This window comes from Cupriavidus lacunae (assembly GCF_003353055.1).
In the GTDB taxonomy this organism is placed as follows: Bacteria; Pseudomonadota; Gammaproteobacteria; order Burkholderiales; family Burkholderiaceae; genus Cupriavidus; species Cupriavidus lacunae.
Map to the genome: position 1 here is coordinate 167702 of NZ_QKWJ01000004.1, position 113816 is coordinate 281517.

The window sequence follows — 113816 nt, forward strand, 5'->3', positions numbered from 1 at the left end:
CCCGGCGCGGGAAAGCCTGGTAGGTCGGCCACTGCGAGTTGCCGCAGCCCAACACGGCCACGCGCAACCCTTGCGCCCGGTAGCCGCTTGCGGTGCCGCTATCGAGCAGTTCTTCGAAGCGCCGCGCGGAGTCCGGCGCGCGCCCGTTGTAGGTGGCGGCGATGATGACGGCCAGGCCGGTCGCCGGCAGCGCATCGGCCACCTCGTCGAGGTCGCGCAGCGTCGCATCAAAGCCCGCTGCCACCGCGCCGGCATGCACCTGCTCAGCCAGCTCGCGCGCGGTGCCCAGGCTGGATCCGCACAACACGGCAAGCGGCCTGCCGCCGCCCAGCACCTCCGGGCCCGCTTGCACTGCTTGCGTGGTCGCCGTAGCCGGCGCCGCGGCGATCCGCTCATGCGGCCGCCGCCGGCGGGCGCGCACGGTGAGCCCGTCCGGCTTGATCGTCAGCGTTTCCTTGATGCGGAACTGGTAGTCGTGCGCGTCGGTGAACTGGAAATTGCGCAGCATCAGCGCGAGCGCCAGCTTGGCTTCGGTCAGCGCAAACTGGCGGCCGATACATGCGCGCTCTCCATTGCCGAAGGGCATGTAGGCATGGCGCGGCAACTGCGCTTCCCGCTCCGGCAGGAAGCGGTCGATGTCGAAGCGCTCCGGGTCGGCCCACACCTTGGGGTCCCGGTGCAGCGCCGTCAGCACGACCGACATGCGCCGGTCCTTGCGGATCAGGTAGCGGCCGCCCAGCAGCGTATCTTCAAACGGCGCCACGGCAAAGGCCGGCGCCGTGGGCCACAGGCGCAGCGTTTCCTTCAGTACGCGGTCCAGCACGGGCAGCCGCGCCAGGTCCGCGTAGACCGGTGCCGCGTCGCCGGGCAACACGGCATCCACCTCGGCGTATGCCTGCGCCATCACCCCCGGGTTGCGCAGCAACTCATACAGCGCGAAGGTGAGCAGCCCGCTGGTGGTTTCGTGGCCGGCAATCAGAAAGGTGATCACCTGGTTGCGGATGTTCTCGTCGTCCAGCCGCTGGTCGGTGTCCGGGTCCCGCGCTTCCAGCATCAGGCCAAGCAGGTCGTTCGTCGTGCGGCCTCTGTGCTCTGCGCTGCCCGCGCGCCGCCGCCGGATCACGTCATCGACCAGGTCGCGCATGAAGCGGGTGTCCTCGTCGAACTTGCGGTGTGCCGCATGCATGAAGCGGTCCTGCAGGGCAAAGCGCGTCAGCCTGGACATCGCCTCTTCCAGCGCGCCGACCATGGCTTCGATAAAGGGGTGCAGGTCCGCGCTGGCGAACGACTCAAAGTCATAGCCGAAGCCGGACAGCGCGATTGTATCGAGCGTCAGCCGCGTCATGTCGTCCGCCACGGCGATATCCGCATCCGGACCCTGCCGGTGCCATTTGTCGACCAGCCGGTTGGCCACGCGCAGCATGACGTCGAAGTAGCCCTTCATCGCGCGCTGGCTGAACGCGGGCATCAGGATGCGGTGCGCCTTGCCCCAGTTGGCCTCGTCGGAGTGCGCGGTGAACAGGCCGTCGCCGGCCATGCCGCGCAGGTACGACAGCGGCGGGCCGATGTACTTGCGGAAACGCGTGGCATCGCACACCTCACTGGCAAGTGCCACCGACGTCACGAACGGTACCCGCCGCCCGGCAAAATTCAGCTCGAAGATCCCGTCATGGTGGCGGCTGCGCGCCAGCAGGTGCTGGCCGACCGCGCCGGGTTTGATCTGCAGCAGGTTGCCCACCAGCGGCCAGCCCGGGTCGATCGGGATCGGCTCATGCGCAGTGCCGGCAGGGGAGGGAGGCGGGGCGTCAGCGGTGTGGTCGGTGCCTGACAACTCAATTGGCGGGGGCATGGGGGGCTGTGTCTCCTGAACGGTTCCCGCACGCGATTTGCCACGTGCGTCCATTTCATTTAACGTAGACATCTGTCTACCGGCGCAAGCGTAGACAACTGTAGACACGGTGTCAACGCAGCGTGTCGGCCAAAAACCGAGTCCCACTACTAAAACCGCAGTCATGGAAGCCATTGCCGACGGCAAACGCCGCCTGATCGACGCCGCGCTGCGGCTGGCCGCGGCCAAGCGCAGCTTCGCCGCGCTCAGCCTGCGCGAGATCGCGCGCGAGGCCGGCCTCAATCCCAACACGTTCTACCGCCATTTCAGCGACATGGAAGACCTGGCCATCACCGCCATGGCCGAGGTAGGCGCCGAGCTGCGGCCGATGTTGCGTGCCATCCGCTGGGCCGCCGCCCGCGACAACCCGGGGGAGGTGGCCAGCCGGGCCTGCGAGGCCCTGTTCCGGTATGCCCAGCATCATCCGGATGCATTTCTCGTCGGCGCGTGCGGCATCACCGGCCCACAGCCCGCGCTGCGCGTTGCCATCCGCGCGGTGCTGGACGACATCGCTGCCGAGATGGCGGAGGACATCGAACGGCTGGGGCTGTGTCCCAAGCTGCCACGCACGGTGGTCGACGAGGTCTGCGCGTGCATCGTTTCCTATCTCTTCCATCAATGCGTCGACTATATCGAGGCCGATGCCGCGGGGCGGCGCAAGCTGATGGCAAGATCGGTGCAGTTCTGCTGCTGGCTGTTGCAGGGGGCGGCGGGGTCGAATGGGCAAGGGACGGCCGGTGCGGGCGGGGAGCGCAAGGCATCGGTGGCTGCGTAGCGCTTTGTGCTGAGACGCCCAGAATGACGAACCGCAGCCGAAGCTGCGGTTCTTCGCTGCTGCGGCGCACTAACCCGCTCACGCCTCGTCGTGCGCCGGCAGCGGCAGGCTCTCCAGCCAGTCCTCCGGACAGAGCTTCTCCGTTGCCTGATCCAGCTCCGCTTTCAGCATCGCCAGCAGGCAATAGGCGCTATGGCATGCCTCCGAACGTTCGCTTTGTATTTCCAGCAGCAACAGGAGGCAGCCCATGCCGGCGCTGATGCGCTCAAGCGAGTCAATGCAGGCTACGGGAATGGCGGTCAACACGGTCTCTTGTTTCGATGTGGCGCGGTCTTGCATTGCGAACTCCTTTGAAAGGTTGGAAGACCCGCCTGATGCAAGCAGTGAAGGGTGGCGGGCCTGACAGCGGGGGCACCAACACCGGTTCGCCAACGGAGTAACCCGGCCAGCCATGAGGCTGCCCCGCCCGGCCCGCCATTGACTGAGTCGACGTGCGCGCGCGAACTTGGCCGCATGAAACGGCCATCCGTAGCGGAAAAACCGGGTTGGTGCGCCCGATCACCGTTGTTTCGGTGATGGGTCTAGTGTTCCCGTCGCCGTCGCGCCTGACGATCAGAGGATTCGCAATTTGCCTTCGGGTTTGGTGTCAGTCGATCTCTCAAGAAGCACGTTGACGGATGAGAGATCACGCATTGAGCGACCTTTTGCGCGATTTTCGACGGTGAAGCCAATTGCGCAACTGCCCGGCTAGGAACGCACTGGTGATCAGCAGCAGGTAGAGGGCTACAAGATTGTGATGCCACGCGTCGAGAGCGGGCTGATCCGCAACCAGTTTTGGATCGGGGGTCGGGAGGATGGCACTCCTCGCCATGACCGCTCGGGTCATCCGGACAAGGCCGGCCGCCGACAGTAGTGGCAGGAAGACGAGCAGCGCGAGCATTGCAGGCATCGCGCGGCGCACTATCGCATATTGGCGCAAGCGGATCCACAGGCCCAGGCAACCGTGTACCCAGCCCGGAGCGAGCAACGCGACTTGCATGCCTTGCGTGCCGCTCGTGATGAGCGATATCACGATCCGCTCATAGTTCGGCTCAAAGCCATAGAGCGAAGCGGCGAGTCGGGTCGCTACCGCATGGCGGATCAGCAGCAAAGGAAGGCTGAGTCCCGCCCAAAGGCGGATCCATTCAGTGGCCGGCAGCGCCCAGTGCTGGCGCCCGTACACCGTGCGCAGGGCTAGTGCAAAATGCAGGGAGGCCGAACCGTATAGCAGGATCGTTCCGGGCACGCTATGCCACAGCCGCAGAGCCAGCGTGAGACCGCGCCCGGCAAGATCCAGCGACCAAATCCCCAGCGCATGATTGACCAGGTGGAGAAAGAGGTAGGTCAGCAGCACCACGCCAGATCCGAGCTGCAAGCGACGCAGAATGGGTTGCAATTTCCTTCACCTTGATGTTCAACACGGAAAGAACCTCTTGGGCGCCATTCTGGTTTGCTACGGAATGACGTGCTGCACCGGCAATTCGCGGCAACGCCGATAACGAACCGCATGGGCTCTGGCATTCCTCGCGGGGCCGATTCTTCCCTTGTAAGACTATCGGTGGCGCTCGGTTATTCCCGAAGCCACCAGACCGCCAGAAATGCCAAGGCAACGCTCGTGGCACGCCGGACGCCACCAGGACGGAGACGCGGTGTTTGCGACTGCGTCTGGGATGCGCTTTGAGCAAGCGTGCGTACTGTAGAGTCCGGCAGCGCGATGGCGCGCGACGTATTGATCGCCAGTAGTGGTGTTTTCGATGACGGAATAGATTGGATGGCCCGGCGGTATTCCTCGTGAAGCGGGCATCGCGCGTGCGCATGGCGGGCACGCCGAATGCAGGAAGGTGGCTGGCGGTGGCACGGTTTTCACGTTGATTTGGCCCGACTTGCCAGAGCCTGGCCTGGCAGGGCAAATCGCAGCGGACGCGCCTGAGGGGGGGCACGCGCTCGCTTCGCGTCCGCGTCCAGCTTTTGGGGAGTACTTTCGGGGAATACGATTTCTATCGGCTCTCCATGCCCCACATCTGCAATGTCAAGGGTGCCAGGTCGATGGCCTTTCAATTTGCATGACTGGCCGTTGGCTTCCTGCCATGGCATACGAGAGTTTGTTCGCCGCGTCGACGACTGTCTGTGCCAGCTCCAGCAAACGCCCTTCGCTTAGCCGGGAGGTCGGTCCCGAAATGCACATGGAGCCCAGCAGCCGCCAGTGCAATCCGAACACCGGTGCCGACACGCTCGAGACTTCGGCCTCGCGCTCGCCGAGCGACAGATGAAATCCACGGCGGCGGATCATTTCATAAAGCTCGCCCGGCTCACCTGAGAACGCCAGGATGACGCGGCCTGGCGAACCGCTGTCCAGCGGCAGTGCCGCTCCGATCCTGACGTGATGCCGGATGGCCTGCGGTCCTTCGACCCGGACGAGGCAGGTTCGCTGTTGTCCCTCCCGGACGTAGAACGAAGCGCTTTCGCCAGTCTTGATCGTCAGCTCCCGCAGGACTGGCTCCACCACTTCCTGAACGTTGAAGGTTGCCTGGTAGCACGCGCCCAGCCACCCTGCTGCGCGGCCGAGCCGCCAACTGCCGTCTTCCTTCTGCACCAGATAGTTGTCCGCCGCCAGCGTGCGCGCCAGCCGCAGCACGGTGGTCTTGTGGATGCCGGTCCGCCGGCTCAGTTCGGCAAGTGAGAGCTGAGGGTCATTCACCCCGAATGCCTCAAGGACGCGCAGGGCGCGGGTGACCGCTATGACGCCCCCCGCGCCATCGTCGCCTTTTGAGGCGCCATTTGGATCACTATTCGCATTCATGGAACGAAACGAGGTGCACGGTATGAAACGGCATTGTATGCCGTGAAACGGTCGACCACAATCCGAATCACAACGAAACCGAGATTCGGAGACAGTAATGAAGGCAATTTCCCGTCGCTGCATATTCGTGCTTGCCGCAGGTCTGGTTCTGGCGTCCGCCACTACCCAAGCCGCGTTGCAGTACCCCACCAAGCCCATCCGAGTCATCGTGCCTTTTCCCGCCGGCGGGGGCACGGACATCATCGCGCGAGAAGTGACCAATACGGTTGCCAAGTCGACCGGCTGGGTCTTTGTGGTGGAGAACAAGCCAGGGTCCGGTGGCAACCTCGGGGTGGACGCGGCAGCCAAGGCGCCGGCCGATGGCTACACCATCGTCATGGGGCAGACCAGCAATCTCGCAATCAATCCCTCGCTGTATGAACAGTTGCCATATGACCCACTCAAGGATCTGACACCCATCAGCCTGGTGGCATCCGCGCCGCTCGTGCTGGTGACCCATGTCAATTCGCCTTACAAGACGCTGAAGGACGTGATCCAGGCGGGCAAGGCAAAGCCCGGCGCCATCAACTTCGCCTCGCCGGGCAACGGAACGGTGGCGCACCTTGGCGGCGAGCTGCTTCAAACGACCGCTAAGGTGAAGTTCACCCATGTCCCTTACAAGGGCGCAGCGCAGGCGGTCAACGACCTGATGGGCGGACAAGTCGATCTCTACATGGCCTCGGTGCCTACGTTGCTCGGGCATATCAAGAACAAGCGGATGCGGCCGCTCGCGGTGACGTCCCCCAAGCGTTTGCAGGACCTGCCTCAGGTGCCGACCGTGGCCGAGTTGGGCTATTCCGGCTTCGATACCGCAACCTGGTTCGGCTTCGTCGCGCCTGCCGCGACACCGAAGGACATCGTGGTGCGCCTGAATACCGAGTTCAACAAGGCGCTCAAGTCTCCGGCGCTCGCCACCAAGCTGAACGAGCAAGGTGCATCGGTGCTGGCTGGCACGCCTGAGGCGTTCAGTGCGCTGATCAAGCAGGACGTCGGACGCTGGGCATCGGTCATCAAGGCCTCCGGCACGAAGCTGGATTGACGCCCTTATCTACCTGTCTATTTCATATTGCTGGAGTCCATCATGACATTGCCCAACATCATCAAGTCGTTTGAGCGCGTGCCCGCCGAGATCGTGGCGCGGGCTGCCAAGTTCCAACCGGCGATCCTCTCCGATGTCGGCGGACGCCGCGGTGCGTTGCATGGCCGGATCAGGGCCTTGCGCCCGACCATGAAAGTCGCCGGGCCCGCCTTCACTGTCGAGGTTCGCCCCGGTGACAATCTGATGATCCATGCAGCACTGGCGCTGGCGCAGCCGGGCGACGTTCTGGTCGTCGACGGCAAAGGGGACCAGACCTCTGCGCTGATGGGAACGATCATGATGCATGCCGCTCGCCAGCGTGGCCTTGCTGGTGTCGTCATCGACGGCGCGGTCCGCGACAGCCTCGAACTGGACGAAATGCAGTTCCCGGTCTTTTCGGTGGGCACGAATCCTAACGGCCCCACCAAGGAAGTTGGCGGGCGCATTGGACACCCCATTTCTGTTGGCGGCGTCACGGTGAACCCTGGCGACTACATCTGCGGCGATGCCGATGGCCTGGTCGTGGTGGAGCGCGAGAAGATCGAAGCCTTGCTCGATGCCGCGGCAAAGAAGGAAGAGGCGGAAGCCCAGCGCATTGCCCAGATCAGGGAAGGCAATACCACCGCGCCCTGGCTGCTGGCATCGCTGGTGACGGCGGGCGTTCTGAAGCAGGGAGAAGCACTGTGACGAACAAGCAAGTCATTATCGTCACGGGTGCCGACCTCGCGCCGGAAGCCCTCGCGCTGCTGGGTGACTATGAGATTGTATTCGCCGGGAAAACGCCCCAGACCGCCGATATTGTGGCACTGGCAAAGGAGCACAACCCGGTCGGCATTATCGTGCGCTACGGCAGCATAACCGCTGAAGTCATGGACGCAGCACCGGCCTTGAAAGTGATTTCGAAACACGGCACTGGAACTGACACCATCGATAAGGCCGCTGCGCAGGCGCGCGGCATCAAGGTGGCCGCCGCGGCCGGGGCCAATGCCGCCGCTGTGGCTGAACATGCCTGGGCGCTGATCCTTGCGTGTGCCAAAGCGGTTCCACATCTCAACGATCGCATGCGCCAAGGTCATTGGGACAAAGCAACTTACAAGGCCGTCGAGCTGAACGGTCGCACGCTCGGTATTGTGGGGCTCGGAGAGATCGGCCGCCGCGCCGCTGTGATTGGTGTGGCGATGGGCATGCATGTCACCGCTTTCGATCCTTATGCGACGACGGTCCCGGAAGGCGTAACGCTTGTCGACCTGCCTCGGTTGTTCAGGGAATCGGACGTGGTGTCGCTGCACTGCCCGTTGACGGAAGAGAACCGTGGCATGTTGAACCGCGAAACACTGGCGACGTTCAAGGACGGCGCGATCCTCGTCAATACGGCGCGAGGCGGACTCATCGACGAGCCTGCACTGGCCGAAGCCCTGCAGAGCGGCAAACTGTATGCCGCTGGCCTGGACAGCTTTGCCTTGGAACCAATGCCCGTCCCGCATCCGTTCCGCGACATTCCCAACCTCATTCTGTCGCCGCACATCGGCGGCGTCAGCAACGCGGCGTACGTGAACATGGGCGTTGGGGCGGCGAAGAACGTCCTGGCGGAGTTGCAAAGCGTGGCTACGCCGGCCTGACCGACGCACGGCTGCATCTGTAACTAGAACAGAAGTGTCGCGGGAGGGCCCGACGGACAGTCAGGTCTCCCCCGCAGCACAAGGAGACAACGATGTTTTATCGAACAATTGGCTGCCTGGTGGCAGGAACGACGCTGCTTGTCAGCCTGTCCGCTGTGGCGGCGTACCCGGACAAACCGGTCCGCATCATCGTGCCGAATCCTTCCGGCGGTGCCGTCGACGTCGTGACGCGCAAGGTCGCGCAGAAGCTCGCCGTGCAGACGGGGCAGAGCTTCGTCGTGGAGAACAAGCCGGGCGCGTCCGGCACGATCGGCACGTCCCAAGTCGTGAACGCACCCGCCGATGGCTACACGCTTCTGGCGAACGACAACTCCTACACCACGCTCCCCTATGTCTTCAAGAAGCTGAACTGGGACCATCAGACAGCTCTGATCCCTATCGCGCCGTTCGCATTTTCGCCGGTGGTGCTTGGCGTCAAGGCCGATTCGCGCTTCAAGGACCTGGCTTCCCTCGTCAGCTATGCCAAGGCGCATCCGGGAGAGGTGACGTTTGGTACCGGCGGCCCCGGTAGTTCGCCGCATTTTGCTGCCGAGGCGTTCCAACAGGCCGCAGGTATCAAGCTGATGCATGTGCCGTACAAGGGGGCTGGTGAGGCCATGGTCGGGCTGCTGTCCGGTAGCGTGGATCTGCTGGTCGTGTCGACCCCGACCGCGCTGGCGCCGGTCAAGGGTAATCAGATGCGTCTGCTGGGCATCAGTGGAAAGACCAGGGTGGATGTGTTCCCGAGCGTCCCTACGTTCGCTGAAGCTGGTGTACCTAACTTCAGCCTGTTCAACTGGTCAGGCCTTGCCGCGCCAAAGGGCACGCCGAACGATGTCACCATGCGCCTGCAAACGGAGATCCAGAAGGCGCTCCAGGCGCCCGACATGAAGACGTTTCTTGCGCAGATGGGGGCGCAACCAGGCAACCTGGGCAGCCCCGCGTTCGCGCAGCTGATTCAGCGCGAAACCGCGCAATGGGCAACGGTCGCGCAGAAGGCGCATATTGAGAAGCAATAACCAGGAGCGGCGATGTTCCTATTTCAGCAACCGGCCGTACGCGATGCACAGGTGCTCACCCGGCTTCCGGAGTCGTTCCGTCGGCACGACCCCGACAACGCGTGGGCGCATGCCAATCGCGGCGGGGCGACGATCGACTCATTCCTGGAGGGGCCGGTCTGGGCCGATGGCCATCTCTGGGTGACGGACATCCCCTACGGTCGCATTTTCCGTGTTTCGATGCAGGGCGACTGGGAGCTTGTTGCCGAGTATGACGGTGAACCGAATGGCATGAAGCGCCTGGCCAGCGGTGATTTCCTGATCACCGACTATCGCAACGGCCTGGTGCGTCTGGATGCAAACTCGGGAACCGTAACCCCGTTTCTTGAGCGTAGGAATTCGGAGCGCTTCCGTGGCGTCAACGATCTGGCCTTCGATTCGCAGGGCAATCTCTACTTCACCGACCAGGGCCAGACCGGCTTGCACGATCCGACGGGCCGCGTCTATCGACTGACGCCCGACGGCAAGCTGGACGTCTTGCTGGACAACGCACCGAGCCCGAACGGTGTTGTCCTGTCGCCTGACGAGAGGGTGCTGTTCGTCGCGATGACCCGCGGGAACAGCGTATGGCGCGTGCCGTTGCAGGCCGACGGTTCGGTCAGCAAGGTCGGGCAGTTCTTTTCCTCTTACGGCCCGAGCGGCCCCGATGGTCTGGCAATGAGATCGGATGGCCATCTGCTGGTGGCGAATCCTGGACTTGGTTATGTCTGGGTGCTCAACCATCGCGCCGAACCTGTGGAGGTGATTCGTAGCCCGGGTGGCACATCGCTGACCAATCTGTGCTTTGGCGGCACCGAAGGCACCACGCTATTCATGACCGAGTCGACCACCGGGGCGATCCTGTGCGCCGACATGTCGGTGGGCGGTGCACCCGTGCACGAAGGACGGCTGACGTGAGCCGAATTTCGGGCGTTCTGGCCATGCCGGACGCATGCGATTGCCATACACACGTGTATGGCAGCCGGTATCCGGTGGCCGCAGGCGCTACGTTGAGGCCAGCCGATGCCTCGGTCAACGACTATCGCAAGATCCAGCGTGCTTTGGGTACATCGCGAGTCGTTGTCGTGACGCCTTCGACCTATGGGAACGACAACGCCTGCACGGTCGATGCCCTGGCACAGTTCGGCAAGAACGCGCGTGGCGTGGCAGTCGTGGACGACAGCGTCACCGAGGCCGAACTCCGGCATCTGCATCAGGCCGGAATCAGGGGAATTCGCTTCAATCTGACATTGCCCGCACCGGTGCAGCTCGAAAATCTGCCAACGCTTGCGGCACGTATTGCCCCACTAGGTTGGCATGTCCAGCTCAACCTGCCGCCTGCATGGTTGCCGGATATTGCGGGAACGCTGGCGGCGCTTCCGGTGCCGATTGTGTTCGACCACTATGGACATCTGTCGCCCGGCAACCCGCAAGCTGAGGCGTCCTTTCGTGTCATCGCGGAGCTGCTATCCGCTGGCAAGGCGTGGGTCAAGCTATCGGGTCCGTATATCGAATCGCGAGAGGGGCCGCCACATTTTGCTGACGTGCAACCGCTGGCTGCCCGCTATCTGGCGCTTGCACCGGAGCGCCTGGTGTGGGGCTCCGATTGGCCGCATCCGACTCAGCGGGCCAGGACTGATGGGTGTGTCGACGATGTGGCGTTGCTGCAAACGTTCCTGGACTGGTGTGAGTCGGCGGATCTGGCCCACCGCGTGCTCGTCAGCAATCCGCAAACGCTCTACGGCTTCGAACATCCCGAACAAGCGTGAAGATCAATGCCGGTACGCACTGCCTGCGACTGGCCAAACCAAAAGAAAAGTATTGGAGACGAAGATGTTCCACAGACCATTCCTGTGCACACGCATGGGCAAGCTGGGCATCGCGATGTGCCTTGCTTCCGCTTCGCTTTACGCAGGTGTTGCGCAAGCCCAAGCGGACTGGCCCAACAAGGTAATCAACTATGTTGTGCCGTATCCCGCCGGTGGCACGACAGACATCCTTGCCCGTCTGATCGCGCAAAAGCTCGGCCAGGCATTGCACACCACCGTTATCGTTGAGAACCGACCCGGTGCCACGGGCGCGATCGGTTCTGCCTTCGTGGCGCGTTCCGCTCCCGATGGCTACACGCTGCTCGGCGCCTCGACCGCCTCGCACGCGATCAACCCCGCGCTGAATCCGAAACTGCCGTATGACGCTGTCAAATCGTTCACGCCGGTGGCCCTGCTGGGCACCATTCCCAGCGTGCTCATCGTCGGCCCGAACAGTCCATACAAGAACGTCAAGGAATTGGTCGGCGCCGCCAAAAGCAAGCCTGGCGTCGTGAGCTACGCGTCGGGTGGCAATGGCACGATCCTGCAGATGTCGGCGGAGTTGTTGCAGCAACAGGAAAGCGTGCGCATGACCCATGTGCCCTACAAGGGCGATGTCCCGGCAATCCAGGATGTCATGGCCGGTCATGTCGATTTCATGTTTGCGCCCACGGCGCCGATTCTGCCGCATGTCCAGGCCGGCAAGCTGCGAGCACTGGCGGTGGCCACAGCAGCGCGCGTACCAAGCCTGCCGAAGGTGCCGACGATGGCCGAAGCGGGCGTGGCGAACTTTGAAGCGGAGCAATGGCAAGGCATCTTCGCGCCCGCCGGCACGCCGCCGGCCATCGTCCAGCGGCTGAACGCGGAGATCAACCGCGCGTTGCAGGACCCGGAAGTCAAGGCGCAGCTCGGCAAGCTCGGGATCAAGATCGTGGGCGGTGCGCCGGAACGGCTGGCCGAAATGCAGAAAGCCGATATCGCGAAGTGGAGCCGCGTCGGCAAGGCGGCCAACATCACACTGGAGTAAGCGATGGTAGACATCTTTGGGCCGCAGCGCTGGACGCGCCGCCGGAAGCGATGGGCAACGGCACTTCCCGACACCCACTGAGGCCCTTCGACGCCGCCGGAACTCAACGGGAGCTCAGCCATGTTGGCCGGCAGCCGACCGGCCAGCTTGCCACGTCGCGTCAGTAGCAAAACTGCCAACAACAGTGGGAGACCGCACATACCGCGGATCCGGTGCCTTTAACACTGGCGGGTGTCAATCTGCGTTCTGCAGTGCAACATGACAGGGTCGGTGACACCAAAGGTTGTGCAGCCAGCCACACACGCGCGGCCGCAAGGAACTGGGGAAGCTGAATGAAAGAAAATTTGCCGGGCCTGGACTGTCTGCGTTTTTCGCTTGCCTGCTATCTTGTTCTTTTTCACACGCTTTTGGGATATCCGGGTGTCGAAACGATTCCGCTGGCTGGCATCTTCAAGTTCGGCGGATATGTGACCAGCACCTTTTTTATTCTATCCGGGTTCATTCTGGCGCATGTCTATGTTGGGGCGAGTACAGACAAGGAACTGAGAGTTCCAGCGTCTGTATTCATCTTTAACCGATTTTTCAATATCTATCCCATACACATTATTACGCTGCTTCTGACAGTCGGATTGATGGCTTTGGGCTCCCATATTTACGACGTTGATCTGAGTTGGGTGGATTCGACGCCGCCACCACGCTACACGATGAGCCCGGTAGAACTTGCCGTCAATTTGATAATGCAAGTCACGTTGCTTCAGGCGTGGAATCCGTTCTACGCCACCTTCAACATCCCGGCATGGTCGTTGTCAACGCTGTTCTTCTTTTACTTATCCTTCCCGCTGCTCGCACCGCGGTTGCTCCGTATGCGCCGAAAGTACGCTGTCCTTCTTGCCATGTGGGCCGCTTGCCTGCTGCCGGCACTAGCCGTGGCGCTGTTTGCATCTGGCGAGCCATGGGCAATCGGGACACTTCACACGAATCCGCTGGTGCGGCTTCCCGAATTCCTGGCGGGGATTGTCGCGTACGGCATTTTCACCGAAGATGATGCACGCATCACCTGCTTTGTGGCTCGCCATCGGTGCGTCGAAATACTAATGCTTGCAGCTATTTTCATCGGCGCGGCTTATCTGTTCGCGAATGGCTCACTATTTTTACGGGTCCTGCTTCATAATGGGATCATGATGCCAACGCAAATTGCATTGATTCTAGTCTGTGCCAGCATGCTGCGAGAAGCGTCGCAACGAACGGTGAACTGGGCCAGGCGCCTTGGTAACGCGTCGTTGTCAATATTCGCCATCCAATGGCCGCTTTTCATCCTGTTTATAAAAATTCAAAAGGCGCTGGAGATACCATACCCGCTTCTGTCCTGCGTTCATAGGGTGCACGAATGTGTTCAGGCAGTGAACGCGGCTCCGCCACGGCTTTATTACTATCCGGCCTATCTGCTCGTGACCCTTCTCGTATCCGTTGTTTTCCAGGAGAGGGTTATCGTCCCGCTGAGAAACATCCTGCGTCGAATGTCTGGCCGTCAGCAGCGTGTCACCGCCCCATCGGCGCCATTAGTTTCCCAGCCGGCTTCAAACGCGCGCGTTAAAGAGGCGGACGTGTCATAGCGCGATGGCGACCATCAGCCGGCTGTGGTCGGCGGACAGGTTTTCGTTGCGCAGGTAGGCCCGACGCGATGGAAGGGCGATGGGCGCAAACTCGACAAGTTGCGCCGGATCACGTTCTCCCTTCTTCAGAGCAGTTGGCAGGCCTCGTCAAACTCCAGGCGGGGGCTGCGCGGGAACAGCTTGGCAGGGTCGCCGTAGCCCAGATTGCACAGGAAGTTCGATTTCACATGGCTGTCCGGGAAATACTCGAGCTGGAAGGCATTCTCCTTCGGGTCCGCCGGAAAGAATTCGTGATCGACCTTGGCATTGTCGAAGCCGGACATCGGCCCGCAGTCGAGCCCCAGCGAACGGGCGGCAATCATGAAATACGCGCCCTGCAGGGAACTGTTCCGCCTCGCGGTGGTGAGCGCGAGCTCCGGCGTGTCGGTGAACCATGAGCGTGCGTCCGCATGCGGGAACAGCTTGGGCAGAAGTTCGTAGAACTTGATGTCGAAGGCGATGATGGCGGTGACCGGCGCGGCCATGGTCTTTTCCACATTGCCCGGCGCCAGCGCGGGCAACAGGCGTTGTTTGGCCTCAGGGGTCCGCAGGAACAAGATGCGCGCGGGAGAGCAGTTGGCGCTGGTCGGCCCCCATTTCATCAGGTCATAGAGCTGCCGCAGGGTCTCGTCGCTCACGGGCTGGTTCAGCCATGCGTTGTGCGTGCGTGCCTCGCGAAAGATCAGATCCATGCCGTCCTCGCTCAAGCGCTTGTTCATGGTTATCTCCTTGCAATGGGATGGGACACGCGGCTGCCTGGCCGGGTCGCCGCGTCTGTCTAGCATAGGCAACGCCGGTCGCCGCCGCGCCGCCGGTTTGCGCATGGGGCAGGGGCTTCGGTGTTCGAAACGTCACTCTGAACGAAACGCGCCGTGGTCCGCTCGACGTGGCGATTGCCGGCCCTGGATTGCCGGCCCTGACACGCAGGGCGATACTCGCGACAAGTTGGCGTCCCTGTGCCACGACAAGAAAAGGGGGAGCAATGGACGAGAAGACAAAAGCGCCAGGCGCCGGCCCCGCGCAAGCCGAGGTGGCGCCGTTCGCCGGGCTACCGGGCCAGGTCGTGCTGGTACTGCAAGGTGGTGGCGCGCTTGGCGCCTACCAGGTAGGGGTCTATCAGGCACTGCATGAGGCGGGCCTCGAGCCGGAGTGGGTGATCGGCACCTCGATCGGGGCGATCAACGGGGCCATCATCGCCGGCAATCCGCCAGAGCAGCGGCTCCCCCGGCTCAAGCAGTTCTGGGACGGCGTTGCCTGTCGCGACGCCGCTCCGGGAAGCGGCAGCTTTCGCCAGTTCGAGGACTGGCTGAGGGTGCTGTCGGTCACAACCCAGGGGATTCCGTCGTTCTTCACCCCAAGCCCCGAGGCCTGGTGGCTGGGCGTACGCGCCACTGTCGGCCTGGCCAGGGCAGCCTTCTACTCCACTTCTCCGTTGCGCGCGACCCTGGCCAGACTGGTCGATTTCGACTACCTGAACGCCAGGCAGACAAGGCTGACGGTCGGCACGGTCAGTGTCCGCAGCGGCCGCATGCGCTACTTCACCAACCGCGACGCGCCGCTGGACGTCGATCATGTGATGGCTTCGGCAGCGTTCCCGCCTGGCTTCCCCTCCGTGCAGGTCGACGGCGAGCCGTACTGGGACGGCGGCATCTATTCGAACACCCCGCTCGAAGCGGTTCTCGATGACCGCCCGCGCCGCAGCTCGCTGATCTTCGCCGTGCAGCTTTGGCCCGCCAGCGGCCCCGAGCCCGATTCCATCTGGCAGGTAATGAGCCGGCTGCGGGACATCCAGTATTCCAGCCGGGCGGAATCCCATCTGGAGCGGCAGCGGCAGATCCACCGCCTGCGGCATGTCATCCGCGAACTGGGGAAGCACATTCCGGAGAGCGAACGCGGACAAGCTGACGTGCAGGAGCTACTCGGCTGGGGGTGTGGGACGACCATGCACGTGGTCGAGCTCGATGCACCGCAGCTCGACGGCAACGACATGCACCGTGATATCGACTTCTCCACTTGCGGGATCGAGCGCCGATGGACGGCAGGGTACCAGGACACGCGATGCGCACTGGAGCGTGCCCCATGGCGCCAGCCGCTGGATCCGATAGAGGGGATTGCCGTGCACCGGAGCAGCGCGGGGATGCCGGATGCGTGCGGTTGATGCGTAGGTATTGGGGAGGTGTCCGCGTTGTTGTCGTGAAGAGTTAAGTTCGAGACATCCAATGTAAAGCGGGAAGTAGTGCGAGGCCAGATGATGCAATCGTTGTGCACCGCCGTGCCGAAGATGGTGCTGCAAACGGGGCTCTAAAGCTTTTTCATCTAGTTCGACATCTCGACATTCCCATTCAAATTGGAGATCCATCACCATGAACTTCCTTGACGGCCACCTGTATCCGGAGAACCAGCAGCCGCTGATCATCACCGCCGCGCCCTATGCGCCGGGCTGGATTCCCTCAGACTTCCCGGAAGATATCCCTGTCACGATGGAGGACCAGATCCAGAAGGCGGTGGATTGCTATGAAGCCGGCGCCACCGTGCTGCATCTGCATGTGCGCGAACCCGATGGCAGGGGCAGCAAGCGCCTGTCCATGTTCAATGAGCTGATCGCCGGGGTGCGCGCCCGCGTGCCGGAAATGGTCATCCAGGTGGGGGGCTCCATCAGCTTCGCGCCGGAAGAAGGCCAGGCCGCCAAATGGCTTAGCGATGACACGCGGCATATGCTGGCCGAGCTCGATCCGAAGCCTGACCAGGTAACGGTGACCGTCAACACCACGCAGATGAATGTGACGGAGCATGCTGGCGTGGATGACTTCAAGGGCGTGTCGCGAGGGTTCCCGCACCTCTACGATACCTACAAGGACATGATCGTGCCCTCGAATCCCAGCTGGGTCGAGGAGCACATCCGGCGCCTGACGGCCGCCGGAATCCAGAGTGAGTTCCAGTGCTACAACATCAACAGCTTTGAAACGATCGAGCGGATGATTCGCCGCGGCGTCTATAAGGGGCCACTGGTGATGAACTGGGTGGCGATCAGCGGCGGCATGGATCAGGCGAACATCTACAACCTGGCCAACTTCCTGCGTGCCGCGCCCGACGGCGCGGTGATCACGGTGGAGAGTTCGGTGCTGAATGTGCTGCCCGTGAATATGATCGGCATCGCTCTGGGCCTGCACGTGCGGTGCGGCATCGAGGATGTACTCTGGAACCAGACCCGCACGGGAAAGATGTCCTCCGTCGAGCAGATCAAGCAACTGGTGCGTATCGCCGGCGAATTTGGCCGCCCCATCGCGACAGCGCAACAGGCACGAGAGATCATGCAGATCGGGGTCTTCTACGACACGGCGGAAGAGACGCTGCAGAAGAATGGCTTCGCGCCCAATCGTAACGGTGGCAACCAGGGATTCCTGCGCAAGCCGACCTGAAGCCTTTGGCGGGGGTGTCGGCCGGCGCGGCGACGAGGGTCCGCGCTGTCAGGCAACCCTGCCAATGACAGGAACCACACCGAAGGCAACGGTAGCCAGCATCATGACCCCGGCTGCCGACAGCGCCCAGAGCAGCGTATAGCGCTGGTGATCGCCAAATTCGACCTCGGCCAGGCCAACCAGCAAATAAGTCGACGCGACCAGCGGGCTGAGCAGGTGAACCTGCTGCCCGATCAGCGACGCGCGTCCGATCTCCGCTGCCCCGATGCCATAGACAGCGGCGGCCTTGGCCAGGATCGGCAGGATGCCGAAGTAGAACGCGTCGTTTGAGACAAAGAATGTGAAGGGGATGCTCAGCACCCCGGTCACCATGGCCATGTAGGGGCCCATCCAGTCCGGCACGGCGCTGATGACGCTGTTTGCGATCGCGTCGACCATCTTGGTGCCAGACAGGATGCCGACGAAGATGCCGGCGGCGAAGATCAGCGAGACGACCGGCACGACGTTGGCGGCATGCGCGCTGATCCGCTCTTTCTGTTCGTGCAGGCTCGGGTAGTTGACCATCAGCGCGATGGCGGATGCGACGATAAACAGCGCTGGCAGCGGGAAGGTGCCGAGAATCAGCAGCACCATCAGCCCGATGGTCAGCAGGAAGTTGAACCACAGCAGCTTCGGCCTGGCGATCTGCGGATCGCCGGCGGCAACCTCCGGCGCGGCATGGCCGTCATGACTGGACCCGGCCGCCATCATGGCGATGGTGCCAAGCCGGTTGCGTTCGCGGCGGCCAAGCAGGAAGGCCACGAACAGGCCCCACATGCCGGTGACGATCATCGGCAGGATCATCGGCACGAACAGCGAGCCCACGTCCACACCCAGTGCGCTGGCAGCACGCGCGGTCGGGCCGCCCCAGGGCAGGATGTTCATCAGCCCGCCCGCCATCATGATCACGCAGGCCAGCACAAGCCGGCTGATGCCCAGCCGCTTGTAGAGCGGAAGCATCGCGGCGCAGGTGATCATGTAGGTGGTCGAGCCGTCGCCGTCGAGCGAGACCAACGCGGCCAGCACAAAGGTGCCCATGATGATCTTGACCGGATCGCCGCCTACCACCTTCAGGATCGCGCGCACCACCGGGTCGAACAGGCCGGCATCGATCATGACGCCGAAATACAGGATGGCGAACATCAGCATCACGCCGGTCGGCGCCAGCTTCTTGACGCCGTCGAGCATCATCGGGCCGAGTTCCGGGCCGAAACCGCCGATCGCGCCGAACGCAATCGGGACGAGAATCAGCGCCACCATGGCGGAGAGTCGCTTGGTCATGATCAGTGCCATGAACACGATCACCATCGAATAGGCGAGCAGGGTCAACATCTTCTTCTGTATCTCCTTGCCGCCCTGTCGCGTGGGGCGCTTGGGGGCGGGTGTGTGTGCGTCCGTATGGCGCACGAGGTTAAGGCCGCGACCGATCCCGCCGGCACGCCAGGGCGTGCCGGATAGGGAATGACCGCGGAGGGGGCAGTCTTGCGCGCTGGCCCATGCGGGCCGCGCGGGCGTGGGTCAGCTGGCGGAAGCGATGCGCTTCACTACCGCGTCCGCAAACTGCAGCGTGGAGGCCGTGCCGTGGAGGTCTCCGGTCTTGACCTGGTCCTGGCTGAGCGTCAGCTCGATAGCCGAGCGCAGCCGCGTGGCCAGGTCCTGGCGGCCCACATGGTCGAGCATCAGGCCGGCGGCCAGCATCAGCGAGATCGGGTTGGCAATGCCCTTGCCGGCGATGTCGGGCGCCGAGCCGTGCACCGCCTCGAAGATCGCGGCCTGGTCGCCGATATTGGCGCCCGGCGCCATGCCGAGTCCGCCAACCAGGCCGGCGATCTGGTCCGACAGGATGTCGCCGAAGAGGTTGGTACAGAGCAGCATGTCGAACCGCCACGGGTTCAGCACAAGCTGCATGGCGCAGGCATCGACAATGATGTCGTCCATCTCCACGCGGCCGGCGTAGTCCGTGGCGACTTCACGTGCCGCTTCCAGGAAGATGCCGGTAAGCGCCTTCAGGATATTGGCCTTGTGCACCACCGTAATCTTCTTGCGGCCGTTCCTGACGGCGTACTCGAAAGCAAAGCGGGCGATGCGCCGGCAGGCGTCGCGCGTGTTGGTGCCGGTGGACACCGCCACCGCATGCGGGTCGTCGCCGACCGGAATGTAGTAGTCGTGCGCCACGTAGAAGCCGCCGACGTTCTCGCGCACCAGCACCAGGTCGATATCCTCGAAGCGGCCCGGCACCAGCGTGCGGGCAGGGCGCACATTGGCGTAGAGGTTGAACGCCTCGCGCAGGCGCACATTGACCGAGCGGAAGCCACCGCCCACCGGCGTGGTCAGCGGTCCCTTCAAAGCCAGGCCGGTGCGGCGGATGCTGTCCAGCGTGTCTTCCGGCAAGGGATCGCCGCTGTACTCGACGCCGGCCATTCCCGCCCGGCGCAGATCCCAGGCAAACGGGGCGCCAAGCGCATCCAGCACCCTGACGGTGGCATCCACCACTTCGGGACCGATCCCGTCGCCGGGGATCAGCGTGGCCGGGATCTGTTCGCGTGCACCGTTTTCCATTTGCTTTCCTGTCGTGAAGTGAGCGTTTCGCTGGCCGGCCACTGCGCCGGGCTTAGCGAGGCCGCGTTGCTCGTCCTTGCGGGGGCGCCGGCGTCGGAATCCGGCATTCGTCGCCGATCCGGCTGGCAAGGGGGCAGATTCTAGGCGGGAAGGCTGTCAACAAACTGTCAATATGCTCGCTAGGGCATTGGGGTTTACGTGGGGGACGGCGACATCTTGCCACTGTGACCGGCTGCAACCGCGGTCAGATAGTTGCCCCGGCTGGCGCTGTCAGGGGGGGCGCGGGCTCAGCCTGGCAGCGGATGCGCGAGAAAGAACCTCAGCATCTCTGCGCTGGCATCCGGCCCCTTCGGATCGGTATAGGTGCCCTGGCGGTTGCCACCCGCCCAGGCATGCCCGGCGCCGTGGATGGTCCAGTATTCGGCATCGACGCCGGCGGGCGTGGTGATGCTGAGCCGCGTGTAGTCATGGCCCGCGGCGACTTTCTTGCGTTCCTTCTCCCGGCGCGCCTGGCCTTTCTCGAACGGCGCGACAAGCCGGCTGCCGTTCAACGGATGCACCGTGTGATCCGCATCGCCGTGGAACACGATCATGGGCCGGCGAGGCGTTGTCGATGGCATCGCATCTGGCTTTGACCGGCCGATCCCTTTGCCGCCCTGCATCGCGCCCAGCGCCGATGGCAGATCGTGTGCGGACCCCGCGGGCAGGCCGGAATGCACGCCGGCCGCCGCGAACAGTTCCGGATAGCCCTGGATCAGCACCGCCGCCATCGCGCCGCCGGCCGACAGGCCGGCCACGTAGACGCGCCTGGCGTCGATACCATGACTGGCAATCACCTCGCGCGCCATGCCGGCAATGATCGACGGTTCTCCCTTGCCGGCCTGCTGGTCGCCCGGCCGGAACCAGTTCCAGCATTTCGACGGATTATTCTCGGCGGCCTGGATCGGGTACAGCACCACGAAACCAAGCTTGTCGGCGAGAGCGTTCATTTGCGTACCGGCCGCAAAATCGTCAGCATCCTGGGTGCATCCATGCAGCATGACGACCAGCGGCATCGGCTCGGCACGTTGGCCTGCGGGCAGGTAGAGCTTGTACGAGCGGGATCCCGCCTGGTTCACGAACGTCCGCTGGCTGAAATGTCCCGCTTTGTGGGGGGACGCGCCCGTGCTATCCGGGCGCAGAGCGCGGGTGCTGCGCGAAGTCGCGGGAATTGTCTCCGGGACGTCGCTGACGACATCAACCGTGCGGGCTGGCGCCTGGGCATGGGTGAGCAGGCGTTCGACCACCTGTGCGGGCATGGGCGCGGCCGGAGCAACCGCCGCGCTCGTGGGCGATTGCTGGCGCAGTGCGCGCTGGATAGCTTCAGTGGCTTCCATCGGGCCCGCCGTCTGCAGCAAATGCATAGCTTCTCGCATCGAAGCGAGGAAGGCGTCATTCATTTTCATGCTTGTTTCCAGGCAAACCTGGCGAACCAGGGCGCGGCGACATTGCCGCGGTACTACCGTATGCGCCCGGCGAGTGCGGCCTTGACTGGCGCCGGGGCGTGAAAGGCACCCAGCACAACGATGGACGCAATGGTCGCCAGCGCCAGTTCCGGACTGACATCCGAGGCAATGCTCGCCAGGCCAAGGACTTGGATGTCGAGCTTCTCGTTGGCCGCGCGCGCCGCCTCCAGGTCCCTCCGGGTGAAGTGCTGGAGTCCGAGAACCAGGGCCCGGCGGGTCACCGTTTCCTGTATGACTTGCGCGTGTGTGGCCAACTGGTTGCGGATGGCGGTCCGGATCAGGTCGGTGCGATTCGAGTAAAAGCCTTCTTCGACCAGCAGGTCGATCTGCCCCAAGTCCACCGGGCCAAGGTTGATGGTGATTTTTTCTGTATCGCCGGTTTTTGGTTTGTTCATAAATCTTGAGTCGGGTCGCGTGGGCTCTGGTCTGTAAAATGCAATCTATGTTGCACTTGCAATGTCATTGCCATCCGCTGAACATCCATACACCATCCATATGGATGGTAAATTTATAGTCGTAGCTTACTGCCCAGGTCAAGGCGAAACCGTTTTCCTCGGAAAATATTGCTGGATTACGCTGCACGATGCGTTCTTCAGGGCATCGCAGGGTCCGGCCTGTCTTCGCTCGCTGGGAGCCATCGACCCGGCGCAAGTCCACCTCAGCAGTGCTGGCTACGCGAAGTTCGTCGCGGAGCAGTACGAGTGCGAGAAGCGTGTAGTACAGCAGCTTGAAATCAGCCTCGAATGATGGGCTTGCGGCTCGGTGCACTGCCATAGTGCAGGCGGCATGCGGGGCCATCCGAGGCTCCGGCTCCCGCCACTTCTTTGATACGCTGATGGTGTACGTGCCGCTGTCAAAACTGCATGCGTCGTAAGCTTGAGTGACCTTTGCACTCCACCGGCTGGCAGCGGCCAAAGGAGTGATCATGCAAGAGCTGACTTTTCGCGCCCTGCTGTACCGCTACTTCTTCTTCAGCTGGCTGTTCCGGGACGCCAGCCGGGGCAACCGCGCAGAACGGGCGCTTGCCTGGCATTTCAACAAGGCGCGCGCGCACTGGCTGTTGACGTATATGCGGCGCTGGCTCTGGTGTGGTGTCCTCTTCTATGGATTGGGCAGCGTGGTGGAGCTGGTGCTGTCCGCGCCTGCGCTGTCCGCGCTCTTCTACGTGCCCGGCGCGCTCTGCGTGCCGGTCAATGTTGTCATCGGGGTGCTCTGGGTCGGTCTGAAGACGCTGCCCGGGCCGCTGTGAGCGGCTTTTCGCCGCATGCGTCACCGGCCACCTGACGTGGGTGGTTTCAGCCGGCCGAGACGCGATCTAACCTAGCCACACATGCCTTCCCGGCCAGGGACGGGCAGCACAGACAACCGGCGCGACAGCCGGGGTTAGGAGACACAAAACCATGACCACTACCGTGTCCGCGCGCCAGCCCGTGGCGGAATACCGTGCCACCGTTTTCGCCGAGCGCGAGACCCTGGTCGAGCATCGCCCGGACGGAACTTTGGTGCTGCGCAGCGCAGCACCGCAACCTGAACTGGCACAGCGCGGCCTGCCGGATTTCGTGGCGTACTGGGCAGAGCGCCGCCCGGCCGTCGCCGCCTTCTGCGAGCGCGATGGCAACGGGGACTGGCGCTCGATCACCTGGGCGGAACTGTGGCGCCAGGTGCAAACGGTGGGGGCCGGCCTGCTGGAACTCGGGCTGGGGCCTGACCGGCCGCTGATGATCCTGTCGGGCAATTCGATCGAGCAGGCGGTGCTGCTGCTTGCCGCCGAATATGTGGGCGTGCCGACGGCGCCGGTGTCGCCGGCATATTCGCTGGTCAGCAAGGATTTCGTTCGCCTAAGGGGCGTGGCCGAACTGACGCCCCCGGCGGCGTTGTTCGTGCAGGACGGCAAGGCGTTCGCACCTGCGCTGGCCGCATTGTCCGTGCCGGGGGTGCCGGTCATCGCCGCAGCCAACGCCGGCGATGGCCAACTGGACTGGGCTGCGCTGGCACAAGCTGAACTGACCGCCGGCCGCCGCGATGTGGCCAAGGGGGCGAACCTCGCCGTGCGCGACGCCGACCTTGGGCGGGTGCTGTTCACTTCCGGTTCAACCGGCGTCCCCAAGGGCGTGGCCATCTCCCATGGCAGCCTCCATGCCGTGGCGGCATATTTCCACGATACCTACCAGGGCTTGCTGCAGCGCCAGCCGGTGTTCCTTGACTGGCTGCCCTGGCACCACGGGCTTGGCGGGATCCTCAACCTGAGCCGCGCGGTCACGCTTGGTGCTACGCACTACATCGACGACGGCCGGCCGCTCCCGGGCCAGTTCGCGCGCACGGTGCGGAACCTGCGCGAGGTGTCGCCGACGATTTTCTCCAGCGTGCCCGCCGCCTGGGCCATGCTCGCCGCCGAGGTCGAACGCGATCCCGAACTGGCACGCAGCCTGTTTGCCAATGTCGTGAACTTTGCCTATGGGGGCGCCAGCCTGCCGCGCGACGTGTGGGACCGCATCCACCGCGCCGCCGAAGCCACCGTCGGCGAGCGCATCACGTTCTGCTCGGGCCTGGCCTGCACCGAAACCAGCGGCATGGGCATCTATTGCAGCTGGCCTACCGAGGATACCGGCAATGTCGGCGTGCCGATGCCCGGCGCCGAAGTCAAGCTGGTACCCCTGGAAGGAGGCGATGGCCGCTACGAAATCCGCATGCGCGGGCCGTTCCTGTTCAGCGGCTACATCAAGTGCCCCGACCTGACCGCCGCCGCCTTTGACGATGAGGGCTACTTCTGCCTGGGGGATGCCGTGCGGCTCGCCGATCCTGCGAATCCGGCCAGGGGCGTTCGCTTTGCCGGGCGCGTGGTGGAGGACTTCAAGCTGGTCAACGGTACGTGGGTGCGGGTCGGCGCGGTCCGGCTGGGGCTGGTCGAACAATGCGCGCCGCTGCTCACCGATGCCGTGATCTGCGGCCACGACCAGCACTATGTGGCCGCGCTGGCCTGGCCGAACGTCGCCGCCTGCCGCGCGCTGCACCCCGAACTGGCCGAGCTGGATGCGCAGGCGCTGGTGCGCCATCCCCGTGTCGTCGATGCCATTCGCGAGCGCCTGCGCGCAACCGGCGGCGCCAGCCTCAGTGTCAAGCGCGTGCTGCTGATGGCCGAGCCGCCATCGATCGATGCCAACGAGATTGCCGACAAGGGCTACGTCAACCAGGCCGCGACCCGCGCGCGCCGCGCCGGTCTTGTTGACGAGCTATTCCTGGCCGAGCCTGCTGCGCACGTGGCTTGTGCCGCCTAGGCAGGCCGGGGTTTCCCCCGAGTCGAAGTAGAATCGCCGGATGTTCCTGACCGTGATCGGACTCGCCGGTCCCACAAGCCATGCGCATTCCACCGGTGAAGGCCATCATCGCCTTCGAAAGCGTTGCCAGAACCAAGAGTGTCACCCGGGCATCGGAGGAGCTGGGCCTGACGGCATCCGCGGTCAGCCACCAGATCAGCAATCTCGAGGAGGCGCTCGGCCAGGCGCTCTTCTTCAGGCAGGGACGCGGACTGGCGCTCACGCCGGTGGGTGAGCAGTACCTGCGTGACATCACTGGTGTGCTCGCTGACCTGAATCGCGCGACCGAGCGCGCGTCCAGCCCGGCCAACATCGAGATCCTGCGGGTCCATTCGAGTCCCAGCTTCGGCCTGATGTGGCTGTTGCCGCGGCTGGAATCGTTCCAGGCAGACAATGGCGACATCCAGCTCAACCTGTCCTGTTCCTACGAGGACGTTTCCTTTACGAGCGGGTACTACGACGTGGATATCCGCCACGGCTATGCACACTGGCGCGATATCCAGGTCAAGACCCTGCGCCGGGAGACCATCGCTCCGCTGGCCTCGCCGGCCTTCCTCGAGAAACATCCGATCGCGTCACCGGCTGACTTGCTCGGGCAGCGTCTCATCTATTCGGAGACCCCGCTGGTCCAGTGGCAGCAATGGTTTGCCAGGTTCGGCGTGCCGGGCGCCCACAAGCGGTTCGACTTCACGTTCGACCGCTCGTACATGTCGCTTGAGACAGCAGCGCTGGGACTGGGGGTGGCGCTGGAAAGCACGCTGCTGGCGTCAGTCATGCTCCGCAAGGGTGAGCTGGTGCCAGTGTTCGACGACGCCCATGCCATCGAGGTCGGCAGTCACCACCTTGTCTATCCGCAGCAGAACGCTGAGCTGCCGCGCGTGGCGTGTTTCCTGGCCTGGATGGAGCGTCAGTTGCCAATTCCTGGCTGAGCCCGGCTGACCTGCAAGTGCGGCCGGCGGGGCCCGGTTGACACCCCGGCCCAGCCATTCCTGAATATTTCTCAGCAATAGCTGAGCCAGACCGCGTTGATCGGAAGGCCGCCAGCGACAACACTCGACCCATCAAATCCAATGTCAAAGGAGACAACGATGCTGGTCGAGAACAACGTAGTCATCATCACGGGGGCAGCCTCCCCACGCGGTATCGGCAAAGCCACCGCCAAGGCATTTGCGGCCCAGGGCGCCGCCGTGGTCATTCTGGACCTGCGCCTCGAAGACGCCCAGGCCGCCGCCGGCGAGCTGGGCGACCAGCATCTCGGGCTGGCCTGCGATGTGACGGACAAGGCCGCCTGCGAGCGCGCGGCCCAGGCCGTGCTGCAGCGCTATGGGCGCATTGACGTGCTCGTCAACAATGCCGGCATTACCCAGCCGGTGCGCACGCTCGATATCCAGGCCGCCAACTACGACGCCGTGCTCGACGTGAACCTGCGCGGCACCCTGTACATGTCGCAGGCTGTGCTGCCGCAGATGCGCAAGCAACAGCGCGGCAGCATCGTCTGCATGTCCTCGGTCTCCGCGCAGCGCGGCGGCGGAATCTTCGGCGGTCCGCACTACAGTGCAGCCAAGGCCGGCGTGCTGGGGCTGGCGCGCGCCATGGCGCGCGAGTTCGGGCCGGACGGCATCCGCGTCAACGCGATCACGCCGGGCCTGATCCAGACCGACATCACCGGCGACAAGCTCACCCCCGAGATGCGCGCCGACATCATCAAGGGCATCCCGCTGGGCCGCCTGGGCAATGCCGCCGACGTGGCCAATGCCTGCGTGTTCCTGTCCAGCGACATGTCCGCCTACCTGACCGGCATCACGCTCGACGTCAACGGCGGCATGCTGATCCACTAAATTCAAGTGAAGCCGCCCGCAGAGGCGGCACATCTGACAGCCGGTGCGCCACCATGCGGCGCAACCAGGCAGGAGACAACCAATGAAGACCAAGTACGCGGCTTCGCCCATCGGCGGCGAAGCGACGCTGCACGCCGATTCCGCCACCATCGAGACCCGCACCTACGCCAGGGTGGTGAAGCGGCTGATCCCGTTCCTGATGCTGTGCTACCTGGGCGCCTACCTGGACCGGGTCAATGTCGGCTTCGCCAAGCTGCAGATGCTGAGCGATCTGCAGTTCAGCGAGACCATCTACGGCCTGGGCGCCGGCATCTTCTTCCTCGGCTACTTCATCTTTGAAGTGCCGAGCAACGTGATCCTGCACAAGGTCGGCGCCAAACGCTGGCTGGCGCGGATCATGCTGACCTGGGCCGTGATCTCCGCCTGCTTCGCCTTTGTCAGTACGCCAACCCAGTTCTACATCCTGCGCTTCCTGCTGGGCGCGGCCGAGGCCGGTTTCGCGCCCGGTGTGATCTTGTACATGACTTACTGGTTCCCGTCCGAGCGCCGCGCCAAGGCTTTGTCGCTCTTCTTCATGGCGATCCCGCTGGCGGGCATCGTGGGCGGACCGCTGTCGGGCTACATCCTGCATGCCTTCCACGGCGTGGGCGACCTGGCCGGCTGGAAGTGGCTGTTCCTGATCGAGGCACTGCCGTCGCTGTTCCTGGGCGTGGCCATCCTGTTTTATCTGGACAACGGCATCGACCAGGCGCACTGGCTCACCGACGCCGAGAAGGCGTTGCTCAAGCGCAATATCGAAGGCGACAACGCGCAGAAGACGCAACACATGTCGATCCGCGCCTTCATGGGCGACCGCCGGCTGTGGCTGATGGCCGGGATCTACTTCTGCGTGGTGCTGGGCCAGTACGGCCTGACTTTCTGGCTGCCCACGATCATCCGCAAGGCCGGCGTGGCCGATCCGCTGTGGGTGGGTATCTACACCGCGCTGCCGTATCTCTGTGCCATCGTGGCGTTGCCGCTGGTCGGCATGAGCGCGGACCGCCACCGCGAGCGCCGATTCCACCTGATCGTGCCAATGGTGGTCGCCGCCGCCGGGTTTGCCGCCTTGCCCATGCTGGGGAGTGTCAGCGCATCGCTGGTGTGCCTGTGCATCGCCGCGGCCGGCATCCTGGCCTCGTCCTCGCAGTTCTGGGCGCTGCCCACTGCGCTGCTGGGCGGCATGTCAGCCGCAGCGGGGATTGCCGCAGTCAACTGCGTGGCCAACCTGGCCGGCTTCTTTTCGCCCGCCATCGTGGGCTGGCTCAACGACCTGACCGGCAAGTCCACCGCCGGGCTGGTGTTTATCTCGGCCACCGTCGTCTTCGGCGCGATGCTGGTCTTCCTGGTACCGGCCCGGTCCGTGAACCGCTGATGCCCTTTTCTTTGAAACTCCAATCGTTTGCAGGAGACACCATGCAACAAACTACCACCGACAAGGCCGTGTCCTTGCGGGAACGCGCCTACCGCATCCGCCGCAACGCCTTGCTGATGGGCGAAGTCCAGGGCCAGGGCTATATCGGCCAGGCGCTCGATATCGCCGACGTGCTCGCCGTGGCCTACTTCGACGCCATGCGCTACCGCCCGCAAGACCCCGAATGGGAAGGGCGCGACCGCTTCCTGCTGTCCAACGGCCACTACGCCATCGCGCTGTACGCAGCCCTGCTGGAAGCCGGCATCCTGCCCGCCGAAGAGCTTGAGACGTATGGCAGCGACGACAGCCGCCTGCCGATGTCGGGCATGGCCAGCTACACGCCCGGCATGGAGATGTCCGGCGGCTCGCTGGGGCAGGGCCTGACCATTGCCGTGGGCCGCTGCCTGGGGCTCAAGCGCAAGGGCTCGGACAACTTCGTCTACACGCTGATCTCCGACGGCGAGCTGGACGAGGGCGCGATCTGGGAAGGCATTCTCTCTGCCGCCCACTGGAAGCTGGACAACCTGATCGCCGTGGTCGACGTCAACAACCAGCAGGCCGACGGTCCCTCCACCCAGATCATGGCGTTCGAGCCGCTGGTGCCCAAGCTGGAAGCGTTCGGCTGGTTCACGCAGCGCGTGGACGGCAACGACATCGACGCCGTGGCCGCCGCCTTCCGCGCGGCCCGCGAGCACCGCGGCGCGCAGCCGCGCATGATCATCTGCGATACGCGCATGGGGTGCGGCGTGCCGTTCCTCGAACAGCGCGAGAAGAACCACTTTATCCGCGTGGATGCCCACGAATGGCAACTCGCACTGCAGGCCCTGGAAGCCGGGAGACAAGCATGAGCAAGACCAACGCAACCACTAACACCAAGCCGAAGCTGAAGACCTCGGCAATGATCGCCTCCATCGCCGGGGAAGGGCAGGCGACCAGATCGGCCCCGTTCGGCCACGCCCTGGTAGAACTGGGCCGGCACAAGCAGAACGTGATCGGCATGACCGCCGACCTGGGCAAGTACACCGACCTGCATCTCTTTGCCCAGGCCTTCCCGGAGCGCTATTACCAGATGGGCATGGCCGAGCAGCTCCTGATGGGCGCCGCCGCTGGCTTCGCCCACGAGGGCGCGCAGCCCTTCGTCACCACCTATGCGGTGTTTGCGACGCGGCGCGCCTATGATTTCATGCACCAGACCATCGCCGAAGACAACCTCGACGTGAAGATCGTCTGCGCGCTGCCAGGGCTTACCACCGGCTATGGCCCCAGCCACCAGGCCGCGGAAGACCTGGCGCTGATGCGCGCCATGCCCAACATGACCGTGATCGACCCGTGCGACGCCATCGACATCGAGCAGATGGTGCCGGCCATCGCCGCCCACAAGGGGCCGGTGTACGCGCGCCTGCTGCGCGGCAATGTCCCGGTGGTGCTGGATGAGTATGACTACAAGTTCGAGCTGGGCAAGGCCAAGCTGCTGCGCGACGGCGCCGAAGTGCTGGTGATCTCGTCGGGCATCATGACGATGCGCGCGCTGGAGGTGGCCAAGGCGCTGGAGGCTGATCGTATCGGCGTGGCGGTGCTGCACGTGCCGACCATCAAGCCGCTGGACACCGAGACCATCCTGCGCGAGGCCAGGCGAAAAGGGCGCCTGGTGGTGGTGGCCGAGAACCATACCGTCATCGGCGGGCTTGGGGAGGCGGTGGCGACAACGTTGATGCAAGCGGGCGTCTCCGTGCCGTTTCGGCAAGTGGGGTTGCCAGACGCCTTCCTGGATGCCGGCGCGCTGCCCACGTTGCACGATCGCTATGGCATCTCGGCGAGCGTGATGGGTGAGGCGATCAAGGGGTGGATTGCCTAGCAACCTGCTTTGCCCGCTGCCTGTCAGTGGGCGCCAGCCGTGAATCTGGCGTGAGAAACGAAAGGGCAGGCGGATGCCCTTTCGTCTGCTATGGTTAACAGGCCTGTTCGGCCAACGCGTCAGCCTTGTGCCGGCGCCGCCGGACGACGGTATGCGACAAGATGGGAGTCAAGGAGAACGACATGAATCCCGGCAAGCTGATCGTGGCGGCCGCACTTGCGGCCGCGGCCTGTGCGGCGATGGCACAGCCCGAAACCCGCGTGGATGTCGTGTCGGGCGTGGGCGCGTCCAAGACAACCGGCACGGTCAGGGCCACGGCTACGGTGGTGGCCATCGATGCCGCCACGCGCACCGTTTCGCTCAAGACCAAGCAGGGTAAGGTCACCGACGTACAGGTGGGCGACGACGTGCGCAATTTCGAGCAGCTCCGCGTGGGCGACAAGGTCAACGTCGAGTACACGCAGGCCTTGTCAGTGAGCCTGACCAGGCAGAGCGGCATGCGCTCCAGCACCGAACGTGAGATCGCGGACCGGGCCGCACCTGGCGGCAAGCCCGGCGGCATGGTCGGGCGCGAGGTGATGGTTACTGCCGATGTGGTGGCGGTCAATGCCAAGACCGGCATGGTGACGCTTAAAGGGCCCAGGGGCAGGATGGTGGACGTGCATGTCGAGGATCCGAAGCAACTGAAGGCGGTTCGCCCCGGTGAGCAGGTGCAGGCCGTCTACACCGAAGCCCTTGCCATTTCCGTCACGCCCAGGCATGCCCGCTGAGCGGCCGCGGCTGGCATGCCATCACCATCGCGCTGCCGTTGGCGCTGGCATTTCCCTTTCGGCCGCGTTTTCCCTACATCACCCGCCCGAACCACCACAGCGACAACAGCCCCGCACAGGCCGCCAGCAACGCGCCCAGCGCGGCGAAGAGCGCGGTGATCTCGACCTGGCTGCGCTTGTCGAATGCCAGCCTGGCGTTGAGCGCCCGGTACACCTTCTTCAGCTCGGCGGCATCTTCGAGTCGAAAGTACTCGGCCCCGGTTGCCTCGGCGACTTGCTTCAGGACTTTTTCGTCCAGCCTGACGCGCGCCGACCAGCCGTCGGCCGACAGCACCACGCCTTCGGTCGTGCCGACGCCCACGGTGTAGATGCGCACGCCGTGCGCGGCGGCAAGTTCCGCCGCCTGGATCGCGGCGGGGCCGGCGTTGCTTTCGCCGTCGGAGAACAGGACGATCGCACCTGAAGCATAGGAGCCGGGCGCCACGGCGTCGTCGTCGGGAGAAGCCAGCCCGCCAGGCGCGTTGCCGGACGGCCGTGATTTCCTGGGCGGCGGCATGTCGTCGTTCATGAGGCGCTCGGCGTCGGCGCCCGCCTGCGGCAGCAGGGTCGTGAGCGCGATGAGCAGGCCGTTGCCCAGGGCGGTGCCGCCTTGCGGCTGCAGACGGTCGATCGCCGTGGCCACGGCTTCCCTGGCGCGGCTGGGGGCCTGCGCCACGGCGGCGGTGCCGGCCACCGCGACCACCCCGACACTGACGGCGGCTGGCTGTGCGTCCAGCAGGACTTTGGCTGCCTGCTGGGCGGCGCGCAGGCGGTTGGGTTTGACGTCCTGCGCCCGCATGCTGCCGGACAAGTCCAGTACCAGGATCAGGGTCTCGATGCGCGAGGGCAGCATCATCACGGCCTGGGGACGGGCGATGGCGACGGTCAACGCGCTCAGCGCCAGCAGGGTCAGCGCGGGTGCCACGTGGCGGCGCCAGGGCGCGCCGCCCTGGATGGCAAGGCCGGCGGTCTTAAGGGCAGGGTAGTGCACAGGCGCGCGCCGCCGGCGCCGGTCCAGCCAGACATAACCGGTGGCCAGTATCAGGACGAGCGCGAACAGCCACAGCATGCCAGGCCACAGGAAGCTGAAGACGGGCAATCGGCTCACCGCATCGGTCACGCCGCCCCCTTTGTTGCTCCCGCCACATTTGCCTCTCTGGGGGCGCCTTGTCGGCGGCGGCGCTCGCGGGCGAAGTTCAGCAGCGCCAGGTCCAGGCGGGCGTAGGTCGACAGCGTCAGGCACTCCACGCCGGCCCGCGCAAAACCCAGGCGCAGTTCGGCTTCGCGCGCCTCGGCGGCGGCGGCAAAGCGCTTCCGGAAGGCGGGGTCATGCGTGTCGACAAACATCTGCTCTCCGGTTTCGGCATCCTGCAGCACGACCAGTCCCAGGTCGGGCAAGGCCGTCTCCAGGGGATCGACCAGCCGCACGGCGACGACTTCATGACGCCGGGCCAGCATGCCGAGGGACGTTTGCCAGCCCGGGGCGCTGATAAAGTCAGAGACCACGAACATCACCGAGCGTCGTTTTGCGACAGCCCGCGCGCGCTCCAGCAGGTCGCGCAAGCGGGTGTCGCCCGGGGACGCGGCTGGCGTGGCCTGCATGCAGTGGAGCAGGTGCAGCAGCTGGCGACGCCCCGAGCGTGCCGGCACCACCGACGCGGCCGCGTCGGTTGCCCCGCCGTAGAGCACGGCGCCGACGCGGTTGCCATAGCGCGTCAGCAGCAGCGCCATGACGGTGGTGAAGTCGCTCAGCAGGTCGCGCTTGCGCACGCTGCCAGAGCCGAAGTCGATCGATCCGCTCAGGTCCAGCAGGAACCAGACCGAGATGTCGCGGTCTTCCTGGTACTCACGCACGTGGGGCGTCTGCAGCCGCGCGGTCACGTTCCAGTCGATGTGGCGCACGTCGTCGCCAGGGTGGTATTCGCGCAGGTCGGCAAGGTCCAGCCCAAAGCCACGAAACAGCGTGCGATAGTCGCCCTGCAGCAGGCCGTCGAGGCGGCGGACCACAGTCCATTCCAGCCGGCGCAGCAAGGCATCGGTCTGGCTTGCGCCGGCGCTGGCAGGCGCGCCGTCGGGTACGGCCTCGTCCGGGCCGTGCCGGCGCCTAATCCGCAGCCGCCCGAACATGGGATTCCAGCGGCCGCTCGGGGGCCGGCAGGGCCTGCGTGATGCGGATGATGAGCTGGTCGGCGGTCACGCCATCGGACATGGCTTCGTAAGAGAGCGACAGGCGGTGGCGCAATACATCGGGGACGAGGTCGGTCACGTCTTCGGGCAGGGCATAGTCTCGTCCGCGCAGGAAGGCCAGGGCGCGCGCGCCCTCGATCAGGCCGATAGTGGCGCGCGGACTCGCGCCGAAGGATACGTAGCGATCCAGGTCGGCCAGCCCGTAGGCGCCCGGTTTGCGCGTGGCCGCCACCACGCGCACCGCATACTGGACCAGGCTCGGATCGACATAGACCTTGCGGCATGCTTCCTGCAAGGCTGTCAGGTGCTCGGGCGTCGCGATCGGGCTCACGCTGATGCGGGGGCCGGTGACGCGGTTGACGATGACGACCTCTTCCTCCTCGCTGGGATACCCCACCAGGACCTTCATCATGAAGCGGTCGACCTGCGCCTCGGGCAAGGGGTAAGTGCCTTCGGTTTCGATCGGGTTCTGCGTGGCCATGACGAGGAAGGGCGCAGGCACCCGATGGGTTTCGCCGGCGATGGTGACCTGTTTCTCCTGCATGACTTCCAGCAGGGCGCTTTGCACCTTGGCCGGCGCACGGTTGATCTCGTCGGCCAGCAGCAGGTTGGTGAAGACCGGCCCGCGCACGGTGGAGAACTCGCCCGTGCCCTGGTTGTACATGCGGGTGCCGATCAGGTCGGCAGGCAGCAGGTCCGGCGTGAACTGGATGCGCTTGAAGGAGCCGCTCATGGTCCTGGCCAGGGTGTTGACGGTCAGGGTCTTGGCCAGCCCCGGTACGCCTTCCACCAGCAAGTGGCCACCGGCAAGGATGGCCACCAGCACTCGTTCGAGAAAGTGGTCCTGGCCCACCACCACGCGCTTCACCTCATACAGCAGGCGTTCCATCAGGTCGGCGCTGTCGACAGCGCCCCGGGCTTGGTCGTTCATGGGCCTCCGCGTCTAGAAAGGTGAAGATCCGATGGCTATGCCGGCGTTTTCGATCGTGGTGGCAAAGCCAATGCCGATGAAGGTGCCGGAATTGCCCGGGTTGAGGATGGCGGTGACGATCCCCACCACCTCGCCGTCAAGGTTCACCAGCGGTCCGCCGGAGTTGCCTGGATTGACGGCGGCGTCGAACTGGATGAGCTTGTCCAGGCGCAGCTTGTTGTCCGGCGACACGAACTCGCGGTCGAGTCCGGACACCACGCCGGCGGACACCGACGGGCCGATGCCGAACGGGAAGCCGACCGCGATGACTTCGGTGCCCGGCGCGAGATCCCGGCTGGAGCCGAGTGTCGCCGCGGGCAGGTCGTCGGGAATGGACTTGGCCTGGATGACGGCGAGGTCTTTCTCGGGGATCGCCTGCAGCACCGAGGCCTCGGACGTCTGACCGTCGTGGAACGTAATTTCCAGGCGCCGGGCGCCGGCGATGACGTGGTAGCTGGTGAGGATGACGCCGCGCTCGGTCACGACCACGCCCGAACCGATGTGCCGTGGTTCTGACTTGGCTTCGGGGCGTTCGCCAGAGGCGAGCTCATCGCGCGGGGTGGATGGGGACGGCGGGGAGGATTCAGGTGGCGTGGCAGGGACATCACGCCTGGCCTGGGGGGCGGAAGCCGCCTCCGCAACTTTCTCTGCCGGCGCAAAACTGCGAATTTCCACCACCGATTCACGCACCGCCTCTGCCGCCCTGGCCGTGCGCGATGGCAGGCTCTTGCTCTCCAGCGTGTGCAGCACCGCAGAGTCGATGTCGCGTTGCGTGAGCATGCGCTGCTTCGGCTGCAGCAGCCAGGCGGAACCCACCGCTACCGAGACAATCACCGCGACGGCTGCCGAGACCCATCCGTAGATCGTCACCCGTTTCATCGCAGCCCCCGGTCCCGTCCCGCCGTGGAAAATACAGTACCATCCTCTTACCCACGCGCCAAGGAGCAGGGGATGCAGTTTCTCTGGCCGCAAATGCTCTGGCTGCTGCTTGTGCTCCCGGTGCTGGCAGCCGCTTACCTGTACCTGCTCGCGCGGCGCAAAAAGGGCGCGGTGCTTTATGCAAGCCTTGCATTGCCCCGCGCCGCCCTGGGCCCGCGCCAGCGGCTGCGGCGCCACATCCCGCCCATGCTGTTCCTGCTTGCGCTGGCCGCGGCCCTGCTGGCCTGCGCCCGCCCCAGCGCCACCGTCACCCTGCCGGCCGACACCGTCACCCTGGTGCTGGCCATGGACGTCTCCCGCAGCATGGAGGCCACCGACGTGGCCCCCACCCGCATCAGCGCCGCCCAGCAGGCCGCCCGCGACCTGATCGTGGGGCTGCCGGCCAGCGTGCGCCTGGGCATCGTGTCCTTCGCCGCCACCGCGGCCGTGGTGCTGCCGCCCACCGACAACCGGCAGGACATGCTCGACGCGATCGAACGCTTCCAGCTACAGCGCGGCACGGCGACCGGCAGCGGACTGTTCCAGGCGCTGGCCGTGCTGTTTCCGGACGCCGGGATCGATCTGGAGGTGATCCTGTTCGGCAGCGCGTCGGACCGTTCCGGGCGCGGCACGTCGCTTGACGAGGCCGCCGCGGCCGACGCCGCCCGCAGAAAACGCGAGCAGGAGCAGCCGGCGGCGCAGCCCGGCTCCTACCGGCACGGCGCGGTGATCCTGCTCAGCGATGGCCGCCGTACCACCGGCCCGGACCCCATAGAGGCTGCGCGCATGGCCGCCCAGCGTGGCGTTCGCGTCTATACCGTGGGTTTCGGTTCGCCCCAGAGTGGCGCCGTGGCGGAGTCGAGCCTGTCTTTCTTCATGCAGCTCGATGAGCCCGCCTTGCGCGCGGTCGCGACCATCACGGGCGGCGAGTACTTCCAGGCAGGCTCGGCTGCCGACCTGACTCAGGTGTATCGGCAGCTCAGCGCGCGCTTTGCGCTAGAGCGCAAGGAGACCGAGGTGGGCGCATTGTTTGCCGGGGTCTCAGTGCTGCTGCTCGCGGTGGCGTGCGGGCTTTCGATGTTGTGGTTCCGGCGGTGAATATGAGCACCAACTGGTGATTGGTGAAATCTCGCCAGTGACGATATGCTGAACAACAGGTCAACGCTTTCACCGGTTCTCGCCGAGGGCTGCCTCATGAATGACTTCAGCAGGGAATCGCTGCAATGCACTCTGAATCTGATTCCGGCGCACATCTGGTACGCGGATCCGTCCATTTCCCTCACATTCCTGAATGAACGAAGCGCGGACTATCTGGGTCTTGCGAAGGACCATCCTCTTCGGTTCGGCATCGAGACAGGCGCGGCGCGGGACTCCCATCTCGCGTTTCTCCATCCGGACGATCGCGAGACCGCACGCAAGGTCTGGTCAGAGTGCGTCAGGTCGGGATCGGCAGGTGAAGTGACCTTTCGGATACGTAACGCTGAAGGCGGCTATCGCTGGTTCGTCAGTCGCGCCGAACCTCGCCGGGCGGATGATGGAACGCTATGTGGCTGGATTGGCATCAACCTCGATATCGAGGATCGACAGCGGGCCGAGTTCTACCTGGCGCAAGGTCAGCGCCTTGCGCATATCGGCAGCTGGGCATTCAACGCTGGCGGCTTTGAATACTGGTCCGCCGGGCTGTTTCAGATCCACGGACTTGAGCCGGGCGGCAAGGCGCCGAGTACGCCGGAATATATGGCGCTGGTGCACCCCGATGATCGAGACTTCGTGGCGCACGAAATGCAGAAGATGCTGGCAGAGCACCGTGGCTTCGACTTCACGAAGCGGATTGTGCGGCCCGACGGCGCCGTTCGTCATATCCGCTGCGTCGGTACGCCGGTGCCCGAAGGCGGGACTTTCCGGGGGTTCGTCGGAACCGGGATGGATGTCACGGAGCAAGAGCAACTCACGCAGGCGCTGCGCAAGAGCGAGGAGGAACTCCGGCAGATTGTCGATCTCGCGCCGCAACACGTAGGCGTGCTGGGCCCGAACGGCGAGCGCCTCTACGCCAACCGCACGGCGCTCGCCTATCTCGGCATTCGTCTGGACGACAGGTTGCACGCAACCATCGGATCTCACGTTCATCCTGACGATCGCGAACGGTTAATCGCGTTCGCAAGTCGTTTGTCGGTCGGTTCCGTCCCTGAGCTGGAGCTGCGCCTGCGCAAGCACGACGGAAGCTATCGCTGGTTCCTGGCGCGTTATAACCCGGTCTGCGACGAGCGCGGACGGCTGCTGCGCTGGTACGTCGCATGTACGGATATCGAGGAGCGCAAGCGAGCCGAGGAGAGGCTGCAACAGGAAAACGTGGCGCTTCGCGAGGAAATCGACAAAACCTCCGTCTTCGAAGAGATTGTCGGCACATCGCCCGCGCTGACGGTTGTGCTTGCGCGAGTTTCCAAGGTCGCAGCCAGCGATTCCACGGTACTGATCACGGGCGAGACCGGGACCGGCAAGGAGCTCGTCGCCCGTGCGATTCACCGGCGCTCGCGCCGCTCGTCGAAGGCATTCGTCGCGGTCAACTGCGCCGCGATACCTCGGGAGCTGATTGCCTCGGAACTGTTCGGGCATGAGAAAGGGGGCCTTCACAGGTGCCACCCACCGGCGACTCGGCCGCTTCGAACTCGCCGACGGCGGAACGATCTTCCTGGATGAGGTCGGCGAACTGATGCCCGACACACAGATCGCGTTGCTGAGGGTGCTGCAGGAACGCGAGTTTGAGCGCGTTGGGGGAACGGAGGCGATCCGTGTCGACGTTCGCCTCATCGCGGCCACCAATCGTGACTTGGGCGAAGCCGTGGCCGATGGAAGCTTCCGCCAGGACCTCTTCTATCGTCTGAACGTTTTCCCGGTTGAGATGCCGCCGCTGCGGGAGCGGATACAGGACATTCCCCTGCTTGCGGAGTATTTCATCGAGCACTACGCGCGCAAGGCGGGCAAAGCATTCAAGCGCGTCAGCAAGCGGACACTGAATCGCCTGCAATCCTACCCTTGGCCGGGGAACGTGCGCGAACTGCAGAACGTTATCGAGCGGTCCGTAATTGTGTGTGACGCTGAAGAATTCACGATCGACGATTGCTGGCTGCCAACACGACCACCGGCCGACAGCCGGCTCGCCCTGTCCGGCACGCTCGCTGCACATGAGAAGGCGATCATCGAGGACGCGCTGCGCGCCTGTGACGGCCGGGTCTACGGACGGTCCGGGGCGGCGACACGGCTCGGTATTCCGCGCTCGACGCTTGAATCGAAGATCCGCGCGCTGCGCATCGACAAGAGCCGCTTCCGGCAGCCGGCCAACAGTTAAGCTTGTACAGGAGTTCGCCATTGGCGAAAAATCGCCAATGGGCAACCTTAAAAGTCCCTTTAAATTCAATATATTGCCGTTGGCTTAGTAATTGCCTCAGACATCGTTCGACCAGTCGAGGGAACGGGCGAGACGCCCGGCATGATCTTCGAGAACCTTGACATCAGAGCCATGGCTGCGTCGCCAGGTATCCCGCAGGGCGACGCAGCGAAAGAGCGTTTACCCAACGCCATTAAGCGCGGAGGCGGACCGTGATCAAGCTGACAGTCAATGGGAAAATGCGGCAGGTGGACGTTGTCCCCGACATGCCCCTGCTCTGGGTGCTGCGGGACGAGCTGGGCATCACGGGGCCGAAATACGGCTGCGGCATCGCGCAATGCGGCGCCTGCACGGTGCATATCGACGGCCAGGCGGTGCGATCCTGCCAGATGCGCATCGGCGACCTCGGGAAGCGGGCGGTGACCACCATCGAAGGGTTGGGCGCGAAGTCCCTGCATGTCGTGCAAAGGGCCTGGATCGAACATCAGGTGCCGCAGTGCGGTTACTGCCAGTGTGGGCAGATCATGCAGGCAGCGGCGCTGCTGGCGGCCAATCCGAAGCCATCGGATGACGATATCAACACAGCCATGTCCGGCAACCTGTGCCGCTGCGGTACCTATGAGCGTATCCGTACCGCGATCCACGCGGCCGCCGCCAAACTGTCGGAGAAGTGAGATGGACGAGATCGTCAGCAAGCCCGGTCGCCGCTCCTTCCTGATTGGCTCGGCCGCCGTCGCCGGCGGCGTCGTGTTCGGGCCCTATGTCTTCGCCAGGGGTGCCGCCGGTGCACCGAAGGCCGCAGCGAAGCCGGTCTCGATCACTCCGTGGGTCAGGATCAGCCCCGACAAGATCACCCTGATCACGCCGCACGCCGACGTCGGACAAGGCGCGGTCGCGGGCCAGGCTATTTTCCTGGCGGAGGAGATGGATCTCGACCTTGGCCAGTTTGAAACCGATTTCGGCCCGACCGACAAGGCGTACTACAACACCGCGCTGGTGGATGAACTGATTCCGTTCCTCAGCACTGACCACAGCCCCGAAGCCGAGGCCGCGCGCGCGGGCGCAAGAAAAATGCTCAAGGACGGTGGCATGCAGCTCACCGGCGGCTCGAGCACCATTCCGGACAGCTACACCAAGCTACGCGAGGCTGGCGCGATCGCGCGCGAGACCTTGAAGGCCGCCGCGGCCAGGCGCACCGGCATTGCCGTCGACAAGCTGCGTACCGCATCCGCGGCGGTGATCCTGCCCAACGGCAGGAAGATTCGCTATGTCGATCTCGCTGCCGAGGCAGCCAAAGTGCCGCCGGTGCAGGATGTCGGGCTGCGCGATCCATCGCAGTGGCGCCTGATCGGCAAGCCCACGCAGCGGCTGGATATCGCATCGAAATCCACCGGCCAGCTCAGGTTCGGCATCGATCAGTCTGTGCCGGGCATGGCTTTCGCAACGGTCAAGATGAATCCGAACAAGGGCGCGCCGTTGCAGTCATTCGACGCGGGCAAGGCCGAGCGCATGCCGGGGGTGAAGAAGATCCTGCCGATCACCAACGGCTTCGCCGTGGTCGCGACCAATACCTGGTATGCGATGCAGGCAGCGAATGCGGTGGAGTGCAAGTGGGCCGCGGCCACCGACTATCCGCCCGAGCAGGCCCAGCACTGGGCCGCCGTCGAAGCCGCATTCGCGCCGGACAACGTCGACAAGGTCTGGCGCAACGAGGGCGACGTGGAAGGCGCGTTGCAGGGCGTCAGGGTGATCGAGGCCGAGTATCGCGCACCGTATGTCGCGCATCAGCCGCTCGAACCGCTGAACGCGATCGCCATCGTTCGCGACGACGGCATCGAGCTGTGGACCAGTCACCAGATGCCTGCCGTCGTGCAGGGCATCGCCGCCTCCATCACCGGACACAAGCCGGAGCAGGTCGTGCTGCACAACCAATGGGCTGGCGGCAGCTTCGGTCATCGCCTTGAATTCGAGAACATCCGCGCAGTCGTGCAGATCGCCAGCAAGATGCGCGGCACGCCGGTCAAGCTGGTGTTTTCGCGCGAGGAGGATTTCCTGCAAGATTTCCCGCGCCATATCGGCATGGCGCGCAACCGCGGCGTGGTCAAGGATGGCAAGATCGTCGCGGTGGACTTTCATGTCGCCACCAGTTCGGCCGTGGGGTCGCAGTTCAGCCGCATGGGAATGAAGGCGGCTGGGGCAGACGGTCAAATTCCGCTTGGGACCGGGAACCTCCAGTACGACATCCCGAACTTCAGAATGACGGGCTACCAGGTCAAGGGCACCTCGCCGTGCTCGTCGTGGCGCTCGGTTGGCGCTTCCACTGGCGGCTTCTTCGGTGATGCCTTTATTGATGAATTGCTGTACGCGGCAGGGGTCGATCCACTCAAGGGTCGAATCGACCTGTGCAAGAACGCATTGCACCGCAAGGTACTGGAGGCCGTCGGCGAAATGTCCGGCTGGAATGGCCTGCGGCCAGCCAACAGTCGGGGGCGAGGCGTGGCTTTCACCGAATCCTTTGGCGTCCCCGTAGCCGAGGTGATTGAGGTCTCCGCGACTGAGAAGGGTGCCATCCGCCTCGAGAAGGTCTGGGTGGCTGCCGTTGTCGGCAAGGTCATTGACCCGGTCAACTTCGAAAACCTGGTCCAGGGTGGTGTCGTCTGGGCGCTAGGGCACGCCATGAATTGCGAACTGACCTACGCGAACGGCATGGTGCAGCAGCGCAACTTCAACCAGCATGAGGGCATGCGCATGTTCCAGTGCCCCAGGATAGAAGTGCGCGGCATCGAAGCCGGCCCGATACGGGGAATTGGCGAGCCGCCCGTGCCCCCGGCGGCGCCGGCGCTGGCTAATGCGATTTTCGCAGCCACTGGCAAGCGCCTGCGCGAAATGCCGTTCAACAAGTTCGTCGAGTTCGTTTGAGGGGGCAAACGTGAAACGCATTCTGTTGAGATGCCTGGTTGCCGCCGCCGTGGCCATTGCCGCCCCGATAGCGATCTCAGCCACCGACGACCAGAAGACCGCCAGCGATATGCCGCTTCCGGGCAGCGTCAGCAAGGACGATGGCCTGAAGGCATGGCAGCGCATCCAGGCCGTTATCACCCATCCGCGCTGCGCCAATTGCCACGTTGGCGCAGACAATGTGCCAAGGTGGAACGTTGTTGGGGAGAGCAAGACCCGACTGCACGGTATGGACATCAATGCCGGCTTTGGTCGCGCGGGTATCCCGGGACAAACGTGCACAACTTGCCATGTGACATCGACCGCGCCGAACGATGTACCGCATGCGCCACCACATGTCGGCATTCCCTGGCAACTGGCCCCTGTGCAATTCCAGTGGTTCGGCAAGAGCGGCGCGGAGATCTGTCAGCAGTTGCGCGACCCCAGGCGCAATGGCGGCCGGGACGCTGCCGGGTTGGTAGAGCATCTGCGTCACGATGCCCTGATGCATGGCTTTATCCCCTGGGGCTGGAATCCGGGTGGGGGGCGCGACACACCACCTGGCACATTCGATTCACATGTGAAGGACGTCGCGATGTGGGGTGCCGCGGGCCAGCCTTGTCCCGAATGAGATCAGCTTGCAAAACACACTTGGCGCGCAAAGTACAAATTAGGGCGGCACAGGTCAAGTTCCCACGGGTGACCTGCGATTGAATGGGAACTGGAGATAGCGCACCGATCGCGCTGCGCACACCCAGCCCTTAACTCAATCGGAGATCCATTCCATGCACGCAGAAGCTACGCAAGCCCTCAACGATGTTTCAGCGATCGACACGGTCCATATCGGTGGAAACACCACGCCGTGGATTCCCTTCGCTCCTATCAACGACAAAATCCTACTCAAATACTTCAAGATCAACCCCGTCACGGGCGAAGTGGTATTGCTCATGAAGGCTGCCAAAGGCGAAGGCGCGCATATTCATCGCCATACCGGCACGGTGATGGTCTACACACTCAGCGGTCGATGGAAGTACGACCAGCACGATTGGGTCGCGCAAGCCGGCGATTTCGTTTTCGAGCCATCGGAGTCGTCGCACTCGTTCACGAATCTTTCCGATGACGACAATGGTATGGCGCTCGTGGTCTCGACCGGTGAGCTCCACTTCCTCGACGAAGACGGCAAAGTCACGTTCGTCGAGACGTGGCGGACGGCATTGAACCGCTACCAGGCCTACTGCAAAGCCAATGAGTTGGCCGAGATCGACCTGGTCGGCTGCCAGGGCGGCCGCTAAGCGGCGGCAAGGTCCGTGAGCCAGATGCGTGGCGCACGGACGTGACGCAAAAGGTCAGACCCGTCCGGGTATTCTGGAATGCGCCGATGACAGGGAACGGTATTGATAGAAGCCGCGTCCCACTGACTCACCGATACACCCGGTATCGCCTGATCCGGAGTTCCTGAATCCCACGTTCGTCGTCACGTAAAACCCAAGGTAGGCCATTGCTACCTGGCAGGACGTCCGGCGTCGTCCTCGTGACGCATGGCTCGAAACTGCCGGGGCGTGATGCCCCGCAGTCGCTTGAACGCACGGCTGAACGCGCTTTGCTGCGAATAGCCGAGCAGTTCGGAGATCTCGGCGAGGCGCAGGTCTGACTGCTGCACATACTTCAGGGCGAGATCTTCGCGAACTTGTTCCCGCAGTTCATCGAACGTCGTGCGGGCCTCTGCGAGGCGACGTTGCAAGGACCGCGGGGACGTCGCAAGCGCTCGCGCTATGGCGTTGAGCGAACTGTCAGTGAACGGCAAAAGCGCGCGAATCATCGTTTGCGTGCGTACCGTCCATAGCGCCTCCACCTGGGCCCTTTCCCGCCGCAAATGTGTTTCGAGCACGCGATGCGCGTTACGGCGAAGTTGCGTTACCGGACGCGTCACCGTATCGCGATCGAGGACAATCGCATTTCTGTCCTGATCGAAGTTGAGGGATGGTCCGAACGTGCGCCTGTGCATTGTGCGGTCCGCAGGCGCCGAATGACGGAATTGCACGACGGCCGGCTGCCAGGCGGTGCCACAGATGGTACGCAAGTACTGCATACCGTTGGCGAGACCCAGTTCAACTGCCTGAACTTCTCCGGGGCCGGAAGCGTTCTCAATGTCGTAAGTCAAAACCATCCCCTGTTCGTCCCGCACTGCCCGTACCGAAGACATCGATGTATGCAGCACGTAGAACTCGGCAAGCGTATCCATTGCCTCCCCGAGGGTGCGCGCGCCATGCATCATCACAAGGATCGGCCCCAGGACCGCCAGGCCCTGATATTCGGCGAGTCTTAGTCCAAAGTTCCGGCATTGCGTAACTTCAGCAGCCAGCGAAAGGAATCGAAGCACTTGCGCACCCCGGATCGGCACGTCGGCGGAACGCAGCGCAAGCTCTGGCAGCTCGGCTCCGGTCGCAATCAGCTCGGGTTGAACGCCGAGTGCCTCGAGCAGAGGTGCTGCCCCGGTCAACACAACACTGGGTAGATAACCTTGCATTCTATTTACATCGCTGCGGGAGTTAGAGCGCATGCGAGCCCCGAAGCGCGTCGCAGGCAGCAGGCAGATCTTCGTCAGCGCGAAGATCTCGCCATTCTGCGCAAAGACGCCGCGCGAGGAAGTCTACCCGATGGTATCGCGTTGGCGAATGAAAGCGTACCCACGTTCCGGCGCGGTTTGCGAGTCAGCTCCCGTCGCTTACCAGCGCTCCATATAGGGGCGCAAGTCGAGCTCGAACGTCCAGGCATCCCGCGGCTGCTGGTGAAGATGCCAGTAGTTCTCGGCGATGTGATCCGGATTCAGGATGCCGTCCTGTTCCTTGAGCGCGTAGCGTTCCGGGAACGTATCACGGATGAACGCCGTATCGATGGCGCCATCCACGACCACATGTGCAACATGGATGTTGTGCGGGCCCAGCTCACGCGCCATGCTCTGGGCGAGTGCGCGCAGGGCATGCTTGGCGCCGGCGAACGCGGCAAAGTTGGCGGCGCCGCGCAGGGCGGCGGTTGCTCCCGTGAAGAGAATCGTGCCACGGCCGCGGTTCACCATGCGCCGGGCGGCAGCCTGGGCGTTGAGGAAGCCGCTGAAGCAGGCCATTTCCCAGATCTTGAAATACTTGCGGGGTGTCTCCTCGAGGATGCTGCACGGAACGTTCGCACCGATATTGAAGACCAGCACCTCGATCGGGCCGTGCTCGGATTCGATCTGTTCAAACAGTGCCGTCACGGCTTCTTCCTTGCGGGCATCGCTGCTGTAGCCGAAGGCCTGGCCGCCATCTGCGCGGATGCTGTCGACGAGCGGTTGCAGCTTGTCGGCCGTACGGCGCGTGACGCAGGCGATATAGCCTTCCTTCGCGAAGCGCCGCGCGATGGCCGCGCCGGTGGAGTCACCTGCGCCGATTACCAGGGCAACCTTGGGTTGCGATCCAGTGGATGTCATACGTCTCCTCTTTAATTAACGATCGTTTGGTAAACGTACGTTAGGTCAATGAGCGTCATGATGTCAAGCGGAAAGACGAGGGCGCGAACCCTTGCGACGGCCGCTTAGTCCTTGGTCTCGGTTGCGCTGGGGATCGTCTTGCTCAGGAAGCGCCGGCTTGCCGCGAGGATTTCCTTGCGGGCCTTTTCGCTTTCCACGGCGCGCGCCAGCACCAGGGCGCCCACGCATTGTGCGATCAGAGCCCATGCCGCGTCCGAGTCGCCGGACCGCGCGCGCCAGCTTTGGTGCGTATGCTTCAGGCCGCGCTCGACGATCTCGCGCACCTCGGGGCCCGAGCGCGCAATTTCAGCGCCCAGCGTCGGCAGGATGCAGCCCACCTCGGGATTCATCGCGTGGAAGGAGCTCAAGTAGTCCCGAATGCACTTCGCCACATGGTTATCGGGCGACGCCTCGTCGCCGGCCAGCATGTCGCTACTGTTCTGCATCTCCTGACCGACGATCGCCGCAAACAGTTCCTGCTTGGATTGGAAGTGGCTGTAGAACGCGCCGCCGGTCAGGCCGATGGAGGACATCAGGGCGTCTACCCCGGTCGAGGAAAACCCGCCCCTTTTCGCGATCGCGCTGCTCGCATCCAGCAGCTTCTTGCGGGTCTCTTCCTTGTGGGTCTTGGTGTAGCGCATGGTGGTAAGCACGGCGTTGACATGCTTCTAACCATAGCATATTGTTCGTTAACTAAACGAACGTTTATCAAAAGGAGGGGGCTTGTGATGGCAAAGACCGTGGAGTTCTTTTTCGACGTGGGCAGTCCGGCGTCCTATCTGGCGTGGACGCAGCTTCCCGGGCTGTGCGACCAGGCCGGCGCTCGGCTCGTGTTCAAGCCGGTGCTGCTTGGTGGCGTGTTCCAGGCGACGGGCAATGCCTCTCCCGGGGCCGTACCTGCCAAGGGACGCTACGTCTCGCTCGACCTGGCGCGCTTTGCGCGTCGGTACGACGTGACCTTCCGGCATAACCCGCATTTCCCGATCATGACGCTTCCGTTCATGCGCGGCGCAATCGCGGCGCAGATGCGGCAGCCGCGCTGTTTGACACCTACCTGTCCGCTGTGTTCAAGGCGATCTGGGTGGATGGGCTGGACCTGAACGACCCGGCGCTCGCCGCGCGCACGCTGGCGCAGGCTGGATTTGCTCCCGAACTGTTGCAGGCATGGCTGAACGATCCCGAGGTCAAGGCGGCGTTGAAAGCCAATACCGACGAAGCCGTGCAACGCGGCGTGTTTGGCGCTCCCACCATGTTTGTCGGTGACGACATGTACTTCGGGCAAGACCGGCTGGACTTCGTTCGCGAGGCCCTTGACTAGGCGATTCCGCAGACGACCTCACTAAAACATCACAAGGAGACAATGTGAACGCCATGCCTGAAGATCGTCCCTGGTACCGCTCCTATCCCGAATACGTTCCCCGCGTCATCGATCCGGACGCGCAGCCCGACATCGTGGCACGCCTGGCCGACAGCTTCCATGCCTATGCGGCCCGCACCGTCGCGTCGTGCCAGGGAGAAACACTCAGCTTCGCCGGCCTCGACCGGCAGTCGCGCGCCTTTGCTGCATGGCTGCAGCACCGCGGCTTGCGCCGCGGCGAGCGTGTGGCGGTGCTGCTCCCGAACTGCCTGCCATACCTGATCGCGATGGCTGGCATCCTGCGCGCGGGACTGGTTGTCGTGCCGGTCAATCCGCTGTACACGCCGCGGGAGGTCGAGTACCAGTTGCAGGACTCCGGCGCGGCGTGCCTGGTGCTCGGGGAGTCGCTGCTGCCGGCACTGGAGGACCTTCTGCCCCGGACCGCGGTACGGCAGATTGTCCAGAGCGCCGCACTTGCAGCGGGCGCAGACCGAGCCGCGCCGGCGGCTCCGGCAGCCCGGTCGTCATTCCTCGCCGCGCTGGACGAAGGGGAGGGGCTGCCCCTCGGCCCTGTGTCGGTGGCGCCGACGGACATGGCCTTCCTGCAGTACACGGGGGGGACGACCGGCGTGGCGAAAGGGGCGATGCTGACGCACCGCAGCGTCAGTGCCAGCCTCGCACAGCTGCGTGCCTGGATGGACCCGGTCCTGGCCGGCGCCAACGTGTCACTGGTCACGCCGCTTCCGCTCTATCACGTCTACCCGATGGCCATCGCCTTGCTGTGCATCGCCTGTGGCGTGGAAAACCGGCTGATCCCGAATCCGCGCGACATGGATACAGTCATCGCCGAACTGCGGCGTCGCCCCTTCGAAGTGCTGATTGGCGTGAATACCCTGTTCAACGCGATGGTGGCCCATCCCGAACTGCCGACGCTGGACTTTTCGCGCACGCGGCTCGTCACCGGCGCCGGCGCTTCGGTTCAGAATGCCGTGGCCAGCCGCTGGGCGGCAGCCGGGGCTCCGCCCATCACGGAGGGCTACGGCCTGACCGAGACTTCCCCAAGCGCGACATTCAATCCGCCGGGACGCAATGGCAGCATTGGCATGCCCGTGCCATCAACCGACGTGCTGATCGCCGACGATGACGGGAACCCGTTGCCGACCGGCACGCCTGGCGAATTGCTGATCAAGGGGCCGCAGCTGTTCGCCGGCTACTGGGGCAAGGAGGAGGAGACGCGCAAGGCGTTCAGCGCGGACGGCTGGTTCCGCACCGGGGACATCGTAACCATGGACGAGCATGGCCTGATGACCATCGTCGACCGCAAGAAGGACATGATCCTCGTCTCTGGATTCAACGTCTATCCCAACGAGATCGAGGCCGTGGTGGCGCAGTTGGAGGATGTCCACGAATGTGCCTGCATCGGCGTGCCCGACGAGCGTTCGGGGGAGGCGCCGCATCTGTTCGTGGTCCCGCGCGGCATAGCCAGTGACGATCCGGAGGTGCTGAAGCAGCGGATCCATGCGCATTGCCTGGCCCAACTTGCCCGTTACAAATTGCCCCGCCATATCACGCTCGTGCCGGTCCTGCCGAAATCCGCGGTCGGGAAGGTATTGCGTCGCGAGTTGTCCGGCATGCGGTGAGCAACTGGCGGTTTCAGGGACGAGCCACCGGGCGCATTGCCTCAAGCGCCCCTGACTGCGGGGGGCTGCGCGAGCAGCGCGAGCGTCGATGCGGAAGGCGGCGCTTCCAGCATGGCCTGCAGCGTGTCAAGGACGTTGGATACGCTGTGAGCCGGCTCCCAGAACCGACTGGCAAGCTGCGAATCCATCGCGGCCTCCCACGCGGCCCACGCCGCGCTCCCATACATGCCAACCAGCGAGAGGCGCTGTTGCAGGATCGCTGGCGGGATATGGGGCAGCAGTTCTGCAAGGTGCTCCAGGCAGCGCCGGTAGCCGTGGTTCCACATGTCACCTACCGCCTCCCGGAGTAGTTCGCGATCGGTCAACTGCACACTCGCGATCATCCGGATGTAGGTGTATTGCCCTGTCTGCTCGCCAAGCTCCAGCAGCGGGTACGTCAGTGCTTCGATCAAGCCTCGTAGCGACAGCGACTGTGTCGCTTCCATCTGGTCGAGCATCGCCTGGCGCCGGGCATCGATGAGCTTCGCCCCATCGAGCACCAGTTCCTTGAGCAGGTCGCGCCGGGACCCGAAGTGGTAGTGCAGCGCGGCGTTGTTCCGCTGGCCCGCTGCCGACACGATTTCCTGCACCGTCACGCCTTCCATGCCGCGCAGGGCGAACAGCCGCTGGGCTGCCTGCTTGAGCCGGGCGCGCGTCTCCAGACCGTCAGCACGCAGGGTTTTCACTGATGTCATCTCTAGTTAAGCGAAGTACATTAATTAAGCCATTCAACTTACTTTAGCAAGGAGCTGGCAACATGCGAGTGATTATTGCAGGCGCGGGCATCGGAGGACTTTGTGCGGCGCTGGCGCTGCGGCAGCACGGCATCGACGCGGTCGTTCTTGAACAAGCGGAAAAACTGACGGAGGTGGGCGCGGGCATCCAGATAGCCAGCAATGGGGCACTTTTGCTGCGTGAGATGGGCGTCGAGCCGGACTTGGCCGCCATAGCCATGCAGCCCGACGCGTTCGACTACCGCGACCTCGCCACGGGCCGCCGGCTGTATTACGCGCCACTCGGTCCCGAGGCCGCCAGGCGCTACGGTGCGCCGATGTACAACGTCCATCGCGCCGACTTGATCGACGTCCTTGCGCGCAGGCTGCCTGCCGGTGCGATCCGCCTCGGTGCCAAGATTGCGTCGACCGGCCAGACTGCCGACCGGGCGTGGGTGGATCTTGTCGGCGGGGAGCGGGTAGAGGCCGACGTCGTGGTAGGTGCCGATGGCATTCACTCCGCGGTGCGCTCCGCGCTCCGAGGGCCGGAAACGACGCACTTCGCCAACATCCTGATGTGGCGCGCGCTGATTCCCGCCCACCGGATCACCGGATTGCCGCTGCCCGTGCGAGGCAACAACTGGTTCGGCCCGGGGCGCACGGTGATCTCGTATTGGGTGCGCCCGGACCTGTACAGCATCCTCGCGTCCGTGCCGGCGTCGGAAGTCCATCGCGAAAGCTGGAGCGCCAGCGGCGACGTGGAGGCATTGCGACGCTCATTCCATGGCGCGGAGCCGACCGTTACCGCCTTGCTCGATCAGGTGGAGACCAGCTTCATCACGGGGATGTACTACCGCGATCCGATCGAGCAGTGGAGCACAGGACGCATCACGCTGCTCGGCGACGCCGCCCATGCCATGGTGCCGTTCCTCGCGCAAGGCGCATGCCAGTCCATCGAGGACGCGTGGACGCTGGCCGTCACGCTGGCAAGGGAGGGCGACGCGAGCGTTCCCGAACGATTGCTCGAGTATGAACGGCGCCGGCAGCCACGCACCACGCGCGTACAGGCCGGTGCCCGCGCCATTGTGAAGATGGTGCACGAAGCCGATCCCGAGCGTGTACGCGTGCGCAATGGTCGCTGGAAGGGGATGGCGCGTATCGACCCGCTTGCCGAGACCTCCTGGGGCTTCGTCTGGGCACACGACGAACGGCTGGCAGCCCGGCAAGCGCCGGACGAAGTGGTCGGCATCGCCAACAGCCGCGAGGGCAAGCGCATGCGGCGGCCCGAGAGCCAGCGCGCATTCGACCTATGGAAAAACACCTTCGCGCCGGAAGACGTCGCACGTGGCCACGATGGCATGCGCGAGGCCTACGACCGCATGCTCCTCACCAACTTCCCGGTGCCGGAAGACGCCTCCATCGAAGAAGTCGAGCTCCACGGCGTGCAGGCGCTCCGGCTAGAGGCCGTCGAGACCTCAGCAGAAAACCCGGTCGTGCTGCATTTCCATGGCGGCGCCTATGTCGTGGGTTCGGCGCGCGGCTCGCTGGAGTATGCCCATCGCCTTTCGGCGGCGGTCGGCGGGAGTTGCTACACGGTCGACTACAGGCTTGCTCCCGAGCATCCCTATCCTGCCGCCATCGACGATGCGCTGGACGCCTACCGTGGACTTCTCGCGACGGGTGTTCCGTCCGGGCAGATCATCCTCAGCGGCGAGTCGTCGGGCGGCGGCCTGGCCCTGGCCCTGGCGATCGCGATCCGTAATGCCGAGCTGCCTGCACCTGCCGGGGTGTTCGCGGTCTGTCCCTTTGCCGACCTGACATTGAGCGACCCCACCATCCAGGTTCGCTCGGGAGACGACCCGGCAGCCCACCGCGACACCCTGAGCCTGCTTGGTGCGTCCTACTTCCAGGGTCACGAGCCGACCGACCCGCTCGTATCCCCATTGCATGGAGACCTGCGTGGCCTTCCACCGTTGTTCCTTGCCGTGGCGGAGGGCGAGGTGCTCCAGAGCGACACCATGCGGTTGGCCGACAAGGCACGAGGCAGCGGGGTGGACACGACGTTGCGCGTGATCGACGATTCGGTTCACGTCTTCACGTTGTTCCCGTTCCTGTCCGAGGCGCAGCGGACATTGACGGAATTTGCCCACTGGAGCCGGGGGCACATCGCCTGCTCAGCGCGGCCTCTGGCGGCAGCGTAAAGCGTACAGGCCCGCCTCCTCAGAGACGCGCGTCCCGACATCGATGCCACCGGGACGCGCGGCGCCAATGCCTCAGGCTTGCTTCGACGCAGTCTCGTCGGCGAAGGTCATCAGGTCCGTCACGGTGTCCTGCCTATCGGAAGAAGCTGAAGTTGAAGAAACGCAGCTGTGGCGTCGCGGGCACGTGCCGCGACTTCGCGTGAGTTCGGCCGCTCGGCGACGCCGAGCAGCAGGCTGACCATCAAATTGCCCCACAGCAACCCGCCGAACTGTTCGGCAAGTTCGGCAGGGCGGCCATTGAGCAGTCCGGACGCCTGAGCCCCGGCCATGATTTGCCGCAAGGCGGCACGACTCGTCTCGCGCCCTATGGAGTCGAGCGCTTGCGCCACCTCTGGTGCGTGGACGGCCTCGGCGATCGCCAGCCGGAATACCGCAATGACCGTTGGATCGGTTATCTCGCGGACGAGCTGCGTGCCGAAGGAAGTCAGTACGTGCGCGAGGGTCTCGCGATCGTGCGGCACGGGCAAGTCAGCGGATACCTGTAGTCGCGTGGCGCGCGCGCTGATGCATGCGATCAGCATTTCCTTCTTGTTTCCCACCAGTGCGTACAGTTCTCGCTTCGAAACGCGCGCGAGCGTGGCGATCTCAAGCGTGCTGGTCGCCGCGAAGCCATTCTCCATGAACGCTGCGAAGGCTGCATCGAGGATGCGCGAGCGCACCTCAGAATCGTCGCGGCCTTCCTGACGCTCCTTTGACAGCGATACCGTGGTCATCATCGTCTTCCTTGACATTCGGTACCGCATAGTACCATACTGGAGCAACTCCCTGGTACCTGTGGGTACCAGGACTGCCAGGAGGCTATCATGCTCAAGCCAAGGATCCTCGTGACCGGCGCGACCGGGAAGACAGGCAGCGTCGTCGTTGCCGAACTGCTGAAGGCCGGCTATCCCGTGCGCGCCATGGTGCACCGGGAAGACGGCCGCAGCGTGCGGCTGAAAGCGCAGGGGGCCGAGATAGCGGTCGCCGACATGAGTGATGTCGAGCGCGTCGCCGACGCGCTGAAGGACGTTCAGCGCGCCTACTATTGCCCCCCTTTCGATCCTTACATGATTCAGGGCGCGGTCGCGTTCGCCGTCGCCGCCAGGGAATCCCGGCTCGAACATATTGTTAGCCTGACCCAATGGCTGTCGAGTCCCTCGCATCCGGCCCTCATGACCCGCCAGCACTGGCTCGTCGATCGATTGTTCTCGATGATGCCTCGAGCCGGGCATACGATCGTCAACCCAGGCTTCTTCGCTGATGCCTACCTGGTGACGATTGGGTTGTCCGCGCATCTCGGCATCTTTCCGTGGATCTTCGGTAATAGCCGTAACGCGCCACCTTCCAACGAAGATATCGCGCGAGTTGCCGTCGCGGCGCTGATGGATCCTGCGCGGCACGCCGGAAAAAGCTACCGCCCCACCGGACCGGAGCTGCTCGGCACGCAGGACATGGCCAGGGCCATCGGCCGCGCCGTAGGGCGACCAGTTAGGGTTGCGCCAACCCCGACCTGGATGTTCATGAAGGCCGCACGGATGAGCGGCTACCCGATCGATGTGTTCAGTGGCATTCGCTACTACATCGACGATCACAAGCGCGGCGCCTTCGAGCTGGGGGCGCCAACCATGGACGTGCCCGATGTGACCGGTCAGCCCGCCGAGGACTTCGAGACAATCGCGCGTCGCTACGCGGCACTTCCGCGCAACCGGAGGACGCCCGGCAATTGGCTTCGGCAGTTCGCGCAGTTCATGATCACCCCGCTCAGCCCCGGCTTCGATCTCGACCGCTACGACGGTGAACTGCGCCGTCCGTTCCCGTCAGCACCGCAGTTTGCGCCTGAGTCCAGGGTCTGGCTGCGCGAGCATGCCCTGGCTCACGCGGAACCAGGCGCCGCGATCGCAGAGCTACGCACGCTGCGCGCTTAAGTTCTCACGGTCGATCGCAGGAACTCGAAACAAGGGAGAGAATCATGCTGCCGCAACTCTGGTTCTTCGTTAGCATCGCATTCAGCTTCAGCGCGTGGGGAATCGTCGCGAAGCGATTCATCTGGCCAAAACTCCGCCTTCTGCCACAGGCCGAAGCGCTGCGGCCTCTTCTCATCCTGCACAGCTTCCGCTTTATTGGGTTGGCATTCCTCGTCCCAGGCGTCGTGTCGCCCGAGCTGCCGTCTGCCTTCGCGTATTCCGCCGCCTACGGGGACCTCGTTGCGGCGACACTCGCGTGGCTCGCGCTGGTATCGCTGCCAGGCAGCGCTGGCCTTGTCATGGCATGGATCTTCAACGTGGGGCCTGGCGGATCTCTTGAATGCGTTCTATCAGGCCAATGATGCCGGGCTCGTGCCGGGGCAGTTGGGCGCGGCCTATTTCATTCCGACTCTGGTTGTACCGCTACTGCTGATCACGCACGGACTCGTTTTCCGGATTCTTCTGCAACATCAAAGCCAGTCCGCCATTTGGGAAAGCCGGCATCGCGGTGAAGAGCTATCAAGTGGAGGGCACTCATGACTATCCAGTCGGCACCACAACACCGCTCCAGACTCGCGTTGGCGCTTACCGGGCGAGAGGAGATCTCTCGCCCGGGCTGATTGCGTTACCTTGCGGCCGCCTCAGAACTTGTGGCGAATGCCAAGTACAGCGCCAAACTGATTCTTGCCTGGCACCACCTGCTCACTTGACGATGCTCCAAGAACATCGTTAAACCCGTTCACGCCAAGCGCCGAACGTGTATTGCTATTCAGCGCGTACGACATTGAGGTGTACAAATCGGTACGCTTCGACAAGGAATAGTCGGCGGTAGCAACGAATTGCCAGGGGTTGCCGACGTGAGCGTAACGAAGGTTCTGATAGTACGCCGCGCCGGTCAGCGAGACGGATGGTGTCAGTTGATAGCCCAGGCCAGCCCAAGCGAGATTGGAATAAGTATTCGCAGCACCGCCAGCACCTGGCAGAGAAGCGCCATTGTAAGAGCGTGCATAACGGTAGCCGGCATAGAGCTTAGCCGGGCCCAATGCATAGGTGCCGGCCACCGCCGCGCGACGGATCAACTGGTTGCTTGTCAGTGCGGTGGCAGACGACTGGTTGGTCTGATCGTACACGGCACCGACCGAGAATGGGCCGGCGGCGTAGACAGCCATCAGCGAATACTCGCGGCCATTGGTGAAGTTGCCAGGAACTTCCGTATTGTTGTAGTTGAAGCTGTATAGGCCAGTCACAGTCAGGGCACCGAAGGTGCCGATATACCTGGCCGAATTGTCCGCGCGCTGGCTAAGCATGAACGGATCCTGTGCGCCGATTGCGAACCGGCCTGCGTTACCCATCGGGTCGAATGCACCGGCAAAATCCCAGAACGGAGTCGCGTGGCGTCCCAGGGTCAATTGGCCCCACCGGCTTTGCAAGCCCACAAACGCGGCGCGACCGAACAGCCGAGCGCCCTGGGCCATCTTTCCGTCATCAATGGTAAAGCCACTCTCAACAGTAAAGATGCCCTTCAGCCCCCCGCCCAGATCTTCTACTCCGCGAATGCCCCAGCGCGAACCCGACTGGTTACCCGATTGCAGGGCCAGCAAGCTGGAACTGGCCTTGGCTGCATTCGGGACGCTATTCAGGTACTCGACACCGATGTCAGCGACTCCGTAAAGCGTCACGCTTGATTGGGCATATGTCCCAGCCGACGCAAGGAGCCCGGCGGAAATAGCGAACAGTTTGAGCCTCATGTTTTCCTTGTTTGTAAGTTTGTAAGAATGAGCTAATGGAGGCTGTTGGCCCGGTGCGGCTTTGGCCAGCCGTTGCGCAGCCTCCTCTACGCAAAGGACATGGCCAACGGGTTTCTGCGGAATTCCAGAAGTAATCAGTCCGGCAGCCGCACTAACGACTGATCATTTGACTTCGCGGAACAGTCAGCCCCAGCCCTGCAGCGCGCGGGTGTCGACGCCGGCCAGGCGCAGCGATTTCCACACCACGGTGGCGATCGTGTCGTAGACCGGGATGCCGGTCTCGGCTTCGAGCGCTTCCACCAGATGCGCGGCATGCAGGTTGGTGCAGAACGTGGTGATGACCTGCGGCTGTGCCGTCAGACCGGGATCTTCTTCTCGTAGTCGATGTTGGTCGACGCGAGCAGCAGTCCGACACCGCAGGCGGCAAAGAACATCAGTGCCAGGAAGTAGGAGCCGGTGGCCTGGACGATCAGGCCGACGATGATCGGCACGCTGATGCCGGCGATGTTGCCGCCCAGGTTCATCACGCCACCGAGGAAGCCCACCTTGTTACGGGTGCCCAGCATCGATGGCACGGACCAGAACAGGCCGCACCAGCGCAGGAAGAAGAGCGTGGAGGACAGCAGCACCACAACTACCACGGGGTCGGTGACATAGGCCACCGAGAAGATCGACACCGTGGCCACAACGGCGGCGATGCCGAACAGCGTGCGCATCACGACGTTGGGACGTCCCCCGGCTTCCTTCCACTTGTCGGCGATCCAGCCGCCGATCAGTTCGCCGACGAAACCGGCGAAGAAGATGACGAAGCTGGCGCCGCCCATCTGCTTGAGATCGAAGCCGCGAGCCTTGCTCAGGTAGGTGGGCATCCAGGTCAGCAGGCCATAGAACACGGCGTTGAAGCACATCCAGCTAATGGCCATGCACCAGACCGAGCGGTACTTGAAGAAGTCCAGCGAGCGGCCGCTCAGGTTGGTCGGCTCCTCGCTGTGCTCCAGGGCAAGCGCGTCCTCGATATGACGGGCTTCCTGTTCATTGACGCCTTGGTGTTCGCTCGGCGAGTTGCGGATGTACCACCATGCCACGAAGCCGGCCAGTACCGTGCCCACGCCAGCCACCACGAACGACATGCGCCACGAGCCCAGTTCGCTGATCAGCCCGGCGATGATGAGCGAACCGAGCGCCGCGCCCAGCGGTGCGCCGCCGTCCAGCAGCGTGGCGCCGCGGCCGCGCTCGTTCTTCGTCATCCAGATGGCATTGAGCTTGCCGCCGGCCGGGTAGATCGGCGCTTCGGCGGCGCCCAGCCCGAGCCGGGTCAACATCAGCGTGGTGGCGTTGGTGCAGACCGCCGCGATCGCCTGGAAGAAGCCCCAGAACACGGTGGCGCAGGCAATCACGATGCGGGGCTTGTACTTGTCGGCCAGCATGCCGCCCGGCACCTGCATGAATGCGTAGGTCCAGAAGAATGAACTCAGGATCAGCCCCTGCATGGCGGGGCTGAGATCGAACTCCTTGGCGATCAGCGGCATGGCCACCGACAGCGAGGCGCGGTCGATGTAGTTGATCGCCACGAGCAGCAGCATCATCAGGAAGATCTTCCATCGCACGCTGCTGCGGGGAACCGCAAGCGAGGCTGCGGCGGGGCTTGTCGATTGCATGACGGGTGTCTCCTTGACCTTGAGTCCTTCGATTGAGGCGTTTTGTTTAAGGTGTCGCGCAACGGGCCGGAGTATATGGTACGTAATCTGTAATTACAACGTGGGTAAGTACCTGATTATTATGTGTTGTATATCAGGTATGGCATTGCCTGGGTGGAATCTAGGTCACAGCGCGAAGGCTACGCGCTGGCGGTCGGGAACACGCATAACAGCGAGGCGCTGGAAGATCTGATGGTGGAGTTGTTCCGCCGCGCGTCGGTGACCTGATCCTTGGCCCGTGCGAAATAGAGCACCCCGAGTACCTCGTTTCTGGAAGCCAGAAATCAGGGTGCGCCACGGGGCAAGGTACGGCGGCCTGCCGGGGTGTTTGACGTGCTGGCGCTGGCGCGGGGACGTCTGCGTGCCTCAGGCCGAGGCGCCGCTTCGCGTGAATTCGCCGGCATGGCGCTTCACGAATTCGAGCATGCTCGTCAGTGCCTCGCCCGTGAGCACTTCAGACGCGATATCCGTAGAGCGTGCCGTCGCCCTCGCGCGCGTTATCGAGCGAGCTGGCGGCAAGCTGACGACTGGCGTTGTCGTTCGGCTGGGCTGCGCCGGCAGGCGGCGTGCCCGGATGGTCATTGACCGTGGCCAGGGTAGGGTCGGCGACAGCGACAAAAACAGTGGCTGCAATCGCCATCAGGATGTGTGTGCGGATCATCTGGAACTCCTTGGTTCGAGCAGGAAAGGACTGCCTGCAGCATGAAACTTGCATCATGCAAGTAACACTGTGGAGTATAGGCTTTTATTATGAAAGTTACTCGGTGACTTAGGCCGCCGGGCATCCGCATCTGGTCGAGCGGGGCGTCTACTTTGAAGCGGAAGGCCACCTGCAGGCTGCGCCCGCGCCGCGGTTCGACGGCAAGGCGATGGCGGCCGGCGAGATCCCGCGGCGCGGCCAGCACACTGGCGACATCATGATCGCACTGGAGGCCGGCCAGTCCGGCGGTGTCTGGAAGACCGACTGATTACTGAAGCGCGCGGCGAGGGTCGGATCCCGCCAACGCGATTGCGCTCCGGCCAACGGTCGGAGCGCCTTTTTTGCTGCCTGCTGCGGCGGCATCACGGGATTGGGTTCCCCTTCGCCAGCCGCATCGGGTCCACCAGCCGGTCAAACTCCTCACCGCTCAGCAATCCCAGCGCAATCGCCGCTTCCCGCGGCGAAATTCCCTGTGCCACGGCAAGCGTCGTGATCTGCGCCGCGCGGTCGTAGCCCAGCACCGGGTTGAGCGCGGTCACGGCAAGCAGCGGACTGTCCAGGTTGCGCGCCAGCTGATCATGGTTGGCCGCCAGCCCCCGCACCAGCCGTAGCGCGAAGACCCGCGCACTGTCGGCCAGCACGCGCACCGATTGCAGCACGTTGTAGATCAGCACCGGCTTGGCCACGTTCAGTTCAAAGCTGCCGGAGGCGCCAGCCATCGTCACCGTGACGTGATTGCCGGCTACCTGCATGGCGGCCTGCACCACCACCTCGGCGATGGTCGGGTTGCGCTTGCCGGGCATGATCGACGAGGTCAGGCCGTCTTCCGGGATCAGCAACTCGCCCAGCCCGCAGCGCGGGCCGGAGCCGAGCCAGCGCAGGTCGTTGGCGATCTTGGTGAAGGAGACGGCGATCACGTTGAGCACGCCGGACAGCTCGACCAGTGCGTCATGCGCGGCCATGCCCTCGACCTTGCACGGGTTGGGGCGGAAGGCGAGGCCCGTCAGCTCGCTGGCTTCCGCGCAAAAGGCCTGGGCGAAACCCCCCGGCGCGTTCAGGCCGGTGCCGGCCGCGGTGCCGCCCTGCGGCAGCATCAGCAGGCGCGGCAGGGCGTCGCGCACGCGTTCGATGGCGTGATCGACCTGCGCGGTAAAGCCGTCGAAGGCCTGGCCCATGGTCATCGGCACGGCATCCATCAGGTGCGTGCGCGCAATCTTGAGCACGTCGGCAAAGGCGTAGGCGCGCTCACGCAGGGTGTCGCGCAGCAGCGCCAGCGCGGGCAGCAGGCGGTCTTCCAGCTCCAGCGCGGCGGTCATGTGCATGACCGTCGGGAAACTGTCGTTGGAAGACTGCGATGCGTTGACGTGGTCGTTCGGGTGCACCGGCGCGCGCGTGCCCAGGGCGTGGCCGAACTGCTCGTTGGCCCGGTTGGCGATGACCTCGTTGGCGTTCATATTGGTCTGCGTGCCCGAGCCGGTCTGCCAGATGGTCAGCGGGAAATGGCTGTCGAACTGGCCGCTGCGCAGCTCGGCCGCGGCGGCGATGATGGCCTCGGCGATGGCGGCATCCAGCACGCCGCAGCGCAGGTTGGCCCTGGCCGCCGCCATCTTGTGCACGCCGAAGGCGTGGACCAGGCAGGCGGGAAAGCGCTCTTCCCCGATCTCGAAGATCGCCAGCGCCCGCTGCGTCTGGGCGCCCCAGTAGCGGTCGGCGGGGATGTCGACCGGCCCGAAGGCATCGTGCTCTACGCGCAATCTGGTCATGGTGCTCAGTCCAGCGAGATATTGGCCTTGGCCGCCACCGCCTTCCAGCGGGTGACCTCGGACTGGGTGTGCCTGCCCAGCGCGGCGGCGGTGTATTGCTCAGGCGGCAGCATCTGGATTGCCTGTGCGGTCATCTTGCCGGTGAAGGCCTTGTCGCTCATCACCTTCAGATAAGCCTGCTGCATCTTGTCGATCACGGCCGGCGGCGTGCCCTTTGGCGCGTAGATGCCGTACCACGTGCTCGCTTCAAAGCCGGGCAGGCCCGACTCCGCCAGCGTGGGCACATCCTTGAGCTGCGCCACCCGGGTGGCCGAAGTCACGGCCAGCGGCCGCACCTTGGACTCGGTGATCTGCGGCAGCGCGGTATTGGTCTGGTCGAACATGCCATCCACCTGCCCGCCGATCACGTCGATCAGCGCGGGGCCGGCGCCCTTGTACGGCACCAGCGAGACCTGCACGCCCGCCGACGCGGCGAACAGCGCCGCCACCAGGTGCGAAGTGGAGCCCATGCCGGCGTTGCTGAGATTGAGCTTGCCCGGGTTCTTCTTGCCGTACTCGACCAGCGCGCGCACGTCCTTGGCGGGATGGTCCCTGCGCACCATCAGCACCATCGGCGTATCCGGGAAGCGGAACACCGGCGCAAAGTCCTTGACCGGGTCGTAAGGCAGCTTTTTGTACAGCGCGGGAGCCGCGCCCATATAGCCCATGTGCCCCACCAGCATGGTGTAGCCGTCAGCCGGCGCGCGCGCCGCCTTGGCCGCGCCGACGGTGCCGCCGGCGCCCGGCGAGTTGTCGATGATGATCGACTGGCCGACCTCGCGCGAAACGCGCTCGGCAATGGTGCGCGCCAGCGCGTCGGTTGGGCCGCCGGCGGCGAACGGGACGATCCAGGTGATCGGCTTGTTCGGCCAGGCTTGCGCCGACGCCGGAGTTGCGGCCGCTGCCGTGGCGAGGACAAGTGCCGCGCACGCGGCCAGCTTGCTGATGGGGCTCATGGGTTGTCTCCTTGGTTTGATTTGCTTTGGTATCTGCTTTGGTGTCAGATTGCCTGCGCCTTGTTCAGCGGCAGGCCGGGCGACTCGGGGCGGACCTGGGGCAGGGCGCCGTCGCTGAAGGCGGCGTCTTCGGCCGCGACTTCCGGATAGCGTTCGGGATAGAGATGCCGTTCAGCAGTGCCGGCGTCGAAGGTGCCCGACCACTTGGCCACCACCACCGTCGCCACGCTGTTGCCGATCGTGTTGCAGGTGGAGATCGCCATCGACAGGAAGCGGTAGACGCCGAAGATCACCGCCAGGCCTTCCACCGGCAGCATGCCCGTGGAGGTCACGGTGGCGGCAAACACCACGAACGATCCGCCCGACACCGTGGCCGCGCCTTTGGAGGTCAGCAGCATCAGCAGCAGGATGCCGATCTGGTGGTCCAGCGTCAGCGGCACGCCATAGGCATGGGAGATGAACATCACGCCCATGGCCATGAAGATCGAAGTGCCGTCCAGATTGAAGGCGTAACCCGTCGGCAGCACCAGGCCCACCGTCTGCCTGGCGCAGCCCAGCCGCTGCAGCTTGACCAGCAGGCGCGGCAGCGCGCTTTCCGACGAGGCGGTTCCGAGCACGATCAGGATCTCTTCCTTGATATAGCGCAGAAAGCGCCACAGGCTGAAGCCGGACAGCTTTGCGATCAGGCCCAGCACGACCGCGATGAACACCACCACCACCGCGTAGAAGCTCAGCACCAGTTGCGCCAGCGCGACCAGCACTGCCGTGCCATTGCTGCCCACCGAGTACGCCACCGCGCCGAAGGTGCCGATCGGGGCGAGCTTCATCACCAGGTTGATGAAGGCGAAGAGCACCTCGGAGATGCTGTCCAGCCCGTCGTTGATCTTCTCGCGGCGCGCTTCGGGAATCGCCAGGATGCCGATGCCCACCATCACCGCCAGCACCACCACCTGCAGCAGCTCGCCCTTGGCGAACGCGCCGACGAAGTTGTCGGGCACGATGTGCATCATGAACTCAAGGAAGCCCTGCGGCGCGGCTGCCTTGGCCGCGGGCGCGGCGCTGCCTGGCGCCACGCTGGCCATGCCTTTGCCGATCTCCAGCAGGTTGCCGGCCAGCATGCCGACCACCAGTGCGATGGTTGAGATCACCTCGAAGTAGACGATCGAGCGCCAGCCCACCCGGCCCGCGCTCTTGACGTCGCCGGCCGAGGCGATGCCATGCACGATGGTGAGAAATACCAGCGGCGCTACGCCCGCCTTGATCAGCGAGAGGAACATGTCCCCCAGCAGCTTGAGCTTGGATGCGAACTGCGGGAACAGAAAGCCGGCGGCGATGCCGAGCACGAGCGAGACCAGCACCTGCATGCCGAGCCTGCGGTACCACGGCAGCGGCCTGGGCGGCACCGGTGCGGCCGGTGCCTGGATAGTTGGATGTTGCATGTAGTCTTCCTCCACCAGTAGTGCGAGCGGATGCCTGCGATCTCAGGCTGCGGATTGCCTGGACAGGGAGATGGCGCGGTCGACCATCTGCGGCGCGAGTCCGAGGTAATTGGCCGGATCGGTCATCCTGTCGATGGCGGCGCGGTCAAAGTGTTGGGTGACCTCGGGCAGTGCGGCGAGCGCATCGGCCAGCGTGCCGCCGTGTTCGTTGACGGTGCGGCAGGCGTCGTAGACCACGTCGTGCGCCTGCTGGCGGCCGATATGCGGGGCCATGCCCATCATCACGGCCTCGGCCACGATCAGGCCGTTGGAGATGCCCAGGTTGTGCTGCATGCGGGCTTCATCGACGATCAGGCCGCCCAGTGCGAACTTGGCCTGGTGCAGCGCGCCGGCGCTCAGGATGAAGCTCTCGGGGATGGCGATCCATTCCGCATGCCAGGGGCCGGTGGCGCGTTCGAAGTCCTGCACCATCGCGTCGACCATCAGGCCGGCGTGCTGGCGCACCGCCTTGGAGGCCGCCAGCATCAGCTCGCTGGAGATCGGGTTGCGCTTCTGCGGCATGGTGCTGCTGGCGCCACGGCCCTTGACGAAGGGCTCGTAGACCTCGGCGAACTCGGTCGACGCCATGATCATGATGTCGAGCGCGATCTTGCCGAGCGAGCCAGTGATCAGTGCCAGCAGGTTCACCGCTTCGGCAAAGCCGTCGCGCGCCACGTGCCAGGTGGTGGCGGGAACGCCCAGGCCCAGTTCTTCAGCCAGGGCTTGCTGCACGGCGAAGCCCTTGTTGTCGCCTTGTCCGCCCAGCGACGCCAGCGTGCCCGCGGCACCGGCGAATTCGACCACGGCCACGCGCGGGCGCAGTTCGGCCAGGCGTTGCTGGTGGCGGTCGAACATGGCCAGCCAGATCGCCACCTTGTAGCCAAACGTCACCGGCAGCGCCTGCTGCAGGTGGGTGCGGCCCGCCATCGGGGTGTCGCGATGCTTCACCGCCAGGTCGGCCAGGATGCCGCGCAGTTCGCGGATATCGGCGTCGATGCTGTCGAGCGCGTCGCGCACCTGCAGCGCGACCGCGGTGTCCATGATGTCCTGCGTGGTGGCGCCCCAGTGCACGTAGCGCCCGGCTTCGCCGCACATCGCCACCAACTGGTGCACCAGCGGCAGGATCGGATAGCCGACAATGTCGGTTTCCTCGCGCATGTGATCGAAGTCGATGCGCTCCAGGCGCGATTCGCGGGCGATCACCTCGGCCGCTTCCGCCGGGATCACGCCGACCCTGGCCTCGGCCCGGGCGAGCCCGACCTCGACATCCATATAGCGCTGGATCAGCGCCACGTCGGAGAAAATCTGGCGCATCTTGGCGGTGCCGAAAGCATCGCGGAACAGGATGGAATCAACGACGGTGCTGGCGGTGGGGGCAGAGAACAGGGTCATGGTGCTACCTTGAGGGGAAAGGGGCAGTCCGGTAATATGTTCGAACATATCCGGCATTAAATATGTTCGAACATATTTAGAAAATAAGGGTTAACCCGTGTCCATTGGTTGTGACGCGGCAGGCGGTCATGAACAAATCCAATCCAGCAGAGATCAGCAGGCAACTTATCGAGGGGATCACCACCGGCCGCTACGCGGTCGGGTCGCTGCTGCCCACCGAATTCGAGCTGTGCGAGCAGTACCAGGCCAGCCGCTACACCATTCGCGCGGTGCTGCAGGAGTTGCAGCAGCTGGGACTGGTGTCGCGGCGCAAAAACGTGGGCACGCGGGTGGAATCGGCCAGGCCGCGGCCGGTGTTCCGGCCGTCGCTGGCTTCAGTGGATGACCTGGTGCAGTTCGGTGCGGAGCACCTGCGCGTGGTGCAGTCTGTCGAGGAGATAGCGGTGCCGGCCGACGTCGCGGCGGAAATCGGCTGCGCGCCCGGCGCGCGCTGGCTGCGCATCTCCAGCCTGCGCATGGATGGCGGCAAGGACGGCACGCCGATGGCGTGGACCGATGTCTACGTGGACCCAGCCTATGCGGAGATCGGCGACATGGTGCGGGAGTCGCCCGACATGCTGGTCAGCACGCTGATCGAGTCACGCTATGACCGGCAGATCGCGGAGATCTACCAGGATGTGCGCGCCGTTGCCGTCAGCGACGGGCGTGTCGCCGACGCGCTCAGGCTGGATCCCGGTGCCGCGGCGCTGAAGATTGTGCGGCGCTATATGGACGCGGCGGGCGAGACCTTTGAAGTCTCGGTCACGGTGCATCCGGCGGAGAGTTTTTCGGTATCGATGCGCTTGCAGCGGTCGGCGGGATAGCGATGCGCCGGGTGCCGGGGTAGGGCAGCGGGTTCTGGCCGACATCCGACATCGGCCAGTCCCGCTGCGCACTTACTTCTCTTGCATCTTGGCGGCCTTGACGATCTCGCCCAGCCGCCTGCGCTCAGCATCCACAAACTTCACGAAGTCCGCACGCGTGCCGCCGACCGGCTCGATGCCAACGGCCTTCAGCTTGGCGGCAGCGGCCGGATCTTTCATGGCCTTGTCCACTGCAGCGGCCACCTTGTCCAGGATGGCGTCAGGCGTGCCCTTGGGCGCGTGGACGCCGGCCCAATGGGCGATTTGCAGGTCCGGGAAGCCTTGCTCCATGGCGGTGGAGAGTTGCGGGTAGGCCGAGATGCGCTGCGTCCAGGTGGTGGCGAGCGCCTTGAACTTGCCATCATGCAGGATATGCGGAAGGGCAATGATGCTGGCCTCGGAGGTTCCCTCCACCTGGCCGCCCAGTACTGCAGTGGTGCTTTCCGACCCGCTCTTGTAAGGCACCGGCTGCAGCTTCGCGCCGTACTTCACATTCAGGATTTCCGCGACGAAGTGGGGCGTACTGCCAGTGCCCGCGGTAGCGAAGTTGAAGCCGTTGCCCTTCTTTGAAGCCTCGACGAAGTCGCGCAGATCCTTGTAGGGCGCGTTCTTCGGCACCACGATGACCGAGGGCGCAAGGCCGATCATGGCGACTGGCACCAGCGCGTCATCCTTGAACGGGATGGACTTCTTGATCATGCTGTTGGAGATGACGCCGGCGGCGCTGATCAGGAAGGTATAGCCATCCGGCGCGCTTTTGGCCACGATGTCGGCACCCACGGTGCCGCCCGCGCCGGGCCGGTTGTCGATCAACACGGTCTGGCCCAGCACCTTCGAAGCGCCCTCGGCCGCCGCCCGCGCCATCAGGTCATTGGCGCCGCCGGCGGCAAACGGCACGACAAAGCGGATCGTTTTCGTTGGCCACTGTTCCTGTGCGCAAGCCGGGGTCGCCGCGACGAGGGCTGCGGTTGCCAACAGGCCCAGGGTGAATCGGCTTTTTATGGTCAAGGCATGTCTCCGTTTTTGGGATTGAGATACGAGCGCCGGCCAGCAGCGGGTTTGCAGGGTGGGCGCTGGCTGTTGCGCCGTAACTTCACCGGCGCCATTAGCGGCAGATCCGCGAGTCCCGCCCTATCTGCCATGACGCGATTATCCCATTCGACCCGCGACGCGCTCGCCGCGAGTAGCAGGCTCACGTGGCTTCGACCCCTCTGATTCCGCAACATATTCATATATATGAGTTAGTTGACATGGATGAATCGAGCGCCTAACATGATTTCACGCACGACCCACACAGAGGAGACAACGATGATTCACGTAGTGCTTCATGACGCCAGGGACACCGTCGCGGTGGCTGTGGTGGAAGGGATCCAGCCGGGCACCAAGCTCAATGCCTGGATCATGGACGAGGACAAGATCGTGACCGTGACCGCGCTGCAGCCGATTCCCATCGGACACAAAGTCGCGCTGCGCGACATGGACTTGAACGAGACGGTCTACAAGTACGGCATCGACATCGGCAAGGTCGTCGCTCCGATCAAGGCCGGCGAACATGCCCACGTCCACAACATCAAGACCAAGCGCTGGTAAGCCAGGCGTATCGCCCAGCTTCCTGACTTCGCGTCCAGACCTTCCCATCCAAGCATCCGAGGACCCCGTCATGTCCGTGATCGACCAAAACACCACCTTCTGGGGCTACCGCCGCGACAACGGCCGCGTTGGCGTCCGCAACCACGTGATCATCCTGCCGCTGGACGACCTGTCCAATGCTGCCGCCGAAGCCGTCGCGGTCGCCATCAAGGGCACCATGGCCATCCCCCACCCGTATGGCCGCCTGCAGTTCGGTCCGGACCTGGACCTGCACTTCCGGACGCTGATCGGCGCCGGCAGCAACCCGAACGTCGCCGCGGTGGTCGTGATCGGCATCGAGGATGGCTGGACCAAGAAGGTCGTCGACGGCATCGCCAAGACCGGCAAGCCGGTGGTCGGCTTCGGCATCGAGGGCCACGGCGATCACGACACCATCATGCGTGCCTCGAAGGCGGCCAAGGAGTTCGTGCAGTACGCCACCGCGCTGCACCGCGTGGAATGCCCGATCAACGAGTTGTGGGTGTCGACCAAGTGCGGCGAGTCGGACACGACCTCCGGCTGCGGCGCCAACCCGACCGTCGGGAACGCCTTTGACAAGCTTCACCCGCTGGGCACCACGCTGGTGTTCGGGGAGACCTCGGAACTGACCGGCGGCGAGCATATCGTCGCGGAACGCTGCGCCAATGACGACGTGCGTCACCAGTTCATGGCGATGTTCGAGCGCTACCAGGGCATGATCGACCGCTGGAAGACGTCCGACCTGTCCGAGTCGCAGCCGACCAAGGGCAATATCGCCGGCGGCCTGACCACCATCGAAGAGAAGGCGCTGGGCAATATCCAGAAGATCGGCAAGAAGTGCACCGTCGACGGCGTGCTGGACAAGGCCGAGGAGCCGACCCATCCGGGCCTGTGGTTCATGGATTCCTCTTCCGCCGCCGCCGAAATGGTCACGCTGTGCGCGGCTGCCGGCTATGTGGTTCATTTCTTTCCGACCGGCCAGGGCAACGTGATCGGCAACCCGATCGTCCCTGTCATCAAGCTGTGCGCCAACCCGCGAACCGTGCGCCTGATGAGCGAGCACATGGATGTCGATTGCTCCGGCCTGCTGCAGCGTGAGCAGACGCTCGACCAGACCGGCGACAAGCTCCTGGAATGCATGCTGGCGACCGTCAACGGCCGCTGGACCGCTGCCGAGGCGCTGGGTCATCGCGAGTTCGTGCTGACCCGCATCCACGAGTCCGCATGATGAAGCGCATTTGCATCAGCGAGTTCATGGACCCCGTCGCGGTCCAGGCGCTGACCCCCGGCTTCGACCTGCGGTACGAGCCGGGGTGGGTGGACCGCCGCGGCGACCTGCTGGAGGTCCTGGACGGGGTTCACGCGCTGGTGGTGCGCAACCGTACCCAGGTCGACGCGGGGTTGCTGGCACGCGCGCCCGCCTTGCGGGTGGTCGGGCGGCTTGGTGTCGGGCTGGACAACATCGACGTCGCGGCCTGCCGCGAACGCGGCATCCGCGTCATTCCCGCCGCGGGCGCCAATGCACGGTCGGTCGCGGAGTATGTGGTGACAACGGCCGCCGTGCTGCTGCGCGGCGCCTACTTGTCCAGCGCAGAGGTGGCAGGCGGCCAGTGGCCGCGGGCCAGGCTGTCGGAGGGCAGGGAGGCGCTCGGCAAGACGCTCGGCCTGATCGGCTTCGGCGATATCGGCCGGCAGACCGCGGCGCTGGCCCGGGCCTTCGGCATGGAAGTGATCGCCTGCGATCCGATGCTTTCGGCCGACGATCCGGTCTGGTCTGCCACGGGCGTGGCTTGCGTGCCGCTCGATGCGCTGCTGGCGCGGGCCGACGCGGTCAGCCTGCACGTGCCGCTGGTGGCGGCTACCCGGAACCTGATCGACGTCGGACGCCTCGCTTCGATGAAGTCCGGCGCGGTGCTGATCAACACCGCGCGCGGCGGGGTGGTCGATGAACCGGCGCTCGCCGCCGCGCTGCAGGCGGGACACCTGGCCGGGGCGGCGCTGGACGTGTTTGCCAGCGAGCCGTTGCCTGAGGGCAGCGCGCTGCGGGGCGCGCCCAACCTGATCCTGACGCCGCATATCGGCGGCGTGACGGGCGAGGCCAATGCCCGCGTGTCGATGATGATTGCTCGCGAGGTGCGGCGGTCGCTGGAGGAGATGTCATGAGTCGAGTCCCGTTGCACGACCTCGAACGCGTGGCCGCCGCCGGCCTGCGCCGCGCCGGGGCAAGCACCCGACAGGCGCAGGCGACGGCCGCGGCGCTGGTGCGGGCGGATGCGGCGGGGCTGCCGTCGCACGGGGTGTCGCGCGTGCCGATGTACGTGGCGCATTTGCAGCACGATCGGGTCGACGGCAATGCCGAACCGGTCGCCCACAGTACGCGTGTCAGCGCGGTACTAGTCGATGCCCGTTGCGGCTTCGCCTTTGCGGCGTGCGACCTTGCCATCGCCGAGGCCATGGAGCGCGCGCGGCAAGCCGGTGTAGGCGTGGCCGCGGTCACCAACAGCCACCACTTCGGCGCTGCCGCGCTGCCGCTGGAGGCTGTGGCGCGCGCCGGCATGATCGGGATTGCCATGGGCAATTCGCCCGCCGCCATGCCAGCCTGGGGCGGCAAGCGGCCGCTGTTCGGCACCAACCCCATTGCGGCGGCTTTCCCGCGACAGGGCCAGGCGCCGGTAGTGATCGACCTGTCCCTGTCCGAGGTCGCGCGCGGCAAGATCATGGTCGCGGCAAAGCAGGGCAAGCCAATCCCGCTGGGATGGGCGCTCGACGATGCCGGACAGCCGACCACCGACGCCCAGGCCGCGCTGCGCGGCTCGATGCTGCCGGCCGGCGGCGTCAAGGGCGCGATGCTGGCGCTGATGGTAGAACTGCTGGTGACAGCGCTGGCAGGCGCGCAGTTCGGCGCCGAGGCCGATTCGTTCTTCAGCGACTCGGGCAACCGCCCACGCATCGGCCAGCTGTTTCTCGTACTGGACCCGGGCGCCTTCGCGGGCTCGCAGGTCTACGCGGACCGCGTGGAAGCCCTGCTTGCGGCAATGCTGGACGACGAGGGCACCCGCGTGCCGGGCGCCCGGCGCGAAGCGGCCCAGGCCGAGGCGGCCGCGCGCGGCGTTGAAGTGCCCGACGCATTGTGGCGCGAACTGCAATCTCTCGCGGGCGAGGAGGTTGGCGCGTAGGGTCTGTTCCCATATGTGAACAGACCCAGGCAGCATTTTGCTCACAACGGACCCACGCAAGATGGGCCGACCACAACAACCGGAGACTAACCATGGATCGACGCTTGAATTGCGGCGCGCGCAGGTACCTGACCGGCGCGCTCCTGGCCTTGTCCGCCGTATCGGCCCTGACCGGGCTGGTGCCTTTGCCCGCCGCCGCGCAGGGCGTGAGCGATGCCTCGGCGGCGGACTATCCGAACAAGCCTGTCCGGTATGTCGTGCCCTTCGCGGCCGGCGGCCTGACCGACATCATGGCCCGCATGGTCGGCCACCAGCTCTCGGAGGAGTGGAAGAAGCCCATCGTGGTGGACAACAAGCCAGGGGGTAACGCCAACATCGGCGCCGAGCAGGTCGCCAAGGCGCCGCCGGATGGCTACACCTGGCTGGCCGTCACGCTGACCCACGCATCCAACGTGACCTTGTTTCCCAAGCTGCCTTTCAGCATGCAGAAGGACCTGGTACCGGTGGCGCGTATCGCGTCGTCGCCGATGGTGGTCGTGGTGCCGGCGAATTCGCCGATCAAGTCGATGAAGGAACTGGCGGCGGCCGCGCAGAAGTCGACGCTGAACGCGGGCTCGAGCGGCAACGGCACGCCGCCGCACCTTACGCTCGCGCTGTTCGAGAGCCAGACCAAGACCAACCTCACCCATGTGCCATACAAGGGTGGCGCGCCGTCCATGACCGATTTGATCGGCGGCCAGATCGACGTGGTCTTTTCCAACTTCCCGGAATCCCTCGCTTACGTGAAGGCCGGCAAGCTGCGCGCGCTGGCGGTCACGACGCGCGAGCGCCATCCCCTGCTGCCTGACGTACCCACCGTCGCCGAGGCCGGCTATCCGGACCTGATCGTCGAGAACTGGACCGGCCTGATGATGCCAGCCGGCACGCCGCGCCCGATCGTCGACAAGGTGGCGCACTCTGTGGCACGTATGCTCGGATCCGACGCGGTGCGGGGGCGGATCGTCACGGCGGGTTTCACACCCGCCGCGCAGGGCGGTACGCCGTTCGCCGACTACTTCAGCGGCGAGGTGACGCGTTGGGCGCGGCTGATCGAAGAGAAGCGCATCCGGGTCGAGTAACGCCGGTCGCGATGGCGCGGCGACAGAGGCTGGCACCCCGCCGGCCTGACTCTGGGCTTTGAAGGTTGGTGTCCGGCTTTAGTATGATTAGTCTTATCTATATGAGTTAGACATGGATCGGCCGGCCGCCCCGCAGGCGGCGTTGCAAAGGACATTTAACGTGGGTTCCAGATTTGATGCCGGCGCTGCCATTGGCGGCGTGCTGTACAAGGACGTCAAGCACGCCATCCTTGCCGCCCTTGCCGAGGGCGAGTGGAAGCCGGGCGAAGCCATTCCCCCGGAGCGCAAGCTGATCGAGCGGTTCGGGGTTTCGATCGGCACGCTGCGCAAGGCCATCGACGAGCTGGTCGCGGAGAACATCATGATCCGCCACCAGGGGCGTGGGACGTATGTCGCGACCCATCGGCAGGAGGATCATTTCTTCCGCTTCTTCCGTATCGTTCGCCAGGACGGTTACCGCGAGTATCCGACGGTACGGCTGGCAAGGTTCCGCCGCGCCAGGGCAGACAAGGAGGAAGCGGCCGCACTGGGGTTGTCGATTGGCGATTCCGTCTTCCGGTTCACCAATGTGCTCGCGCTAGAAGGGCGGGCGGTCATGATCGACGCCATTACGGTACCGGCCGAACGCTTCAAGACGCTGACGGAGAAGCAACTGCGCGAGCGGCCGAACACGCTCTACAATTTTTACCAGGACGCCTTCGGCATCAATATCATCCGGACGGAAGAGCGCCTGCGCGCGGCACTGGCCGATGAGGACGACCACGAACTGCTTGGCGTTCCCGTCGGCAGCGCCTTGCTGAAGATCCTGCGGGTCGCGTCGTCCTATCAGGATGAGCGCATCGAGTATCGTGTTTCCCGACTCGATACTGCCGACTATGAGTTCGCGCTATCACAGCCTTGATGGCAAGCGCCCCGATCGCTGGCGATACAACTTCGCGACCCCGGCAGCTTTCATGCTGCGCCGAGGCGCTTCGCATTTGCCATCGCACGGCCGTGGATCGGTGCGAGGATCTCCTGCATCAGGTTTGTCGCGAGGCCGGCCAACTGCAGCGGGTTGCCGGGGAACCCTGCTGCCAGCTGCAGCAGGTCGGCCTGGCGCTCGAACCATTGCGCGGCGGAACGGCTGGACGCCAGCATCGCCGCGGCCGCGGATGTCGCCCAGAGATGATCGCTGGTGTCCTTGGCGAGGGTCATGGTCAGGTTCAACCATCCTGATCCCATCGCAAGGAGCGATTCCGATGCGGCCTCGCCCTTTTCCAGGCCCATCAGGCTGAATTCGTGCCGGTCCTGTTCGTCAGGCACCGGTCCGGCGATCGCCATGCGCGTGGTGCGAATGCTGACGACGTGCACCGACGCCTGAAGCAGTTCACATACTTCACTGAAGAGGCGCGAGGAGTTTTCGGAAACGTCAATGGCAGGCTGCGGGAGCGCGGAGGAGGGCAAAGGGCTTTTCCTTGGGAGTCCGCTTGATACGGACACCTGGCAAATATCGGTTCAAATGGGAGGCGTGTACCGCCGGGATCTCTTTTCGAGCCAGGCGGCGCCAAGCAGGCTGCACTCGACGCAGGGCTTGGCAGGCGCCATGTCTCGCCGAACCAGCGTATGACCAAGGATAGGTGTATATATGTTGCGCCGCAACATTTCTTTTGGATAACTCAGCCTCCGATGTGACGAAGCAGGCATCGCCTTGCAAGGGATCCGGTCGCTCGAGGCCTCCATCGGCGGCCGCCATCCCTTGCCCACGCTCAGGCTGTGCCGTGGAGCGTCCCATAGCGCTGCTGCAACGCCTGGAAGGAAACCAGTTCCCCGGATATGGCGCTGGCGGCCACAGTAGGCGGGCTGGCAAGCCAGACCTGCCCCGGGCCCGAGCGCCCGGGGAAATTCCGGTTGATCGAGCTGACCGTCACCTGCCCCGCCCGCTCTGAAGATCCCGGGCCGCAGTTGGCGCATGCGCCGCAGGAGGGCTGGAGGATCCGTGCGCCGACCGCCTGGAACGTTTCCAGGTAGCCCTGGCGGATGCAATAGTCCCTGACGTCGGTGGTGCCGAACTGAAGGTAGAGGGTGACGTGAGGGGGAATGCGCAAGCCCCGTTCCACGGCCCAATGCAGGACCTGGTGGTACCAATCGAAGTCCTCTCGCTTGCCGGCGGTACACGAGCCGCCATAAGCAATATCCACTTGTACGCGCTGATCCAGGGTGGCCAGCGGCAGGCCGTTTCCCGGATCGCCGGGGCGGGCCACCATTGGGCTGAGCGTGCCGCAGTCGATCCCGATCTTGGTCGCAAAGACAGCGTCATCGTCGCTTTGCATCCATGGTTCGACAACGAAATCGATGCCGCGACGTTCCTTGAGGAAGCGGAAGGTCTCGGCATCGGGCGCGACAATGCCGGTGAAGCCGCCCAGCTCGGCGCACATATTCGTCAGCGTGGCGCGCTCGTCAATGGACATCGCGCAGACCACCGGCCCGGTGAACTCGAACACCTTGCCGACTCCCGCGCCTGCCTTGATCCCGGTTTGTGCCAGCAGGTGCAGCACGACGTCCTTGGCCGTGACGCCTGGCGGCAATTCCCCTTGAAGCGTGACCTGGATGCACTCGGGCATGGTCATGCGCACGGCGCCGGTCACGAACGCATTGGCCATGTCTGTCGTGCCGACGCCGAACGCCACGCATCCCAGTGCGCCGCTGTGCGGGGTGTGAGAGTCGGTGCCCACCACGACTTGTCCCGGCAGGGCATAGCGTTCCGCCATCATCGCGTGGGAGATGCCTGCGACATTGCCGCCGTCATCGCTGCGGGACTCGTCCTCGGTCAGCGTGCGATGGCATCGGAGTTGATAGGTGCGAACGAAATCCCGTTGCGCCGCGCACATCCTGGCGACGTTATCGATCAGCCCGCCACGCACGTGGGCCGGGCTTTCCGTGACATAGGACGTGTGGTCTTCAAAGACGACGATGTGGTCGGCGTCCTTGAGCTGAAGCGGCTTGCCGAAGGTGGCGTGCAGCATGTGGGCGCACATGCCGGTGTAGTACTCGTGAATGAAGCGCCAGTCGGCCCGTACGAAAATGCCGTCGCCCGGATCTGGACTTGCCGGCGTCACCGGTGTCGCGAGCCTATGCCGCAGGACGATTTTCTCGAACAACGTCAGCGGCCCCGTGGGCAGGGTGGGGGCCGTGGGCTCCACCTGGCTCAGATATTCCTGCCCGAACTTCAGCAGCCCGCCATGCCGCAGGATCGCTGCGGCCAGCGCGTCGCGCCCGGCCACAAGCGTGTCCAGTTCGATGGATTCGCCTTTCTCCAGCCGGGCAATCAGGCTGAAGTCGGTCGAGGTGAGCAAGCCGATGTTGTCGGCGTTCTGGCGGTAGATGCGCTCGAAGCTGCGGGCGATGACCAGCTTGATGCCCGCGAGCTTCTCCGCTGCCGGACTATGCTCGCGCGAGGATCCCTTGCCGTAGCGGTTGCCTGCGACCGTCACCGAAAAGACCCCGTGGCGAATCGCGTTGACGGTGACCGGGCACGTTCCCTCTACCTTGTAGCCCGTATAGGGGTAGCGGCCGAGCGCGTCGTCATAGTGCGTCAGGATCGGCACGGGCGTGATTTCGTCCGTCGAGACATCGTCGCGCAGGGCGCCGGCCGCCGCCAGGGTCAGTGCCTGACCCTGGAGTTGTCTCGCCATGACCGCCGCTGAGTCGGCAAGGAACAGGATGCGGCCTGTGGCATCGATGGCGCTCATGCATGTCTCCGGTGGCATTTCGCGGGACTTTAACTGCATTGCGCGCGGGCACGAAGCGCTGATGCGGCATTGCGGCTATCTGCTCGCGGCATATTAGGGTAAACCCATGGGCGTGCGCCGTGTGCCCGGCGAGGTTAGTATCGGGCGACATTCCGGCTCGCTCGCGTGGGCCCACTGACACATGCATCGCATCGATCCCGTCAATATTCAACTGTTCCTGGCTGCGGCGCGCGAAGGCTCCATCAAGCGCGCGGCCGAGACCGAGCATATCGCCCAGTCGGCGCTGAGCCGGCGCATTGCCGAGCTGGAGCGCAGCCTGGGGGTGGTCCTGTTTGTCCGGTCGCCCGCGGGCGTGGTGCTGACCGATGCCGGAGCCCGTGCGCTGGAACTGGGGCGCAAGCTGAACGAGGATATCGCCAGCTTCGCGCGCGAGGTGCAGGACCTTGGCGACCGGGTTGCCGGCGTGGTGCGCCTGTCGGCCAGTCCGTCGGCCATCATCGGTTTTCTGCCGGAGCGCTTGCATGCCTTCAAGGCGGCGCACCCGCTGGTCGAGATCGCGCTTTACGAGCGCTCCACCGCGGAAACGCTCCGTGCCTGCCTCGATGATCGGGTCGACATTGGTATCGGGGTCGCGGCCAGGACGCCTGGCGGACTGGAAACCTGGCCCTTTGCCAGCGATCCGCTCAATGTGGTGATTCCGTCGTCGCATCCATTGGCAAGGCGCAAGCGCATTCGATATGCCGAGGTCCTCGAGCATCCGCTGGTCGTGGTCCAGCCCGGCGGCGCGCTGGACCAGGACTTGCGCGAGCAGGCGGCAAATCTGCGCCTGCCGTTCAACCAGGGCGTGGCGGTGTCCAGCTTCGAAGCCGCTTGCCGCATGGTGGAGGCGGGCCTGGGCATCGCAGTCCTGCCCGCCAGCGCCAGCGCCGCCTATGCCGGTACCCGCCGCTTCGTCCGCGTGCCGCTGGACGAGCCCTGGCGCGAGCGCCAGTTGCTGATCTATGCTCCTTACAAGCAACCGCGGTTGCGGGCGATTGCCGCCATGATCCGCGCGCTGCAGCCAGACGGGGGTGTGGAAGATATGCCAGGCTGAGATACCCGGTCAAGCGGATTAGCACTCGGCCATCACCGCGTCGCAACACTACACTCCGTCGCAAAGCCACCGTCCACGGTGCGATGCGATAAACGGAGACAAGACATGCGGACCTCGCTGTTTCGACAGGCGTGCAAGGCGCTTGCCACCCTGGCCACGTTGGCATTGATTGGTGGTTCAGTTCATGCGCAGGATGCAAAGCCGGTCAGGCTGATCGTGCCGACACAGCCTGGTTCGCAAGCCGACGCCGTCGCACGGGCGCTGAGCCAGCCGCTGGGCAGGCATCTCGGTCACTCGGTGGTCGTCGAGAATATCGCCGGCGCCGGCGGCGTGCCGGGCACCCAGCAGCTCGTCAGGGTGCCGAAAGACGGGTCGACGCTTGGCCTGATCTCGTCGAACCACGTCATCAACCCGTTCATCTACAAGCAGCTGCCCTATGACTCATTGAAGGACATCACCCCGATCACGGTCATCGGCACGCTGCCGCTGGTGCTTGTCGTGAATCCTGCTGTCGGCGCGCAGACGACAAAGCAACTGATCGCACTGCTGAAGTCGAAGCCGGGTGAACTGAACTACGGCTCGTCGGGGAACGGCACGGTCCTGCATCTGGCCGGCCAGCTCTTTGCCAGTGAAGCAAAGGTCGACATCCGGCACGTGCCATACAAGGGCGCCGGCAACTACACCACCGACCTGATCGGTGGCCAGGTGCAGATGGGCTTCCTCACAGTGCAGACGGTGTTGCCGCTGATCAAGGCGGGCAAGCTCAAGGCGATTGCCGTGTCCACTGCCCAGCGGGTCCCGACGCTGCCCGATGTGCCGACGCTCGCGGAATCGGGGCTGCCCCGATACAACTTTGACGCATGGCTGGCGATCGTCGGTCCCGCGGGGATGCCGAAACAGGGCGTGCAAGACCTCCAGTCGAAGATCCAGGCCACGCTGCAGGAACGCGACGTACAGGAGCACCTGGCGGCGCAGGGCGTGGTGGTGACCGGCACGGGTGCCGAAGCGGCGGCGCCGTTCTTCCGGAGCGAACTGGACAAGCACGCGCGCATCGTGAAGCAGGCAGGCGCCACGCTGAATTGAGGCGCTGTGGGCGGGGAATCGAACTTTCCGCCTCAGCTCCCGCAGGCGTGAATCAGGAATTCCCGCAGCGCATCGGCCGGCTTGTCCAGCTTGCGCCCGGGCTGCCACAGCATGCCGACCTCCATGTCCGGCACCGCATTGGCTATCGGCCGGGCCTCGATCTGCTTTCCCTCCAGGGACCAGGGGCGGTACACCATGTCGGATAGCACGGTGACGCCGAAGCCATGCGCCACCAGCCCGCGCAGCGCCTCCATCGAACCGGTCCGGAACGCGACATTGGGCGCGAGCCGGTGGCTGCGCCAGTAGCGCAGGGTGGATTCCTCGGCCTCATCCACGGTGATGAGCAGATACGGATAGGCCGCGATATCGCGCAGCGAAGGCCGCTCCACGGCCAGCAGCGGATGGCTGGCCGAGGTCCACAACTGGCGCCGGGAACGCATCAGCGTATGGCGCTGGAAGCGCTGTGGCCGCTCCAGGTTGGACAGCAGCGCGATGCCCAGTTCGATCTCCCCCGCCAGCACCGCCCGCTCGATGTCCGGCCGGTCCATGTCGAGCAGATCCAGTTCGATGTCCGGATAGTTGGTGCGAAAGCGCGCCAGCAGTCCCGGCAGGAAGTAGCCGAGCACCGTGTAAGAGGCAGCCAGGCGCACGCTGCCCTGCAATCCGTGGACCTGGAAGCGCGGCTCGCGCAGCGCATCCTCGACCGAATCCAGGATCTGGCGCGCGTGCTGGAAGAAGAGGTGGCCTTCTGCCGTCAGCGTCACACCATGGGGCCGGCGATCGAACAGGCGCACGGCCAGGCGCTGTTCGAGCGCCAGCACGGCGTTGGTGATGGCGGATTGCGAGACATGCTCGGCGGTCGCGGCCATGGAAAACTGCCCCGTCTCCGCAGCCGCGACGAAATAGCGGAACTGCCTGAGCGTGACTTCCTTGGCCAGTCTTTCCGAGCCTTCGCGTGCCTTGAACATGGTTGTCTCCGAGGTATCCGTTTTGCAGATATCAGGTGTTGGAATTCATGATTTTACGATGAGGGCGCGGATTTCTACACTCCTTCGGACAAGAGAACAAGCACGGAGACTGACATCGTGAATGCCCCGCTGAACCCCGCTTTGCTCGAGACCCTGGCCAGCGCCAGCCTGGACGACAAGTACACCCTGGACAAAGGCCGCGTCTACCTGAGCGGCGTGCAGGCGCTGGTGCGCCTGCCGATGTTGCAGAAGGCGCGCGACCGCGCCGCCGGCCTGAACACGGCCGGGTTTATCTCGGGCTACCGCGGTTCGCCGCTGGGCGGCGTGGACCAGGCGCTATGGAAGGCAAAGCAGCACCTGGCGGCCAGCGACGTGGTGTTCCAGCCCGGCGTCAACGAGGACCTGGCCGCGACTGCCGTCTGGGGCAGCCAGCAGGTCAACCTGTTTCCCGGCGCCACGCGCGACGGCGTGTTCTCGATGTGGTATGGCAAGGGGCCGGGCGTGGACCGGTCCATCGACGTGCTGAAACACGCCAATTCGGCCGGCTCGTCGCGCCATGGCGGCGTGCTGCTGCTGGCCGGCGACGACCATGCCGCCAAGTCCTCCACGGTGGCGCACCAGTCGGAGCACGTGCTCCAGGCTGCCGGCATCCCGGTGCTGTACCCCGCCAATGTGCAGGAGTACCTCGACTACGGCCTGCATGGCTGGGCCATGAGCCGCTATTCCGGCCTGTGGGTGGCGATGAAGTGCGTCACCGACGTGGTGGAGTCCACCGCCTCGGTCGAGATCGACCCCGACCGCGTGCAGATCAAGTTGCCGGAGGACTTTGTCGTGCCGCAGGGCGGCCTCAATATCCGCTGGCCGGATTCCCCGCTGGAGCAGGAGGCGCGGCTGCTTGACCACAAGTGGTATGCGGCGCTGGCCTATGTGCGGGCCAACCGGCTCAATCGTGTCGTGCTCGATGCGCCGAACGCGCGCTTCGGCATCATGACCGCCGGCAAGGCCTACCTGGACGTGCGCCAGGCGCTCACCGACCTCGGCCTGGACGATGACACCTGCGCCCGCATCGGCATCCGCGTCTACAAGGTGGGTTGCGTGTGGCCGCTGGAGGCGCATGGCGCCCGCGAGTTCGCCACTGGCCTGGAAGAAATCCTGGTGGTGGAAGAGAAGCGCCAGATCCTTGAGTACGCGCTCAAGGAAGAGCTGTACAACTGGCGCGAGGATGTGCGGCCAAAGGTTTTCGGCAAGTTCGACCAGCGTGGCAACGATGGCGGCGAGTGGTCGGTGCCGCGTGGCAACTGGCTGCTGCCGGCGCACTATGAGCTGTCGCCGGCGCTGATCGCCAAGGCCATCGCCCGGCGGCTGGAACGCCTCGACTTGCCGGAAGCGGTTCGCACCCGCATTGCCGCGCGCGTGGCGCTGATCGAGGCCAAGGAGCGCGAGGCCGCGCAGCCGCGCATTGCGGTGGAGCGCAAGCCCTGGTTCTGCTCGGGCTGCCCGCACAATACGTCCACGCGCGTGCCGGAGGGCTCGCGTGCGCTGGCTGGCATCGGCTGCCACTACATGACCTTGTGGATGGACCGCAATACCGACACCTTCAGCCAGATGGGGGGCGAAGGGGTGGCATGGACCGGCCAGATGCACTTCACCGGTGACAAGCACGTGTTTGCCAACCTGGGCGACGGCACGTATTTCCACTCGGGACTGCTGGCCATCCGCGCATCGATCGCGGCCAAGGCCAATATCACGTACAAGATCCTGTTCAATGACGCCGTGGCAATGACCGGCGGGCAGCCCTTCGACGGCGTGCTGACGGTACCGCAGATTGCCCACCAGGTGCTGGCCGAGGGCGCGAAGAAGCTGGTTGTCGTCACCGACGAACCCGAGAAATATGGCGACGGCGCGATGCTGCCATCCGGCGTGACCGTGTTCCATCGCGACCAGCTCGATGCCGTGCAGGTTGAGTTGCGCGATACCGAGGGCGTCACCATCCTGATCTACGACCAGACCTGCGCGACCGAGAAGCGCCGCCGCCGCAAGCGCGGCACCTATCCTGATCCGGCGAAGCGCGCCTTCATCAACGACGCGGTCTGCGAGGGCTGCGGCGATTGCTCGGCCAAGTCCAACTGCTTGTCGGTGGAGCCGCTGGAGACCGAACTCGGGACCAAGCGCAGGATCAACCAGTCGTCATGCAACAAGGATTTCTCCTGCGTCAACGGCTTCTGTCCCAGCTTTGTCACCGCCGAGGGCGCGCAGGTGCGCAAGCCCGCGGCGGCGGGCGGCAAAGGCACCGGGGCCGACTTCGAGTCGCTGCCGTTGCCGCGCTTGCCCGCCCTTGACCGGCCGTACGGCGTGCTGGTCACCGGCGTGGGCGGCACTGGCGTGGTCACCATCGGCGGCCTGCTGGGCATGGCATCGCACCTCGAACGCAAGGGCGTGACCGTGCTCGACATGGCTGGCCTGGCCCAAAAGGGCGGGGCGGTGATCAGCCACGTGCAGATCGCGCCGGGCCCGGACCACCTGCATGCGACCCGGATTGCCACGGGCGAGGCCCGCCTGGTGATCGGGGGCGACGCCATTGTCTCGGCTTCGGCTGAAGTGCTGTCGAAGGTCCGGCACGGCCTGACTGCCGCCGTGGTCAACAGCGCCAACACGCCCACCGCGGAATTCATCAAGAACCCGAAGTGGAAGTTCCCCGGCGCCAGCGCGGAGCAGGATCTGCGCGCCAGCGTGGGCGACGCTTGCGCGTTCTTCGACGCCAGCGCATGGGCGGTGACCCTGCTGGCCGACGCCATCTACTCCAACCCGCTGTTGCTCGGCTTTGCCTGGCAGAAGGGCTGGATCCCGCTGCAGCGCGAAAGCCTGCTGCGCGCCATCGAACTCAATGGGGTGTCGATCGAGAAGAACCGGCTGGCCTTCGAATGGGGACGGTATATCGCGCACCATGGTGAGGCTGCAGTCAAGGCGACCCTGCCGAACGCCTCGGCCACTCCGACCGCCCAGGTGGTGGCAATGCCGCAGACGCTGGACGCCCTGATCCGCAAGCGCGAAGCGATGCTGACCGGCTATCAGAACACTGCATACGCAGCCCGTTACCGCGAGGCCGTCGAGCGCATCCGCGCCGCGGAGCAGCAACTGGGCGTCGATCGCAAGCTGCCGCTGACCGAAGCCGTGGCCCGCAACCTGGCCAAGCTGATGGCCTACAAGGATGAGTACGAGGTGGCCCGCCTCTACACCGATCCCGCCTTCCTGGACAAGCTGCGCGCCCAGTTCGAAGGCGAGCCCGGCCGCGACTACCAGCTCAACTTCTGGCTGGCGCCGCCGCTGCTGGCCAAGTCAGACGACAAGGGCCGGCTGGTCAAGCGCCGCTTCGGCCCGCGCACCATGACGGCATTCCGCCTGCTGGCGCGCCTGAAGGGTTTGCGTGGCACGGCGCTCGACGTGTTCGGCAAGACTGCGGAGCGCCGCGCCGAGCGGGCCCTGGTCAACGACTATCTGGCCATGATCGGCGAGTTCGCCGGTTCGCTGAGCGCGGACAACGTTGACACCGCGCTGGCGCTTGCCGCGTTGCCCGATGATATCCGGGGCTACGGGCACGTGAAGGAGGCCAGCATGGATGCGGCCGCCATTCGGCGGGAGGCATTGCTGGCGCAGTATCGCGGCGCTGCACGGCGGGCTGCGGCCTGAGAGGCGCCGGCTTGCAGAAGGCGCGAGTCGTTGACATGGCACGCCTGGGAGAAGTTTCGCGGGCGTGCCGATGAACAGGGGCCATTGCCTGATGTTGGGATAGCTCAAGAGGTCCGAACGACAGGGTAGAAGCAACTGAAGCCGCGCGCGCGGGCCGCCACGCTTTCGTCCTAGTAAGGTATGGTGTCCGGGCTCTGGACGCCGGCGTTCTCGTCAACGACGTACTGGTAGAGACCTGCGTTACCGCCATTCCACCAGTTGGTCATGTCAAAGGCAGTTGCGTCGTCCAGCCTCTGGACATGGACGCCATAAATGGTCAATGGCTTGCTGCTCGCGCAGACTGCGGGCGAAGTGAGCGGCCTCAGGAAATGCACAGCGCTGCTGGATTTCGTGGATATGTTGGTGACGCGCTGTGCAATGAAACGGTCCGAGATCCTCTGGATCTCCAACGCGGTCTCGACATCAAGGCCAATCCCTCTGGCGGCCGACGGGGTCCTCAGGATTCCCCCCTCGCACCCCGAGCCGGACCATGGAGCAATGCTCCTTGACAGGAACGTGACCAGCCTGCCCATGCGGTCGCGCGCGTCGAAGTGCGGATCGACAAACGTATTGTCCAGCGCAGTAACGTTCAGAAAACTGCGGCCGGACAGCGGTGTCGGGTCAAGTGTCATGTATTGGTTGTACGGATTGCTCAGCGCCTGAGTCGACGTGACCGTCCCATACAAGGCCGAGAAGATGAACTCACCCATGACATTGGCCCCGGCGCTGGTGCCGCCCACAGGAACATTCTTCTGCATGAGCGCGGCAATGGTGGCGTTAAGCTTCGTACCTTTCCAGAGACTGACGTATTTGCTCTGATCGCCGCCGGCAATCCACAATGCATTCGCGCTGCCGACAACCGCATTCACAAACGGGTCGTTCGCCCCATCCGTATCGGTAATAATCAGCGTTTCCGCCGCAGTCAGGCCGAGATACGCGCCCCCAACATACCCATCCACTGCGGGAATATCGGTCGCGTCCTTCTTGTCGCTGAAGTAGAAGTAAGGGTCATACGCATCGGTACCGCTGGCGCGAATGACAACGAAGCGCCCGCCGGTGGCTTTCGTGATGCCCGCCTGCTGAATCATCCAGCGATAGGCTTCATCGACATCGGGCCCGCCACCCATGATGACCACCGGCTGCACCGCCTGTGGCTGAGGTGCGGGGAGATCCCGCACCGGGACGGGATTACCAGTCACGAAGTACTGCGTACCGGTCGCAAAGTAGCTGTAGGAGGGAGGGTAGTCTTGTCGCCTGCCAACGCAGGAGGCATCAACCCCCCAAGTACCAGGCTGATGCCGATACAGGCGAGCGCGTAGTGCGCGGCCATCCTGCAACGCCGTGCGAACTTCGTAAGGGATTCCATGACGTGACGCCCCCTCTCGCAATCTTGTTTGTGCAACCCGGTTGTGAGTGAAGCGCGACGTGCCAGGGCCGTGCGAGGCTTGGCAGAAGTCATGTCGCCAGGCAACGGATTCCGGTTGCAGGACTCGCAGGCGTTCCGTTATAGACGCTGGCGCAAAAAAACACCAGCCTGCCTTGGCTCCGGCGGGGGAGGCAGTGTGGGAGAAAGAACGAACGGACGGGCCGCACTATCGGAAATTCGTCGCACAACCCGACCCGAGTGGTAGTGCGGCAGCCTATCTTGCGCGCTTCCAGGTTACGGTGGCGGAGCCGCCGCCGGACGCCTGGGCAGTCAGATATTGCAAAGACACGTCGCTGAGCAAGACAATGGAGCGCTTCTGCTCGGTGCCGTCCCAGTTTGGAAAGGATGACTTATCGATCCTGAATGCCAGAGTCTTGCTGTCCGGACTGACGGCATAGCTGCCAAACAGGGCGATGCTCCCACCGGCCATGGCCTTGTTTTCTTCAGGTGTGCCTGTCGCGCGATTGCCAGAGGCGAACTTCGGAATATCACCAATGATGGTGAGCATAAAGCGGCCCTGGTCGTCCAGAATCATCATCCCTTGCGCGCCCGGCCCGAACTGATCGACCTTCGTTCCGCCCCTGTCGAGAACGGATGAGACCAGCGTCCACGTCCCGGCTATGCCATTAGCGCTTTGAGCAAGAGCGCCAGTCGCGGGGAGGATGGCAGCCAGCAGAAATGCCGCCACCGCGGCATGCTTGCGAAGGACATATTCCATTATGGTTCTCCCACGCCTGACCGGCCTGGGGGCAAAGGTGCCACGACGAGCGGCAATGTCTGTGCGCTTGCGTACCTTGAGTTGTCCCGCTTGCCGGCCGTAGCCCAAGGTCCGTCTGGCCGTCCGGGGCGCAGGGCGATCAGATGTCGAAGTAGAGGTAAAACTCCCACGGGTGTGGCCGCAACTTCAATGTATCGATCTCGCGGGTGCGCTTGTAATCAATCCAGGTCCTGATCAGGTCTTCAGTGAAGACATCCCCTTTTCGCAGGAACGCCGAGTCGGATTCCAGCGCGCAAAGCGATTCTTCGAGGGAACCCGGAACCTGCCGGATGCTGGCGGCTTCCTCCGGTGGCAGTTCATAGATGTTCTTGTCGAGCGGCTCGCCGGGGTCCGTCTGGTTTTCAATGCCGTCAAGGCCGGCGAGCAGCATTGCCGAGAAGGCAAGGTAGGCATTGGCGGACGGGTCAGGGCAGCGAAACTCAACGCGCCTCGCGCTTGGCGAGTCCGAAACCATTGGAATCCTGGCTGCGGCGGATCGGTTGCGCTGCGACATGGCCAGATTGACAGGCGCCTCGTACCCGGGCACCAGCCGCTTGTAGGAGTTTGTGCTCGGTGCGCAGAAAGCCATCAGCGCGGGGGCGTGGCTGAGCAAGCCGCCAATGTACCAACGGCACAGCTGGGACGTCTGCGCCCAACCGTTCGCGTCATAGAACAGGTTCTCGGCGTCGCGCCAGAGGCTCTGGTGGCAATGCATGCCGCTCGCGTTATCGGCAAACAGGGGCTTGGGCATGAATGTGGCGACCTTGCCGTGGCGGCGCGCAACGTTCTTGCAGATGTACTTGTACATCATCACGTTGTCTGCCATGCGCGTCAGTGGCGCAAAGCGCATGTCGATTTCATTCTGGCCCGCGGTGGCGACCTCATGGTGATGCACCTCGACCTGGATGCCGGCCTGCATCAGCGCGAGTACGATTTCGGAGCGGATGTCTTGCAGTGTATCGCTTGGCGGCACGGGAAAGTACCCTCCCTTGTAGCGCTGCTTGTAGCCAAGATTGCCTCCGCCATAGGCGCCTTCGTCCCGGCCCGAGGTCCATTCGCCTTCGGCGGATTCGACATGGTAGTAGCAAGAGTGCTGGTCCTGCCCGAAGCGAATGGAGTCGAAAATGAAGAACTCCAGTTCGGGGCCAACGTAGCAAACCGTAGCAAGACCGGATTGCCGGAGGTACCGTTCCGCCTTTCGTGCGATGTAGCGCGGATCGCGCGAATAGGGCTGGTGCAGGACAGGGTCCAGCACGTCGCAGATCAACGCCAGCGTTGGTGCCGTGCAAAACGGATCGATGAATGCCGTGGCCGGGTCAGGCCTGACCAGCATGTCGGACTCGTGAATTTCCTGGAATCCCCGAATGGAAGACCCATCGAAACCAATGCCGGCCGAGAACAAGTCGTCGTTGATTTCCGGCAGCGTGATCGAGAAGTGCTGCCACACGCCGGGCAAGTCGGTGAACCGGAGGTCAACGACCTGGATCGCGTGCGTCCGGATCAGATCGATGACTTCACCGGGGGTTTGCGGCGGCGCAAACTGATAGCTGCCGGGTTCTATTGAGACCATGCTCATGGCCGCCTCCGTCGTCTGCCCCGGCATAGTCCAACATTAGCCTGTCAAATTCCGAATGAAAAGTGCCTCCTCAACCTACCTCGCGCCTAGCCTGACTGTCCGCCCTCTTCAGTGGTGCATGCCGCCACCATGAAAGCCACCATGCGAACCGCCCCCACCCTGGAATCCTCGGTGGAAGCCGCCCGGGAAGCCGCCATGGAAGCCACCGTGAACGATCACTCCCGACCTGCGGAAGAACACCCGGTGCATAGGGTGGAAGTGATGGAAGCGGTCGACGAAGATCACACTGGCGCCGAAGCCGACGCCGACCGGCGCCCAGTACCAGGGATCGTAGTAATAGGCCGGGGGTGCATAGGTGACCACTCCGCTGGCGCTGTCGACCAGTTGCCAGGTCCCGTCGGGCTGCAGGCATGCCACGCCGGAGATATCCTGCAGCACGCCGCCAATCTCGGCCTGTCCAACCACTTGCTGGCAGGGCGTCGACTCCAATTCCTCGGCCGGCGCCGCTGCGCCAAAGCTGAGGCCTGCGAACACTGTCGCCACGGCCGCAAAAGCCTTGCCCATGATTGTCACTCCGTCCTCAAAGTCCCGACGTATGCGCCCTCGCGGATCTCATGGCACATCGGTTTGCCTGCCGGGCCGCGCCGGGCATTCGCTGCCATGGCGGTCCTGCATGGTGTAAACGGATCAGAGGCACGTTTTATTCCATGCGGCGACTTGGCGGCGGGCTTCACTGCCATGCCTGCGGATTGCCGCCCAGGCTGCCGCAGACGTCAATCGCGATCTCGCGCAGGCGCGTCTCGCTGCGTTGGCCTGAGAGTGCGTAACCGGCACCCGCACTGGCCCAGTAGAACGTGCGCCGGTCATCCTGGCGCAGCAATCGGAAGGCGGCGCGCTGCGGCGCCGCCGCGGTGATATACAGCGTGAGGCGCTCGCCTGCCTGGTTCTGGTACATCATCTGTGCCGCCGGACCTGCCGCGCCCGGTAACAGCCGCCCGCCCATCAGCGTGTAGCCGTACTCGTCCAGCACCGGGATGGTCAGCGTGCGCCCCAGGCGGCGCGACAGCCATGCCACCAGGTGCGCCTGGTCGGTTGCAGCCACTTCCACCGGATGGCGCTGCTCCGGCGCATAGACCGCGTAGGCGAGGTCGGCATGGCGGGCGAAATCCCAGGGATCGGCCTCGTGCGCAGGCAGCCAGGCGTTGCTGGTGCCAAGCACCATCCCCGCGCCGACGCAGGCCAGCGCAGCCGCCGCGCGCCACCACCATGCGCGGCGCGGCTGCACCAGTACATAGCGGACATCGCTCGGCAGCGGAAACAGCGACCTGAGTGCCGCGCACTGGCGCTGGTAATCCGCTACGCGTGCGGTGGCCTGGACATCATGCGCCAGGGCAGCCACAAGCTCGGCCTGCTCATGCGGCGCAAGCTCACCATCGACCAGCGCCGAGAGCCGCTCGATCTCCGGCCCCGTTGGCAGGGCGGCGGAACCCCGATCGTCAGTCATGGCCTCTTCCTCACGACTTTGAAAACATTGGGCCGGCTGCCGGCGTCGCCGCCGAGCAACTCGCGCAGGTGCTCGCGCGCCCGTGACAGCCGCGACATCACCGTCCCCACCGGCACCTGCAGGATGGCGGCGGCTTCCCGGTAGCTCAGTTGCTCCAGCGCCACCAGCAGAAGCACCTCGCGCTGCTCCAGGGGCAGGCGGTAGAGCGCGCGCTGCACATCGAGCAGCAGCAGCCCGTCGACCTCCCCGGCGGGCGCTTCCAGCTGTTGCCACAGCGGGTCATCGGCATCCAGGGCCAGCTCGTGGCGCTTGCGCAGCTGGTCGATATAGAGGTGGCGCAATATGGTCATCAGCCAGGCGCGCGTATTGCTGTGGGCGCGCAGCAGCGAGGTGCGCCCAAGCGCGCGCTCGACCGTGTCCTGCACCAGGTCGTCCGCCCATGCGGCATCGCCCGTCAGCGCGCGCGCATAACGATGCAACTGCGGCAGGCAGGCGGCGAGGTCGTCGCGCAGGCTCACCGGGATGCGTTCTCCTCGAGGTCGACCCCGTCAGGACGTATCAGTAGCCGCTGCGATACCCGTCGCCCGTGCCCCGGCTGCTGCGACCCTGGGACTGGGCCGAACTGCCAGAGGAAGGATCCATGCCACTGTCGGTGGAACACGCGGCCACTGCCATCACGGCAAGCAGCAGGCCGGAAATCAGACGGAGCACGTTCATTTCGATCTCCAGGAGGGGCAAGCCTTGGAATCAGCACAATTGCGCCTCGAAAGCGATGCCAGGCACCCGCACCTTGCTGCCGGCGCGATCCTGTCAATGCAGTAAACGCTTCGCAGCGGCGATTTATTCCGCTGTCGCCTGATTTTGCCCCTGGTAGCCAGCCGGATGAAAGCGCCAGGTCATGGCGATCAGAATGACCGCGTTGATGGCAAGCGCGATCCATGCCGGCGAGAAGCTGCCGCTGATATCCCGGATCCATCCCGTCGCAAACGGCGAGACCGCGGCGATCATGAAGCCGACGCCCTGCACGAACGCGCTCAGTTGGCCGGCTTGTTCCGGATGGTCGAGGTGATCGAGGGTCAGGATCAGGCTCAGCGCGAAGGTGCCCCCCAGGCCCAGCCCCACCGACCCTGCCCATGCCACGGCGCCATGCGCCGGGCTGACGATGCAGCCAAGGAGGCCAACGAGCATCAGCGACATGCCCAGCGCCAGCCAGGGCCGTCGGTCGGGGTTGCGCCGGGCCAGCCATGGCAACGCCAGGGCGGCCAGGACCTGGCACGCCGTCATGCAGGCCAGCAGCGCGCCGCTTTCCTGCGCGCCGCGGCCTTGCTGCATGTAGAACGCCGGCAGCCATGCCACCATGCTGGCGTAGAGGCTGTTGATCAGCCCGAAATACAACGCCAGCAGCCACGCCCGGCGCCGGGGCACGGAGGCGCCGGCTGAGGCCTTGGGGATACTGCGTGGCGCGAGGGCGGGCCGACGCGTACTCCACCAGAGCACCAGGCCGAAGGCGGCCAGGCCCGCCCACACCCCCAGCCCGGCATGCCAGTCATGCAGGCGCTGGGCGACCACCGGGCTGAACGCGGCGCCCAGTCCGCCGCCCGCCATGATGGCCGCCGAGTAGATGCCCATCGCGGTCGGCGTGCGCGCCGCATAGTGTTGCTTGATCACGCCCGGCATCAACGCCTGGATGATCGCGATGCCGCACCCTGCCAGGCCCGCGCTGGCGATCAGCCACGAGGCATCCGTCACGAAGAAGCGCAGCGCGCAGGCAAGGCCGATGGCCACCAGACCCGTTGCGATGCCGGTGCGCTCGCCCAGCCGGCGGCCGAGCGTGGGCCCGGCAAGCAGCGCGAAGCCTCCCATGGTCAGCACCGGCAGGACCGTCAGCATGGAAGCCAGCTGGTAGGTCATGCCCGTGGCTTCACGGATTGCCGACAGCAGCGGGCTGACAGACGTCAGCGTCGGGCGCAGCGTGAGTCCTACCAGCAGGATGGCCGCCAGCAGCCCGGACCGGTCGCGGTCAGGCGCGGCGGATGCGTTCATGCAAGGGCGCCATTGCGCGCCACGACACGGCCGGCCGACACCACCAGTTGCCTGACCGGCCGGGCCACGACCGCTTCGGCCACCGTTTCCGCCGCGACCAGCACCAGGTCGGCCCGGTCGCCCGGTGCCAGGCCGTAGTGTTGGAAGCCGCATGCCGCCGCCGCCGCGTGTGTCACGCAGTCGAGCGCAACGGCGAGCTCGTCGTCGCGGCGGAAGTTGTTGCGCAGCCCGATCAGCATGGCCCGCTCCAGCATGTCGGGGGAACCGTAGGGCGTCCAGGTATCGCGGATGCCGTCATTGCCGCCCACGATCCTGACGCCCGCGGCGCGGCACGCGGCGACCGGCGGCACCGGGCGCGACGGCGGCGCGGTGGTGACAATGACCACGCCCAGGTCGGCGATGCGCTGCAGCAGCGCATCGCGCTCGCGTTCCGCAATGTCGCCAAGGCAGAAGGCGTGGCTGACGGTGACCATGCCGCGCATGCCCAGCGCGGCCGTGCGTTGCAGGATCAGGTCGAGGGACCAGGCGCCCATGCTGCCGGGCTCGTGCAGATGGATGTCGAGCGGGCGGCCATGGCGCTGCGCGAGGCCGAACAGCAGGTCCAGCGCGCGCACCGGGTCGCCTTCGATGGCGCAAGGGTCGAGTCCGCCCAGGATGTCGGCGCCGCTGCGCAGCGCTTCGTTCAGCAGGGCTTCCGTGCCAGGGCGCCCGAGCACGCCCGACTGCGGGAAGGCGACGATCTGCATGTCCATCTGCGCGGACAGCGCGTCGCGCGTGGCGACCACGCCGTGCAGGTGGCGCAGGCCGGCATCGGTATCGATATCGACATGGGTGCGCAGCCGCGTGGTGCCGGCGGCAAGGAAGGCGCGCGCGAGCACCAGCGATTGCGCGCGGGCATCGTGGCCGGTGGCGGCGCGCCAGCGGCGCTCGTTGTCGATGCGGTCGGTCAGGTTGGGGCCGACCTCATTGCGATACCACGGCATGCCCCACAGGGTCTTGTCGAGGTGGGTATGCGCTTCCACCAGGCCCGGCAGCGCCAGGGCGCCGGCACCGTCCTCGACCTGGCATCCGGGCGGTACTTCGAGCCCTGAGCCGATGCGGACGAACCTCCCTCCCTCCATCAGGATATCGGCCATATTTCCGGCGGGGAGCCGGACCTTGCGCACCAACAATTGAGTCATTGCAATTCCCGTTATGTCAGGATGAAACGGCCTGTGCCGCCGGCATCATGGTCCGGCTGCGCGTGAGCGCACCGACAATCACGAACACAGCCAGGTTGACGGCCAGCGCCAACAGCCCGGCATTGAGCGAATGGACGGCGGGCCAGCCCGGCAGCCATGCCGCGAGACCCTTGCCCGACAGCGTGAGATGGCCCAGCACCGAGCCCCCGGCAAGGATCCCGGCGAACGCCGCGTACTTGTTGCCGAACTGGCGCGGCAGCAGGCTGAAGAAGAACGACGGGAAGAGCTGCGTCAGCAGGCTGGAGGCAAACAGCGCCAGCGCCACGAACGTCGCGCCGCCGCGCAGCACGAAATACACGGCTGCCAGGCCGAACAGGGGCAGCACGCTCTTGGCGATCAGCGTGATCTGCCGTTCCGTCGCATGCGGGGCAAAGCCTTGCTGGTAGACGTTCTTGGCGATCAGCGTGGACGCGCTCAGCAGGATGGTGGAGCCAGGCACCAGCGCGGTCAGGATGCCGGCGCCGCCGATGACGCCGATAAACCACGGGTCAAAGGTCTGCTTGGCCAGCCTGAGCAGCGCGAGATCGGAATCCGCGCCCTCCAGGCCGGGTACCTTCAGGATGGCCGCGAAGCCCACGAGGAACATGAAGGCGATCACAAGCTGGTAGATGGGCATCACCACCGCGTTCCTGCGTACCGCCTTCGCGCTTGACGCCGAATACACCGAGATGAACACATGTGGGTACAGGAAGTAGCCGAGCATGGTCAGCAGGATCGTCGAGTTGTACCAGGACAGGTTCAGGCCTTCTGCCGGCATCTGCAGGAAGCCGGGGTGCGCCGTCTCGATCGCCTGGAACATCGCCCCGAAGCCGCCGTAGTAGTGAAACGGCAGGTAGATGCCCAGGAATACCGCCAGCGAGACGATCAGGATGTCCTTGAAGATCGCAATGCTGGCCGAACCATGGATGCCCGAGACCAGGATATAGCAGACCATCGCCAGCGCGCCGCCCCAGACTGCCACCGGTTCCGAGATGGAGCCGTACGAGGCCTCGGACACGATGATTCCCAGCCCGCGCAATTGAATGATCAGCAGCGAGGCCATGCCCAGCACGGCCACCAGTGACACCAGCACGCCCAGCGCGCGGCTGTCGTACTTGCTGGCGAAGTAGTCGGAAAACGAGACCAGCTTGTGCGCCGTGGCGTAGCGCCACACGCGCGGCAGGATCCAGTAACCAAGCAGGTAGGCCAGGCACCCGTAGGCGAGGATATAGAACACCGGCGGTCCCTTGCTGTAGGCCCATCCGCTTGCGCCAAGGAAGATCGTCGTGGAGAAGGATTCGCCCGCCATCAGCAGGAATACCAGCACGGTGCCGAAACCGCGGCCACCGACCGACCATTGCTCCAGGTTCATGGTCCGGCCGCCTTTCGCGCGGATGCCGACGAACAGGGCAAAGGCCAGGAAGAAGGCGATCACGAGAAGGGCGCTGCTCATGGCTGCTCCTCGCATTCCCTGCCGTCATGGCGGGACATCGCCGCCATGATCGCCGAGGTCAGTACGGCCCACAGGCCGTTCCAGAACAAGAGGAAAGGGATGCCCAGCACGAGGGAGTGAACGTGCTGGGCAATCAGACCGCCACTGTAGATGGCGATCAGCGGCAATGCCGCCAGCCAATGGATGGGTTTCACGGTGTCTCCTCCGCGGTGTCGTTTTGGTTGACCAAGTGTAGGATATTTGGTCAACCAGAATGGTTGGTGATTTCCCGGACGAATGGATGACCATGTCGCGCATCGCATACAATGAGTAGCGCGCCGCTTCCTCCTCTTCAGCGATGGCACATGCTGCTGACGTCGCTTGCCACACAGGAATCCCTTCCATGTCTACATCGCTCATCCGTCACACCAGGCCCGATGCCGCGGAGGACAGGGGCAGTGCCGATGCTCAGGCCGAGGCGGGGGTGGAAGACCGCGTCCATGCGGCGATCACGGCTGCGCTGCTGGCCGGCAAGCTGCGCCCCGGCATGCCGCTGCGCGAGCGCAGCCTGGCAGAGGCCTTCGATTGCACGCGTGGCGCGGTGCGCAAAGTGCTGGCGCGACTGGGCGCGGAGGGCAAGCTCGACCTGGAGCCCAATCGCGGCGCCTTCGTGCCGCGGCCCTCCGTGGAGGACATACGCGAGGTCTACAGCGCCCGGCGTGCGGTCGAAGTCGGCATCGTGGCCACGCTGTGCGGGCGTTTATCCGCCGAACAGCTGGCCCGGCTGACACAGCACGTGGAGGCCGAGGAAGCGGCCTTCCACGCGCATCGCCGCGAGGCGTCCGCCCGTCTTGCGGGCGGCTTCCATGCGCTGCTGACCGAGATGGTTGGCAGCGCCGACCTGCTCGCGTTCGTCCAGCGGCTGATCGCCAAGACCGAGCTCTACAAGGCGCTGTACGATCCGGAGGAGTACATCGAGTGCGCGCCGACGGAGCACCGTGAACTGGTCGAGGCGCTGAAGACACCATGCGTGCAGGCCACCATCGACATGATTACCACGCACCTGAATGACATCGAGAGGCGCGTGGTGGAGCAGGCCATCCGGGCAGAGGAAGTGCCGGATGTGAAGGCGATCTTCGCGGCGGGGCTGAAGCGGCCCTGAATCCTTTCCCGTTCGGAAAGCATGGTGGAGCAAGCCGCGCTTCCAGGTCGCCCCGCCTTCCCCTCATCATGTCCGTGGCGCACCGCCGGGCCGCGCAAGACAGCCCCGTCGGCGAGCGCTCGTCCATCCATCCCAACGGGATGACGGTGCCCGCCACCGGCGCGCAACAGCCGCCCATCGAACCCCGGACCCAATTCCCATGAAGATCGTATTCCTGGACCGTTCCACCATTTCGCCGCAAACCACGCTGCGTGCACTGCCGTTCCCGCATGAACTCGTACTCCATGCCGAGACGGCCGACGAAGACGTTGCCGCGCGCATTGCCGACGCGGACGTGGTCATCACCAACAAGGTGAAGCTGGGCGCCCGCCAGATCGCCGGGGCGCCGAACCTCAGGCTCGTCGCCGTGGCGGCGACCGGCACGGATGTCGTCGACCTGAAGGCCTGTGCCGAACGCGGCATCGTGGTCTCCAACGTCCGCAACTATGCCGTCCATACCGTGCCGGAGCATACGTTTGCGCTGATCTTTGCGCTGCGGCGCAGTCTGGCGGCCTACCACGATGCCGTCAGGCGCGGCCGCTGGCAGGAATCCGGCGCCTTCTGCTTTTTCGACTACCCGATCCGGGATTTGCACGGCTCGGTACTTGGCATCATCGGCGACGGCGTGCTCGGGCAATCGGTGGCCAGGATGGCGAGCGCGCTGGGCATGACGCCGCTGTTTGCCGCACACAAAGGGCGCGAGAACATGGGCTCTCTGTACACGCCTTTTGACGAAGTGCTGCGCCGTAGCGACATCATCACCTTGCATTGCCCGCTGGTAGCGCAAACGCGCAACCTGATCGACATGACCGAGTTCGCGAAGATGGAGCGTCGCCCGCTGCTGATCAACACCGCCCGCGGCGGACTGGTCAATGAAGCGGCGCTGGTGCAGGCATTGCAGTCTGGCCAGGTGGCCGGGGCCGGCTTTGATGTCGCGACGCAGGAGCCGCCCGGCGCCGATCATCCGTTCCATCAACTGAAGGATGCACCAAACTTTATCCTGACCCCGCACGTGGCCTGGGCCAGCGATGAAGCCGTGCAAGGCCTGGCCGATCAATTGATCGACAACATCTGTGCCTTCGCGCAGGGCACCCCCACGAACGTGGTGCTCGGATAGCAACGCGATCGACAACCAACTAGCGGAGCTACCTGATCATGACCGACACAGCAGGATTGAAGGTTCTGGTTGCACCGGACTCGTTCAAGGGCAGTCTTTCGGCAGCTGCGGTGGCGGACCGCATTCGCGCCGGCATCCGCCGCGCTGTGCCTGATGCCGACGTGACGCTGGCACCGATTGCCGATGGCGGTGAAGGCACCGCCGAGGTTCTGGCGGCGACACTGCCGGGCATCTGGGAAGACGTGATCGCCACGGACGCCAATGGCGAGAGGAAGACCGTCCCATACTTCCGCAGTCGTACGCGGGAATTTGGTGACCTTGCCATCTTCGAGGTGGCCGAGGTCGTCGGCCTGCCGCAGGCTGTGGTCGAGCCGGGCCTGCGCACGACACGGGGCGTTGGCCAGGTTATCCGGGCGATCGCCGGACGGGGTGTCGATACCATTGCCATTGGGCTGGGCGGCTCTTCCACCAATGACGCGGGTGCCGGGTTGCTTGCGGAAACGGGTTTCCGCTTTACCGATGCGGAGGGCAACGCATTGTGGCCGTGCCTGGATGCATTGGACACGATCAGTGCCGCGACATATCAGTTGTCCGCACAGCTCGGCGGCGTCAGGCTTATCGGCCTGTCGGACGTCAACAGCCCGCTCTGCGGGCCTGACGGTGCGACCTTTGTCTTTGGCCCGCAGAAGGGCGTCCGGGACCTTGCGGCTGTTGATGCCAAGCTGGAACGGTTTGCGCAGCGATGCGCTGTCGCTGTCGGACGGGACCTTGCCGACGCGGAGGGCAGCGGCGCCGCCGGCGGTATCGGCTTCGCGCTGCGCCTGCTTGGCGCCGAGATGGTGTCCGGCGCCGCGTTCGTGCTGGGCGCTGCCGGCATCGATGCCGGGCTTGGCGCCTTCCACTGGGTCATTACCGGCGAGGGCCGGTCCGATGCCCAGACGATGATGGGGAAGGGGCCCGCGATGATTGCATGCATGGCGCGCCAGGCTGGCGTGCCGGTCACGCTGCTCTCCGGCGCCATCGAACCCGATGCCGCGCTGGCGGAGGCCTTTGACGGATGCATTTCCATCCAGCAAGGGCCGGTATCGCTCAGCGTTGCGATGGCGAATGCCGCGGCCTTGCTGGAGGACGCGGCGTTCCAGCTGACACGTTGCTACAGCGCCGCCAGCCGGCGGGGGAATCGCCGCAGCTAATAGACAAGTCTCCCCGTCGGGGGAGACTTCATCCGATCCGGTCAGAGCATTCAGTCCGCGCGAATATTGGACGTCTTGACCACACGCGCCCACGACGCCAGCTCCTGGTCGACAAACTTCCCCAATTCCTGCGGACCCATATAGGCAGCAAACGCTCCCTGTTCCTCGATCTTCTTCTTGTAAGTCTCGCTGGCCACAATCTTCTTCACCTCCTGCGACAACCGCTCGACGATGGCCGGCGGCGTGCCTGCCGGGGCAAACAGCGCAAACCAGGATTCCACCTCATAGCCGGGCAGGCCGGCCTCCGCGGTCGTCGGAACGTTGGGCATCGACGGATGGCGCTTCGGGCCGGCGTAGGCAAGTGCCTTGATCTTGCCTGCCTGCACATGTCCGATCACGCTGGGCGGCGTGGTGATGAACATATCCACCTGTCCGCTGATCAGGTCGGTGATCACGGGGCCGGCGCCTTTGTAAGGCACGTGTGTCATCGGCACCCTGGTCTGCCGCGCCAGCATCTCGCCGGCGATATGCTGGATCGAGCCGTTGCCGGACGAGGCATAGAACAGGCCCTTGCCGTTGCTCTTGCCGTAGGCAATCAGTTCGGTCAGCGACGTCACCGGCAGCTTGCCGCTGACGGCAATGACGTGGGGCGCGCGCATGACCAGCGCCACCGGGGCGAAGCTGGACGGCTTCCAGCGGATCTGCGGGAACAGCGCCGGATTGCCGACGTGGTAGCCGGAGTACTGCAGCAGCAGCGTATAGCCGTCTGGCGCCGCCCGGGCCACGGCTTCGGTGCCGATGTTGCCACTGGCACCGGGCTTGTTGTCCACGACCACGGGCTGGCCAAGTGCGGCCTGCAGTGGCTCGCCGATCAGGCGGGCAACGATATCGGTTGATCCCGCCGGGGCGCTGGGCACCACCAGCGTGACGGGTTTGCTTGGGTAGGCACTGGCGGTATAGCCCGGGGTGGCGGCAGCCAGGGCTGTCAGGGCGGCCGCGGCGATGGTCATGCGTTTCATTGATGTCTCCTCCATAGTTTTGTAGTCGGTGGCCGGTCGTCAGTCGACCAGTTCCGATATCTCGATCAGGTTCAGGTCCGGATCGCGCACGTAGACCGAGCGGATCTTTTGCGTGGCGCCGGTGCGCGCCACCGGCCCTTCGACGATGGGCCATTGGCATCGCTGCAGATGCGCGATGACATCGTCCAGCGGGACGGACGCGATAAAGCAAAGATCGAGGGCGCCGGGAACGGGCAGGTGTGCCTTGGGCTCGAACTCGGCGCCGCGCTGGTGCAGGTTGATCTTCTGGTTGCCGAAGCGGAAAGCCAGGCGGCCGTTGCCAAAGGTTTCCAGCTGCATCTGCATGACTTCGGTGTAGAAGTGCCGCGTGGCATCGAGGTCGACGCAGGTGAGCACCAGGTGATCGAGATGGTCGATAAGGGGCATGATGGCTTCCAGTGCAGGGTCAGGCGGCAGGCGCCCGGAAAGCGCGCTGTTCGGGAATGGCATCGGCGGCAGGCATCGGATGCAGGTCGAGGCGCCGGCCGGCCTTCAGCAGCTGGCTGGGGACGTCATGGCCGATCAGCTCCGGCAAGCGTGCCGCGGCATTGAGGACCGCCGCGAGGTCCACGCCAGTGTCGTAGCCGTCCAGCTCCAGCATGTGGACGAGTTCCTCGGTACAGACGTTGCCGGTCGCGCCCGGGGCATATGGGCAGCCGCCAAGGCCGCCAAGCGAGGCGTCGAAGCGGTCGATGCCCTGGCCGAGTGCCGCCAGCGTATTGGCCAGCGCGAGGCCGCGGGTGTTGTGGAAATGCAGGGTCAGCGCCAGCCCGGGGAACTGCCTGCGGGCCGCTTCGCACAAGCCGGCAACCTGCGACGGGAAGGCCATGCCGGTGGTGTCGCACAGCGTCACGCCATGTACGCCCAGGTCGGCGAAGCGCTGCGTCCAGCCCAGCACGGTCTGCACCGGCACGTCGCCCTCCATCGGGCAGCCCATGGCCGTCGACAGCGAAACATTGATCGCGGTCGGGGTCTCGCGCACCACGCGGATGACGTCGGCAAGCTGCGCGAACGATTGCTCGCGCGACATGCGCAGGTTGGTGCGGTTGTGGCTTTCGCTGACCGACATCACCAGGTTGACCTCGTCGACCTGGCAGGACAGGGCGCGCTCGGCGCCGCGCACGTTTGGCACCAGCACTGTGTAGACCACGCCCTCGCGCCGCGCGATGCGATGCATCACCGCTTCGGCGTCGCGCAGCGCCGGGATCGCCTTGGGCGAGGTGAAGGAAGTCACCTCGATCTTGGCATAGCCGCATGCGCTCAGGTCATCGATCAAGGCGACCTTGTCATCGGTCTCGACGAAGCGGGACTCGTTCTGGAAGCCGTCTCGCGTGGCAACTTCCTGGATATACACCTTCTTGGTAGTCATGCCGGTCTCCTTCTCAGATAATCCCTGCTGCGCGCCAGGCCTCGCGCTGCCCCGCGCCGATGCCAAGGCCTTCCAGGACCGCGTCGGTATGCTGGCCAAGCGCAGGGGCCGGCGTGGACAGTTCGCCAGGCGTGGCTCCCAGTTTCGGCACGATGCCGGGCAACTGGACGGGGGTGCCGTCGGGCAGTTGCGCGTCCAGGATCATGTCGCGCGCGCGGTAGTGCGGATCGCTGGCGATATCGGCGATGTCATAGATCTTGCCCGCGGGAATGCGCGCTTCATTGAGCGCGTCGAGGGCCGCTTCGAGGTTGCGCTGTGCCGCCCATTCGCCAATGGCGGCGTCGAGCATCGCGACCTGGGCGACCCGGCCATCGTTGCGGGCCAGGGCAGGGTCATCGCGCAGGTCAGGCCGCTCGATCATCTCCATCAGCCGCCTGAAGATGCCGTCGCCGTTACCGGCGATCAGCACGTACTTGCCGTCGGCGCAGCGGTACGCATTGGTCGGCGCGATGCCGGGAAGGCTGCTGCCGGCCGCTTGCCGCACGGCGCCGAACACCGAGTATTCCGGCAGCAGGCTTTCCATCATGTTGAACACCGACTCGTACAAGGCCACATCCACGACCTGGCCCTTGCCGCCGTTCTGTTCCCGGTGCCGCAATGCCAGCAGGATGCCGATCACACCGTGCAGCGCGGACAACGAATCGCCGATGGACACGCCCACACGCACCGGCGTGCGGCCCGGCTCGCCGCTCAGGTGGCGCAGGCCGCCCATCGCTTCGCCGATCACGCCGAAGCCCGGCCGGTCGCGATAGGGGCCGGTCTGGCCATAGCCGGATACGCGCAGCATCACCAGCCCAGGGTTCAACGCGTGCAGGCCATCCCAGCCCAGGCCCCAGCTTTCCAGCGTGCCCGGGCGGAAGTTCTCGATCAGCACGTCGCTTTGCGCGGCCAGCTTGCGCACCACGTCCTGGCCTTCCGGTGTGCGCAGGTCCAGCGTGACGGATTGCTTGTCGCGGGACTGCGCCTCCCACCAGACCGAGGTGCCTTCATGCAGCAGCCGCCATTTGCGCAGCGGATCGCCCGTGCCGGGCGGCTCGATCTTGATGACCTCCGCGCCGAACGCCGCCAGCATGCGCGCGGCGAACGGCCCCGCGATCAGCTGCCCGAGCTCCAGGACACGAATGCCGGCAAGCGGCTTTGACTTCGTTGCTTCCATCTCCATGACTCCTGCTGTTTGCGGAGATAGTGGGTCAAAAGCCGTCGCCTGGTAATCGATGGATTTTCAATCGTCCTTTCCGGAATGGAAAAGGATGACATTTTTCGCCGGAGGAAGACGGATAAACGGCGCGGGCGGCGGAAATGCCGGCCATTCCGCCCGGATCAAAGGCTGGCGCTGGGAAACACGAGATCGGCAATGCCGTTTGACAAGGCGCGAGCGGCTAACTAGCCTTTCCTGACTTGCAATCCTGCTGGCGCCGGCCACCAGCGTCCCGAAGTCTTGCCGTGAAGGCACCCAGATGATCAATCCTGCGCATTTCGATCTCCAGTCGCTCCGCGTCTTCCTGCTGGTAGCCCAAAGCGGCGGGCTGACGCAGGCGGCGAACAAGTCCCATATGACGCTGTCGGCGCTGAGCAAGCGGATCGCCGATCTTGAGCGCACGGTGGATTGCGCGCTGTTCCTGCGCGTGCGGCGCGGGCTTGAGCTGACCCCCGCGGGCCATGAGCTGGTCCAGCATGCGCGCATGGTGCTCGACAAGGTCAACCAGATGGCGGGCGAGATGAGCGACTTCGCCATCGGCATGCGCGGACACGTGAAGATCTGGGCCAATACCTCGGCGGTGATCCAGTTTCTTCCCGGCGACCTGGCCAGCTTCCTGGCTTCCCAGCCCATGATCCGGATCAGCCTGGAAGAGCGCCTGAGCCAGGACGTGGTCGTCGCGCTGTTGTCCGGGGAAACCGATATCGGCGTCTTTGCCGACAACGTGCCGGCCTATGACGTCAGGAAGTCTGTGTATCGGCATGACCGCCTTGTCGTCCTGGTGCCTGCCGGGCATCCGCTGGCGGGACGGTCGGAAGTCTGTTTCGACGAAACGCTTGAATACGATTTCGTCGGTCTCAACCAGGGCAGTTCGCTGCTGCAGCGGCTGACCGACGCTGCCTCCGCACTGGACAAGGTCGTGCGGCTGCGAATCCAGGTCAGCAGCTTTGATGCGATCTGCCGGATGATCGAGGCGGGCCTGGGGATCGGTGTCTTGCCAGACGGCGCGGTTCGCCCGGAATTGCTTGGGGCAGGGCTGCATGCGGTCTACCTGTCCGACGCCTGGGCGTCCCGCACGCTCTGGGTGGGTGTGAGGGATGAAGCTGCGCTGCTGCCGGAGGCGGCGAAGCTGCTTGAGCATTTGCGCTCAGCGGGAACTGCTGGCGGGGGCGGCGGACCGGTGGGCGCGAATTGATCTTGCGCGTGTTGTGATGCACGGCCCCTGGAAGGGCCGCTGATTCAACCGGCCTTGCGCATGGACTGCGCAAGTTCGTCATACCCCCGTGCCTCCAGGGCGTCGGCGGCACCGATGCGATCCCGCGACTCCTTGTTCTGGCTGAGCTTGACCTTGCCCACCAGCGACGTGACGGCGATCTCGATGCCGACGATATTGCGCAGCATGCTGTCGATGAACTCCGGCGCCGAGTCCCCCATCTTCCAGGGCCTGGGCTCAGCCGCCTCGTGCCGCCGGGTCAGGCGCGCAACGAGTCGGCGAACGAAGCGCTCGTCGTCATGTACGGTGATCGTGCCGTGCGCGTGTACCACCTCGTAGTTCCAGGTCGGCACCTGGCGGTGCGCCTCATGCTTGCTCGGGTACCAGTTGGGCGAGATATAGGCCTCGGCGCCGCGAAAGACGACCATGACCGGCGTGCCCGTGGGGCAACGCTGCCAGAGCGGGTTGGCGCGGGCCACGTGGGCTGTGAGCACGCCGTGCGTCCCTTCACCAGCGTCGAACTCGAACGGGATGTGGTCGGCATCCAGTCCGGCGCTGCCTTGCGTGACCAGCATCCCCAGCGGGTGCTCGCGGATGATGCGGCTCAGTTCCTCGGGCCGGCTTTCAGCAAAGTGGGCAGGAATGTACATCGTGGGGAATTGGAAGCGATGGAATGTTCGATACTCTCGCGCACAACTGGCACAATCGGAAGGTCCAGTTTTAAGGATTCTTTATGGACCAGTCACGCCAGCCAGCCGGTAACCGTCCCGGAGCCACGGGGGCGGGACGCCGCATCTATGACCTGCTGCGCGCCCAGATCGCCGACGGCACGCTGCCGCCGGGCGCCCGGGCGCCGTCCACGCGAGCGCTGGCGTCCGAGTTGGGGGTATCGCGTACCACCGTCACCGCCGCCTACGAACAACTCGCGGCCGAGGGCTTCCTCGTCACGGCCCTGGGGCGGGTGGCCCGAATCGCCAGCCCATTGGTGCCGCCGGCCCCGGCCGGGGTAGCCGCAGGCCGGCGCGCCAGGTCTGCGCCATCCCTGTCCGAATTCGGACGCCGCGTGGTGGGGCTCGACATGCCTGCTCCGCCGCAGGCTGAACCGGTTCGCTTCGACTTCCTGTATGGGGCGGTAGCTTCCCGGGACTTTCCAACCCTAGCCTGGCGGCGTGCCTGCCAGGCCGAACTGCTGCATCAGCAAAACAGCCTGTCCTACGCCCCGCCCGAAGGCGAGGCATCGCTGCGACGCGCCCTCCAGGGGTATTTGCGACGTGCCCGCGGGCTTGCCTGCGAGGCCGGGCAGATCCTGGTGGTGCATGGCTCGCAGCAGGCCATCGACCTGTGCGCGCGGCTGCTGCTGGATGCCGGCGATGCCTTCGCCTTCGAAGACCCTGGCTACCTGATGGCAAGGCGCTGCTTCGAAGCCACCGGCGCCAGATGCCTGGCCACGCCGGTGGACGGGCATGGCCTGGATACCGCCAGCCTTCCCGAGGACGATCGTGTCCGCCTGGTGTACGTGACGCCGTCGCACCAGTTCCCGCTGGGAGGCGTGCTGCCGATCGGCCGGCGCCTGGACCTTTTGCAATGGGCCCGGCGCCACGACGCCTGGATCATCGAGGACGACTACGACGGCGAGTTCCGTTACGGCCAGCGTCCGATCGACACACTGCGCTCGATCGATACCGACGACCGCGTGATCTATGTCGGCACCTTCTCCAAGGCGCTGTCCCCGCAACTGCGCCTCGGCTACCTGGTGCTCCCGCCTGAACTGGTACCGGTGTTCCGGCAGACGAAGCGGCTGGCCGACCGCCATGCGCCCGTGCTGGAGCAGCGCGCACTGGCGTCGCTGATTGAAAGCGGTGCCTACGAGCGCCATGTGCGCCGCATGCGCCGGGAAAACGAGCGGCGCCGGGCGGCCTTGCTGGACGGCGTTGAGCGCTACCTGCCGGGGGATGCCGAAGTCAGCGGTACGGCGGCGGGGCTGCACGTGGTGCTGTGGTTGCCGTCGCTGCGACCTGGGGATGAGCCAGCGCTGGTGGCTGCTGCGCGCAGGAAGGATGTGGGGGTGTACCCGGTATCGCCGTTGTTTGCGGGGGCTCGGTCGCATGGCCGGGGTCGGGCGGCTGGGTTGGTTCTGGGGTATGCGAGTTTGACGGTGGAGCAGATTGGGCAGGGGATGCGGATTTTGGGGGGAGTGATTGCGGCGATGAGGCGGGGCGAGCCGGCGGGGGAGGCGCTTACTGGGAGGGGAGTGCAGTGATTCCATGACGATCTCCTTTCTTGCGAAGGGAGACTAAGTCTGCACTTCTCTGGGTGGTCGCTGCCCGACCCGAAGCAGCCAACGGCGTCCAGCGGAAGCGGACAGCCGTACCGCACACTGGCAGCGCGCTATTTGCCACGGGGCAAGTTTACAGAGAACACCGTTTCTGTCGCGTCGGATCGCGCGCCGATCTCGCCCCCGTGGGCCTTGGCAATCTCGCGAGCGATATACAATCCGAGCCCCAGGCTGTTGCCGGCATTTGTGTCTTGGTGTTCCGGGCCACGCTGCAGTGGATCAAAGATGCGGTCGAGGGTCGAGCGCTCAATGGCGGTGCCAGCGTTCCTCACTTCCAGCAGGACTTCCTCGCCCTCGCCGGTCACTGTCACGCGTACGGGCGCGTCTTGCGCTCCGTACTTGATTGCATTCAGGACAAGATTGCCAAGCAACTGCTGTAGACGTTGGCCATCCCAGACCCCCATGCAGTCACCGACCACGTCCAGCTCAACGTGACGGTCCGGATACACTACTCGCAACAGGTCCAACTCATCGGCAAACAACTGGGCCAGGTCGATTTTGGTCGGCGCGATATTGATACCCAAACCCAGTCTGGTTCGATTGAAATCAACCATATCGTCCAGCAGGGCCTGCATGCGAGCGCCGCTTCTGATCAAGCGTGACGCGGCCCCCGACACTTTTTCACCGGCGTTCAGCGCCGCCAGATACGACGCCGTGATCTGGATGGCCTGGAGTGGACTGCGCATGTCGTGCCCCAACATTCCGAGGAACAGATTACGGGCCAGGTCTACCTGCATGCTGAAAAAGCCGATCGATTCGGCGACTGCCTGATCGATGGCCTCGTTGAAGCGGACCATGTCATCCACGTGATGAGCATCGGGCTCGCACTCGTCCATCCACAGTCGAAGTACGCTGGCGCGCAAGGCACGGTATTCGGCAACCATCTGGTTGATGTCAAAGCCGCTTCGCGCGCGCAGGAGGGCGTGCGTTTGCGCGGCTGTCTCAGGGGCTCCGGCCAGTTTGGGCGCGTGCCCCACAGACTTTTCGAATTGGTCCTCCCTGCTTTCGGGAGTAGACAGATCCTTTGCCACGGCCTCCAGAATCTGCTGCGCATGGTCCCGCAAGGCCAGCGATTTCATGTCTGTCGATGCCGGCAGCAGGGTGCGCGCAAATGCCTCCCATTGCAACAGAATGGCATCCATGTGGTCGAGGATAAAGTCGGCTAATCGCATGTTTTCCCCCGCGTCGGAAAGAATCTCGCATAACGCATTCTTGCGGAACCCACGCCTGTAAGCAATCTTGCTACACGTACTCTTCGGGTCCATCAATTGCCGATTGTAAGACAATCGAAGAACCTAATGCCTACCCGGAACGCCATACGCCTGCTCATCGCGGACGACGACCCGAACATGTTGGCAGCGTACGTGTTGTTCTTGGACGCTCGGATAAAAGGCGGTGGCCCCCAGACATGCCTGTGGGGCCGCCGGCGTCGACTCGACGGCAAGAAAGGATCACAGCGGCCTGGGGGAGTACAGCGCGCTTTGGAATTCGGGCACGTACTCGTACTTAAGCATCTTGCCTAGCTTCAGGGACTTAATGAACGTCGATAAACTTCCTTCGGTCAGACTGAGGTTCACCGCCTCCGCACTTGTGCTGGAGGCATGACTGAGCTGACGGGAAGTTGCATAACCAGTGGTTAATCGCCCTTGCTGATCGACATTTGTAAAGCTATTGGTCACCATGGAGACCTTGTTTGAAAGGTCGTCCAGCTTCCTGGCTTCGATGGTGACATCGACCTTGCCCGTCTCGCTGTCAGAGATCTCGACGATAACCGACTTGTCGGTTTCGCGGTAGTTAATGCCCGTCAGCCATTTGGGCAGATTGTAGCCAACGACACCCCGTACCCTGGCGAGCTCGGTATTTACCGGAAGCTTCAGTACGTAGCCCCAGAAGTCGTTCGACATCGCCTGACTCATCAAGGTCAGCGGTCCAAGACTGGAGCTACCAGGCCGATTCGTGATGACGGAGAGACCAATCTCGTTGTAGCTGTCGTTGTCGCAATAGTGATATGCGTAGGCGGTGAGTGCGACAAGGCCTCTGCCCGGCCAGACCTGAAGCGGTTGAACCTTCTCCAGCACTTGGGCAGGCATCAATTCCCGCAGCTTGTCCAAGTCGGCGGTGAAGATGGCCGTCACCCTGCTGTTCTTGTAGTAGAAGTTTGGCGAATAGGATTCAAAGCCAATATCTACCCGCTCTTTCTTGAGTTCCCTGAACCAACTCAAGTCAATGTCTGGAGCTTCGGCCTCAATGACGGAAAGCGGAGGATTCGAGCGATAGCGGTCATACAGCCCGCCTTTGACCACGGGGAGCTGATGGCCAGCGAGGTTGATTGTTGTGCTTTCGGATTGCATAGATTTCGATGTGCCATCGGCCCATGAGGGATTCAAGACGGTGCTCAGGATTACACCTGCTGTAGCTGCAAGATTTCTGATTTTCATATTGACGATGGGTGACTAAGTTGAGATAGGCCCGCACGGCGTGTTGGGATGAGTACGGGCCGAAGGCAAGACCTACTTGGCTTCAGTCTCGGTCTGCGGGTGCTGCTGCAGCAGCGACAGCACCTGCCTTGCCACAGCCTCGCTCGACTGAGGGTTCTGCCCCGTGACAAGACGTCCATCGGTGACAACATAGGAGGTGAAGGGCAGGAACGCCTTCTCGTACTTCGCCCCAGCATCCACCATGGCGTCCTGCAGATAGAACGGACTTGTTGTCTGGCCTGTCAGGCATGGACGCGCTGAGCCATCCAGCGCCGGTATTGGCGGACGCGGCATGCGTTGGACAGCTGCTGCAGGATCAGCGCGCGCAGCGGTGACACCTTGGGATCCGTGGCCTTGCCTCGGCTGAGCTTGCGCAGTTGAAACTTGACTGCCGCCATGTTGGCCAATGAGGTCAGCGGCTTGTTCTTCCAACTGATCGGCAGCAACGCAGGCGCACTGTCTTTGCCGGCACGCCAGTCGCGCGGCAGATTGGGGTCGATGGCCAGGGCGGTACCGATGCCAACCATGTCCACGCCGCTCTTGACCACTTGCTCGGCCACCGGCCGACGGCGGATGCCGCCTGTGACCATCACTGGCATCTTCGCCACCGCGCGGATGTCGCGGGCGAACTCGACAAAGTAGGCCTCACGGGCGAGCGTGCTGCCGTCGCGGGCTTCACCCTGCATGGCCGGGGCCTCATAGCTCCCTCCCGACAACTCGACCAGGTCAACCGCCAGTTCGTTGAGCATCTTCACCACCTGGCGGGCGTCATCCGCGCTGAAGCCGCCACGCTGGAAGTCGGCAGAGTTCAGCTTGACGGCAACTGCGAATCCGGGAGAAACCACGGCGCGTACGGCCTTGACGATCTCAAAGAGCAGGCGAGCGCGGTTCTCCAGCGGGCCACCCCACGCATCTGTTCTCTGGTTGCTCAACGGCGAGAGGAACTGGCTCAGCAGATAGCCGTGCGCCGCGTGAATTTCGACGCCCGTGAATCCTGCCTGTTCCCCCAACTGCGCCGTACGGGCAAAGCGCTGGATCACGTCCTCGATAACCTCCTGCGTCATCGCCTGCGGCGTGTTGAAGTGCCTGGACATGTTGCCCAGGTTCATTGACACAGCGGAGGGAGCCCAAGTGGGCTGCCCCAGATTGGCAGGCATCTGGCGGCCGGGATGGTTGATTTGCAGCCAGAACTGCGCCCCCTTGGATCGGCCGACCCGTGCCCAGCGCTTGAACCGGTCCAGGTGCCTGGCGTCTTCCAGCACGACGCCGCCGGGCCCCGTCATGGCACGGCTGTCCACCATCACATTGCCGGTCATCAGCAGGCCGGCACCCCCCTCTGCCCAGGCCTTGTACAGGCGCATCAGCGCCTCGGAGGGCGCGTGGTCAGCGTCCGCCATGTTCTCTTCCATGGCGGCTTTGGCGATGCGGTTCGGAACGCTTGAACCGTTACGAAGAATCAACTTGTCGAACACGTTCATGGGGTCACCTCGTTTGATCGTGGCTCGACTTTAAGGTTGAAGTCAACTTTAATGTCAAGACCCTTTATGAGGTGAGCGGCGCCGTGCATGGCAGCGAGACGTGGACGCCGAACGGCGGCTATTGCAGCCCGAGGCCCTCTTCGCGGTGACGGTACCTGTTAGATGAAAAAGGCTCGCCACAAATCGTGGCGAGCAGGACTAGGAGCATCGAGAACAGGCCTGCGGATATGCCGTGCTCTGACAGGACGAAGTGGGTGCTGGACCGCCTCCGCGAAGAAGGGGCCGTCGTGCCAGTTCGGGGTAAGACCCGTCGCCCCATAGCGAGCTGATCCCGGAACGTGCCGGGAAGCGCCGGGAACTGCTGGCGCAAGTGTCTCTCAATGTGTCGGAACGTCTACTTCGGTTCCGATCCCTTCAATATCCGGGTTGCCAGCGACGCCAGTGGAGACCCACGAGGTGGCCGGAATGAGACCAACCTGAGCTATCCGCATCTGGATGCTTGACCTTGAAGTTGCGTTTAACCTTAAAGTGCTGGCTGTCGGCCGTTAATCGGCATGCCTCGGGCACTGCGTACCGGCTCAATCATCGAGAAAGCTCAATGAACATGGGTAGGCGGTTTACACAGATCGAATTCCAACCGCTGGAAGGTGAGCCGGAAGGCTTGAATTCCAGCCCCTCGGCAATCAGCGCCGCAAGGAAACGCCCATGACCGCGCCAGACTATGACGTCGTCGTATTTGGCGCCACCAGCTTTGTTGGTCAGATCCTGACGCGGTACCTGGCCGAATACCTCTCGGGTCAGGCTGAAACCTTGCGCTGGGCCATTGCGGGCCGATCCAAAGCGAAGCTTGAGGACGTCAGGCGCTCGCTGGGCGCGGCGGGGCAATCCCTGCCCATCATCGTGGCGGACGCTGCTAACGAGGCCCAGTTGCGAGTCCTGTGCGCGCAGACCCGGGTGGTGGTGTCCACCGTCGGCCCCTATGCGCTGTATGGCGAACCGCTGATCAAGGTGTGTGCGGAAAGTGGCACGGACTACTGCGACCTCACCGGCGAGACCCAGTGGATCAAGCGGATGATCGAGAAATATGAGGCCACGGCCCAGCAATCGGGCGCGCGCATTGTGCATTGCTGCGGCTTCGATTCGGTGCCCTCCGACATGGGCGTCTATTTCTTGCAGCGACAGGCGATGCAGCATTTTGGTGCCCCGGCCGCCCATGTCAAGATGCGCGTCAAGACACTCAAGGGTGGCGCTTCAGGCGGCACGGTGGCCAGCATGATCAACGTGGTCAAGGAGGCCGCTGCCGATCCTTCCTTGCGCAAGGAACTGGTCAACCCCTATGCACTTTGCCCCAGAGGCCACGGTTTTACGGCACACCAGCACTACGTTAAAGCCGCCGAATTCGATTTGGACTTCGATGCCTGGATAGCCCCCTTCGTCATGGCGGCGATCAATGAGCGCGTGGTTCACCGTTCCAACGCCTTGTCAGGTAAGGCCTATGGCAACCCGTTCACGTATGACGAAGCGATGCTGACAGGGGTAGGTTTCAAAGGCCGCTTGACTGCACTGACGCTCGTGGCGGGTCTCGGTGCGTTCATGGTGGGAGCCGTCATCAGCCCCATACGCGGCGTGATGGAGCGCTTCTTGTTGCCCCAGCCCGGTGAAGGGCCCAGCCCTGCGGCACAGTTGGCCGGTCGCTACGATCTGCGCTTCCTGGGTCGAACCGAAGGGGGGCAGACCTTACGTGTGAAAATCACCGGTGATCGCGATCCGGGTTATGGCTCCACCAGCAAGATACTTGGCCAGGCGGCGGCCAGTCTGGCACTGGACCACGTTAAGAACGGTATCAAGATCGGGCGCGGTGGCGGCTTCTGGACACCGGCGACGATATTCGACGAGCGCTTTATCGAGCGCCTGACGCGCCATGCTGGTCTGCGCTTCGAGGTGATATGACGAAGCACCTGACAGATGCCCGCTCATTCCGCCTGCTAGCCAGGATGGCACTGGCCAAGCGCTGAAATCGGAGAAGCCAAGACCGAAATGACAAATCAATCCAAGACCGTCCTGATTACCGGAGCCAGAGATTCTTGAGGGCGACTTCAAGCTGTTTGAGGAGTGTGGCGAGGATGAAGATCGGGGAACTGGCGGAGCGCACTGGCCTTGCCCCGTCGCGCATCCGCTTTTACGAAGGCATCGGCCTGTTGAAGGTCGAGCGTCAGCCGAACGGCTACCGGACCTATCCACCTCAGGCGGTGCTGGTGCTCGACCTGATCGCGACTGCGCAGCAGGCCGGCTTTAGTCTCGACGAGATTCGTAAGCTGCTGCCGCCCGACCTGGCGCAGTGGAAGCATGGCTCGTTGATTGAAACGCTCCGCAGCAAGGTGCAGGACATCGAGGCGCTGGAGGTGCGGCTTGCGCAGAGCAAGGCGCACCTCGTCGCACTTTTGGCGGAGATCGAGGCGAAACCTGCGGAAATTGACTGCGCCACCAATGCGAAGAGGGTGTTGTCGCGGATACGGTCAGGGGAATTGGAAAGCCCAGCCCTGGAGACCGGCGATGTCACTACACTGCGCAAGGCAAGCCGGCGCCGGTCGGTCAAGACTGGCTGATGGACCGTCGATGGCCTGTGCAACACTGCCGCGTTGGCACCCGGCTTGGCTCGACAAGATTGCAGGAATTCCGATGAGGGCGAGGAGAAATACATGAATCTGGACGTGAACCGCCAACCGGTCAGTGTTGATTGCGACCCGGCCACACCCTTGCTGTGGGTGCTGCGGGACCACCTGAACCTGACAGGCACGAAGTTCGGCTGCGGCGTCGCGGCTTGCGGCGCGTGTACCGTGCATCTGGATGGCGCGGCGGTGCGGTCCTGCGTCCTGCCCGTGGCGGCGGTGGCCGGCAAGCGCATCACCACGATCGAAGGGCTGGCCAACGCGCCGGGCAAGCGCCACGCGCTGCAGCAGGCCTGGATTGACGAACAGGTGCCGCAATGCGGCTACTGCCAGTCGGGCATGCTGATGGCGGCGGCGGACCTGCTGGCCCGGCAGCCAGACCCGAGCGATGCCGACATCGACGCGGCCATCACCAACCTGTGCCGCTGCGGCACCTATCCGCGCGTGCGCACCGCCATCAAGCGAGCCGCGAAGGCGCTGCGGGAGGGCCGCGCATGAGCGCCAACGCAACGACCCCGCGCCGCGGAAGGCGCCGATTCCTGCTGGGGGCGCTCGGCCTTGGCGGCGCGCTGGTGGTGGGCTGGGGCGTGATGCCCCCGCGCAGCCGGCTTGGCGGTCCCGCGGTATTCCCTGAAAAGTCCAGCCAGATTGCCCTGAACGGCTGGATCAAGATCACGCCGGAAGGCAACGTCATCCTCGCCATGCCGCGGGTGGAGATGGGGCAGGGCATCCACACCGCGCTGTCGATGCTGGCCGCCGAGGAGCTCGATATTCCGCTGGCAAGGGTGAGCATCGAGTCGTCGCCCATCGAGCGAATCTATGGCAATGTCGTCACCATGGGCGACAGCTCGCTGCCGCTGCATCCGGACGATGCCGACCAGACCTGGGCGCGCGCACTGCACTGGATCATGGCCAAGAGCGCGCGAGAGATCGGCCTCATCATCACCGGCGCCAGCAGCAGCGTGGCCGACGGCTGGCAGCCAGTGCGCGAGGCCGCCGCGACCGCGCGCGCCGCCTTGGTGGAAGCTGCTGCGCGCGAATGGGGCGTGCAGGCGGCGCAGGTGACGGTGCGGGAAGGCCAGCTCATTGGCCCGGGCGGCAAGCAGATGCCGTTCTCCGCGGTCGCTCTGAAGGCGCGCGACATTGCGCCGCCATCGAGCGTCACGCTCAAACCGGCTGCGCAATACCAGCTGATTGGCAAGCCTGCACCGCGCAATGACATCGCCGCCAAGACGGATGGCAGCGCACGCTTTGCCATCGATGCGCGGCCGCCCGGCATGTTGTACGCGGCGGTCGTTATGTGTCCGGTGTTTGGCGGCAAGCTCAAGACCTTCGAGTCGAAGGCGGCGCTTGCCATGCCCGGCGTGCGGTATGTCGTGCCGTTCGAGGGATCGACGGGTGGCGCACCGGGCGTGGCCGTGGTGGCCGACCACTACTGGCAGGCACGGCAGGCCCTGGAAAAGCTCGAACCGGTCTGGGGCAACGGGCCGCATGCCTCGCTCGATTCCGCCGGCATCCGGCAGCAGCTCGTCGGCGCGCTCGACAGCGACAAGGGCGGTTTCACGTACCGTTCGTTGGGCGATGGCCTGAAGGCCTTTGACAAGACGGGTGGCGCAACCATCGTCGAGGCCGAATACAGTGTGCCGTACCTGGCGCATGCCGCCATGGAGCCGATCAACTGCACGGCGCAGGTGACCAGGGATGGCGTGCGGCTCTGGGCGCCCACCCAGGTGGCCACGCTGGCGCAACTGGTCGCCGCGCGCGCGGCAGGTGTGAGCCGGGACCAGGTGCAGATCGACATCCCGCTCATTGGCGGCGGATTCGGACGGCGGCTGGAGTCGGATTTCATCGGCCAGGCCGTGTCGATCGCCACCAGGACCGAGGGCCGCCCGGTACAGGTGATCTGGGCGCGCGAAGACGACATCCGCCACGACTTCTATCGCCCGCAGGCCATCGCTCGGCTGAAGGCCCGCGTCGAGAATGGCAAGGTGACGGCCATCGCCTCGCGCAGCGCCGGGCAGTCGATCCTGGCCGGCGAGCTGGAGCGCCTGTTCGGCGCGCCGTCACTCGGTATCGACCGCTATACAGCCGAGGGCCTGTTCGACCTGCCGTATGAGATCGAGCACGAGCACATTGCGCACCTGGTGGTCGATTTGCCGGTGCCGATCGGATTCTGGCGCAGCGTCGGCCACTCCTACACCGGGTTCTTCCTGGAAGGCTTCCTGAATGACGTGGCGGCCGCCGCCAGGCTCGACCCGCTGGCGATGCGGCGCGACTTGCTCAAGGCGCACCCGCGTGAGCTGAAGGTGCTCGACACTGTAGCGCAGGCGGCAGGCTGGAACCAGCCGCTGGCACCGGCCGCGGACGGCGCCCCGCGTGCGCGCGGGCTCGCGCTGCACAATGCGTTCGGCTCGGTGGTGGCGCAGGTGGCGGAGGTGTCGCTCAAGGACGGAAAGCCGCGTGTGCATCGCGTTTTCTGCGCCGTGGACTGCGGCACGGTAGTCAATCCGGACATCGTTGCGCAGCAGATGGAAAGCGGGGTCATCTTCGGGCTGACTGCGGCGCTGTACGGCCAGGTCCAGATCAAGGACGGGCAGGTCGTGCAGGCCAACTTCCCCGACTATCCGCTGCTGAAGATGGCGCAGGCACCGGTGATCGAAACCCACCTCGTGCCCAGCACGGCCGAGCCCAGCGGCGTTGGTGAAATTGCAGTGCCCCCGGTCGCACCGGCCGTGGCACATGCCGTCGCCCAGCTCACCGGCAAACCGGTGCGGCAACTGCCGATTGAGTAAGGCAAAAGCAATGTGGATATTTCGCGGCATCGGCAACGGATAGCGCCCGCGTGACGTCCCACTCCGGCCGTCCGGCGACGCAAGGGTGGATGGCCGAGAATGGCCGGAAGCCCGCGGTGCATGGCCCTTGGCTGAGGTACGACCGCCAGGGATACGAGGCCTCGTGCACATGGTGACCATGTCTATAGTGAAGGCAGGAACCGTTTCCTGCGAGCCTCATGCCATGCCTTTTCGAAAGACGGCTTTCCGTGCACTCGTGGCAATCTGCGCGATTGCCGTGCTGCTTTTTGCGCCACTACCCTGGCAGCCGATGACAAAGATTCACAGCGAGGTCACCATTCAACGACCGCCTGAGGAAGTGTTTGCGTTTGTGTCGACACCGGCCAACTGGCCGGCATGGCATCCATCGTCGCTGGCAGTGCGAGGTGCCACTGATCATTCGCTGCAAGTCGGAGAACAGGTGACCGAAGCCTTCAGGGTAGCGGGCCGCGAAGGGACGGTCGTCTGGACGGTGACGGCGCGCCGAGCTCCGGCGTTCTGGAGCATCGACGGCGACATCGATGGCAGGAAGGCGGGGACTGTCACGTACACATTGACGCCGATCGACGCCGGCACGCGGTTCGAGCGTGATTTCACCTACAAGGCGCCCACGTTGCTGTTCTCCCTGCTCAACTGGGCGGCGCTGCGCAAACAGATCGAAGCCGAGTCGACAGAAGCGGTGCGGCGCCTCAAGGTCCGGCTCGATGGTGGCGCCCAGGTGGGCTAGTTTGCGCTGCGCGCAACCTTTGCACGCACGCTGGCGTGGATGTCGTCACGTGCGGCTCCGGAGGAGGACCCAGGGAGCACGTGGATTTTGTGGCTGACAGATGCCTCGTTTGCCGGCTGACCTCATGGCGCCCTCAGCAGAGCGCCCTGCGTCACGCACTCATGCCGGACGGGCGCGAGGACAGGGCGACACGCGTGTCAGCACCGCCGCTGTATCGCCGGCGGTCACCGTCCACCGGCTTGGCGCACGCACGCCGTCACCCCAGCGACAGCTTCCAGCTCTTTTCACCTAATTCAAAGGCTACATACAGCCAGCCGGCGATCGTTGTATCGCGCCCTTGCCGGGCCATGTCAGGCGCATTCATTTGCCCTAAAGGCCGGCAAAAGACAAGGCCCCCTCAACGCCGCTGCGCCAGCCAGATCCCCGTCGCGATCGCCGCCAGCCCGACAGCGTGATACCACCGCGGCCAGTCGCCCAGCAGCACCGTGGACAGCAGCGCCGCGAACACCGGCGTCAGGGTGATGAAGAACACCGGCAATTGCGCGCCCGCGCGGGCGATGGCGCGGTCCCAGGCAAAGTAGGCGAGCAACGACGGGATGGTTGCCACATAGAGCAGGATGGCCGCGACCTTGCCGCTCCATTGCAGCGGCTGGTCCAGCGTCATCAGCTCCCATGCCGTCACGGGCGCGCTCGCCAGCACGCCGGTGACGATCTGCGCGAACAGCAGCACGGGCAGGGGCAGCGCGGGGCGCTGCTTGCGTAGCAGCCACGTATAGGCGCTCCAGGAGATGGTGGCCGCGAGCATGAACAGGTCGCCGGGCACCAGGTCAAGCTGGGCGAGCCGGCTGAGTTCGCCGCGCACCAGGACGAAGGTCACGCCTACCATGCACAGCAGCGCGCCGGCGACGTGCCATGGCTTCACCCGTTCGCCGAAGCAGAGGGCGCCGATCACGATCAGAAACAGCGGCGTGGACGCGCCGATCAGCGTTACGTTGATCGGCGTCGAGGTGGTCAGCGCCAGGTACTGCAGGGCGTTATAGCTGGCAATCGACAGGATGCCCATGGCGGTGATCACGCCGGCGTGCCGGCGCAGCGCCGCGCGGTGCGCGATCACGCCGCGCCAGGCGAAGGGGGCCAGCAGCATGCCGGCCAGCACCCAGCGCACCCAGTTCAGGGTGACAGGCGGCACCGTGCCGGCGGCGAGGCGGCCCACGATGGCATTGCCGGCCCAGCTCAGCGGGGGGAAGGTAAGCAGGAACAGGGTCGTCCAGTCGATGCGTCCAGTGCTGTTGCTGCTTGCGGGCATGGGGTTGGCGTGCGCTTGAGGATCGCGCATTATCCGCCATGGCGGCGCTGGACCATGAACTTGCGATGCCCCCTGTCGGGGCAGGCCAGTTACCTGCCCGGCCTGCCGGCCCTTGCAAGCGGCAGCGTCGCAAGCCGCTCGGTCACCACGTCGCGAATCGCCCGCGGCGCATCCAGGTCATCCAGCATGCGCGGCCAGTTAGCATGCGCCAGCGCTACCGCTTCCTTGACGGCGGCGGTGGCGATGCGCCGCGGCACGCCGGCCTTTTCCGCGATCGACTCATACGTTGCCAGGGTTTCTTCGCGCTGCAGCTTGTCGATGGCGACGTTCTGGCCGTACGTTGCGAAGCCGGGCAGGGCGGCCACGCAGACGATGTCGTACGCCGGCGATAGTTCCGGCAAGACCCCGTTGTGGTAGATCACGGAGAAGTTCTTCAGGTGCGCGTCGCTGTTGCCGATCAGCGTGTTGACCGCCTGGCGCAGGAAGAACTGCCGTACGTGCTCGACCCCGCTCGGGCTCAGGCGGTACAGGGTGGCAACGAGTTGAACGTAGCCTTCGATGCTGGCGTATTTCCTGGCCGGCATCCGGCCCAGCATCTGGCACCCGTCTTCGGCATGCACACGCCCGGCCGGGGTGCGATCGAAGCGGTCGACCGCCAGGTAGTGCAGGTTCTCTCCCAGGGATTCGGCGAGCCCCTCCACCTCGATGGTCGAAACCGGCAGGACCCGCGTCGCCGCAACATGCACGCCGGCGGCGGCCGCGAGTTGCATGGAGATCGATTCGTTGAACACCTGCGCATCGTCGTTCCTGGCAGGCAGCTTGGCGATGATGTCGGACAGCCTGCCTCTGGTCGGCAGGGTGTAGCGCTTGCCGTCCTGCACCGTCGACAGGGCCAGCTTGTTCTGCACGCCGGATACCGAGGCAGCCCCTTGCGTGGCGCCCTCGACCACGGCGATCTCCAGGTTGTCGGCGCCGCCGGTCACGCCATAGGCCCGGGCATACGCGGGCAGGGCGCTGACGTCCGCCGGCCTGACGACGACAGCCCCGGGCAGGTCATTGCCTGCCGACGCCAGGATGCCGAAGTCGTCCTTGTCTTCGGGATTGCTGCGCGTGACCTCCAGCCGCTTGCGCAGTTCGCCTTCGGGCAGCAGGCCGGCAAAGTACGGTGGCAACTCATGGCCAGTGCTGTAGATCGCGGGATGGAAGGGGTTGTCCAGCACCTCGGCGGTGGCCTTGCGGCCCGCTTCGGTCGGGACGGTGATCGACAGGCTCAGCGTGGGGCGGTCCGTGTCGCCCCGGAAGGCCTCGGCGGGCACGAACCGGACATTGCCGCCGGCCTCGCACAGGTAGCCGCACAGCCGGTCATATAGCCGGACCTCGAGGAAGCGGGGATGGAGTTCGTAGCTCATTCCTTTTCCAGGAAGATGTCGAGTGCGCCGCGGGCGCTGCGGTCGGGCCCGCTGCCTTTGCCTTCCAGGACTTGCCTGACTTCCTGTACACGCTCGTTAGGTACCAGGACCCATTGCGCGTCCAGGGCGGCCGCCAGGGCTTCAAGGGTCGAGGCGCGGCTGTCCTTTTTTCCGAGCAGGATCGCCGACAGGTTCTGGGTGGCCATGCCCAATACCCGTCCGATGTCGGTCAGGGTCTTGCCTCTGGCTTCACGCAACTGGCGGCATTGGGAAACTAATGACATAGCATTATTTTACTGGTGTCTACATGCTTTAGTATGATGCATCGCCACAGCGATGGCGAGGATTCATCATCTCATAGTAGCTTTTTATATAAAAAGTAATGATATGGAATGATTTGCTCCTGCAAACGCTGCCCTGGGACAAAGCGGATGGGAGTCTCGGAAGCGGCCTGGCCGGCCGCCGATCTCGATTCTCCGGTATCCCCCAGTCCACCCCTCGCCGCAACCCCTTGCGCTGGCACCCGATGCTGTATAAATATACAGTTATCGTAAACATCCTAGATCCTCGCCGCCCCCGGCGAGCGATGCCAACTTCA

The 113816-nt window shown here is 64.6% G+C and carries 104 protein-coding genes and 3 pseudogenes (1 of these 107 cut by a window edge); 52 read left to right on the forward strand and 55 right to left on the reverse strand.

What is annotated here, in order from left to right:
• Window positions 1–1849 carry the 5' portion of a bifunctional cytochrome P450/NADPH--P450 reductase gene (locus DN412_RS05695; RefSeq protein ID WP_115013614.1) on the reverse strand. 1424 nt of this gene lie to the left of the window's left edge, so 1849 of the gene's 3273 nt are visible here — the first part of the coding sequence; its start codon is at window positions 1847–1849; its stop codon lies off the left edge, out of view.
• A gap of 163 nt (window positions 1850–2012) precedes the next feature.
• Between DN412_RS05695 and DN412_RS05700 the strand changes: the two genes are divergently transcribed.
• Window positions 2013–2663 (forward strand): TetR family transcriptional regulator, encoded by a 651-nt coding sequence (locus DN412_RS05700; RefSeq protein WP_115013615.1) that lies wholly within the window; start codon window positions 2013–2015, stop codon window positions 2661–2663.
• A 78-nt stretch (window positions 2664–2741) separates the two neighbouring features.
• Here the strand turns inward: DN412_RS05700 and DN412_RS05705 are convergent, their stop codons facing one another.
• From DN412_RS05705 to DN412_RS05720, 3 genes are all read right to left on the reverse strand, one after another.
• The gene (locus DN412_RS05705; RefSeq protein WP_115013616.1) at window positions 2742–3002 is read right to left on the reverse strand and encodes a DUF1484 family protein; all 261 of its coding nucleotides are present in this window, start codon (window positions 3000–3002) and stop codon (window positions 2742–2744) included.
• A 346-nt stretch (window positions 3003–3348) separates the two neighbouring features.
• Window positions 3349–4098 (reverse strand): hypothetical protein, encoded by a 750-nt coding sequence (locus DN412_RS05710; protein ID WP_167471071.1) that lies wholly within the window; start codon window positions 4096–4098, stop codon window positions 3349–3351.
• Window positions 4099–4731: 633 nt separating this feature from the next.
• Window positions 4732–5502, reverse strand: coding sequence for an IclR family transcriptional regulator (locus tag DN412_RS05720; RefSeq protein ID WP_115013617.1), 771 nt, complete (start codon window positions 5500–5502; stop codon window positions 4732–4734).
• Between the two features lie 97 nt (window positions 5503–5599).
• Between DN412_RS05720 and DN412_RS05725 the strand changes: the two genes are divergently transcribed.
• The 8 genes from DN412_RS05725 to DN412_RS05760 all read left to right on the forward strand — a co-directional run bounded on the left by DN412_RS05725 (window position 5600) and on the right by DN412_RS05760 (window position 13762).
• Window positions 5600–6580 (forward strand): Bug family tripartite tricarboxylate transporter substrate binding protein, encoded by a 981-nt coding sequence (locus tag DN412_RS05725; RefSeq protein ID WP_115013618.1) that lies wholly within the window; start codon window positions 5600–5602, stop codon window positions 6578–6580.
• Between the two features lie 42 nt (window positions 6581–6622).
• The gene (locus DN412_RS05730; RefSeq protein ID WP_115013619.1) at window positions 6623–7306 is read left to right on the forward strand and encodes an RraA family protein; all 684 of its coding nucleotides are present in this window, start codon (window positions 6623–6625) and stop codon (window positions 7304–7306) included.
• On the forward strand, window positions 7303–8238 hold the full coding sequence (locus DN412_RS05735; RefSeq protein WP_115013620.1) for an NAD(P)-dependent oxidoreductase: 936 nt from the start codon (window positions 7303–7305) through the stop codon (window positions 8236–8238). The genes DN412_RS05730 and DN412_RS05735 overlap by 4 nt, the downstream gene beginning before the upstream one ends.
• Window positions 8239–8330: 92 nt before the next feature.
• A complete protein-coding gene (locus DN412_RS05740) occupies window positions 8331–9296 on the forward strand; it encodes a Bug family tripartite tricarboxylate transporter substrate binding protein (protein WP_115013621.1) in 966 nt (321 codons plus the stop codon).
• Window positions 9297–9308: 12 nt separating this feature from the next.
• A complete protein-coding gene (locus DN412_RS05745) occupies window positions 9309–10232 on the forward strand; it encodes an SMP-30/gluconolactonase/LRE family protein (RefSeq protein WP_115013622.1) in 924 nt (307 codons plus the stop codon).
• On the forward strand, window positions 10229–11083 hold the full coding sequence (locus DN412_RS05750) for an amidohydrolase family protein (RefSeq protein ID WP_244222565.1): 855 nt from the start codon (window positions 10229–10231) through the stop codon (window positions 11081–11083). Before DN412_RS05745 ends, DN412_RS05750 begins: the two co-directional genes overlap by 4 nt.
• A 94-nt stretch (window positions 11084–11177) precedes the next feature.
• Window positions 11178–12149: a Bug family tripartite tricarboxylate transporter substrate binding protein gene (locus DN412_RS05755; RefSeq protein ID WP_115013721.1), complete on the forward strand. Its 972-nt coding sequence runs from the start codon at window positions 11178–11180 to the stop codon at window positions 12147–12149.
• 332 nt (window positions 12150–12481) lie between these two features.
• Complete coding sequence (locus DN412_RS05760) at window positions 12482–13762, forward strand: acyltransferase family protein (RefSeq protein WP_115013624.1); 1281 nt, start codon at window positions 12482–12484, stop codon at window positions 13760–13762.
• A gap of 125 nt (window positions 13763–13887) precedes the next feature.
• Here the strand turns inward: DN412_RS05760 and DN412_RS05765 are convergent, their stop codons facing one another.
• Entirely contained in the window at window positions 13888–14520 is a 633-nt protein-coding gene (locus tag DN412_RS05765) for a malonic semialdehyde reductase (protein ID WP_115013625.1), read from the reverse strand.
• A 263-nt stretch (window positions 14521–14783) separates the two neighbouring features.
• On the opposite strand from DN412_RS05765, the gene DN412_RS05770 reads away from it, so the two are divergent.
• Together DN412_RS05770 and DN412_RS05775 are read left to right on the forward strand one after the other, a co-directional pair.
• Entirely contained in the window at window positions 14784–15959 is a 1176-nt protein-coding gene (locus DN412_RS05770) for a patatin-like phospholipase family protein (protein WP_115013626.1), read from the forward strand.
• Window positions 15960–16164: 205 nt separating this feature from the next.
• Window positions 16165–17220 carry a beta-keto acid cleavage family enzyme gene (locus DN412_RS05775; protein ID WP_115013627.1) on the forward strand — a complete coding sequence of 352 codons (1056 nt, stop codon included), beginning with the start codon at window positions 16165–16167 and terminating at the stop codon, window positions 17218–17220.
• A gap of 48 nt (window positions 17221–17268) precedes the next feature.
• On the opposite strand, the gene DN412_RS05780 is transcribed toward DN412_RS05775, so the two are convergent.
• The 5 genes from DN412_RS05780 to DN412_RS43365 all read right to left on the reverse strand — a co-directional run bounded on the left by DN412_RS05780 (window position 17269) and on the right by DN412_RS43365 (window position 22121).
• Window positions 17269–18591 carry a CitMHS family transporter gene (locus DN412_RS05780; protein ID WP_115013628.1) on the reverse strand — a complete coding sequence of 441 codons (1323 nt, stop codon included), beginning with the start codon at window positions 18589–18591 and terminating at the stop codon, window positions 17269–17271.
• Window positions 18592–18777: 186 nt separating this feature from the next.
• On the reverse strand, window positions 18778–19818 hold the full coding sequence (locus DN412_RS05785; protein ID WP_115013629.1) for an isocitrate/isopropylmalate dehydrogenase family protein: 1041 nt from the start codon (window positions 19816–19818) through the stop codon (window positions 18778–18780).
• Window positions 19819–20105: 287 nt separating this feature from the next.
• Window positions 20106–21263: an extracellular catalytic domain type 1 short-chain-length polyhydroxyalkanoate depolymerase gene (locus DN412_RS05790; RefSeq protein ID WP_115013630.1), complete on the reverse strand. Its 1158-nt coding sequence runs from the start codon at window positions 21261–21263 to the stop codon at window positions 20106–20108.
• A 53-nt stretch (window positions 21264–21316) separates the two neighbouring features.
• Entirely contained in the window at window positions 21317–21718 is a 402-nt protein-coding gene (locus DN412_RS05795) for a CopG family transcriptional regulator (protein ID WP_115013631.1), read from the reverse strand.
• Window positions 21719–21782: 64 nt separating this feature from the next.
• The gene (locus DN412_RS43365) at window positions 21783–22121 is read right to left on the reverse strand and encodes a hypothetical protein (RefSeq protein ID WP_161563984.1); all 339 of its coding nucleotides are present in this window, start codon (window positions 22119–22121) and stop codon (window positions 21783–21785) included.
• 127 nt (window positions 22122–22248) lie between these two features.
• Here DN412_RS43365 and DN412_RS05805 point away from each other — a divergent pair, with 127 nt between their 5' ends.
• The 8 genes from DN412_RS05805 to DN412_RS05840 all read left to right on the forward strand — a co-directional run bounded on the left by DN412_RS05805 (window position 22249) and on the right by DN412_RS05840 (window position 30550).
• Complete coding sequence (locus DN412_RS05805) at window positions 22249–22572, forward strand: hypothetical protein (RefSeq protein WP_115013632.1); 324 nt, start codon at window positions 22249–22251, stop codon at window positions 22570–22572.
• A gap of 151 nt (window positions 22573–22723) precedes the next feature.
• Window positions 22724–24598 carry a feruloyl-CoA synthase gene (locus DN412_RS05810; RefSeq protein WP_115013633.1) on the forward strand — a complete coding sequence of 625 codons (1875 nt, stop codon included), beginning with the start codon at window positions 22724–22726 and terminating at the stop codon, window positions 24596–24598.
• 80 nt (window positions 24599–24678) lie between these two features.
• Window positions 24679–25566, forward strand: coding sequence for a LysR substrate-binding domain-containing protein (locus DN412_RS05815; RefSeq protein WP_115013634.1), 888 nt, complete (start codon window positions 24679–24681; stop codon window positions 25564–25566).
• A gap of 159 nt (window positions 25567–25725) precedes the next feature.
• Window positions 25726–26475, forward strand: coding sequence for an SDR family NAD(P)-dependent oxidoreductase (locus tag DN412_RS05820; protein WP_115013635.1), 750 nt, complete (start codon window positions 25726–25728; stop codon window positions 26473–26475).
• Between the two features lie 82 nt (window positions 26476–26557).
• Window positions 26558–27886: an MFS transporter gene (locus DN412_RS05825; RefSeq protein ID WP_115013636.1), complete on the forward strand. Its 1329-nt coding sequence runs from the start codon at window positions 26558–26560 to the stop codon at window positions 27884–27886.
• Between the two features lie 41 nt (window positions 27887–27927).
• Window positions 27928–28773, forward strand: coding sequence for a transketolase (locus tag DN412_RS05830; protein WP_115013637.1), 846 nt, complete (start codon window positions 27928–27930; stop codon window positions 28771–28773).
• Window positions 28770–29780 (forward strand): transketolase family protein, encoded by a 1011-nt coding sequence (locus tag DN412_RS05835; protein WP_115013638.1) that lies wholly within the window; start codon window positions 28770–28772, stop codon window positions 29778–29780. Before DN412_RS05830 ends, DN412_RS05835 begins: the two co-directional genes overlap by 4 nt.
• 182 nt (window positions 29781–29962) lie before the next feature.
• Window positions 29963–30550: a hypothetical protein gene (locus DN412_RS05840; RefSeq protein WP_115013639.1), complete on the forward strand. Its 588-nt coding sequence runs from the start codon at window positions 29963–29965 to the stop codon at window positions 30548–30550.
• Between the two features lie 73 nt (window positions 30551–30623).
• Here DN412_RS05840 and DN412_RS05845 read toward each other — a convergent pair whose 3' ends face one another.
• From DN412_RS05845 to DN412_RS05860, 4 genes are read right to left on the reverse strand one after another with little or no spacing between them, the layout of a single operon-like run.
• A complete protein-coding gene (locus tag DN412_RS05845; protein ID WP_115013640.1) occupies window positions 30624–31709 on the reverse strand; it encodes a VWA domain-containing protein in 1086 nt (361 codons plus the stop codon).
• Window positions 31706–32716, reverse strand: a complete 1011-nt coding sequence (locus tag DN412_RS05850; protein ID WP_115013641.1) for a DUF58 domain-containing protein — start codon at window positions 32714–32716, stop codon at window positions 31706–31708. The genes DN412_RS05845 and DN412_RS05850 overlap by 4 nt, the downstream gene beginning before the upstream one ends.
• Window positions 32694–33707, reverse strand: a complete 1014-nt coding sequence (locus DN412_RS05855) for an AAA family ATPase (protein WP_078199760.1) — start codon at window positions 33705–33707, stop codon at window positions 32694–32696. Before DN412_RS05855 ends, DN412_RS05850 begins: the two co-directional genes overlap by 23 nt.
• A 12-nt stretch (window positions 33708–33719) precedes the next feature.
• A complete protein-coding gene (locus DN412_RS05860) occupies window positions 33720–34625 on the reverse strand; it encodes a S1C family serine protease (RefSeq protein WP_115013642.1) in 906 nt (301 codons plus the stop codon).
• A gap of 72 nt (window positions 34626–34697) precedes the next feature.
• Here DN412_RS05860 and DN412_RS05865 point away from each other — a divergent pair, with 72 nt between their 5' ends.
• The 7 genes from DN412_RS05865 (at window position 34698) to DN412_RS05895 (ending at window position 42278) form a co-directional block, all read left to right on the forward strand.
• Window positions 34698–35762, forward strand: a complete 1065-nt coding sequence (locus DN412_RS05865; RefSeq protein WP_115013643.1) for a VWA domain-containing protein — start codon at window positions 34698–34700, stop codon at window positions 35760–35762.
• 96 nt (window positions 35763–35858) lie between these two features.
• A complete protein-coding gene (locus DN412_RS05870; RefSeq protein WP_161563985.1) occupies window positions 35859–37361 on the forward strand; it encodes a PAS domain-containing protein in 1503 nt (500 codons plus the stop codon).
• Window positions 37276–38010, forward strand: coding sequence for a sigma 54-interacting transcriptional regulator (locus tag DN412_RS45440; protein WP_115013645.1), 735 nt, complete (start codon window positions 37276–37278; stop codon window positions 38008–38010). The genes DN412_RS05870 and DN412_RS45440 overlap by 86 nt, the downstream gene beginning before the upstream one ends.
• Before the next feature lie 251 nt (window positions 38011–38261).
• A complete protein-coding gene (locus DN412_RS05880; RefSeq protein ID WP_208647566.1) occupies window positions 38262–38723 on the forward strand; it encodes a (2Fe-2S)-binding protein in 462 nt (153 codons plus the stop codon).
• Window position 38724: 1 nt separating this feature from the next.
• Entirely contained in the window at window positions 38725–40968 is a 2244-nt protein-coding gene (locus tag DN412_RS05885; protein ID WP_115013646.1) for a molybdopterin cofactor-binding domain-containing protein, read from the forward strand.
• 49 nt (window positions 40969–41017) lie between these two features.
• A complete protein-coding gene (locus tag DN412_RS05890) occupies window positions 41018–41617 on the forward strand; it encodes a hypothetical protein (RefSeq protein ID WP_208647567.1) in 600 nt (199 codons plus the stop codon).
• A gap of 154 nt (window positions 41618–41771) precedes the next feature.
• Entirely contained in the window at window positions 41772–42278 is a 507-nt protein-coding gene (locus tag DN412_RS05895; protein WP_115013648.1) for a 2,4'-dihydroxyacetophenone dioxygenase family protein, read from the forward strand.
• Between the two features lie 209 nt (window positions 42279–42487).
• On the opposite strand, the gene DN412_RS05900 is transcribed toward DN412_RS05895, so the two are convergent.
• The 3 genes from DN412_RS05900 to DN412_RS05910 all read right to left on the reverse strand — a co-directional run bounded on the left by DN412_RS05900 (window position 42488) and on the right by DN412_RS05910 (window position 45132).
• Window positions 42488–43513 (reverse strand): AraC family transcriptional regulator, encoded by a 1026-nt coding sequence (locus DN412_RS05900; protein WP_161563986.1) that lies wholly within the window; start codon window positions 43511–43513, stop codon window positions 42488–42490.
• Between the two features lie 198 nt (window positions 43514–43711).
• Entirely contained in the window at window positions 43712–44452 is a 741-nt protein-coding gene (locus tag DN412_RS05905; protein WP_078199783.1) for an SDR family oxidoreductase, read from the reverse strand.
• Window positions 44453–44556: 104 nt separating this feature from the next.
• Entirely contained in the window at window positions 44557–45132 is a 576-nt protein-coding gene (locus tag DN412_RS05910; protein WP_115013650.1) for a TetR/AcrR family transcriptional regulator, read from the reverse strand.
• 87 nt (window positions 45133–45219) lie between these two features.
• Here DN412_RS05910 and DN412_RS05915 point away from each other — a divergent pair.
• Window positions 45220–45809 (forward strand): annotated as a pseudogene (locus DN412_RS05915) (DsbA family protein).
• A 53-nt stretch (window positions 45810–45862) separates the two neighbouring features.
• On the forward strand, window positions 45863–47488 hold the full coding sequence (locus DN412_RS05920; RefSeq protein WP_115013723.1) for an AMP-binding protein: 1626 nt from the start codon (window positions 45863–45865) through the stop codon (window positions 47486–47488).
• 41 nt (window positions 47489–47529) lie between these two features.
• Here DN412_RS05920 and DN412_RS05925 read toward each other — a convergent pair whose 3' ends face one another.
• Window positions 47530–48222 (reverse strand): TetR/AcrR family transcriptional regulator, encoded by a 693-nt coding sequence (locus DN412_RS05925; protein WP_115013651.1) that lies wholly within the window; start codon window positions 48220–48222, stop codon window positions 47530–47532.
• A 62-nt stretch (window positions 48223–48284) separates the two neighbouring features.
• On the opposite strand from DN412_RS05925, the gene DN412_RS05930 reads away from it, so the two are divergent.
• Complete coding sequence (locus tag DN412_RS05930) at window positions 48285–50441, forward strand: alpha/beta hydrolase fold domain-containing protein (RefSeq protein ID WP_115013652.1); 2157 nt, start codon at window positions 48285–48287, stop codon at window positions 50439–50441.
• Between the two features lie 119 nt (window positions 50442–50560).
• On the opposite strand, the gene DN412_RS05935 is transcribed toward DN412_RS05930, so the two are convergent.
• The gene (locus DN412_RS05935) at window positions 50561–51217 is read right to left on the reverse strand and encodes a TetR/AcrR family transcriptional regulator (RefSeq protein ID WP_115013653.1); all 657 of its coding nucleotides are present in this window, start codon (window positions 51215–51217) and stop codon (window positions 50561–50563) included.
• A gap of 87 nt (window positions 51218–51304) precedes the next feature.
• On the opposite strand from DN412_RS05935, the gene DN412_RS05940 reads away from it, so the two are divergent.
• On the forward strand, window positions 51305–52405 hold the full coding sequence (locus DN412_RS05940; protein WP_115013654.1) for an NmrA family NAD(P)-binding protein: 1101 nt from the start codon (window positions 51305–51307) through the stop codon (window positions 52403–52405).
• Between the two features lie 44 nt (window positions 52406–52449).
• On the forward strand, window positions 52450–52806 hold the full coding sequence (locus DN412_RS05945) for a hypothetical protein (RefSeq protein WP_244222566.1): 357 nt from the start codon (window positions 52450–52452) through the stop codon (window positions 52804–52806).
• A gap of 279 nt (window positions 52807–53085) precedes the next feature.
• Here the strand turns inward: DN412_RS05945 and DN412_RS05950 are convergent, their stop codons facing one another.
• The 3 genes and pseudogenes from DN412_RS05950 to DN412_RS05960 form a co-directional block, all read right to left on the reverse strand.
• Complete coding sequence (locus DN412_RS05950; protein ID WP_115013655.1) at window positions 53086–54192, reverse strand: porin; 1107 nt, start codon at window positions 54190–54192, stop codon at window positions 53086–53088.
• Between the two features lie 183 nt (window positions 54193–54375).
• Window positions 54376–54546, reverse strand: a pseudogene (locus tag DN412_RS05955) (maleate cis-trans isomerase family protein); the annotation flags it as partial.
• Window positions 54547–54548: 2 nt separating this feature from the next.
• The gene (locus DN412_RS05960; protein ID WP_115013656.1) at window positions 54549–55850 is read right to left on the reverse strand and encodes an MFS transporter; all 1302 of its coding nucleotides are present in this window, start codon (window positions 55848–55850) and stop codon (window positions 54549–54551) included.
• 123 nt (window positions 55851–55973) lie between these two features.
• Here DN412_RS05960 and DN412_RS43370 point away from each other — a divergent pair, with 123 nt between their 5' ends.
• The gene (locus tag DN412_RS43370; RefSeq protein WP_161563987.1) at window positions 55974–56117 is read left to right on the forward strand and encodes a hypothetical protein; all 144 of its coding nucleotides are present in this window, start codon (window positions 55974–55976) and stop codon (window positions 56115–56117) included.
• A gap of 226 nt (window positions 56118–56343) precedes the next feature.
• Here DN412_RS43370 and DN412_RS05970 read toward each other — a convergent pair whose 3' ends face one another.
• The 5 genes from DN412_RS05970 to DN412_RS05995 all read right to left on the reverse strand — a co-directional run bounded on the left by DN412_RS05970 (window position 56344) and on the right by DN412_RS05995 (window position 62217).
• On the reverse strand, window positions 56344–56550 hold the full coding sequence (locus tag DN412_RS05970; protein WP_115013658.1) for a hypothetical protein: 207 nt from the start codon (window positions 56548–56550) through the stop codon (window positions 56344–56346).
• 401 nt (window positions 56551–56951) lie between these two features.
• A complete protein-coding gene (locus DN412_RS05980) occupies window positions 56952–58352 on the reverse strand; it encodes a class II fumarate hydratase (protein WP_115013659.1) in 1401 nt (466 codons plus the stop codon).
• Between the two features lie 5 nt (window positions 58353–58357).
• Complete coding sequence (locus tag DN412_RS05985; RefSeq protein ID WP_115013660.1) at window positions 58358–59347, reverse strand: tripartite tricarboxylate transporter substrate binding protein BugD; 990 nt, start codon at window positions 59345–59347, stop codon at window positions 58358–58360.
• Window positions 59348–59391: 44 nt separating this feature from the next.
• Window positions 59392–60786, reverse strand: coding sequence for a cation:dicarboxylate symporter family transporter (locus DN412_RS05990; protein ID WP_115013661.1), 1395 nt, complete (start codon window positions 60784–60786; stop codon window positions 59392–59394).
• A gap of 42 nt (window positions 60787–60828) precedes the next feature.
• Window positions 60829–62217, reverse strand: a complete 1389-nt coding sequence (locus DN412_RS05995; RefSeq protein WP_115013662.1) for a class-II fumarase/aspartase family protein — start codon at window positions 62215–62217, stop codon at window positions 60829–60831.
• Window positions 62218–62345: 128 nt separating this feature from the next.
• Here DN412_RS05995 and DN412_RS06000 point away from each other — a divergent pair, with 128 nt between their 5' ends.
• Window positions 62346–63080, forward strand: a complete 735-nt coding sequence (locus DN412_RS06000; RefSeq protein WP_115013663.1) for a GntR family transcriptional regulator — start codon at window positions 62346–62348, stop codon at window positions 63078–63080.
• Between the two features lie 72 nt (window positions 63081–63152).
• Here DN412_RS06000 and DN412_RS06005 read toward each other — a convergent pair whose 3' ends face one another.
• Window positions 63153–64103 carry a tripartite tricarboxylate transporter substrate binding protein gene (locus tag DN412_RS06005; protein WP_244222575.1) on the reverse strand — a complete coding sequence of 317 codons (951 nt, stop codon included), beginning with the start codon at window positions 64101–64103 and terminating at the stop codon, window positions 63153–63155.
• Window positions 64104–64427: 324 nt separating this feature from the next.
• Here DN412_RS06005 and DN412_RS06010 point away from each other — a divergent pair, with 324 nt between their 5' ends.
• The 6 genes from DN412_RS06010 (at window position 64428) to DN412_RS06035 (ending at window position 69922) form a co-directional block, all read left to right on the forward strand.
• Window positions 64428–64709 (forward strand): UxaA family hydrolase, encoded by a 282-nt coding sequence (locus tag DN412_RS06010; protein WP_115013665.1) that lies wholly within the window; start codon window positions 64428–64430, stop codon window positions 64707–64709.
• A 70-nt stretch (window positions 64710–64779) separates the two neighbouring features.
• Complete coding sequence (locus DN412_RS06015) at window positions 64780–65955, forward strand: UxaA family hydrolase (RefSeq protein WP_115013666.1); 1176 nt, start codon at window positions 64780–64782, stop codon at window positions 65953–65955.
• Window positions 65955–66890, forward strand: a complete 936-nt coding sequence (locus DN412_RS06020) for a hydroxyacid dehydrogenase (RefSeq protein ID WP_115013667.1) — start codon at window positions 65955–65957, stop codon at window positions 66888–66890. Before DN412_RS06015 ends, DN412_RS06020 begins: the two co-directional genes overlap by 1 nt.
• Window positions 66887–67903 (forward strand): Ldh family oxidoreductase, encoded by a 1017-nt coding sequence (locus DN412_RS06025; RefSeq protein WP_115013668.1) that lies wholly within the window; start codon window positions 66887–66889, stop codon window positions 67901–67903. Before DN412_RS06020 ends, DN412_RS06025 begins: the two co-directional genes overlap by 4 nt.
• Window positions 67904–67995: 92 nt before the next feature.
• The gene (locus tag DN412_RS06030) at window positions 67996–69021 is read left to right on the forward strand and encodes a Bug family tripartite tricarboxylate transporter substrate binding protein (protein ID WP_115013669.1); all 1026 of its coding nucleotides are present in this window, start codon (window positions 67996–67998) and stop codon (window positions 69019–69021) included.
• 160 nt (window positions 69022–69181) lie between these two features.
• Window positions 69182–69922 carry a GntR family transcriptional regulator gene (locus DN412_RS06035; protein WP_115013724.1) on the forward strand — a complete coding sequence of 247 codons (741 nt, stop codon included), beginning with the start codon at window positions 69182–69184 and terminating at the stop codon, window positions 69920–69922.
• A gap of 50 nt (window positions 69923–69972) precedes the next feature.
• On the opposite strand, the gene DN412_RS06040 is transcribed toward DN412_RS06035, so the two are convergent.
• Window positions 69973–70464, reverse strand: a complete 492-nt coding sequence (locus tag DN412_RS06040) for a polyhydroxyalkanoate granule-associated phasin (protein ID WP_244222567.1) — start codon at window positions 70462–70464, stop codon at window positions 69973–69975.
• Window positions 70465–70766: 302 nt separating this feature from the next.
• Complete coding sequence (locus DN412_RS06045; RefSeq protein ID WP_115013670.1) at window positions 70767–72749, reverse strand: aconitase family protein; 1983 nt, start codon at window positions 72747–72749, stop codon at window positions 70767–70769.
• Window positions 72750–72930: 181 nt separating this feature from the next.
• On the opposite strand from DN412_RS06045, the gene DN412_RS06050 reads away from it, so the two are divergent.
• Both DN412_RS06050 and DN412_RS06055 read left to right on the forward strand, forming a co-directional pair.
• Complete coding sequence (locus DN412_RS06050) at window positions 72931–73842, forward strand: LysR family transcriptional regulator (protein ID WP_115013671.1); 912 nt, start codon at window positions 72931–72933, stop codon at window positions 73840–73842.
• Between the two features lie 105 nt (window positions 73843–73947).
• On the forward strand, window positions 73948–74925 hold the full coding sequence (locus DN412_RS06055) for a tripartite tricarboxylate transporter substrate binding protein (protein WP_115013672.1): 978 nt from the start codon (window positions 73948–73950) through the stop codon (window positions 74923–74925).
• 32 nt (window positions 74926–74957) lie between these two features.
• Here the strand turns inward: DN412_RS06055 and DN412_RS06060 are convergent, their stop codons facing one another.
• Window positions 74958–75893: a LysR substrate-binding domain-containing protein gene (locus tag DN412_RS06060; protein WP_115013673.1), complete on the reverse strand. Its 936-nt coding sequence runs from the start codon at window positions 75891–75893 to the stop codon at window positions 74958–74960.
• A 117-nt stretch (window positions 75894–76010) separates the two neighbouring features.
• Between DN412_RS06060 and DN412_RS06065 the strand changes: the two genes are divergently transcribed.
• Window positions 76011–79580 carry an indolepyruvate ferredoxin oxidoreductase family protein gene (locus DN412_RS06065; RefSeq protein ID WP_115013674.1) on the forward strand — a complete coding sequence of 1190 codons (3570 nt, stop codon included), beginning with the start codon at window positions 76011–76013 and terminating at the stop codon, window positions 79578–79580.
• A 170-nt stretch (window positions 79581–79750) separates the two neighbouring features.
• On the opposite strand, the gene DN412_RS06070 is transcribed toward DN412_RS06065, so the two are convergent.
• The 11 genes from DN412_RS06070 to DN412_RS06115 form a co-directional block, all read right to left on the reverse strand.
• Window positions 79751–80818 (reverse strand): cyanophycinase, encoded by a 1068-nt coding sequence (locus DN412_RS06070; protein ID WP_244222568.1) that lies wholly within the window; start codon window positions 80816–80818, stop codon window positions 79751–79753.
• A 441-nt stretch (window positions 80819–81259) separates the two neighbouring features.
• Window positions 81260–81763, reverse strand: coding sequence for a lipocalin-like domain-containing protein (locus DN412_RS06075; protein WP_115013675.1), 504 nt, complete (start codon window positions 81761–81763; stop codon window positions 81260–81262).
• 139 nt (window positions 81764–81902) lie between these two features.
• Entirely contained in the window at window positions 81903–83378 is a 1476-nt protein-coding gene (gene glnA, locus DN412_RS06080) for a type I glutamate--ammonia ligase (RefSeq protein WP_115013676.1), read from the reverse strand.
• A gap of 108 nt (window positions 83379–83486) precedes the next feature.
• Window positions 83487–83942 carry a hypothetical protein gene (locus DN412_RS06085; RefSeq protein ID WP_115013677.1) on the reverse strand — a complete coding sequence of 152 codons (456 nt, stop codon included), beginning with the start codon at window positions 83940–83942 and terminating at the stop codon, window positions 83487–83489.
• A gap of 166 nt (window positions 83943–84108) precedes the next feature.
• Window positions 84109–84882 (reverse strand): anti-sigma factor family protein, encoded by a 774-nt coding sequence (locus DN412_RS06090; protein WP_115013678.1) that lies wholly within the window; start codon window positions 84880–84882, stop codon window positions 84109–84111.
• Window positions 84879–85400, reverse strand: coding sequence for a sigma-70 family RNA polymerase sigma factor (locus DN412_RS06095; RefSeq protein ID WP_115013679.1), 522 nt, complete (start codon window positions 85398–85400; stop codon window positions 84879–84881). The genes DN412_RS06090 and DN412_RS06095 overlap by 4 nt, the downstream gene beginning before the upstream one ends.
• A 40-nt stretch (window positions 85401–85440) precedes the next feature.
• Window positions 85441–85599 (reverse strand): hypothetical protein, encoded by a 159-nt coding sequence (locus DN412_RS43730; protein ID WP_167471072.1) that lies wholly within the window; start codon window positions 85597–85599, stop codon window positions 85441–85443.
• A 123-nt stretch (window positions 85600–85722) separates the two neighbouring features.
• Complete coding sequence (locus tag DN412_RS06100) at window positions 85723–86925, reverse strand: cyanate transporter (protein ID WP_115013680.1); 1203 nt, start codon at window positions 86923–86925, stop codon at window positions 85723–85725.
• Entirely contained in the window at window positions 86922–88106 is a 1185-nt protein-coding gene (locus DN412_RS06105; protein ID WP_115013681.1) for an amidohydrolase family protein, read from the reverse strand. The genes DN412_RS06100 and DN412_RS06105 overlap by 4 nt, the downstream gene beginning before the upstream one ends.
• Window positions 88107–88122: 16 nt before the next feature.
• Window positions 88123–89598 carry a sodium:solute symporter family protein gene (locus tag DN412_RS06110; protein WP_115013682.1) on the reverse strand — a complete coding sequence of 492 codons (1476 nt, stop codon included), beginning with the start codon at window positions 89596–89598 and terminating at the stop codon, window positions 88123–88125.
• On the reverse strand, window positions 89595–89792 hold the full coding sequence (locus tag DN412_RS06115) for a DUF3311 domain-containing protein (protein WP_115013683.1): 198 nt from the start codon (window positions 89790–89792) through the stop codon (window positions 89595–89597). Before DN412_RS06115 ends, DN412_RS06110 begins: the two co-directional genes overlap by 4 nt.
• A 188-nt stretch (window positions 89793–89980) precedes the next feature.
• On the opposite strand from DN412_RS06115, the gene DN412_RS06120 reads away from it, so the two are divergent.
• The 3 genes from DN412_RS06120 to DN412_RS06130 all read left to right on the forward strand — a co-directional run bounded on the left by DN412_RS06120 (window position 89981) and on the right by DN412_RS06130 (window position 93088).
• Window positions 89981–90739: a GntR family transcriptional regulator gene (locus tag DN412_RS06120; protein WP_115013684.1), complete on the forward strand. Its 759-nt coding sequence runs from the start codon at window positions 89981–89983 to the stop codon at window positions 90737–90739.
• Window positions 90740–90938: 199 nt separating this feature from the next.
• Entirely contained in the window at window positions 90939–91895 is a 957-nt protein-coding gene (locus DN412_RS06125) for a D-2-hydroxyacid dehydrogenase (RefSeq protein ID WP_115013685.1), read from the forward strand.
• Between the two features lie 38 nt (window positions 91896–91933).
• Window positions 91934–93088: a glycerate kinase gene (locus tag DN412_RS06130; RefSeq protein WP_115013686.1), complete on the forward strand. Its 1155-nt coding sequence runs from the start codon at window positions 91934–91936 to the stop codon at window positions 93086–93088.
• Between the two features lie 50 nt (window positions 93089–93138).
• Here DN412_RS06130 and DN412_RS06135 read toward each other — a convergent pair whose 3' ends face one another.
• The 4 genes from DN412_RS06135 to DN412_RS06150 are packed head-to-tail and all read right to left on the reverse strand — an operon-like array spanning window position 93139 to window position 96731.
• Complete coding sequence (locus DN412_RS06135) at window positions 93139–94107, reverse strand: Bug family tripartite tricarboxylate transporter substrate binding protein (RefSeq protein WP_115013687.1); 969 nt, start codon at window positions 94105–94107, stop codon at window positions 93139–93141.
• 39 nt (window positions 94108–94146) lie between these two features.
• Window positions 94147–94533, reverse strand: coding sequence for a VOC family protein (locus DN412_RS06140; RefSeq protein WP_115013688.1), 387 nt, complete (start codon window positions 94531–94533; stop codon window positions 94147–94149).
• A gap of 19 nt (window positions 94534–94552) precedes the next feature.
• Window positions 94553–95515 (reverse strand): hydroxymethylglutaryl-CoA lyase, encoded by a 963-nt coding sequence (locus DN412_RS06145; protein ID WP_115013689.1) that lies wholly within the window; start codon window positions 95513–95515, stop codon window positions 94553–94555.
• A gap of 13 nt (window positions 95516–95528) precedes the next feature.
• Window positions 95529–96731, reverse strand: a complete 1203-nt coding sequence (locus DN412_RS06150; RefSeq protein ID WP_115013726.1) for a CaiB/BaiF CoA transferase family protein — start codon at window positions 96729–96731, stop codon at window positions 95529–95531.
• 301 nt (window positions 96732–97032) lie between these two features.
• Between DN412_RS06150 and DN412_RS06155 the strand changes: the two genes are divergently transcribed.
• Window positions 97033–97968 (forward strand): LysR family transcriptional regulator, encoded by a 936-nt coding sequence (locus tag DN412_RS06155; protein ID WP_115013690.1) that lies wholly within the window; start codon window positions 97033–97035, stop codon window positions 97966–97968.
• Window positions 97969–98012: 44 nt separating this feature from the next.
• Here DN412_RS06155 and DN412_RS06160 read toward each other — a convergent pair whose 3' ends face one another.
• Window positions 98013–98636, reverse strand: a complete 624-nt coding sequence (locus tag DN412_RS06160) for an FMN-binding negative transcriptional regulator (protein WP_115013691.1) — start codon at window positions 98634–98636, stop codon at window positions 98013–98015.
• Window positions 98637–98719: 83 nt separating this feature from the next.
• Between DN412_RS06160 and pdxR the strand changes: the two genes are divergently transcribed.
• A complete protein-coding gene (gene pdxR, locus DN412_RS06165; protein ID WP_115013692.1) occupies window positions 98720–100246 on the forward strand; it encodes a MocR-like pyridoxine biosynthesis transcription factor PdxR in 1527 nt (508 codons plus the stop codon).
• Between the two features lie 128 nt (window positions 100247–100374).
• Here pdxR and DN412_RS06170 read toward each other — a convergent pair whose 3' ends face one another.
• From DN412_RS06170 to DN412_RS06180, 4 genes are all read right to left on the reverse strand, one after another.
• A complete protein-coding gene (locus DN412_RS06170) occupies window positions 100375–101493 on the reverse strand; it encodes a sensor histidine kinase (protein WP_115013727.1) in 1119 nt (372 codons plus the stop codon).
• Window positions 101494–101772: 279 nt separating this feature from the next.
• Complete coding sequence (locus DN412_RS06175) at window positions 101773–102672, reverse strand: acetoacetate decarboxylase (ADC) (RefSeq protein ID WP_244222569.1); 900 nt, start codon at window positions 102670–102672, stop codon at window positions 101773–101775.
• A gap of 159 nt (window positions 102673–102831) precedes the next feature.
• Window positions 102832–103002 (reverse strand): hypothetical protein, encoded by a 171-nt coding sequence (locus tag DN412_RS43375; protein WP_161563988.1) that lies wholly within the window; start codon window positions 103000–103002, stop codon window positions 102832–102834.
• Window positions 103003–103040: 38 nt separating this feature from the next.
• Window positions 103041–104276: an NADH:flavin oxidoreductase/NADH oxidase family protein gene (locus tag DN412_RS06180; RefSeq protein WP_115013694.1), complete on the reverse strand. Its 1236-nt coding sequence runs from the start codon at window positions 104274–104276 to the stop codon at window positions 103041–103043.
• Between the two features lie 705 nt (window positions 104277–104981).
• Here DN412_RS06180 and DN412_RS06190 point away from each other — a divergent pair.
• The 5 genes from DN412_RS06190 (at window position 104982) to DN412_RS06210 (ending at window position 110503) form a co-directional block, all read left to right on the forward strand.
• The gene (locus DN412_RS06190) at window positions 104982–106226 is read left to right on the forward strand and encodes a saccharopine dehydrogenase family protein (protein WP_115013695.1); all 1245 of its coding nucleotides are present in this window, start codon (window positions 104982–104984) and stop codon (window positions 106224–106226) included.
• 173 nt (window positions 106227–106399) lie between these two features.
• Window positions 106400–106882, forward strand: a complete 483-nt coding sequence (locus tag DN412_RS06195; RefSeq protein WP_115013696.1) for a MerR family transcriptional regulator — start codon at window positions 106400–106402, stop codon at window positions 106880–106882.
• Window positions 106883–106975: 93 nt separating this feature from the next.
• Window positions 106976–107443 (forward strand): (2Fe-2S)-binding protein, encoded by a 468-nt coding sequence (locus DN412_RS06200; RefSeq protein WP_115013697.1) that lies wholly within the window; start codon window positions 106976–106978, stop codon window positions 107441–107443.
• Window positions 107440–109737 carry a xanthine dehydrogenase family protein molybdopterin-binding subunit gene (locus DN412_RS06205; RefSeq protein ID WP_115013698.1) on the forward strand — a complete coding sequence of 766 codons (2298 nt, stop codon included), beginning with the start codon at window positions 107440–107442 and terminating at the stop codon, window positions 109735–109737. The genes DN412_RS06200 and DN412_RS06205 overlap by 4 nt, the downstream gene beginning before the upstream one ends.
• Window positions 109738–109915: 178 nt before the next feature.
• On the forward strand, window positions 109916–110503 hold the full coding sequence (locus DN412_RS06210) for an SRPBCC family protein (RefSeq protein ID WP_425267401.1): 588 nt from the start codon (window positions 109916–109918) through the stop codon (window positions 110501–110503).
• A 198-nt stretch (window positions 110504–110701) separates the two neighbouring features.
• Here the strand turns inward: DN412_RS06210 and DN412_RS45815 are convergent.
• The 4 genes and pseudogenes from DN412_RS45815 to DN412_RS06225 all read right to left on the reverse strand — a co-directional run.
• Window positions 110702–110867, reverse strand: a pseudogene (locus DN412_RS45815) (IS110 family RNA-guided transposase); the annotation flags it as partial.
• Between the two features lie 33 nt (window positions 110868–110900).
• The gene (locus DN412_RS06215; RefSeq protein WP_115013700.1) at window positions 110901–111809 is read right to left on the reverse strand and encodes a DMT family transporter; all 909 of its coding nucleotides are present in this window, start codon (window positions 111807–111809) and stop codon (window positions 110901–110903) included.
• Between the two features lie 89 nt (window positions 111810–111898).
• Window positions 111899–113218, reverse strand: coding sequence for a type II toxin-antitoxin system HipA family toxin (locus DN412_RS06220; RefSeq protein WP_115013701.1), 1320 nt, complete (start codon window positions 113216–113218; stop codon window positions 111899–111901).
• On the reverse strand, window positions 113215–113502 hold the full coding sequence (locus DN412_RS06225; RefSeq protein ID WP_208647568.1) for a helix-turn-helix domain-containing protein: 288 nt from the start codon (window positions 113500–113502) through the stop codon (window positions 113215–113217). The genes DN412_RS06220 and DN412_RS06225 overlap by 4 nt, the downstream gene beginning before the upstream one ends.
• Window positions 113503–113816 lie beyond the last annotated feature (314 nt).

Bases quoted from the DNA above. Each gene is read 5' to 3' on its own strand.
- DN412_RS05700 (WP_115013615.1), top strand. From the start codon at position 2,013: ATGGAAGCCATTGCCGACGGCAAACGCCGCCTGATCGACGCCGCGCTG.
- DN412_RS05705 (WP_115013616.1), bottom strand. From the start codon at position 3,002: ATGCAAGACCGCGCCACATCGAAACAAGAGACCGTGTTGACCGCCATT.
- DN412_RS05720 (WP_115013617.1), bottom strand. From the start codon at position 5,502: ATGAATGCGAATAGTGATCCAAATGGCGCCTCAAAAGGCGACGATGGC.
- DN412_RS05725 (WP_115013618.1), top strand. From the start codon at position 5,600: ATGAAGGCAATTTCCCGTCGCTGCATATTCGTGCTTGCCGCAGGTCTG.
- DN412_RS05730 (WP_115013619.1), top strand. From the start codon at position 6,623: ATGACATTGCCCAACATCATCAAGTCGTTTGAGCGCGTGCCCGCCGAG.
- DN412_RS05740 (WP_115013621.1), top strand. From the start codon at position 8,331: ATGTTTTATCGAACAATTGGCTGCCTGGTGGCAGGAACGACGCTGCTT.
- DN412_RS05745 (WP_115013622.1), top strand. From the start codon at position 9,309: ATGTTCCTATTTCAGCAACCGGCCGTACGCGATGCACAGGTGCTCACC.
- DN412_RS05755 (WP_115013721.1), top strand. From the start codon at position 11,178: ATGGGCAAGCTGGGCATCGCGATGTGCCTTGCTTCCGCTTCGCTTTAC.
- DN412_RS05760 (WP_115013624.1), top strand. From the start codon at position 12,482: ATGAAAGAAAATTTGCCGGGCCTGGACTGTCTGCGTTTTTCGCTTGCC.
- DN412_RS05765 (WP_115013625.1), bottom strand. From the start codon at position 14,520: ATGAACAAGCGCTTGAGCGAGGACGGCATGGATCTGATCTTTCGCGAG.
- DN412_RS05770 (WP_115013626.1), top strand. From the start codon at position 14,784: ATGGACGAGAAGACAAAAGCGCCAGGCGCCGGCCCCGCGCAAGCCGAG.
- DN412_RS05775 (WP_115013627.1), top strand. From the start codon at position 16,165: ATGAACTTCCTTGACGGCCACCTGTATCCGGAGAACCAGCAGCCGCTG.
- DN412_RS05780 (WP_115013628.1), bottom strand. From the start codon at position 18,591: ATGTTGACCCTGCTCGCCTATTCGATGGTGATCGTGTTCATGGCACTG.
- DN412_RS05785 (WP_115013629.1), bottom strand. From the start codon at position 19,818: ATGGAAAACGGTGCACGCGAACAGATCCCGGCCACGCTGATCCCCGGC.
- DN412_RS05790 (WP_115013630.1), bottom strand. From the start codon at position 21,263: ATGAAAATGAATGACGCCTTCCTCGCTTCGATGCGAGAAGCTATGCAT.
- DN412_RS05795 (WP_115013631.1), bottom strand. From the start codon at position 21,718: ATGAACAAACCAAAAACCGGCGATACAGAAAAAATCACCATCAACCTT.
- DN412_RS43365 (WP_161563984.1), bottom strand. From the start codon at position 22,121: ATGGCCCCGCATGCCGCCTGCACTATGGCAGTGCACCGAGCCGCAAGC.
- DN412_RS05805 (WP_115013632.1), top strand. From the start codon at position 22,249: ATGCAAGAGCTGACTTTTCGCGCCCTGCTGTACCGCTACTTCTTCTTC.
- DN412_RS05810 (WP_115013633.1), top strand. From the start codon at position 22,724: ATGACCACTACCGTGTCCGCGCGCCAGCCCGTGGCGGAATACCGTGCC.
- DN412_RS05815 (WP_115013634.1), top strand. From the start codon at position 24,679: ATGCGCATTCCACCGGTGAAGGCCATCATCGCCTTCGAAAGCGTTGCC.
- DN412_RS05820 (WP_115013635.1), top strand. From the start codon at position 25,726: ATGCTGGTCGAGAACAACGTAGTCATCATCACGGGGGCAGCCTCCCCA.
- DN412_RS05825 (WP_115013636.1), top strand. From the start codon at position 26,558: ATGAAGACCAAGTACGCGGCTTCGCCCATCGGCGGCGAAGCGACGCTG.
- DN412_RS05830 (WP_115013637.1), top strand. From the start codon at position 27,928: ATGCAACAAACTACCACCGACAAGGCCGTGTCCTTGCGGGAACGCGCC.
- DN412_RS05835 (WP_115013638.1), top strand. From the start codon at position 28,770: ATGAGCAAGACCAACGCAACCACTAACACCAAGCCGAAGCTGAAGACC.
- DN412_RS05840 (WP_115013639.1), top strand. From the start codon at position 29,963: ATGAATCCCGGCAAGCTGATCGTGGCGGCCGCACTTGCGGCCGCGGCC.
- DN412_RS05850 (WP_115013641.1), bottom strand. From the start codon at position 32,716: ATGTTCGGGCGGCTGCGGATTAGGCGCCGGCACGGCCCGGACGAGGCC.
- DN412_RS05855 (WP_078199760.1), bottom strand. From the start codon at position 33,707: ATGAACGACCAAGCCCGGGGCGCTGTCGACAGCGCCGACCTGATGGAA.
- DN412_RS05860 (WP_115013642.1), bottom strand. From the start codon at position 34,625: ATGAAACGGGTGACGATCTACGGATGGGTCTCGGCAGCCGTCGCGGTG.
- DN412_RS05865 (WP_115013643.1), top strand. From the start codon at position 34,698: ATGCAGTTTCTCTGGCCGCAAATGCTCTGGCTGCTGCTTGTGCTCCCG.
- DN412_RS05870 (WP_161563985.1), top strand. From the start codon at position 35,859: ATGAATGACTTCAGCAGGGAATCGCTGCAATGCACTCTGAATCTGATT.
- DN412_RS45440 (WP_115013645.1), top strand. From the start codon at position 37,276: ATGAGAAAGGGGGCCTTCACAGGTGCCACCCACCGGCGACTCGGCCGC.
- DN412_RS05885 (WP_115013646.1), top strand. From the start codon at position 38,725: ATGGACGAGATCGTCAGCAAGCCCGGTCGCCGCTCCTTCCTGATTGGC.
- DN412_RS05895 (WP_115013648.1), top strand. From the start codon at position 41,772: ATGCACGCAGAAGCTACGCAAGCCCTCAACGATGTTTCAGCGATCGAC.
- DN412_RS05900 (WP_161563986.1), bottom strand. From the start codon at position 43,513: ATGCAAGGTTATCTACCCAGTGTTGTGTTGACCGGGGCAGCACCTCTG.
- DN412_RS05905 (WP_078199783.1), bottom strand. From the start codon at position 44,452: ATGACATCCACTGGATCGCAACCCAAGGTTGCCCTGGTAATCGGCGCA.
- DN412_RS05910 (WP_115013650.1), bottom strand. From the start codon at position 45,132: ATGCGCTACACCAAGACCCACAAGGAAGAGACCCGCAAGAAGCTGCTG.
- DN412_RS05920 (WP_115013723.1), top strand. From the start codon at position 45,863: ATGCCTGAAGATCGTCCCTGGTACCGCTCCTATCCCGAATACGTTCCC.
- DN412_RS05925 (WP_115013651.1), bottom strand. From the start codon at position 48,222: ATGACATCAGTGAAAACCCTGCGTGCTGACGGTCTGGAGACGCGCGCC.
- DN412_RS05930 (WP_115013652.1), top strand. From the start codon at position 48,285: ATGCGAGTGATTATTGCAGGCGCGGGCATCGGAGGACTTTGTGCGGCG.
- DN412_RS05935 (WP_115013653.1), bottom strand. From the start codon at position 51,217: ATGATGACCACGGTATCGCTGTCAAAGGAGCGTCAGGAAGGCCGCGAC.
- DN412_RS05940 (WP_115013654.1), top strand. From the start codon at position 51,305: ATGCTCAAGCCAAGGATCCTCGTGACCGGCGCGACCGGGAAGACAGGC.
- DN412_RS05945 (WP_244222566.1), top strand. From the start codon at position 52,450: ATGCTGCCGCAACTCTGGTTCTTCGTTAGCATCGCATTCAGCTTCAGC.
- DN412_RS05950 (WP_115013655.1), bottom strand. From the start codon at position 54,192: ATGAGGCTCAAACTGTTCGCTATTTCCGCCGGGCTCCTTGCGTCGGCT.
- DN412_RS05960 (WP_115013656.1), bottom strand. From the start codon at position 55,850: ATGCAATCGACAAGCCCCGCCGCAGCCTCGCTTGCGGTTCCCCGCAGC.
- DN412_RS05970 (WP_115013658.1), bottom strand. From the start codon at position 56,550: ATGATCCGCACACACATCCTGATGGCGATTGCAGCCACTGTTTTTGTC.
- DN412_RS05980 (WP_115013659.1), bottom strand. From the start codon at position 58,352: ATGACCAGATTGCGCGTAGAGCACGATGCCTTCGGGCCGGTCGACATC.
- DN412_RS05985 (WP_115013660.1), bottom strand. From the start codon at position 59,347: ATGAGCCCCATCAGCAAGCTGGCCGCGTGCGCGGCACTTGTCCTCGCC.
- DN412_RS05990 (WP_115013661.1), bottom strand. From the start codon at position 60,786: ATGCAACATCCAACTATCCAGGCACCGGCCGCACCGGTGCCGCCCAGG.
- DN412_RS05995 (WP_115013662.1), bottom strand. From the start codon at position 62,217: ATGACCCTGTTCTCTGCCCCCACCGCCAGCACCGTCGTTGATTCCATC.
- DN412_RS06000 (WP_115013663.1), top strand. From the start codon at position 62,346: ATGAACAAATCCAATCCAGCAGAGATCAGCAGGCAACTTATCGAGGGG.
- DN412_RS06010 (WP_115013665.1), top strand. From the start codon at position 64,428: ATGATTCACGTAGTGCTTCATGACGCCAGGGACACCGTCGCGGTGGCT.
- DN412_RS06015 (WP_115013666.1), top strand. From the start codon at position 64,780: ATGTCCGTGATCGACCAAAACACCACCTTCTGGGGCTACCGCCGCGAC.
- DN412_RS06020 (WP_115013667.1), top strand. From the start codon at position 65,955: ATGAAGCGCATTTGCATCAGCGAGTTCATGGACCCCGTCGCGGTCCAG.
- DN412_RS06025 (WP_115013668.1), top strand. From the start codon at position 66,887: ATGAGTCGAGTCCCGTTGCACGACCTCGAACGCGTGGCCGCCGCCGGC.
- DN412_RS06030 (WP_115013669.1), top strand. From the start codon at position 67,996: ATGGATCGACGCTTGAATTGCGGCGCGCGCAGGTACCTGACCGGCGCG.
- DN412_RS06045 (WP_115013670.1), bottom strand. From the start codon at position 72,749: ATGAGCGCCATCGATGCCACAGGCCGCATCCTGTTCCTTGCCGACTCA.
- DN412_RS06050 (WP_115013671.1), top strand. From the start codon at position 72,931: ATGCATCGCATCGATCCCGTCAATATTCAACTGTTCCTGGCTGCGGCG.
- DN412_RS06055 (WP_115013672.1), top strand. From the start codon at position 73,948: ATGCGGACCTCGCTGTTTCGACAGGCGTGCAAGGCGCTTGCCACCCTG.
- DN412_RS06060 (WP_115013673.1), bottom strand. From the start codon at position 75,893: ATGTTCAAGGCACGCGAAGGCTCGGAAAGACTGGCCAAGGAAGTCACG.
- DN412_RS06075 (WP_115013675.1), bottom strand. From the start codon at position 81,763: ATGGAATATGTCCTTCGCAAGCATGCCGCGGTGGCGGCATTTCTGCTG.
- glnA (WP_115013676.1), bottom strand. From the start codon at position 83,378: ATGAGCATGGTCTCAATAGAACCCGGCAGCTATCAGTTTGCGCCGCCG.
- DN412_RS06085 (WP_115013677.1), bottom strand. From the start codon at position 83,942: ATGGGCAAGGCTTTTGCGGCCGTGGCGACAGTGTTCGCAGGCCTCAGC.
- DN412_RS06090 (WP_115013678.1), bottom strand. From the start codon at position 84,882: ATGACTGACGATCGGGGTTCCGCCGCCCTGCCAACGGGGCCGGAGATC.
- DN412_RS43730 (WP_167471072.1), bottom strand. From the start codon at position 85,599: ATGAACGTGCTCCGTCTGATTTCCGGCCTGCTGCTTGCCGTGATGGCA.
- DN412_RS06100 (WP_115013680.1), bottom strand. From the start codon at position 86,925: ATGAACGCATCCGCCGCGCCTGACCGCGACCGGTCCGGGCTGCTGGCG.
- DN412_RS06105 (WP_115013681.1), bottom strand. From the start codon at position 88,106: ATGACTCAATTGTTGGTGCGCAAGGTCCGGCTCCCCGCCGGAAATATG.
- DN412_RS06110 (WP_115013682.1), bottom strand. From the start codon at position 89,598: ATGAGCAGCGCCCTTCTCGTGATCGCCTTCTTCCTGGCCTTTGCCCTG.
- DN412_RS06120 (WP_115013684.1), top strand. From the start codon at position 89,981: ATGTCTACATCGCTCATCCGTCACACCAGGCCCGATGCCGCGGAGGAC.
- DN412_RS06125 (WP_115013685.1), top strand. From the start codon at position 90,939: ATGAAGATCGTATTCCTGGACCGTTCCACCATTTCGCCGCAAACCACG.
- DN412_RS06130 (WP_115013686.1), top strand. From the start codon at position 91,934: ATGACCGACACAGCAGGATTGAAGGTTCTGGTTGCACCGGACTCGTTC.
- DN412_RS06135 (WP_115013687.1), bottom strand. From the start codon at position 94,107: ATGAAACGCATGACCATCGCCGCGGCCGCCCTGACAGCCCTGGCTGCC.
- DN412_RS06140 (WP_115013688.1), bottom strand. From the start codon at position 94,533: ATGCCCCTTATCGACCATCTCGATCACCTGGTGCTCACCTGCGTCGAC.
- DN412_RS06145 (WP_115013689.1), bottom strand. From the start codon at position 95,515: ATGACTACCAAGAAGGTGTATATCCAGGAAGTTGCCACGCGAGACGGC.
- DN412_RS06150 (WP_115013726.1), bottom strand. From the start codon at position 96,731: ATGGAAGCAACGAAGTCAAAGCCGCTTGCCGGCATTCGTGTCCTGGAG.
- DN412_RS06155 (WP_115013690.1), top strand. From the start codon at position 97,033: ATGATCAATCCTGCGCATTTCGATCTCCAGTCGCTCCGCGTCTTCCTG.
- DN412_RS06160 (WP_115013691.1), bottom strand. From the start codon at position 98,636: ATGTACATTCCTGCCCACTTTGCTGAAAGCCGGCCCGAGGAACTGAGC.
- pdxR (WP_115013692.1), top strand. From the start codon at position 98,720: ATGGACCAGTCACGCCAGCCAGCCGGTAACCGTCCCGGAGCCACGGGG.
- DN412_RS06170 (WP_115013727.1), bottom strand. From the start codon at position 101,493: ATGCGATTAGCCGACTTTATCCTCGACCACATGGATGCCATTCTGTTG.
- DN412_RS06175 (WP_244222569.1), bottom strand. From the start codon at position 102,672: ATGCAATCCGAAAGCACAACAATCAACCTCGCTGGCCATCAGCTCCCC.
- DN412_RS43375 (WP_161563988.1), bottom strand. From the start codon at position 103,002: ATGGTGGATGCTGGGGCGAAGTACGAGAAGGCGTTCCTGCCCTTCACC.
- DN412_RS06180 (WP_115013694.1), bottom strand. From the start codon at position 104,276: ATGAACGTGTTCGACAAGTTGATTCTTCGTAACGGTTCAAGCGTTCCG.
- DN412_RS06190 (WP_115013695.1), top strand. From the start codon at position 104,982: ATGACCGCGCCAGACTATGACGTCGTCGTATTTGGCGCCACCAGCTTT.
- DN412_RS06195 (WP_115013696.1), top strand. From the start codon at position 106,400: ATGAAGATCGGGGAACTGGCGGAGCGCACTGGCCTTGCCCCGTCGCGC.
- DN412_RS06200 (WP_115013697.1), top strand. From the start codon at position 106,976: ATGAATCTGGACGTGAACCGCCAACCGGTCAGTGTTGATTGCGACCCG.
- DN412_RS06205 (WP_115013698.1), top strand. From the start codon at position 107,440: ATGAGCGCCAACGCAACGACCCCGCGCCGCGGAAGGCGCCGATTCCTG.
- DN412_RS06210 (WP_425267401.1), top strand. From the start codon at position 109,916: ATGTCTATAGTGAAGGCAGGAACCGTTTCCTGCGAGCCTCATGCCATG.
- DN412_RS06215 (WP_115013700.1), bottom strand. From the start codon at position 111,809: ATGCCCGCAAGCAGCAACAGCACTGGACGCATCGACTGGACGACCCTG.
- DN412_RS06220 (WP_115013701.1), bottom strand. From the start codon at position 113,218: ATGAGCTACGAACTCCATCCCCGCTTCCTCGAGGTCCGGCTATATGAC.
- DN412_RS06225 (WP_208647568.1), bottom strand. From the start codon at position 113,502: ATGTCATTAGTTTCCCAATGCCGCCAGTTGCGTGAAGCCAGAGGCAAG.